88 protein-coding genes, 1 tRNA gene, 2 rRNA genes, 5 pseudogenes and 1 riboswitch (1 of these 97 running past the window's edge) are annotated in these 115343 nt (G+C 72.0%); of the genes and pseudogenes, 24 read left to right on the top strand and 72 right to left on the bottom strand.

Translation table 11 applies throughout. The features are described from left to right. The 3 genes from H300_RS29330 to H300_RS31525 form a co-directional block, all read left to right on the top strand. On the top strand, nucleotides 1-731 hold the 3' portion of the coding sequence (locus H300_RS29330) for a hypothetical protein (RefSeq protein ID WP_158678371.1). 7 nt of this gene lie to the left of the window's left edge; only the last 731 of its 738 coding nucleotides appear in the window; the start codon falls outside the window, past its left edge; the stop codon is at nucleotides 729-731. A gap of 105 nt (nucleotides 732-836) precedes the next feature. Further along, nucleotides 837-1301 carry a hypothetical protein gene (locus tag H300_RS27045; RefSeq protein WP_486583877.1) on the top strand — a complete coding sequence of 155 codons (465 nt, stop codon included), beginning with the start codon at nucleotides 837-839 and terminating at the stop codon, nucleotides 1299-1301. A gap of 180 nt (nucleotides 1302-1481) precedes the next feature. Then, nucleotides 1482-1640 (top strand): hypothetical protein, encoded by a 159-nt coding sequence (locus tag H300_RS31525; RefSeq protein WP_158678370.1) that lies wholly within the window; start codon nucleotides 1482-1484, stop codon nucleotides 1638-1640. 14 nt (nucleotides 1641-1654) lie between these two features. Here the strand turns inward: H300_RS31525 and H300_RS32450 are convergent, their stop codons facing one another. The 5 genes from H300_RS32450 to H300_RS0115170 all read right to left on the bottom strand — a co-directional run bounded on the left by H300_RS32450 (nucleotide 1655) and on the right by H300_RS0115170 (nucleotide 7572). After that, nucleotides 1655-1936, bottom strand: a complete 282-nt coding sequence (locus tag H300_RS32450; RefSeq protein WP_028428121.1) for a helix-turn-helix domain-containing protein — start codon at nucleotides 1934-1936, stop codon at nucleotides 1655-1657. A gap of 331 nt (nucleotides 1937-2267) precedes the next feature. Next, complete coding sequence (locus H300_RS0115185; protein ID WP_028428120.1) at nucleotides 2268-2918, bottom strand: thymidine kinase; 651 nt, start codon at nucleotides 2916-2918, stop codon at nucleotides 2268-2270. A gap of 85 nt (nucleotides 2919-3003) precedes the next feature. After that, a complete protein-coding gene (locus H300_RS0115180) occupies nucleotides 3004-4212 on the bottom strand; it encodes an alkaline phosphatase family protein (RefSeq protein WP_028428119.1) in 1209 nt (402 codons plus the stop codon). Beyond that, nucleotides 4212-4796, bottom strand: a complete 585-nt coding sequence (locus tag H300_RS0115175; protein ID WP_028428118.1) for a DUF5998 family protein — start codon at nucleotides 4794-4796, stop codon at nucleotides 4212-4214. The genes H300_RS0115180 and H300_RS0115175 overlap by 1 nt, the downstream gene beginning before the upstream one ends. 28 nt (nucleotides 4797-4824) lie before the next feature. Next, nucleotides 4825-7572, bottom strand: a complete 2748-nt coding sequence (locus tag H300_RS0115170; RefSeq protein WP_028428117.1) for a GNAT family N-acetyltransferase — start codon at nucleotides 7570-7572, stop codon at nucleotides 4825-4827. 209 nt (nucleotides 7573-7781) lie between these two features. Here H300_RS0115170 and H300_RS0115165 point away from each other — a divergent pair, with 209 nt between their 5' ends. Then, entirely contained in the window at nucleotides 7782-8063 is a 282-nt protein-coding gene (locus tag H300_RS0115165; RefSeq protein WP_028428116.1) for an HPr family phosphocarrier protein, read from the top strand. A gap of 140 nt (nucleotides 8064-8203) precedes the next feature. Here the strand turns inward: H300_RS0115165 and H300_RS0115160 are convergent, their stop codons facing one another. The 4 genes from H300_RS0115160 to H300_RS27040 all read right to left on the bottom strand — a co-directional run bounded on the left by H300_RS0115160 (nucleotide 8204) and on the right by H300_RS27040 (nucleotide 13093). Beyond that, the gene (locus H300_RS0115160) at nucleotides 8204-8890 is read right to left on the bottom strand and encodes a GntR family transcriptional regulator (protein ID WP_028428115.1); all 687 of its coding nucleotides are present in this window, start codon (nucleotides 8888-8890) and stop codon (nucleotides 8204-8206) included. 219 nt (nucleotides 8891-9109) lie between these two features. Beyond that, complete coding sequence (locus H300_RS0115155) at nucleotides 9110-9892, bottom strand: M23 family metallopeptidase (RefSeq protein WP_028428114.1); 783 nt, start codon at nucleotides 9890-9892, stop codon at nucleotides 9110-9112. Nucleotides 9893-9904: 12 nt separating this feature from the next. Next, nucleotides 9905-10054, bottom strand: a riboswitch (cyclic di-AMP (ydaO/yuaA leader). 250 nt (nucleotides 10055-10304) lie between these two features. Beyond that, nucleotides 10305-11675 carry a M16 family metallopeptidase gene (locus tag H300_RS0115150; protein WP_037980509.1) on the bottom strand — a complete coding sequence of 457 codons (1371 nt, stop codon included), beginning with the start codon at nucleotides 11673-11675 and terminating at the stop codon, nucleotides 10305-10307. Between the two features lie 35 nt (nucleotides 11676-11710). Further along, nucleotides 11711-13093: a M16 family metallopeptidase gene (locus tag H300_RS27040; RefSeq protein ID WP_037980467.1), complete on the bottom strand. Its 1383-nt coding sequence runs from the start codon at nucleotides 13091-13093 to the stop codon at nucleotides 11711-11713. A gap of 192 nt (nucleotides 13094-13285) precedes the next feature. On the opposite strand from H300_RS27040, the gene H300_RS0115140 reads away from it, so the two are divergent. After that, on the top strand, nucleotides 13286-15748 hold the full coding sequence (locus tag H300_RS0115140; protein ID WP_028428112.1) for a DNA topoisomerase IV subunit A: 2463 nt from the start codon (nucleotides 13286-13288) through the stop codon (nucleotides 15746-15748). A gap of 102 nt (nucleotides 15749-15850) precedes the next feature. Here H300_RS0115140 and H300_RS0115135 read toward each other — a convergent pair whose 3' ends face one another. The 4 genes from H300_RS0115135 to H300_RS0115120 form a co-directional block, all read right to left on the bottom strand. After that, nucleotides 15851-16984 (bottom strand): CobW family GTP-binding protein, encoded by a 1134-nt coding sequence (locus tag H300_RS0115135; protein ID WP_028428111.1) that lies wholly within the window; start codon nucleotides 16982-16984, stop codon nucleotides 15851-15853. Nucleotides 16985-17113: 129 nt separating this feature from the next. Continuing rightward, nucleotides 17114-18706 (bottom strand): sodium/solute symporter, encoded by a 1593-nt coding sequence (locus H300_RS0115130; RefSeq protein ID WP_028428110.1) that lies wholly within the window; start codon nucleotides 18704-18706, stop codon nucleotides 17114-17116. After that, complete coding sequence (locus tag H300_RS0115125; protein WP_028428109.1) at nucleotides 18703-19209, bottom strand: DUF485 domain-containing protein; 507 nt, start codon at nucleotides 19207-19209, stop codon at nucleotides 18703-18705. Before H300_RS0115125 ends, H300_RS0115130 begins: the two co-directional genes overlap by 4 nt. A gap of 150 nt (nucleotides 19210-19359) precedes the next feature. Next, entirely contained in the window at nucleotides 19360-21483 is a 2124-nt protein-coding gene (locus H300_RS0115120; protein WP_028428108.1) for a DNA topoisomerase IV subunit B, read from the bottom strand. A gap of 496 nt (nucleotides 21484-21979) precedes the next feature. Here H300_RS0115120 and H300_RS0115115 point away from each other — a divergent pair, with 496 nt between their 5' ends. Beyond that, complete coding sequence (locus tag H300_RS0115115) at nucleotides 21980-22207, top strand: DUF7455 domain-containing protein (protein WP_028428107.1); 228 nt, start codon at nucleotides 21980-21982, stop codon at nucleotides 22205-22207. 121 nt (nucleotides 22208-22328) lie between these two features. Here H300_RS0115115 and H300_RS0115110 read toward each other — a convergent pair whose 3' ends face one another. From H300_RS0115110 to H300_RS0115075, 8 genes and pseudogenes are all read right to left on the bottom strand, one after another. After that, complete coding sequence (locus H300_RS0115110) at nucleotides 22329-23150, bottom strand: serine protease (RefSeq protein WP_028428106.1); 822 nt, start codon at nucleotides 23148-23150, stop codon at nucleotides 22329-22331. Between the two features lie 141 nt (nucleotides 23151-23291). Then, nucleotides 23292-24881: an RNA polymerase sigma factor gene (locus H300_RS0115105; RefSeq protein ID WP_028428105.1), complete on the bottom strand. Its 1590-nt coding sequence runs from the start codon at nucleotides 24879-24881 to the stop codon at nucleotides 23292-23294. Nucleotides 24882-25257: 376 nt separating this feature from the next. After that, nucleotides 25258-26145: a FadR/GntR family transcriptional regulator gene (locus H300_RS0115100; protein WP_028428104.1), complete on the bottom strand. Its 888-nt coding sequence runs from the start codon at nucleotides 26143-26145 to the stop codon at nucleotides 25258-25260. 195 nt (nucleotides 26146-26340) lie between these two features. Then, entirely contained in the window at nucleotides 26341-28479 is a 2139-nt protein-coding gene (locus tag H300_RS0115095; protein ID WP_028428103.1) for an ATP-binding cassette domain-containing protein, read from the bottom strand. Nucleotides 28480-28576: 97 nt separating this feature from the next. Further along, complete coding sequence (locus H300_RS0115090) at nucleotides 28577-29332, bottom strand: NUDIX hydrolase (RefSeq protein WP_028428102.1); 756 nt, start codon at nucleotides 29330-29332, stop codon at nucleotides 28577-28579. Nucleotides 29333-29481: 149 nt separating this feature from the next. Beyond that, nucleotides 29482-31549 (bottom strand): annotated as a pseudogene (locus H300_RS27035) (glycogen debranching N-terminal domain-containing protein). Nucleotides 31550-31642: 93 nt separating this feature from the next. Then, complete coding sequence (locus H300_RS30250; RefSeq protein ID WP_078516018.1) at nucleotides 31643-32929, bottom strand: DUF4192 domain-containing protein; 1287 nt, start codon at nucleotides 32927-32929, stop codon at nucleotides 31643-31645. A gap of 257 nt (nucleotides 32930-33186) precedes the next feature. Continuing rightward, nucleotides 33187-35346 carry a RecQ family ATP-dependent DNA helicase gene (locus H300_RS0115075; protein WP_028428101.1) on the bottom strand — a complete coding sequence of 720 codons (2160 nt, stop codon included), beginning with the start codon at nucleotides 35344-35346 and terminating at the stop codon, nucleotides 33187-33189. A 228-nt stretch (nucleotides 35347-35574) separates the two neighbouring features. Here H300_RS0115075 and H300_RS27025 point away from each other — a divergent pair, with 228 nt between their 5' ends. Next, complete coding sequence (locus tag H300_RS27025) at nucleotides 35575-36111, top strand: hypothetical protein (protein WP_486583870.1); 537 nt, start codon at nucleotides 35575-35577, stop codon at nucleotides 36109-36111. A gap of 66 nt (nucleotides 36112-36177) precedes the next feature. Here the strand turns inward: H300_RS27025 and H300_RS32445 are convergent, their stop codons facing one another. From H300_RS32445 to nrdR, 7 genes are all read right to left on the bottom strand, one after another. Next, the gene (locus tag H300_RS32445) at nucleotides 36178-36507 is read right to left on the bottom strand and encodes a hypothetical protein (RefSeq protein ID WP_028428100.1); all 330 of its coding nucleotides are present in this window, start codon (nucleotides 36505-36507) and stop codon (nucleotides 36178-36180) included. Nucleotides 36508-36814: 307 nt separating this feature from the next. Next, nucleotides 36815-37519 carry a ribonuclease HII gene (locus H300_RS27020; RefSeq protein WP_051270061.1) on the bottom strand — a complete coding sequence of 235 codons (705 nt, stop codon included), beginning with the start codon at nucleotides 37517-37519 and terminating at the stop codon, nucleotides 36815-36817. A gap of 22 nt (nucleotides 37520-37541) precedes the next feature. Further along, nucleotides 37542-38450, bottom strand: a complete 909-nt coding sequence (locus tag H300_RS0115055; protein WP_028428099.1) for an ADP-ribosylglycohydrolase family protein — start codon at nucleotides 38448-38450, stop codon at nucleotides 37542-37544. A gap of 81 nt (nucleotides 38451-38531) precedes the next feature. Beyond that, nucleotides 38532-39197, bottom strand: coding sequence for a histidine phosphatase family protein (locus H300_RS0115050; RefSeq protein WP_028428098.1), 666 nt, complete (start codon nucleotides 39195-39197; stop codon nucleotides 38532-38534). Nucleotides 39198-39300: 103 nt separating this feature from the next. After that, complete coding sequence (locus tag H300_RS0115045; RefSeq protein ID WP_028428097.1) at nucleotides 39301-39909, bottom strand: YdbC family protein; 609 nt, start codon at nucleotides 39907-39909, stop codon at nucleotides 39301-39303. A 257-nt stretch (nucleotides 39910-40166) separates the two neighbouring features. Continuing rightward, the gene (locus tag H300_RS0115040) at nucleotides 40167-43037 is read right to left on the bottom strand and encodes a vitamin B12-dependent ribonucleotide reductase (protein ID WP_028428096.1); all 2871 of its coding nucleotides are present in this window, start codon (nucleotides 43035-43037) and stop codon (nucleotides 40167-40169) included. A 115-nt stretch (nucleotides 43038-43152) separates the two neighbouring features. Continuing rightward, complete coding sequence (gene nrdR / locus H300_RS0115035; protein WP_028428095.1) at nucleotides 43153-43662, bottom strand: transcriptional regulator NrdR; 510 nt, start codon at nucleotides 43660-43662, stop codon at nucleotides 43153-43155. 649 nt (nucleotides 43663-44311) lie between these two features. Between nrdR and lexA the strand changes: the two are divergent. Beyond that, nucleotides 44312-44992: pseudogene (gene lexA / locus H300_RS0115030) on the top strand (transcriptional repressor LexA); the annotation flags it as partial. 58 nt (nucleotides 44993-45050) lie between these two features. Here the strand turns inward: lexA and H300_RS0115025 are convergent. The 3 genes from H300_RS0115025 to H300_RS27010 form a co-directional block, all read right to left on the bottom strand. Next, complete coding sequence (locus tag H300_RS0115025; protein WP_028428093.1) at nucleotides 45051-47039, bottom strand: ATP-dependent DNA helicase; 1989 nt, start codon at nucleotides 47037-47039, stop codon at nucleotides 45051-45053. A 160-nt stretch (nucleotides 47040-47199) separates the two neighbouring features. After that, nucleotides 47200-47883 carry a GNAT family N-acetyltransferase gene (locus H300_RS27015; RefSeq protein ID WP_051270071.1) on the bottom strand — a complete coding sequence of 228 codons (684 nt, stop codon included), beginning with the start codon at nucleotides 47881-47883 and terminating at the stop codon, nucleotides 47200-47202. Nucleotides 47884-48305: 422 nt separating this feature from the next. Beyond that, on the bottom strand, nucleotides 48306-50396 hold the full coding sequence (locus tag H300_RS27010; protein WP_051270060.1) for an IucA/IucC family protein: 2091 nt from the start codon (nucleotides 50394-50396) through the stop codon (nucleotides 48306-48308). A gap of 264 nt (nucleotides 50397-50660) precedes the next feature. Between H300_RS27010 and H300_RS0115010 the strand changes: the two genes are divergently transcribed. Continuing rightward, complete coding sequence (locus H300_RS0115010; protein WP_028428092.1) at nucleotides 50661-51863, top strand: hypothetical protein; 1203 nt, start codon at nucleotides 50661-50663, stop codon at nucleotides 51861-51863. A 63-nt stretch (nucleotides 51864-51926) separates the two neighbouring features. Here the strand turns inward: H300_RS0115010 and panD are convergent, their stop codons facing one another. Then, nucleotides 51927-52343 carry an aspartate 1-decarboxylase gene (gene panD, locus H300_RS0115005; RefSeq protein ID WP_028428091.1) on the bottom strand — a complete coding sequence of 139 codons (417 nt, stop codon included), beginning with the start codon at nucleotides 52341-52343 and terminating at the stop codon, nucleotides 51927-51929. Nucleotides 52344-52902: 559 nt separating this feature from the next. Here panD and H300_RS0115000 point away from each other — a divergent pair. Continuing rightward, nucleotides 52903-53154 (top strand): helix-turn-helix domain-containing protein, encoded by a 252-nt coding sequence (locus H300_RS0115000; RefSeq protein WP_028428090.1) that lies wholly within the window; start codon nucleotides 52903-52905, stop codon nucleotides 53152-53154. Between the two features lie 39 nt (nucleotides 53155-53193). Here the strand turns inward: H300_RS0115000 and H300_RS0114995 are convergent, their stop codons facing one another. After that, complete coding sequence (locus H300_RS0114995; RefSeq protein ID WP_028428089.1) at nucleotides 53194-54081, bottom strand: aminoglycoside phosphotransferase family protein; 888 nt, start codon at nucleotides 54079-54081, stop codon at nucleotides 53194-53196. Then, complete coding sequence (locus H300_RS27005) at nucleotides 54078-55484, bottom strand: helix-turn-helix domain-containing protein (protein WP_028428088.1); 1407 nt, start codon at nucleotides 55482-55484, stop codon at nucleotides 54078-54080. The genes H300_RS0114995 and H300_RS27005 overlap by 4 nt, the downstream gene beginning before the upstream one ends. Nucleotides 55485-55646: 162 nt before the next feature. Here H300_RS27005 and H300_RS29315 point away from each other — a divergent pair, with 162 nt between their 5' ends. Continuing rightward, nucleotides 55647-56141: an ATP-binding protein gene (locus tag H300_RS29315; protein WP_051270059.1), complete on the top strand. Its 495-nt coding sequence runs from the start codon at nucleotides 55647-55649 to the stop codon at nucleotides 56139-56141. A 35-nt stretch (nucleotides 56142-56176) separates the two neighbouring features. Here the strand turns inward: H300_RS29315 and H300_RS0114980 are convergent, their stop codons facing one another. Further along, nucleotides 56177-56677, bottom strand: a complete 501-nt coding sequence (locus tag H300_RS0114980) for an SAM-dependent methyltransferase (protein WP_028428087.1) — start codon at nucleotides 56675-56677, stop codon at nucleotides 56177-56179. A 72-nt stretch (nucleotides 56678-56749) separates the two neighbouring features. Further along, the gene (locus H300_RS26995) at nucleotides 56750-57778 is read right to left on the bottom strand and encodes an NsdA family TPR-like regulatory protein (RefSeq protein WP_486583889.1); all 1029 of its coding nucleotides are present in this window, start codon (nucleotides 57776-57778) and stop codon (nucleotides 56750-56752) included. A 17-nt stretch (nucleotides 57779-57795) separates the two neighbouring features. Between H300_RS26995 and H300_RS26990 the strand changes: the two are divergent. The 5 genes and pseudogenes from H300_RS26990 to H300_RS0114960 all read left to right on the top strand — a co-directional run. Continuing rightward, a pseudogene (locus H300_RS26990) lies at nucleotides 57796-58170 on the top strand (GAF domain-containing protein); the annotation flags it as partial. 219 nt (nucleotides 58171-58389) lie between these two features. Then, nucleotides 58390-58617: pseudogene (locus H300_RS32440) on the top strand (hypothetical protein); the annotation flags it as partial. Further along, entirely contained in the window at nucleotides 58524-59123 is a 600-nt protein-coding gene (locus tag H300_RS32435; protein ID WP_486583866.1) for an ISAs1 family transposase, read from the top strand. The pseudogene H300_RS32440 and the gene H300_RS32435, both read left to right, overlap by 94 nt. A 27-nt stretch (nucleotides 59124-59150) precedes the next feature. Further along, nucleotides 59151-59489 (top strand): hypothetical protein, encoded by a 339-nt coding sequence (locus tag H300_RS32430; protein ID WP_486583864.1) that lies wholly within the window; start codon nucleotides 59151-59153, stop codon nucleotides 59487-59489. Nucleotides 59490-59663: 174 nt separating this feature from the next. Continuing rightward, nucleotides 59664-60266, top strand: a complete 603-nt coding sequence (locus H300_RS0114960; protein WP_028428086.1) for a class I SAM-dependent methyltransferase — start codon at nucleotides 59664-59666, stop codon at nucleotides 60264-60266. A 36-nt stretch (nucleotides 60267-60302) separates the two neighbouring features. Here H300_RS0114960 and H300_RS0114955 read toward each other — a convergent pair whose 3' ends face one another. The 7 genes from H300_RS0114955 to miaA form a co-directional block, all read right to left on the bottom strand. Continuing rightward, a complete protein-coding gene (locus tag H300_RS0114955) occupies nucleotides 60303-60923 on the bottom strand; it encodes an L-threonylcarbamoyladenylate synthase (protein WP_028428085.1) in 621 nt (206 codons plus the stop codon). 196 nt (nucleotides 60924-61119) lie between these two features. Continuing rightward, nucleotides 61120-62607 carry a GTPase HflX gene (hflX, locus tag H300_RS0114950; protein ID WP_028428084.1) on the bottom strand — a complete coding sequence of 496 codons (1488 nt, stop codon included), beginning with the start codon at nucleotides 62605-62607 and terminating at the stop codon, nucleotides 61120-61122. A gap of 116 nt (nucleotides 62608-62723) precedes the next feature. Then, nucleotides 62724-64469 (bottom strand): M1 family aminopeptidase, encoded by a 1746-nt coding sequence (locus H300_RS26980; RefSeq protein ID WP_078516015.1) that lies wholly within the window; start codon nucleotides 64467-64469, stop codon nucleotides 62724-62726. Between the two features lie 85 nt (nucleotides 64470-64554). Further along, on the bottom strand, nucleotides 64555-66651 hold the full coding sequence (locus H300_RS0114940) for an HD domain-containing protein (protein WP_028428083.1): 2097 nt from the start codon (nucleotides 66649-66651) through the stop codon (nucleotides 64555-64557). 120 nt (nucleotides 66652-66771) lie between these two features. Continuing rightward, nucleotides 66772-67665: a diaminopimelate epimerase gene (gene dapF, locus H300_RS0114935; protein ID WP_037980455.1), complete on the bottom strand. Its 894-nt coding sequence runs from the start codon at nucleotides 67663-67665 to the stop codon at nucleotides 66772-66774. Nucleotides 67666-67690: 25 nt separating this feature from the next. Continuing rightward, the gene (locus H300_RS0114930) at nucleotides 67691-68110 is read right to left on the bottom strand and encodes a hypothetical protein (RefSeq protein WP_028428081.1); all 420 of its coding nucleotides are present in this window, start codon (nucleotides 68108-68110) and stop codon (nucleotides 67691-67693) included. A 111-nt stretch (nucleotides 68111-68221) separates the two neighbouring features. Further along, nucleotides 68222-69181 carry a tRNA (adenosine(37)-N6)-dimethylallyltransferase MiaA gene (gene miaA, locus H300_RS0114925; RefSeq protein ID WP_028428080.1) on the bottom strand — a complete coding sequence of 320 codons (960 nt, stop codon included), beginning with the start codon at nucleotides 69179-69181 and terminating at the stop codon, nucleotides 68222-68224. Between the two features lie 555 nt (nucleotides 69182-69736). On the opposite strand from miaA, the gene H300_RS0114920 reads away from it, so the two are divergent. Continuing rightward, nucleotides 69737-69994 carry an antitoxin gene (locus tag H300_RS0114920; RefSeq protein ID WP_028428079.1) on the top strand — a complete coding sequence of 86 codons (258 nt, stop codon included), beginning with the start codon at nucleotides 69737-69739 and terminating at the stop codon, nucleotides 69992-69994. A 42-nt stretch (nucleotides 69995-70036) separates the two neighbouring features. Here H300_RS0114920 and H300_RS0114915 read toward each other — a convergent pair whose 3' ends face one another. Beyond that, nucleotides 70037-70744 carry a class III extradiol dioxygenase subunit B-like domain-containing protein gene (locus H300_RS0114915; RefSeq protein WP_028428078.1) on the bottom strand — a complete coding sequence of 236 codons (708 nt, stop codon included), beginning with the start codon at nucleotides 70742-70744 and terminating at the stop codon, nucleotides 70037-70039. A gap of 144 nt (nucleotides 70745-70888) precedes the next feature. After that, nucleotides 70889-72385, bottom strand: coding sequence for a tRNA (N6-isopentenyl adenosine(37)-C2)-methylthiotransferase MiaB (miaB, locus tag H300_RS0114910; RefSeq protein WP_028428077.1), 1497 nt, complete (start codon nucleotides 72383-72385; stop codon nucleotides 70889-70891). Between the two features lie 572 nt (nucleotides 72386-72957). Here miaB and H300_RS0114905 point away from each other — a divergent pair. Further along, on the top strand, nucleotides 72958-74178 hold the full coding sequence (locus H300_RS0114905) for a cytochrome P450 (protein ID WP_028428076.1): 1221 nt from the start codon (nucleotides 72958-72960) through the stop codon (nucleotides 74176-74178). A 54-nt stretch (nucleotides 74179-74232) separates the two neighbouring features. On the opposite strand, the gene H300_RS0114900 is transcribed toward H300_RS0114905, so the two are convergent. The 5 genes from H300_RS0114900 to H300_RS26975 form a co-directional block, all read right to left on the bottom strand. Continuing rightward, complete coding sequence (locus tag H300_RS0114900; RefSeq protein ID WP_028428075.1) at nucleotides 74233-75498, bottom strand: cytochrome P450; 1266 nt, start codon at nucleotides 75496-75498, stop codon at nucleotides 74233-74235. After that, entirely contained in the window at nucleotides 75495-76106 is a 612-nt protein-coding gene (locus H300_RS0114895) for an ATP/GTP-binding protein (protein ID WP_028428074.1), read from the bottom strand. The genes H300_RS0114900 and H300_RS0114895 overlap by 4 nt, the downstream gene beginning before the upstream one ends. After that, complete coding sequence (locus tag H300_RS0114890) at nucleotides 76087-76446, bottom strand: DUF742 domain-containing protein (protein ID WP_028428073.1); 360 nt, start codon at nucleotides 76444-76446, stop codon at nucleotides 76087-76089. Before H300_RS0114890 ends, H300_RS0114895 begins: the two co-directional genes overlap by 20 nt. After that, a complete protein-coding gene (locus H300_RS0114885) occupies nucleotides 76443-76862 on the bottom strand; it encodes a roadblock/LC7 domain-containing protein (protein ID WP_028428072.1) in 420 nt (139 codons plus the stop codon). Before H300_RS0114885 ends, H300_RS0114890 begins: the two co-directional genes overlap by 4 nt. A 135-nt stretch (nucleotides 76863-76997) precedes the next feature. Beyond that, nucleotides 76998-78902: an ATP-binding protein gene (locus H300_RS26975; protein ID WP_078516014.1), complete on the bottom strand. Its 1905-nt coding sequence runs from the start codon at nucleotides 78900-78902 to the stop codon at nucleotides 76998-77000. Between the two features lie 529 nt (nucleotides 78903-79431). Between H300_RS26975 and H300_RS0114875 the strand changes: the two genes are divergently transcribed. Then, nucleotides 79432-80427 carry a TAXI family TRAP transporter solute-binding subunit gene (locus H300_RS0114875; protein ID WP_028428071.1) on the top strand — a complete coding sequence of 332 codons (996 nt, stop codon included), beginning with the start codon at nucleotides 79432-79434 and terminating at the stop codon, nucleotides 80425-80427. Between the two features lie 52 nt (nucleotides 80428-80479). Here the strand turns inward: H300_RS0114875 and H300_RS0114870 are convergent, their stop codons facing one another. From H300_RS0114870 to H300_RS0114850, 5 genes are all read right to left on the bottom strand, one after another. Then, nucleotides 80480-82039, bottom strand: a complete 1560-nt coding sequence (locus H300_RS0114870) for an FAD-dependent monooxygenase (RefSeq protein WP_028428070.1) — start codon at nucleotides 82037-82039, stop codon at nucleotides 80480-80482. 172 nt (nucleotides 82040-82211) lie between these two features. Continuing rightward, nucleotides 82212-83126 (bottom strand): amino acid ABC transporter permease, encoded by a 915-nt coding sequence (locus H300_RS26970; protein ID WP_051270057.1) that lies wholly within the window; start codon nucleotides 83124-83126, stop codon nucleotides 82212-82214. Then, nucleotides 83123-83791 carry an ABC transporter permease subunit gene (locus tag H300_RS0114860; protein WP_028428069.1) on the bottom strand — a complete coding sequence of 223 codons (669 nt, stop codon included), beginning with the start codon at nucleotides 83789-83791 and terminating at the stop codon, nucleotides 83123-83125. The genes H300_RS26970 and H300_RS0114860 overlap by 4 nt, the downstream gene beginning before the upstream one ends. Nucleotides 83792-83887: 96 nt before the next feature. Next, nucleotides 83888-84739, bottom strand: a complete 852-nt coding sequence (locus H300_RS0114855) for a glutamate ABC transporter substrate-binding protein (protein ID WP_028428068.1) — start codon at nucleotides 84737-84739, stop codon at nucleotides 83888-83890. Nucleotides 84740-84807: 68 nt separating this feature from the next. Then, entirely contained in the window at nucleotides 84808-85584 is a 777-nt protein-coding gene (locus tag H300_RS0114850) for an amino acid ABC transporter ATP-binding protein (protein WP_028428067.1), read from the bottom strand. 301 nt (nucleotides 85585-85885) lie between these two features. Here H300_RS0114850 and H300_RS0114845 point away from each other — a divergent pair, with 301 nt between their 5' ends. Next, nucleotides 85886-86605: a response regulator transcription factor gene (locus H300_RS0114845; RefSeq protein ID WP_028428066.1), complete on the top strand. Its 720-nt coding sequence runs from the start codon at nucleotides 85886-85888 to the stop codon at nucleotides 86603-86605. Between the two features lie 19 nt (nucleotides 86606-86624). Continuing rightward, complete coding sequence (locus tag H300_RS0114840) at nucleotides 86625-88055, top strand: ATP-binding protein (protein ID WP_028428065.1); 1431 nt, start codon at nucleotides 86625-86627, stop codon at nucleotides 88053-88055. Between the two features lie 81 nt (nucleotides 88056-88136). On the opposite strand, the gene recX is transcribed toward H300_RS0114840, so the two are convergent. The 5 genes and pseudogenes from recX to H300_RS26965 all read right to left on the bottom strand — a co-directional run bounded on the left by recX (nucleotide 88137) and on the right by H300_RS26965 (nucleotide 91651). Then, nucleotides 88137-88733, bottom strand: a complete 597-nt coding sequence (recX, locus tag H300_RS0114835; protein ID WP_028428064.1) for a recombination regulator RecX — start codon at nucleotides 88731-88733, stop codon at nucleotides 88137-88139. 3 nt (nucleotides 88734-88736) lie between these two features. After that, nucleotides 88737-89873: a recombinase RecA gene (gene recA / locus H300_RS0114830; RefSeq protein WP_028428063.1), complete on the bottom strand. Its 1137-nt coding sequence runs from the start codon at nucleotides 89871-89873 to the stop codon at nucleotides 88737-88739. 347 nt (nucleotides 89874-90220) lie between these two features. After that, a complete protein-coding gene (locus H300_RS0114825; RefSeq protein WP_028428062.1) occupies nucleotides 90221-90415 on the bottom strand; it encodes a DUF3046 domain-containing protein in 195 nt (64 codons plus the stop codon). Nucleotides 90416-90525: 110 nt separating this feature from the next. Next, entirely contained in the window at nucleotides 90526-90837 is a 312-nt protein-coding gene (locus tag H300_RS0114820; protein ID WP_028428061.1) for an AzlD domain-containing protein, read from the bottom strand. Beyond that, a pseudogene (locus H300_RS26965) lies at nucleotides 90834-91651 on the bottom strand (AzlC family ABC transporter permease). Before H300_RS26965 ends, H300_RS0114820 begins: the two are co-directional and overlap by 4 nt. Before the next feature lie 199 nt (nucleotides 91652-91850). Between H300_RS26965 and H300_RS0114805 the strand changes: the two are divergent. Together H300_RS0114805 and H300_RS0114800 are read left to right on the top strand one after the other, a co-directional pair. Next, nucleotides 91851-96509 carry an Lhr family helicase gene (locus H300_RS0114805; RefSeq protein ID WP_028428059.1) on the top strand — a complete coding sequence of 1553 codons (4659 nt, stop codon included), beginning with the start codon at nucleotides 91851-91853 and terminating at the stop codon, nucleotides 96507-96509. A gap of 4 nt (nucleotides 96510-96513) precedes the next feature. Beyond that, nucleotides 96514-97308 carry a DNA-formamidopyrimidine glycosylase family protein gene (locus H300_RS0114800; RefSeq protein WP_028428058.1) on the top strand — a complete coding sequence of 265 codons (795 nt, stop codon included), beginning with the start codon at nucleotides 96514-96516 and terminating at the stop codon, nucleotides 97306-97308. Between the two features lie 96 nt (nucleotides 97309-97404). Here H300_RS0114800 and H300_RS0114795 read toward each other — a convergent pair whose 3' ends face one another. From H300_RS0114795 to H300_RS0114760, 8 genes are all read right to left on the bottom strand, one after another. Further along, a complete protein-coding gene (locus tag H300_RS0114795; RefSeq protein WP_028428057.1) occupies nucleotides 97405-97776 on the bottom strand; it encodes a helix-turn-helix domain-containing protein in 372 nt (123 codons plus the stop codon). A gap of 90 nt (nucleotides 97777-97866) precedes the next feature. After that, nucleotides 97867-98406 carry a CinA family protein gene (locus H300_RS26960; RefSeq protein WP_051270056.1) on the bottom strand — a complete coding sequence of 180 codons (540 nt, stop codon included), beginning with the start codon at nucleotides 98404-98406 and terminating at the stop codon, nucleotides 97867-97869. Beyond that, entirely contained in the window at nucleotides 98403-99044 is a 642-nt protein-coding gene (gene pgsA / locus H300_RS0114785) for a CDP-diacylglycerol--glycerol-3-phosphate 3-phosphatidyltransferase (protein ID WP_028428056.1), read from the bottom strand. The genes H300_RS26960 and pgsA overlap by 4 nt, the downstream gene beginning before the upstream one ends. Beyond that, nucleotides 99041-100516 carry a 30S ribosomal protein S12 methylthiotransferase RimO gene (gene rimO / locus H300_RS0114780; protein ID WP_078516012.1) on the bottom strand — a complete coding sequence of 492 codons (1476 nt, stop codon included), beginning with the start codon at nucleotides 100514-100516 and terminating at the stop codon, nucleotides 99041-99043. The genes pgsA and rimO overlap by 4 nt, the downstream gene beginning before the upstream one ends. A gap of 108 nt (nucleotides 100517-100624) precedes the next feature. Next, the gene (locus H300_RS0114775; RefSeq protein WP_028428054.1) at nucleotides 100625-101425 is read right to left on the bottom strand and encodes a helix-turn-helix domain-containing protein; all 801 of its coding nucleotides are present in this window, start codon (nucleotides 101423-101425) and stop codon (nucleotides 100625-100627) included. A gap of 224 nt (nucleotides 101426-101649) precedes the next feature. Further along, nucleotides 101650-104343, bottom strand: a complete 2694-nt coding sequence (locus tag H300_RS0114770) for a DNA translocase FtsK (RefSeq protein ID WP_028428053.1) — start codon at nucleotides 104341-104343, stop codon at nucleotides 101650-101652. Nucleotides 104344-104432: 89 nt separating this feature from the next. Beyond that, entirely contained in the window at nucleotides 104433-105161 is a 729-nt protein-coding gene (locus H300_RS0114765) for a response regulator (RefSeq protein ID WP_028428052.1), read from the bottom strand. A gap of 245 nt (nucleotides 105162-105406) precedes the next feature. Next, nucleotides 105407-110944 (bottom strand): HAMP domain-containing protein, encoded by a 5538-nt coding sequence (locus tag H300_RS0114760; RefSeq protein ID WP_078516011.1) that lies wholly within the window; start codon nucleotides 110942-110944, stop codon nucleotides 105407-105409. A 399-nt stretch (nucleotides 110945-111343) separates the two neighbouring features. Between H300_RS0114760 and H300_RS0114755 the strand changes: the two genes are divergently transcribed. Beyond that, on the top strand, nucleotides 111344-113953 hold the full coding sequence (locus tag H300_RS0114755; protein ID WP_028428050.1) for a SpoIIE family protein phosphatase: 2610 nt from the start codon (nucleotides 111344-111346) through the stop codon (nucleotides 113951-113953). 62 nt (nucleotides 113954-114015) lie between these two features. On the opposite strand, the gene H300_RS0114750 is transcribed toward H300_RS0114755, so the two are convergent. The 4 genes from H300_RS0114750 to H300_RS0114735 all read right to left on the bottom strand — a co-directional run. Further along, nucleotides 114016-114088: transfer RNA gene (locus tag H300_RS0114750), tRNA-Thr, on the bottom strand. A 129-nt stretch (nucleotides 114089-114217) separates the two neighbouring features. Continuing rightward, the gene (locus H300_RS0114745; RefSeq protein ID WP_028428049.1) at nucleotides 114218-114910 is read right to left on the bottom strand and encodes a DegT/DnrJ/EryC1/StrS family aminotransferase; all 693 of its coding nucleotides are present in this window, start codon (nucleotides 114908-114910) and stop codon (nucleotides 114218-114220) included. 97 nt (nucleotides 114911-115007) lie between these two features. Continuing rightward, nucleotides 115008-115124: ribosomal RNA gene (gene rrf / locus H300_RS0114740) — 5S ribosomal RNA — on the bottom strand. A 115-nt stretch (nucleotides 115125-115239) separates the two neighbouring features. Next, a 23S ribosomal RNA gene (locus H300_RS0114735) occupies nucleotides 115240-115343 on the bottom strand; the annotation flags it as partial.

Genomic DNA, 115343 nt, shown 5'->3' with positions numbered 1-115343 from the left:
CCACACGGACCGTCGCCGACTCTGAGCAGGTGAAGATCTTCTGCCCGGACGGGAAGGTCGCCATCAGCGGTGGCGCGGAAGCGACGGCCCCGGACTCCGTGTACGATTCCGTCGCCCTGGTCGGGAGCTTCGTGGAGCCCTACCGGGACACATCACTGTGGGTCGCCAATGCCCGGAACTTCTCAGGGCAGCCCAGCACAGTGACGATCTGGGCGATCTGCGCCTGGAAGCCCAGCGGCTACGAGGTCGTTCAGGCGCCCCTGAGCCAGGTGCCGGTGGACCAGCCGGTCACGGTGTCCTGCCCGGCGGGCAAGGTCGCGCTCGGCGGGGGCGGTGAGATCCAGGGCGACAGGAGCACTCTCACCAAGTCGTACCCTGCGGCCTTCAACTCGGCCAAGCAGCCCACCCAGTGGGTGGTGGCCGGCACGAAGTCCGTCCACAGCCCGGTCGGCGTCGTCGCCTCCGCGATGTGCGCCGACCCGATCACCGACGTGACCTGGTCGACGGGCAGGGCGACCTCGAACAGCCCGGCCGGAGGGTTCCTCGTGTGCCCGGACGGTCGGCAGGTCGTAGGCGGCGGTGCCGCAGCGAGCGGGCGCGAGGCCGCGCTGATCTCCTCGAAGCCCGGCTTCAAGAGTGAGGGCGCCCGCAGTGACGGCTGGTGGGCCCAGGCGGGCAGCTTCTACGAGCCGCTCACCGCGGACGTCTACGTGACGTGCGCCAGCCGGTAGCGGCCGCCGTGTACGAGGGCCCGCCACCCGGGCCCTCTGCTATGCCGCCGGACCTGGGGTGAGTCGAGCCGGTAGCCGGTCCACGGCGGCGCCTCCAGGGATTCGATGCGAGTCCAGCTGCCGCGGGCACCTCGGCGGGGTGATGCCGGGCGCGACCTGGCCGAGGTGCTGGAGGAACTGGATGCCGACCTGGCCCGCCAGGAGGCCGGCGTCCGGGAGCGCCGTCGCCGGCTCAGCACCCGGCTCGCCGAGCCGCCCGGGACGACCGGGCCTGTCTCACCCGCCCTCGCCGCGCTGCTGGTGCAGGCTCCCCGAACAGATGCCCCGAGCGCGGGCAAGGATCGTGAGCACCTCACGCCGGTGGACACCGGCCACACGGGTGGCCAGAGGATCTTCGCGCTGCCCGAAACACTGATCGCTGATCCCGCGGCTGTCGAACTGTACGAGCGCCTCGACGCCCTCGCCGAAGCCCCCGCCGACGATCCGCGGATCGCACCCCTGGCAGCCGACCTGTCGGCAGCCATCCCCGCGGAGTTGCTCGCGGGTGTCCGGGGGACGGAGTGGTCGTGACCGGATTCAAGGAAGCGTTGCTCGCCGAGTACACCACCGCGCAGGCGCAGGCCGTGGGCCGGCTTCTGGAGGCGTTCACGGAAAGGGGCCGGGGGTGAGCGGTCGGCCGAGGAACGTACGGGCGGCGCGGGTCGCGGTGACCGCCGGGCTACCGGGGAGCTGGCCCTGGCGACCTGACTGGTGGCCGGAGTCCGACCACCCGAATGGGCGCCGTTGGGCGCCGAGGCGCCGGTGGGCGCCGAGGCGCCGGTGGGCGCGGTGCTGCTGCTGGAAGCCCACGTACTGCGCTCGCTGTACGTCGGGGTGCCGTTAACGAGCAGCGAACCAAGTGACAAGTAACCCTCCAGTAGCTTTCAAGGCTTCGTCGCATCGGTCTTCTTCGGTTGGCGGGGGACGGTCTTGGTCTTGTCGAGGTGCCCGTACACCGTCGAGCGCGGCACGCTGAACATGTCGGCGATCTGCTGGACGGTCTTCCCCCGCTCGTCGTAGAGCCGTTGGGCAAGCGCGGAGCTTCCTTCGACCTCGCCGTACCGCCGGACGCCATCGCCTCGGTCCGGGTCGACCGGCGCCGTCCAGAAGGCAGCCTGATCGCCCGCCCCGAAGACGGGGTCCTCGATCTGGTCGTGGGCGGCCAAACCTCGGTGACCCGGGAGCTGAACCCTTCACCCGCCCGCTCGGCACAGCAGAGGAGGCCCATACCGTCCGTTTCCACGCCGACGACACGCACGCGCTGGTCAACGCGCTCCGGCAACCCGCCTGACCACGCGGATCGGTTCCGCCCGGCGGCCGAGTGCCCAGAGCACCCCTCAGCCTGGCCCCGGTGGGTGACGGCGAGCTCCGGTGCGGACGCCGGAGCGCGGGCCTGATCCGGACGTCGTGGGAACAGCTCGCGAGGCGGCAGGAGTACGCGTCCTCGACCCCGCGCGGGTACGGCTTCCCACGCGGACGGGGAGGACGGTCAACCCGTCACGTCGACTGGATCGGCAGGAAATCGGGGGACAGCGCACTCGCGCGGGCCGACGCACTCGTCATCCGGCGCAGATGGTGGCGGCGGCACAGGACCTCGTAGCCGACCTCCCCCGCCTGACGGTTGACGTCGCCCACGACGACCTGGGCACCCTCGACCACCATCTCCCCACCCACGGTACGGGCGTTGTGCGTCGCCCGGACGCCGCACCAACACAGAGCCTCGACCTGGAGAGCCTCGACGCGGTCGGCCAGCTCGATCAACCGCTGCGAGCCGGGAAACAACTTCGTGCGGAAGTCGGTGGTGATACCGAAGGCGAAGACGTCGAGCCCGAGATCGTCGACGACCCGCGCCAACTGGTCGATCTGCTCCGCCGCGAGGAACTGCGCCTCGTCGACGATCACGTAGTCGACCTTGCCACCCCTGGACAGCTGATCGACCAGATACCCGTACACATCCATCCCCTCGGTGGCCTCGACCGCGTCCGTGACCAGGCCCAACCGGGAGGACAGCTTCCCCTCGCCCTCCCGGTCGTCCCGCGTGAACATGACCCCCTGAAGCCCTCGGGCGGACCGGTTGTGCCCGATCTGGAGTGCCAAAGTGCTCTTTCCGCAGTCCATCGTTCCTGAGTAGAAGACCAACTCGGACATGCGGAAGTGCGGCCTCTCGGTCTCGGCGGTACGCGGGCGGTCCCCGCGGTGGGCGGATGGTGTCGGCAGTCTGGCAGAGCCGCCGTCAGCTTCGCACTTCGAGCAGCGGAACCAACTGTTCGGCCGGCGTCATCGAGCCGTGCATCCCGATCAGGCGGGACTCCTTGGGCTCCGTCCTGGAGGCCACCACGGCGGAGCGGCCGGTCATCGCGACGACCACGTCCCCGATCCGGCCCTGTACGCGCTGGTCGACCGCGGCGCCGGGCGGGCCGAACCAGCCCAGCTCGACGGCCTCCTCCCGGGTGGCGACCCAGGCGTGGTCGGCCAGCACCTCGCGCCACACGGCGTGCACGTCGCCGGCCGCACCCGGCACGGCGTACAGATGCCGGGCGCGGCCCTCACCACCGAGCACCGCGACACCGGCCCCCAACTCCCAGTCCTCGTCGAAGTCGAACCGCGACTCCTCGTCCGGCGGCACGTCCACCATGCCGTGATCGGCGGTCACGTACAGCACCGAGCGCGGAGGCAGTTGCTCCGCCAGGCGCTGGGCGAGCCGGTCCACCTCGATCAGTTGGCCGCGCCACTCGTCGGAGTCGACGCCATGCCGGTGCCCGTTGCCGTCCAGGTCCGCGTAGTAGGTGTAGACCAGACTCCGGTCGGTGGCGCCCAGCCGCTCGGCGGCCAGGTCCATCCGGTCCTCACCGGTGAGCCGGCCGAAGAACGTGCCGCCGGAGAGGGCGATCCGGGTGAGCGGGGTGTGCTCGAAGTGCGGGGCGGATACCTGGCAGCTCTGCACTCCCGCCGCGTGCGCCCGCTGGAAGACCGTGGGATAGGGCTGCCACACGTGCGGGTCGGTCCAGGGCTGCCAGCGGAGCTGGTTCATCAGCTCTCCGGTGGCCGGGTCGAGCACGGCGTACCCCGGAAGCCCGTGGGAGGCCGGCGGCAGCCCGGTGCCCACCGAGGCCAGCGAGGTGGCCGTGGTGGAGGGGAAACCGCAGGTGAGCGGGGTACCGCTGCCGTTCGCCGAGGTGGGCAGCAACGAAGTCAGGAAGGGGGCGAGCTCGGGGTGCTCCCCCAGGGCCTGCCAGCCCATCCCGTCGACCAGGAACACGCAGGCCCGGTCGGCGGGCTCCAACGCCAGCTTGGAGGCCAGGCCGGGCACACCCTGGCCGGCGGCGATCGAGGGCAGCAGGTCGGCCAGAGAGGCGTCGTCGTACCTGGGCAGCGGGGCACCGCGCGGGTCGAGCGGCTCCGGTTCGGGTACGAGCGGTCCGGAGGACGTGGGCTGTGCCATCAGCGGGAGGTCACCGTGGCCTCCGAAAGCGCCTGCGCGAAGGCGAGCGCCTGGCGCACGGTGTCGGGACCGTCTCCCGCCTCGCTGACCCGCAGCGAGAGGTCGTCGGCCGTGGTGGAACCCGTGTACCCGTGGTCCGCCTCGCAGTCGGGATCGCCGCAGTTGGCCGGCTCCAGGTCGATGCGGCTCACCGCTCCCCAGCCGATGGTCAGCACCACCTCGCGCGGCAGCGTGCCGGGAGTGTACGACTCCGGATTGGCCACCACCCGGCTGAGCACCACCGAGGAGATGCGCTCCAGCTTGACCGACTCCGTGGAGGTGGTCGCGGAGGGGACCGGCGAGGTGCCGTCGGCGGCCTGCTCGTCGGTATGACTGACGATGAACCGGGTGCCGGTGAGCACTAGCACGGTCACATGGCGGCGGACCTCGTTGGCGTCGAACGTCGTCTCCTGGTGGACGACGTAGGACGCGACCGGTTCGCCGCCGACGGCGGCCTCCACCGCCTCGGCCACCAGGGCCGGGTAGTAGCCGCTGCGCTCGATCGCCGAACGCAGCCCCTGCGTCGTGGTTCCGGTCTTCGCCATGCGGCCATCCTACGGTGGTCGGTGCCCCTCAGTACGCGGGCAGGCGGCGCGGCCCCAGGTCCGTGCTGACCGGCGGCGGCGCGAGCCGGACGGCGGCGCCCAGCACCGCCAGTCCGTGCGCCGCCACCACGACCGGCTCCAGTTCCACCGCGACCACCTCGGGGTGGTCGTCCAGCAGGAAGGACACCCGCAACAGCAGGTCCTCCAGCGCCGCGGTGTCCACCGGGCGGGACCCGCGCCAGCCGAACAGCATCGGCGCGCTCCGGATGCCCCGGACCAGGCCCGCCGCCTCCCGGTCGGTCAGCGGGATCAGCCGGTGGGAGAGGTCGCCGAGAAGTTCGGAAGGCGGTCCGGCCAGTCCGAAGGAGAGCACCGGTCCGATGAGCGGGTCGACGCTCGCCCGCACCACGGTGTCCACCCCGCGCGGGGCCATCGCCTGCACGACCGGGCGGAGCTCCTCGGGGCTTCCCAGGGCGGCGGCGAACTCGGCGTAGCCGCGCCGCAGCTCCGCGGGGCCCGCGAGGTCCAGCCGGACGCCTCCGAGGTCGGCGCGGTGCCGCAGGTGCGGGGCGGTGGTCTTCAGCGCGACCGGGTAGCCCAGCAGGTCCGCAGCGCGCACCGCCGTGTCGGCGTCGGGCGCGGGCGGGGCGGGGTGCAGGGCGATGCCGTAGTGGCCGAGCAGCGCCCCGGTGTCCGCGGCGGAGAGCGGGATGCTGCGGGCCGGCGGCGGTGCGTCGCCGCGTCCGGAGGCCGGGGACGGCGGTGGGCAGTGGGCGCGCAGGGCGGTTTCGAGCAGTTTCGCCGCGGGACCCTCCGCGACCTCGTGGTCGGGGACGCCGGACGGCTCCAGCGCGTCGGCGCGCCACTGCGCGTAGCGGACGGCCTCGGCCAGCGCCCGGACCGCACGTTCCGGCGCCGGGCAGGCGGGGATGCGGCGTTCGCTGAGTGCGGCGTCGAGCCCCTCGACCTCCAGGTGGGCGACGGCGATCGGCTTGCCGGTGCCTTCCGCGGCGGAACGCAGGGATTCCCCCAGCCGGGCGGCCCGCTCCCCCGCGGTGCCGCTGCCGTCGTCCACCGAGGGGATGACGGTCACGACGACCGCGTCGGTGCCCGGGTCGTCCAGCGCCGCCGCGAGGGCCCGGTGGTAGTCCTCGGCGGTCGCGGAGGAGGTCAGGTCGGTCACCGGGAGCGGCCGCAGCCCCTGGGACAGGCAGGCGTCGTAGCTGAGCAGCCCGAGCGACTCGGCGTTGCCGAGGATGCCGATCCGCGGGCCGGCCGGCAGCGGTTGGAAGGCAAGCTGGAGCCCGGTGTCGACCAGTTCGGTGACGGTGTCCACCAGCAGCACCCCGGCCTGCCGCAGCAGGGCCGCGACGGTGGCGTCCGGCGTGCGGCCCACCGGGACCGCGTGGCCCGGGGGCGGGGCGCTGCCGCTGTGCCGCGCCCCCTTCACGACCACCACCGGCTTGCGGACGGCGGTGCGCTTGACGAGCCGGGTGAACTTCCGCGGATTGCCGATCGACTCCAGGTACATCAGCGCGACGTCGGTGTCCTCGTCGTCGTCCCAGTACTGGAGGACGTCGTTGCCGGACACGTCGGCGCGGTTGCCCGCGGAGACGAAGGACGACAGCCCGGCGCCCCGCCGGTGCAGCCCGCCGAGCAGGGCGATGCCGATGGCGCCGGACTGGGTGAACAGCCCGATCCGCCCGCGGCGCGGTGTCTGCGGGGCCAGGGTCGCGTTGAGCCGGACCCCGGGGGCGGTGTTGATCAGCCCGAAAGCGTTCGGACCGATGATCCGCATGCCGTACGAGCGGGCCCGGCGCACGAGATCGCGCTGTGCGGCGCGGTCGAAGTCGGCGGAGAGGACCACCATCCCCTGCACCCCGTGCTCACCGCACTCGGTGACCACCGAGTCGACCTGGTCGGAGGGCACGGCCAGCACCACGAGGTCCACCGGCTCCGGGATGTCGCTCAGCCTGCGGTGGGCGGGCACCCCGGGCACCCCGTCCAGCGCGGTCGCCTCCGGTGGCAGGTGGTGGTTGACGGCGTGGACACGGCCGGTGTAGCCGGCCGCGCGCAGCGTCTCCAGTACCGCGCGGCCCGCGCCGCCGGGCCCGCGGCCGGCACCGACGACGGCAACCGACCGGGGTGCCAGCAGCCGCTGCACGGAGTGCGCCTCGGCGCGCTGCTCCCGGCCGCGCATCACGGCGACCGACTCGGCGGTGGGTTCGAGGTCGAGCGTGAGGTGCACGGAGCCGTCCTCGAAGCTGCGCCGCTGCGAGTAGCCCGCATCCGTGAATACCTTGATCATCTTGCTGTTGGCGGGCAGCACCTCGGCGTTGAAGCGGCGCACGCCGCGTTCGCGGGCGCAGGCCGCGATGTGCTCCAGCAGGGTGGAGGCGACACCGCGGCCCTGGTGGGCGTCCTGGACGAGGAAAGCGACCTCGGCGAGGTCGGCCGGTGCCGAGGCCGGCCGGCCGGTTCCGTCGATCCGGTCGTAGCGGACGGTGGCGATGAACTCGCCGCCCACCGTCGCGGCGAGGCCGACCCGATCGACGTAGTCGTGGTGGGTGAACCGGCGGACGTCCCGGTCGGACAGGCGCGGATAGGGCGCGAAGAAACGGTAGTACTTGGACTCGTCCGACACCTGCTCGTAGAAGCTGACGAGGTGGTCCGCGTCCGCGGCGGTGATCGGCCGAATCCGGGCCGTGCCGCCGTCGCGCAGCACCACGTCGGCTTCCCAGTGCGTCGGGTAGGCACGCTCCTCGGGCGTCTGCATGGGGCCAGCGTACGGCCGAAGGCCGCTTTCCGGGGGCACGGCGGCCGGGGAGGCGCCTCGCGGAACGGCGGCGGCGCAGGCCGTCGTCCCAGGAGGCGGACGGGGGGGTGCGACGGCGGGTCGGCGCGGGAGGACAGTGCCCGTACCGGACCGGTCGCCACCGCGTGCGAAACTGGTCTAGACAACTGTTCCGAAGGAAGGGCAACATCATGGCTGAGCGCCGCGTCTCCGTCGGTTGGACCGAGGGCCTGCACGCCCGTCCCGCCTCCATCTTCGTCCGCGCCGCGACCGCCGCCGGCATCCCCGTAACCGTCGCCAAGAGCGGCGGAGCGCCCGTCAACGCCGCATCGATGCTGGCCGTCCTCGGACTCGGCGCCGAGGGCGGCGAGGAGGTCGTCCTGGCGTCCGACGCCGAAGGCGCGGACGCGGCGCTGGGCCGGCTGGCGAAACTGGTCGCCGAGGGGCTCGAGGAACTGCCCGAGGCTGTCTGAAGAATTCTCCGGGCAGCACCGGGTGGAAACTCAGGTAAAGGTGGCGGATCGACGGATCTGCCGCCTTTCCCCTGCCCGCAGGTATTCGGGCAGGGGAGAATCACCCCGCAAAATTCTCCGCCCTTTGTATACACGGTGTGTTAAACGCGGCCGCGTTCGTTGTTTACAGCAGGTTTCGAACTCCTCACCGCCGCGGGGTGCCGCCGCCGGCGCACTGCCACCGGACGCTCCACGTGCGCCGCGGCGAGCGCGCGGGCCCGCTCCGGCTCCCGGCGGGCGATGGCGTCCACGAGCGCACCGTGCTCCTGCCAGACCGCCGTGGCCCCCACCGGCGGCTCAACCGCCGGGGCCGCGTACATCCAGGTGATCTTCCGGCGGAGCTGGGTCAGCAGCGCAGCCAGCGCCGGGCTCCCCGACGCCTGTGCGAGGGTCTCGTGGTACCAGTCCCCCAGCGCGTGCAGATCCGACAACTGCCCCTGCTCAGCGCGCTGTCGGCCGAGCCGCACCAGGCCCCGCAGCACCCTGACATGCGCCTCGGAACGGCGCTGCGCCGCACGGGCGGCGCCCAGCGGCTCCAACAGCGCACGAATGTCCAGCAGGTCGGCCGCCTCCTGCTCGGTGGGTTCGGCGACATGGGCGCCGACATGCCTGCGGGTGGTCACGAAGCCCTCCGACTCCAGCATCCGCAGCGCCTCGCGCACCGGCACACGGGACACCCCGTACCTGCGGGCGAGCTGCTCCTCGGTCAGCCGCGCGCCCGGCGGAAAAGCACCGGAGACGATGTCGTCCCGAACCGCTGTGCATACCGTGTGCGCCGCAATGCGCATGGCCCTACCTCCGGCGTAATCCCCGCGTTTCGAGATGTCGCTGAGTCGAACTCTATTCCACTCGGCGGGCTCTTTTGATGCCCGTCCCTGATCGGGTGGAAAACGCGCGGGCCGGCCGCGGGAGAACAGCACAGGACCCCCGGATGTCGCACCCGGGGGTCCTGTGTTCGTCCGCACCGGCCGTCGCACCGGCACGGACCGTTCAGCGGGGGACGGGACTCACAGCCCGACGCCCTTGCCTCGGAGGTAGGCCAGCGGATCGATGTCCGAGCCGTACGAGGGGCCGGTACGCGCCTCGAAGTGCAGGTGCGGTCCCGTCGAGTTGCCGGTGGAACCGACGCGGCCGATGCCCTGGGCGGCGTCGACCTGCTGGCCGGCCCGTACACCCATCGACGACAGGTGACCGTACTGGGTGTAGCCGCCGTCCCGGTGCCGGATCACGATGTTGTTCCCGTAGGCGCCGCCCCAGCCCGCCTCGACGACGGTGCCGGCACCGGTCGCGCGCACCGGGGTGCCGGACGCAGCGGCGAAGTCGATACCGCTGTGACTCCCGGAGGACCACCGGGAACCACCCGTGCGGTACTGCGTCGTGACCGGGGAACCGGTAACGGGAGCAACGAAGGCCGCGGCGCGCTTGGCACTGCGGGCCGCCTTCGTCGCGCCGGACCGGGAGCCGGCGGCCCGCTCGGCCGCCCGGTCCTTCTTCGCCTTCGCCTTCTTCGCGGCTCGGGCCTTCTTCGCCGCCTCGGCCTTCGCGGCTTCCGCCGCGCGGTGCTGGACATCGGCCTGGGCCGATACGCCCTGCACGGTCGCGTTGCCGAGGGCGATCGCCTGGCCGATCCCGGCCACACGCAACGCGCTGTCGGCCGCCGCCACCGGGGAGCCGGCGAAGACACCGGCCACCAGGCCGACGGTCAGGGTGCTCGCGCCGGCGATCCGGGCTCCGGTCCGCACGGCACGGCTGGGGCGCCGCCAGGAGGCGGCAGCATGCTTGAACGCCATGGCAGGCGTGCTCCTTTCCTTCCTTCACGCCTACCGGGTTAGCTGACGGGTTCGGAGCAGGAAGGTCTCCTACCGGCGCATTTCACTGGGAAGCGCCCGGATTCACCCCAAGGACTTCGGTGGGTCCCCGGCTCCCTCACGGGGACTCGGCGTTCGCTGCGCGTCGGCCGCGGCGCGGACACTTCTGACGGCAGCGCAACCGAAGCTAAACCGGACATCTCGCTGCTACCAAACCGATCTCGTCCTTTGTCGCCCATCCCACAGGAATCACACCCGCATATCATCCCAATACGGACAAAAATCGACCCCTGCTTGCCGGAAACCCGAAACAGGGGTCGACGCACGGCGGGCCGGGCGGCGGCGCAGCTACGTCCCGCCCGGCCCGACCGCGGACGGACGCGGGCCGGTGCGGCTACTGGCCGCCGACCACCCGGACCTCCCCGATGCCCAGCTCGCGCACCGGCTCGGCGATCTGCTCGGCGTCCCCGACCAGCACCGTGACCAGGCGGTCCACCGGGAAGGCGTTCACCGCGGCGGCCGTCGCCTCCACCGTGCCGGTCTCCGCGAGGCCGACGTACAGCCGGCCCTGGAAGTCGTCCGGCAGGTGCTGCTCGACCTGGTCGGCGAGGGTGTCCGCCACCGCGGCGGCGGTCTCGTACCGCAGCGGGGCGACGCCCACGAGGTTCTGCACGGCGACGTCCCGCTCCTCGTCCGTGAGGCCCTCCGCTGCGAGCGTCCGCAGCACCTGCCAGAGGTCGGCCAGCGCCGGCCCGGTGACGTCGGTGGCCACCGAGCCGCTGATCGCCAGCATGGCGGCGCCGGTGCCCTCCGGAGTGGAGCGCAGGACCTGGCTGAAGGCCCGCACCCCGTAGGTGTAGCCCTTGTCCTCACGCAGCACCCGGTCCAACCGGGAGGTGAGGGTCCCGCCGAGGCAGTAGGTGCCCAGCACCTGGGCCGGCCACACCCGATCGTGCCGATCGGCGCCGATCCGCCCGATGAGGATCTGGGTCTGCACCGAACCGGGACGGTCCACGACGACCACCCGGCCGGTGTCGTCCGCCGTGATCGGCGGGACCGGCCGGGGCTCGGCAGTGGAGCCGGTCCACGCCCCGAGCGTCTCCTCCAGCGCGGCGGCGAGGTCCACGCCGGTGAAGTCGCCGACGACCACCGCGGTGGCGGCGGCCGGGCGCACATGGGCCTCGTAGAAGGCCCGTACGGCCGCCGCGTCCACCCGGGCGACCGTGCCCTCGGTGCCCTGGCGCGGCCGGGACATCCGCGAGTCGGCCGGGAACAGCTCCCCGGAGAGGGCGATGGCCGCCCGGCGCGCCGGACTGGCCAGCTCGTGCGCGATCTCGTCCAGCCGGTTGCGCACCAGCCGGGCCACCTCGGCGTCGGGGAAGGCAGGCGCGCGCAGCGCGTCGGCCAGCAGCCCGAGCGCCTGCCGGAGGCGGGAAGCGGGGACCTCCAGTGAGACCCGCAGGCCCGGGTGGTCGGCGTGCGCGCCCCAGGTGGCGCCGCAGCGCTCCAGTTCGGCGGCGAAGTCCTCGGCACTGTGCTTGTCGGTGCCCTCGCTGAGAGCGCGAGCCATCAGTGTCGCGACGCCGTCGAGGCCGGCCGGCTCCGCTTCGAGCGGGGCGACCAGGTTGACCTCGACCGCGACGACCTGCTGGCCGGGGCGGTGGCAGGTGAGCACCGTCAGACCGTTGGCCAGGGCGCCGCGCTCGGGAGCCGGGAAGGCCCACGGCTTGGGCTCGCCACCGGTCGGCTGCGGGTGGAAGTCCATACCGGGCTCGGCGGGTGTGCTGGTGGTGGCGTCGCTCACTGCGGGGCCCCTTCGGCGGAGTCGGTGGTGTCGGCGGTCGCGGTGCTTGCCGGGCCGGCGGGGTTGTCGCCCTCCTGGGCGGAGGGGGTGGGAGCGTAGACGAGCACGGCCCGGTTGTCCCGGCGCAGCCGGGCCGCGGCCACGTCCTGCACCTCCTGCGCGGTGATCTCCAGGATCCGGCCGACCGCGGTCAGCGCGAGCTGCGGATCGGCGAAGAGTACGGCGTAGCGGCAGAGTTCGTCCGCGCGGCCGCTCGCCGTGGCCAACCGGTCGAGCCACTCGCGCTCCAACTGCGCCTGTGCCCGCTCCATTTCCTCCGGTGTGGGTCCCTCGGCCGCGAACCGCGCGAGTTCCTCCTCCACTGCGGCCTCGATGTCCTCGATCGCGGCCTCGCCCGAGGTCTTGGCGTCGAGCCAGCCGAGCGAGGGCGCGCCGGCCAGCCGCAGCAGCCCGAATCCGGCAGTCACCGCGAGGCCGTCGCGGCGCACCAGCCGGTTGTACAGCCGGGACGACTCCCCGCCGCCCAGCACCGTCAACGCGAGATCTGCGGCGTCCGCCTCGCGGGTGCCGTCCTGCGGCAGCCGGTAGGCGGCCATCAGCGCCGGGGCGGGGACGTCCTCCTCGACCGTCTCGCGCAGCTCCTCGCCGAGGGTGTCCGGAAGCGTGCCGTCCCGCGGCGGCTGCTTGCCGTCGTGGCCGGGGATGGAGCCGAAGTACCGCTCCACCCAGGTCAGGGTCTGCTGCGGGTCGATGTCGCCGACCACCGAGAGCACCGCGTTGTTCGGGGCGTAGTAGGTGCGGAAGAACTGCTGGGCGTCGGTGAGCGAGGCGGCGTCCAGGTCCGCCATCGATCCGATCGGGGTGTGGTGGTACGGGTGCCCCTCGGGGAAGGCCATCGCGGTGAGCTTCTCGAAGGCGGTGCCGTAGGGCACGTTGTCGTAGCGCTGCCGGCGCTCGTTCTTGACGACGTCCCGCTGGTTCTCCATGGACTCCTCGTCCAGGGCCGTGAGCAGCGAGCCCATCCTGTCGGCCTCCAGCCACAGGGCGAGTTCCAACTGGTGCGCGGGCATCGTCTCGAAGTAGTTGGTGCGCTCGAAGCTGGTGGTGCCGTTCAGCGAACCACCGGCGCCCTGCACCAGTTCGAAATGGCCGTTCCCCGCCACCTGGGCCGAGCCCTGGAACATCAGGTGCTCGAAGAGGTGGGCGAGGCCGGTGCGGCCCGCCACCTCGTGGCGGGAACCGACGTCGTACCAGAGGCAGACCGCGGCGACGGGGGTCTGGTGGTCCTCCGAGAGCACCACGCGCAGGCCGTTGGCCAGCCGGTGTTCGGTGGCGCTCAGCCCTCCTGTGGCGGGCGGGGGCGTGGCCGTGTGACCCATGGGCGAGGAGTCCCTTCGGTTGTCGGACGGTGGGGTGAGCCGTTGTCCGCTCACTCTATGCAAGCGCGCGGAGCATCCGCGAAGTTCCCGTACCGTTCGGGGCGGGGGCACGGCTGTCGGAGGCCGGGTCCACAATGGTCGGCGTCCGACCGCTCATCCCTTCCGCACGTCACCGAAGGAGCCACAGCAGCGATGGCCCGCCGCAGCACGAAGACCCCGCCGCCGGACGATTTCGAGGAGCGCATCCTCGACATCGACGTCGTCGACGAGATGCAGGGGTCGTTCCTGGAGTACGCATACTCGGTCATCTACTCCCGTGCGCTCCCTGACGCCCGAGACGGGATGAAGCCGGTACACCGCCGGATCCTGTACCAGATGCACGAGATGGGTCTCCGCCCGGAGCGCCCGTACGTCAAGTGCGCCCGGGTGGTGGGCGAGGTGATGGGAAAGCTGCACCCACACGGGGACAGCGCCATCTACGACGCCCTCGTCCGCATGGCCCAGCCGTTCTCCATGCGCCTGCCGCTGGTCGACGGCCACGGCAACTTCGGCTCACTCGGCAACGACGACCCGCCCGCCGCGATGCGGTACACCGAGTGCCGCACGGCACCTGCTGCCGGGCTGATGGTCGAGTCGATCGACGAGGACACCGTCGACTTCACCTCCAACTACGACGGCAGCGAGCAGGAGCCCTCCACGCTGCCGGCCGCGTACCCCAACCTCCTGGTGAACGGCGCCTCGGGCATCGCCGTCGGCATGGCCACCAACATGCCGCCGCACAACCTCGGCGAGGTCATCGCCGCGGCCCGGCACCTGATCAAGCACCCGAACGCCGACCTCGAGACGCTGATGCGGTTCGTGCCGGGCCCCGACCTTCCCACCGGCGGCCAGGTGGTGGGGCTGGACGGCGTGAAGGACGCGTACACGAAGGGGCGCGGCAGCTTCAAGATCCGCGCCACTGTGGCCGTCGAACAGGTCACCCCGCGGCGCAAGGGCCTGGTCGTGACCGAGCTGCCCTTCACCGTCGGCCCGGAGAAGGTGATCTCGAAGGTCAAGGACCTGGTCAACGCGAAGAAGCTCCAGGGCATCGCGGACGTCAAGGACCTCACCGACCGGCAGCACGGCCTGCGCCTGGTCATCGAGATCAAGAACGGATTCCACCCGGAAGCGGTACTTGAGCAGCTCTACAAGTTGACGCCGATGGAGGAGTCGTTCGGCATCAACAACGTGGCTCTGGTGGACGGCCAGCCGCTCACCCTGGGGCTGCGCGAGCTGCTCCAGGTGTACGTCGACCACCGCTTCGAGGTCGTCCGGCGGCGCAGCGACTTCCGCCGGAACAAGCGCCGGGACCGGCTGCACCTCGTCGAGGGGCTGCTCGTGGCCCTCGTCGACATCGACGAGGTCATCCGGCTCATCCGGTCCAGCGAGAACGCCGCGGAGGCCAAGGCCGCGCTGATCGAGCGCTTCGCCCTCTCCGACGTCCAGACCCAGTACATCCTGGACACCCCGCTGCGACGGCTCACCCGGTTCGACCGGCTGGATCTTGAGTCCGAGCGGGACCGGCTCAAGGAGGAGATCACCGAGCTGACCCGAATCCTGGAGTCGGACGCGGAACTGCGCAAGCTCGTCTCCGCCGAACTCGCCTCCGTGGCGAAGAAGTACGGCACGGAGCGGCGCACGGTGCTGCTCCAGTCGGCGGGTTCGGTCGTGGCCACCGTCCCGCTGGAGATGCCCGACGACCCCTGCCGGGTGCTGCTGTCCGCCACCGGCCTGCTCGCCCGCACCGCGGTCGACGAACCGGTGCTGGACGAGTCCGCCGGCCGGGTCAAGCACGACGTGGTGGTCTCGGCGGTGCCTGCCACGAGCCGCGGCGAGGTCGGCGCGGTGACCTCCGCGGGACGGCTGCTGCGGCTCCCGGTCGTCGACCTCCCGCAACTGCCGCGGACCGCGTCCGCGCCGAACCTGTCCGGCGGAGCGGAACTCTCCGAGTTCCTCACCCTCGACGAGGGCGAGTCGCTCGTCTGCCTCACCACCCTCGACGAGTCCTCACCGGGCCTGGCCCTCGGCACCCGGCAGGGCGTGGTGAAGCGGGTGGTGCCGGACTACCCCGGCAACAAGGAGGAGCTGGAGGTCATCACCCTCAAGGAGGGCGACCGGATCGTCGGCGCGGTCGAGCTGCGCACCGGTGACGAGGACCTGGTCTTCGTGACCGACGAGGCCCAACTGCTGCGCTTCCCCGCGGGCCAGGTCCGGCCGCAGGGCCGGGCGGCCGGCGGCATGGCGGGCATCAAACTCGGCGGCGAGGCGCGGGTGATCGCCTTCGGTGCGATCGCCCCGGGCGCCGAGGCGGCGGTCTTCACCGTCGCCGGCTCCCGGAGCGGGCCGGGCCAGGGCACCCTCGACGCCTCGTTCGGCACCGCGAAGCTCACCCCGTTCGACCAGTACCCCCGCAAGGGCCGGGCCACCGGCGGCGTGCGCTGCCAGCGGTTCCTGAAGGGCGAGGACACCCTGATCCTGGCCTGGGCCGGGCCGACCCCCGCCAGGGCCGCCGCCGCCGACGGCACGCCGGTCGAGCTCCTTGAGGCGGACCCGCGCCGGGACGGCTCGGGCCTGCCGCTCACCGCACCGATCGCGGTGGTCGCCGGTCCCGTCTGAGGCACGGGCACGCCGTTCGGGCGAAGCCCCACCCGCGGCCTCCGGCCGCGTCCCTCGGGGCGCGGCCGGAGGCCGTCGCGTCGGTGCGGGGGCGGGCTCCGGTCAGTACGGGCCGGTCCCGGGGCCCTCCCCCGCCGGCGGCTCCTCGGCGAACGGCGGCATCTCCCCGTCCTCCTCCGGGCCGGGCAGCGGCTCGGAGGCCGGGCCATCGACGTAACGGAGCACGCCCCAGAGGCTGCTCGGACCGGTCTCGTCCGGCCCGGGGCCCTCGCAGGCGGCGAGCCGCTCGCGAAGCGCGTCCCCGTCCAGTTCCGTGCCGATCAGCACCAGCCGGGTCAGCCGCTCCTCCCCGGCTTGCCAGGGCTCGGGGTCGAACCGCAGGAAGCGCCCCACCGCGTGCAGCGTCCACTTCCGGTCGAGGCCGGCACCGCCGAGGTGGACGGAGCCCTTGATCCGGTAGAGGCCTGCCGTCCCGGCGTCGAGGAACTCCAGGAAACGGCGCGGTCCGAGCGGTACGGCGCTGGTGAACTCCACGCTGCGGTAGGCCGCGTGCAGGTGGGCCGTGTGGTCGTCCTCGTCCGGCGGCGCACACAGGTCCTCGAAGGAGAGCTGGCGGTCGGCCGCCTCCCGGTCCGCCGCGGCGTCCCGGTCGAAGAGCAGTGCGGGATCGATGCGGCCGTGCTCCGCGGTGACGACAGGTGCGGCACCGGTCAGCGCGTCCAGGGTGGCCAGCAGCTCCGCACGGCGCTCGCCGGTGATCCGGTCGGTCTTGTTCAGCACCACGAGGTCCGCCGCCCGGACGTGCCGGGTGAGCTCGGGGTGCCGGGCGGCCGTCGCCTCGAACTCGACGGCGTCCACCACGTCGAGCAGGCCACCGTAGCGGATGCGGGGGTCCGAGGCGGCCAGCACCATCCGGATCAGCGTGGCGGGCTCGGCCAGGCCGCTGGCCTCGACGACGATCAGGTCGAGGCCGAGGGAGGGGTCGGCCAGCTTGCCGAGAACGGCGTCCAGGTCCTCGGTGTCCACGGCGCAGCACAGGCAGCCGTCGCCGAGTGAGACCATGGAGTCCACCTGCCCGGAGACCGCCATCGCGTCGACCTCGATGCTCCCGAAGTCGTTGACCAGCGCTCCGATCCGGACGCCCCGGCGGTTTCTGAGCAGATGGTTGAGCAGGGTGGTCTTGCCCGAACCGAGAAAGCCGGCGATGACGACGACCGGAATCCGCTGCGCGTCCAATGGTCTGCCTTTCGAAGGTGCGGGACGTCTCACGACCGCCCTCGCGGCCGTCTCACCTGCGGGTGAGCAGAGGCACGATCCCATCCCGCACCCCCGCCGCGCGAGCGGGTGCGCTCCGCGGCCCGCCCGTCAGACGGCGCCCGCCCCGGTGAGGGCGCGCACCTCGGACTCCGCGTGCCGGGCCGGGTCCGAGCGCTCCTCGTCCGTCGCCGTGCCCAGCCACCCGGCAAGGAACCCGAGCGGGATGGAGACCAGGCCCGGATTCTGCAGCGGGAACACGGCGAAGTCCCACTGCGGCAGGAGCGAGGCGGCGCTGCCCGACACCACGGGGGACAGCAGCACCAGCAGCAGGGCCGGCCCCAGACCTCCGTAGATCGACCAGAGCGCTCCGCGGGTGGTGAACCGGCGCCAGAAGAGCGTGTACAGCAGCACCGGGAGGTTGGCCGAGGCGGCGACGGCGAAGGCCAGACCGACGAGGGAGGCGACGTTGAGGTTCTGCGCGAGCAGCCCCAGCCCGATGGCGAGGGCACCGATGGCCACCGCGGCGGCCCTGGCCACCGCGACCTCGCTCCTGGCGTCCCTGCCCGCACGCCGCAGCGGGGCGTACAGGTCGTGGGCGATGGCGGCCGAGGAGGCGAGGGTGATGCCGGCGACGACGGCGAGGATGGTGGCGAAGGCGATGGCCGCCACCACAGCGAACAGCACCGTGCCGCCGGTCGTCCCCGCTCCTCCCCCGAGGAAGCGGGCCAGCAGCGGCACGGCGGTGTTCCCCGCCGCGTTGTCCGCCCGTACCGTGTCCGGCCCCAGCAGAGCCGCGGCGCCGAAGCCGAGGACGATGGTCATCAGGTAGAAGCTCCCGATCAGCCCGATCGCCCAGATCACCGAGCGGCGGGCCGCCCGGGCGGTGGGAACGGTGTAGAAGCGGGTCAGGATGTGCGGCAGCCCGGCCGTCCCCAGGACCAGCGCGATGCCGAGGCTGATGAAGTCCAGCCGGGAGAGCAGGTTTTCGCCGAACAGAAGACCGGGGGCCAGGAAGTCCGCCCCCTGTCCGCTGCCGGCCGCGGCCGCGGCCAGCAGGGCGTCCGGGTCGCCGCCGAAGCGCGCCAGCACCAGCACCGTGAGCGCGATGGCCCCGCCCATGAGCAGGACGGCCTTCACGATCTGGATCCAGGTGGTGCCGCGCATCCCGCCGAACGACACGTAGACGACCATCAGGGCGCCGACGCCGACAACCGTCCAGGTCCGCACCGAGGAACCCGAGTCGCCCAGCAGCAGCGCGACCAGCGTGCCGGCACCGACCATCTGGGCGACCAGGTAGAGCACCGAGACGATCACCGAGGCCGAACCGGAGGCGATCCGGACGGGCCGCTCCCGCAGCCGCGCCACCAGCACGTCGGCCAGGGTGAAGCGCCCGCAGTTGCGGACCAGTTCGGCCACCAGCAGCAGGACGAGCAGCCAGGCGACGAGAAAGCCGACCGAGTACACCATGCCGTCGTAGCCGTAGAGCGCGATCAGCCCGGAAATGCCGAGGAAGGAGGCGGCCGACATGTAGTCGCCGGAGATGGCGAAGCCGTTCTCCATCGGGGAGAAGAGCCGGCCGCCCGCGTAGAACTCCTCCGGCGAACCCTGCCGCCGCCGGCTCGCCCAGGTGGTGATGGCGAGGGTCAGGGCGACGAACGCGCTGAACAGCAGGAGCGCGAGCGACTGGTGACCCAGGGTCATCGCCCGGCCTCCCGGGTGCGGAGCTGGGTCTCCCAGCGTAGATCGAGTGCTGCTGCGTCCCGTCGCCGGGCGGCGTTCCAGGCGTACGCGGCGGTGAGCAGGCCGGTGGTGGCGAACTGGCCGAGCCCGGCCAGCATGCCGATGTTGACCGCGCCGTCCCCGACGGGCCGGGCCATCAGCCCGGGCGCCGCGGTGGCCGCGACGACGTAGGCGAGGTACCAGGCGAGGAAGGCGGCAGCCGCCGGGAAGACGAACCGCCGGTGCCGGCGCCGCACCTCCTCGAAGGCGCCGCTGCGGTGCACGGCCAGGTACACGGCGTCCTGGGTCCACTGCGGCGGGGGCGCGTCCACCGCCTGCGCAGGAGCGTTACTGCGCGACCGCGCCGCGCCGTCCGCCCAGGCGGGCCGAGGGGCACCGCCGTTCCGGTCGGAAGGCTCCTGTTCGTGCCAGGGGTCCTCGTACCGGAGCGCGCCGCGGTCGCCGGAACCGTCGTGCTGTGTCACCCGAAATCTCCTCGCTCCACGACCGCGTGTGCCGAAGTGGCCCACGGCCGGATTCCAAGGATGACCAGGGGCGAGGACCGCCGGAGCGGGCTTTCGGCGGTCTTCACCCCTTCAGGTGACGAAACGGACGGCTCCCGTCGGCTCCGGTCGTCAGATGTCGATACGGGAGCGGTCGAGCGTGGCCGCGGAGGTGGTGATGAACTCCTTGCGCGGCGCGACCTCGTTCCCCATCAGCAGGTCGAAGGCCTTCTCCGCAGCCTGGAGATCCTGGATGTTGATCCGGCGCAGGGTGCGGTGGCGGGGGTCCATGGTGGTCTCCGCGAGCTGGTCCGCGTCCATCTCGCCCAAGCCCTTGTAGCGCTGGATGGAGTCCTTGAAGCGGGTCCCCCTGCGCTGGAGTTCCAGCAGGGTCTGCCGCAGCTCGCTGTCCGAGTAGGTGTAGATGTACTTGTCCCGGCCCTTCCTGGGGTTGACCAGCTCGATCCGGTGCAGCGGCGGAACGGCCGAGAAGACCCGACCCTGCTCGACCATCGGACGCATGTAGCGCTGGAAGAGGGTCAGCAGCAGGCAGCGGATGTGGGCGCCGTCCACGTCCGCGTCGGCCAGGAAGATCACCTTGCCGTACCGCGCCTGGTCGATGTCGAAGGTCCGCCCCGACCCGGCCCCTATGACCTGGATGATCGCTCCGCACTCGGCGTTCTTGAGCATGTCGGAGATCGAGGACTTCTGGACGTTGAGGATCTTGCCGCGGATCGGCAGCAGCGCCTGGAACTCGGAGTTCCGGGCGAGCTTCGCAGTGCCCAGTGCCGAGTCGCCCTCGACGATGAACAGCTCGCTGCGCTCGACGTCGTCGCTGCGGCAGTCGGCCAGCTTGGCGGGCAGCGAGGAGGACTCCAGCGCCGTCTTGCGCCGCTGGGCCTCCTTGTGCTGCCGGGCCGCGATGCGGGTCCGGGCGGCGGCCACCACCTTCTCCAGCACGGCGCGGGACTGCTGCCTGGTCTCACGCCGGGTGGAGGTGAGGAAGTCCTTCAGCTCCTTGCCGACCACCTGGGCGACGATCCGGGACGCCGCGGAGGTGCCCAGGACCTCCTTGGTCTGCCCCTCGAACTGCGGTTCCGCCAGGCGGACCGTCACCACGGCGGTGAGGCCCTCCAGGGCGTCGTCCTTCACCACATCGTCCTCGGCGACCCGGAGCAGCTTGGCGGCCCGCAGCGCCTCGTTCACCGTCCTGGTGACGGAGCGGTCGAAGCCGGTCACGTGGGTGCCGCCCTTGGGTGTGGCGATGATGTTGACGAAGGACCTGACCGCGCTGTCGTACCCGGTGCCCCAGCGCAGGGCGACGTCGACGCCCAGCTCGCGGGTGACCTCGGTCGGGATCATGTGGCCGCGGTCGTCGAGGACCGGAACGGTCTCCTTGAAGCTGCCCTGGCCCTGCAACCGCACGACGTCGCAGATCGGCTTGTCCTGCGCCAGGTACTCGCAGAACTCGCTGATGCCGCCGTCGTAGTGGAAGGTCTCCTCGCTCGGCGGCGCGCCGTCCACACCGCGCTCGTCGCGGACCGTGAGGGTCAGACCGGGCACGAGGAAGGCGGTCTGCCGGGCCCTGGCATGCAGGTTGTCCAGCGAGAGGCGGGCGTCCTTGAGGAAGATCTGCCGGTCCGCCCAGTAGCGGACGCGGGTCCCGGTGCGGGCCCTGGCGACCTTCTTGCCCTTGAGCAGCCCACCGGACGGGTCGAAGGGGGCATCCGGGCCGTACTCCGTGAAGATGCCGGGCACGCCGCGGCGGAAGCTGATCGAGTGCGTACGGCTGTTGCGGTCGACCTCGACGTCCAGTCGGGCGGACAGGGCGTTCACCACCGAGGCACCGACACCGTGCAGACCACCGGAGGCCGCGTACGAGCCGCCGCCGAACTTGCCGCCGGCGTGCAGCTTGGTCATCACCACCTCGATGCCGGAGAGCCCCGTCTTGGGCTCGACGTCCACCGGGATGCCGCGGCCGTTGTCGGAGACCTCGACCGAGCCGTCCTCGTGGAGAACCACGTCGATGCGGTCGCAGTGACCGCCGAGTGCCTCGTCGACCGAGTTGTCGATGATCTCCCACAGGCAGTGCATCAACCCGCGGCTGTCGGTGGACCCGATGTACATGCCCGGGCGCTTGCGCACGGCCTCCAGGCCTTCGAGGACGAGGAGGTGCCGCGCGGTGTAGTTGGAGCCGTCCCGCTCCGCTCCGGACAGTAGCGCGGTGGACGACGGCACAGATGTCTGGGCGGTCACGCGTTTCGCTCCTCGCTGAATTCAACTCGGGGGGTGGATGGCTGACTGCTTGCCGGTGAGAGCGTACAGAGGCCCGGGAGAGCTGGTGAGCCGCCACCCACGGGTAAACCTATGCTAGACCAGTACCGTACGGCTGTTCGATAACTCAACGGGGTGACGCGTACATCACGTTCCCTTTGAGGCATGAACCATTTAGGCTCCGGGCACGTCCTCATGAACAAGCCGGTGAACCCCGGCTCGGGAGGAGCACCGGGACCGCCGGGTTCCGGAGCACCACATCACGACCGAGCAGACCCTGTGCAGGACCGCACACACCGCAAGACCAGCCACACCAGCGAGACTGCAGGACCAGCGATACGGCTTTTCGCCGCCAACCGGCAGCATGCAGCCATCCGAGAGAGAAAAGTTTCGAGGGAAAGCCCCCAGCGGGAACGTTTTCGGCCTGGTTGGATGTTGACCCTGGTACGACAGCTCGTCGAGCTAGAGAAGAGGCGACGTGACTACTGTTCTGACCCCCGCGAGCCCGCTGACGGCCGCTGACCGCTGTGACCGGTGCGGCGCCCAGGCTTACCTGCGTGTCGTACTCGCCACCGGCGGTGAGTTGCTCTTCTGCGCCCATCACGGCCGCAAGTTCGAGCCAGAACTCAAGAAGATCGCCACGGAAATACAGGATGAGACAGAGCGCCTCACCGCACCGGCCTCCACCGGCGCGGACGACCGCTGATCTGTAGCGTCAGGTAACCACCGACGAGCTCGGACCGGCTCAGGGCCGGAATGCGGGCCGGGCGGTCGCTCCCCTCGCGGGAGCGACCGCCCGTTTCCGTACCCCGCGCGGCTCAGTGCGCTCACCCGTGCCGCAGGACCAGCTCCCGGACCGCCGAGATCCGGGTGTAGACACCGGGACGGCCGGCCTCGCCGCAGCCGGCGCCCCAGGAGACCAGGCCGACGAGTCGTCCGTCCGCCACGAGCGGGCCGCCGCTGTCCCCCTGACAGGCATCTCTGCCGCCCTGCGGGATCCCCGCGCAGACCATGGTCTGCGCCTCGAAGGTGCCTGCTCTGCCACCGGGGTAGGCCTCGGCGCACTCGGCGTCCCCGATCATCCGCACCTCGGCGGCCCGCAGGCTGCGCGCGTAGCGGCCGTCGCCCCGGGTGTCCCCCCAGCCGAGGACCGAGGCTCGTGTCCCCGCCGTATAGGCGGCGTCACCCGCCCGGGCCATCGGCAGGACCGACGAGGCCGGCAGCGGATCGGCCAACCGCAGTACGGCGACGTCACCCGCGTTGGTGCGGGTACTGTAGTCCGGGTTCACCCAGGTACGGCTGACCTCGGTCTCGGTACCGCGCGCGCCCCCGAGGTCGTCCCGCCCGGTGACCACCCTCAGGTCCCGCAGCCTGCTGGCCGGGACCCCCAGCACGGCCTCACTGAAGCAGTGCGCCGCCGTCACGACCGTACGGCGCCCGACCACGGCGCCGCCACAGAACTGCCCGGACCGGTCGTCGCCGTACAGGGCCCGGCTGGAGACCGCGACCACCCAGGGATGCGCGGAGACGCTCGCTCGTTCACCTCCGATGATCCGTTTGTCGGCCGCACCAGCCGGAGACGTGAGGGTGAGGGGCAGGGCGAGGGCGAGGGCGGCAGGCAGCAGCCGTAGGAGAGCAGAAGTACGCATGGGACAGGAATACCCTATGCACGCACATCGCGACACTGCGTCACGGAAACCGGATCGGAGGCCGCCCCCTCACCCGGTCGGCCCACGCTGCGTCCGTCCACCCCGCCGGTACCGCGGTCCGGCGGGAGGACAGGGCGTCCTCTAGTCGAGGTAGTCCCGCAGGACTTGCGAACGGGACGGGTGGCGGAGCTTGGACATCGTCTTGGACTCGATCTGCCGGATCCGCTCACGCGTCACGCCGTACACCTTGCCGATCTCGTCCAGGGTCTTGGGCTGGCCGTCCGTCAGCCCGAACCGCATCGAGACCACTCCGGCCTCCCGCTCGCTGAGCGTGTCCAGCACGGAGTGCAGCTGCTCCTGGAGGAGCGTGAAGCTGACCGCGTCCGCCGGGACGACCGCCTCGGAGTCCTCGATCAGGTCACCGAACTCGCTGTCACCGTCCTCGCCGAGCGGCGTGTGTAGCGAGATCGGCTCACGCCCGTACTTCTGGACCTCGACGACCTTCTCCGGGGTCATGTCCAGTTCCTTGGCCAGCTCCTCCGGTGTGGGCTCCCGCCCGAGGTCCTGGAGCATCTGGCGCTGGACGCGCGCCAGCTTGTTGATGACCTCCACCATGTGGACGGGGATGCGGATCGTCCGCGCCTGGTCCGCCATGGCCCTGGTGATCGCCTGGCGGATCCACCAGGTGGCGTAGGTGGAGAACTTGTAGCCCTTGGTGTAGTCGAACTTCTCGACCGCGCGGATCAGGCCGAGGTTGCCCTCCTGGATGAGGTCCAGGAAGAGCATCCCGCGCCCGGTGTAGCGCTTGGCCAGCGAGACGACCAGCCGGAGGTTGGCCTCCAGCAGGTGGTTCTTCGCCCGGCGGCCATCCTCAGCGATGATCTCCAGTTCGCGCTTGAGCTTGGGAGCGAGTTTGTCGGCCCCGGCCAGCTTGTCCTCGGCGAAGAGACCGGCCTCGATGCGCTTGGCGAGCTCGACCTCCTGCTCCGCGTTGAGCAGCGGAACCTTGCCGATCTGCTTGAGGTAGTCCTTGACCGGGTCCGCGGTGGCACCGGCCGCCGCGACCTGCTGCGCGGGAGCGTCGTCCTCGTCGTCGTCGGAGAGGACGAAGCCCTCGTTCTCGTTCTTCACCTCGACCGCCGGGCCCTCGACACCGGGCTTGGCCGGCGCCGCCTTGCCCGGGGGCTCCTCGACGGCCTCGTCGTCACCCTCCAGGAGCTCCTCGACCACGCTCTTCTTGGCCGCGGTCTTCTTCGCGGGGGCGGCCTTCCTGGTGGCGGCCTTCTTCGCGACCGTCTTCTTGGCCACGGCCTTCTTCGCGACGGCCTTCTTCACCGGCTTCGGCTCGGTCTCGACATCGGCGCCCGCCTCGACGGCCTCCTCGTCGACAACCGGCTCGGGGGCGAGCGGGGGCGCGGGAGCGGCCTTCTTCGCGGCGACCGCCTTGGTGGCGGTGCGCCGGGCGGGGGTCTTCGCTGCGACGCTCTTGCGGGTGCGTTTGGGTGCCTCCGCGGCACTCACCATCAGCGTCACACCCTCCTCGTCCAGAATCTGGTTCAGACTGCGGAGGACGTTCTTCCACTGGGTCGGCGGAATCTGGTCAGCCTCGAAGGCCCGACGCACATCGTCGCCGGCGATCTGCCCCTCAGCCTTCCCCCGCTCAATGAGCGCCATCACAGACTCGGACTCGGCGATCTCCGCAGGGAGCGTACGGGATGTGCTGGCCGACACGAACAACCTCTCGGAACGATGGAAACGGCTACGGCCCCGCTCATGGAGAGCCGGAGCCTGCGGACGCCGAAGAGAACGGAACCGGCGTCCGGGCGGAACATCCGCGGAGGGGTACTACAGCGCCGCGAACGACGGTCGTATTCCCTCTGTGTCTGCCACCTCTTGAGTCATCGCCTCTCCCGTCGAAGCGTTACGCCCAATTCACGTGTCCCGGATCACAGAACGTATCTGATCATTGCCGGCCAGAAACGCTCAAAAGCCAACGCAAGTCGGCGGGAGCCGGACCCCGCACCGGGGCCCTCCGCGTCTGGCCGGTACGCGCGGGGCCGCTGTCCGCTGCCCGCAGAGCGCCCCGCGGACAGCGCCCCGGGGCGGCTCAGTGCTCGCGGGGCGCGGGCACCACTCGGTCGGCGGGTGCGGGCGCTCCCGTGTCGGGCTGGTTGGAGAGCAACTGCCTCATCGCGGCCTCAGCCCCCGGGGCGTCGCCCGAGCCCAGCGCCTCCACGATGCGCTGGTGCCGCCCGAGCGAGGCCTCGTTGGGGCGCTCGCACCCGGTGGCCGGCCCGCCGGAGACGTGCAGGGCGGAGGAGACGATGCCGGACAGGTGCTCCAGCATCCGGTTCCCGGCGGCCTGCAGCAGGAGCCCGTGGAACTCGGCGTCGGCCCGGGTGAAGGTGAGTCCGTCGCCCTGAGCCAGGGCGTGCCCCATGATCTCCACCATCTCGCCGAGGCGTTGTTGGAGTTCGTCACGGCCGTGGCCGGCGGCCAGCCGTGCCGCCAGCGGTTCGATCGCCCAGCGCAGTTCGCACAGTTCACGACGCTGGCTGTCACGCTGCGGCCCGAAGGCACGCCATTCGATGATGTCGGGGTCCAGCAGGTTCCAGTCGCTCACCGGGCGCACCCGGGTCCCGACGTTGGGACGGGCGCTCACCAGCCCTTTGGCCTCGAGCACGCGCAGCGACTCCCGTACTACGGTGCGGGACACCTCGAAGCGCTGGCCGATCTCCTCCGGCACCAGCGGCCGGTCCGCACCCAGGTCACCGGAAACGATCATCTGCCCGAGCTGCTGGACGAGTTGGCCGTGCAGCCCGCGGCCCCTGCTGGCGGCCGGACGGCGACCCGCCCGCGGCATGTCGCCGTCACCCCCTTCCCAGGCGGAGGCGTTCGCGGCACGGGGAGCGCCGGTGGCGTCGGCGTAGGTGTAGCGATCCAGTTCTCCGGGGGCGGACTGCGCGGAGTCGTTGGTGCGGGAGGCGGTCATCATGGAGTGCGCAAGGGTAGTCATGCCCTCCTTTGTCGGCGGGCTTCGGCAACGCCTTGAGGGCTTTGGTGAAAAGCACACGAAAGGGTGATCGTCGACTCTTGCGCCCTTGACGCCAGTTTCGAAAGTTTTCCGCTGCGGTTCGGATGGCGAACCGCAGTTGGCGAACACGCCCCGTGCGGCCGGCCGGGGCCGCCGTCAGCCCCTCCGGCCGCGCAGGGCAGTGAACAGGTAGCCGAGGAACAGGACCGTCAGCGACAACACCAGGGACCCGCCCAGGGGTTGCAGCAGCAGAGCCGCCCCGGCCACCACCGTGTCCACGGCCTCCCCGGGCCAGGAGGCCGCCAGCAGCGACCCGAGCCGCTCAGGCACCGCGTCGAGCGAGCGACCCACCGGGCCGACGAGAAGCCTCTCCGCCCCGGGGACGAGGAGCAGCACCACGGCGAGGAACGCCCCCACCCCGGCGATCGCGGAGCGCAGTAGCGCCGCCCCCAGCAGTCCGGCCCAGGCGCAACCGACCGCCAGCGCGGACGCCGTCGCGCCGAACCGCGCGTCGGCGAGAAGAGCGAGCGGGTCGCTTCCGTGGAGCACGCCGAGCACAGCGGCGTTCAGCGCGCCGGACACGGCGCACAGCGCGACCGCGGTGACCGCCGTCAGCCCGAGCTTCGCGAGCAGCAGGCCCAGCCTGCGGGGCACCGGAGCCTGTGCGGGGGCCAGCGCCGGGTAGCGGAACTCCTGGCCGTAGGACAGCGCGCCCAGCAGCCCGGCGGCGGCGGCCACCGGGGTGAGCGCGAGCGCCTCGGGCCAGGCGGCGAGCAGGTGCGCCGCAGAGGTGACGCCCTGCTGGTCGAGCACCACCGCCAGCAGGAACGCGGCGAAGAGTGACGCCGCCGCGATCAGCCACCCGGACGGCACGCCTGCGAACCGGCGGGCCTCGTAGCGCACGGGCCAGGCCGGTCCCGGAGCCGGCACAGCTGTCAGCCGGGGCGGCAGTTGCGCGCGCGCTCGCCCGGGCGGCGCGGGCACCTCCCGGCCCGCACCTCGCTCCGACAGCGACACTCGGCCCGGCGGCGCCGACCTCGGGCTGCCGGGCAGCGGAGGCTCGGGCCGGCACGCCTCCACGGCACTCGTGCTCGGCTCCGGGCCGGCTCCCGGCCTCGTGGCGGTGCACGGGTCCGGAGCCGTGCCCGGGTCCGGCTCCAGGACCCGCACGGCTTCCCGGTCAGGGAGGGGGTGGGGAGCGTGGAGGGCCGCGGGAGCCCTGCGGATAGAGCTCTCCCCGCCGGCGACCCCGAGGGGGCGGGGGTTCCACGGCCGCTGGACTCCCCCGGCGCCCTTCCTGCCGTCCGCGCCCCTGTCCGGCAGCGGGTGCCGCGGCTCGGGGGCGGCGGCACGGCCGTCGGCCCGCGCCAGGGGTGCGAGCGGGGCGCCGTCGCCCGTGTCCCCCACCTCGTCGGCGAGGCCGTGGACGAGGATGCCGTGCCGATAGGCCGTCTCCCCGACCAGGGCGCAGGCGGCCCCGTAGACGAGGATCCGGCCGCCGCTGTCACGCACCACTTCGAGTTCCCGGCCGAGTCCGGTGGCGGTGGTCGCGGCCGCCGCGCCGTTCCGGGCTTCCCGCACCAGGACCGCGGCGAGCCGTTCGGCGTGCGGTGACGTCACCCGGACCCGGGGCCGCAGCCGGGTCCGGGCGAACGCGGCGACGTCCTGGTCCGCCGCCAGCCGCCCCGCCCGCAGGGTGACCACACGATCCGCGACCCGGGAGGCCTCCAACGGGTCGTCGGTGGTGGTCAGCACGAGACCGCCCTGATCGGCGTACTCGCGCAGCAGCCCGTGCAACCACGCCACCTCGCGCGCGGCCAACCCGCGGGAGGGCCGGTCGAGGACGAGCGTGTGCGGATCGCCCAGCAGTGCCGCCGCGAGGGCGAGCCTGCGGTCCATGCCCAGCGAGAAGCTGCCCAGCCGCTGGTCCGCCAGGCCGCTCAGACCCACCACGTCGAGCAGTTCATCCGCACGCCCGGCCGGGACTCCGGCGACCGCGGTGAGCATCCGCAGGTGGTTGCGGGCGGTTCGCCGCGGGTGTCCGGGAACGTCCCCGAGCATGACCCCGACCTCTCGCAGGACGTGCGGCACCCGGTGCAGCGGGCGGCCACGGAACAGCGCGACACCTCGGCCCGGCTGGAGTTCCAGCATCAGTCGCAGCGCCGTGGACTTGCCCGCTCCCTCCGGACCGAGCAGGGCGGTGACGCGACCGGGACGGGCCTCGAAGGTGAGGTCGTCGACGGCAGGCCGCGCACCGCGGTGGGCGTTACCGGTGAGCCCGATGGCCTGAATCATCGCTTCTCCAGCGGAATGCGTGGGGGACGCATGCAAGATAACGCGACATGTCCGACTGACCCGGCAGGTGGCTCCGCACGCCGTGGCGCGCGGGACGTCAGACCTCGGGACGCAGCATCGGCGGATTGAGCAGCGTGGCGCCACCGGCCCGGAAGAGCTGCGCGGGGCGGCCCCCCTGACGGGTCGTGGTCCCCCCGGTCGGGACCAGGAACCCGGGGGTCCCCGTCACCTTGCGGTGGAAGTTCCGCGGATCGAGGGTGACACCCCAGACCGCCTCGTAGACCCGGCGCAGCTCTCCGACCGTGAACTGCGCCGGGCAGAAGGCGGTGGCGAGCGAGGAGTATTCGATCTTGGACCGGGCCCGCTCGACACCGTCGGCGAGGATCCGCGCGTGGTCGAAGGCCAGTAAGGACGACTGCTCGACCTCCCCGCTCCAGGAGCCGGCCGGGCGCAGGAGCGACTGCACGGTCGCCCAGCGCGCGGTCTGGGCGTCGCCGCCCGACGTGGGCGCCGGCAGATCCGGCGCGAGCGCCAGATGGGCCACGCTGACGACACGCATCCGCGGGTCGCGGTCGGGATCGCCGTAGGTGGCGAGTTGTTCCAGGTGGGCACCGCCGTTGCGGCCCTCCGTCGTGTCGACGGCCAGCCCCGTCTCCTCCGCCAGTTCCCTCGCCGCAGCCGAGCCGAGGTCCTCCTGCGGCAGGACGAACCCGCCGGGCAGCGCCCACCGGCCCTGGAAGGGCGGCTCCCCGCGACGCACCGCCAGTGTGCAGAGCTCGTGTCTGCGCACCGTGAGCACGACCAGGTCGACGGTGACGGCGAAGGGCGGGTAGGCCGACGGGTCGTAGGGCATGCCGTGATCATAGTCGTCTGCCTGACGATAAACACTTCCGGTTCACGGACGACTTCCCGGAACGGGAGCCGCAGACGGCGAGCACCACACCCGACTCCGCCTGCCTGCGGCACGCCGCCTCGGGCGCGACGGCGCACCCGCACCGGCCGTCACACACCGAGTTGCAGTCCATCAGCCGCCTCCTCGACCACACCGGTGCCCAGCCTGCCAATCCGGACGGCGAAGGGCTGCTCGGCCACCCGGAGACCGGTGAACTGCACAGCGCCTACCGGGGCGGAGCGCATCGGACGCAGCGAGACGGTGCCTCCCGGCGCGTCGGGACGCACGCCGGCCACCGCCAGGAGCGCCTGCAGGGCTCCGGCCGCGGCCACCGCCGCCGGCCGGCAGGCGGCCGGGTGCGGTACCGGGGAGCCGTCCCCGAACCGCTGCGGAGCGGCGTACATCTCGGGGAGCCGGTGGTCGAAGCGCTCGGCCGCACCGAGCATTCCGTGCAGCAGCGAGGCTGCCTCCCGCTCAAAGCCTGCGACGGCGAGGGCGGAGACAGCCGAGGCGCTCTCCTCCAGGCGGACCGCGCCGCTGCGGTGGCCGAAGGCGTTGTGTCCCGCCTCTCCGGTGCCGAGACTGCGCAGCCCCCACCCGGAGTCCATTCCGGAACCGCCGAGCAGCCGTGCCACCTGCTCCGTCCGGACTTTGTCGAGGAGGGCGGCCCCCGGCTCCCCTCCCTGCCCCAGGCCGCGGTCCAGCAGCTCCACGACGCTTCCGGTCAGCCGACTCTCGCGGGAGCCGTCGGGTCTGCGCAGCGAGACCGGCCGGCCGCCGTGTTCGTCGGCCTGCCAGAAGTCCTCGTGGAAGTGTTCGCGCAGCCGCCCGGCCCACTCCCGCCAGCCGGCACCACCCGACTGGCCGGTGGCGTCCAGGAGATCGGCCCCCAGCACCGCCCGCCCGGTGGGCCAGGGCCTGCACCTCGGCCCGGTGGGGTCCGCCCGGCCCGGGGTCGGGGACGTAGCCGGCCTCGCCCTCCGCAGCGCCGCGCAACCAGGACAGGCAGCGCCCCAGCGCCGGGAGCAGGCCGTCGATGTCCCGCTCCGGCAGCCCCCACCGGTAGGCCTCCGCCAGCGTCGCGGGGAAGAGCAGGGTCGCCTCGGTGCCCGAACAGCTCGGCGGAGCACCCGGCCGGGCCTGCCGCAGCGGACCCGGGATGCGGCCGTGATGGCGCTCCCCGGCGGCGGACTGCGACCGCGCGAGTATCCGCAAGGTCCCCGCCGCCAGGCGGGTCCCGAGGGGCAGCAGCATCCGCGCGGCCCGCAACGACTCCGCCGGAGCGAGGGCGCAGCGCCAGGGCGCCCCCGCCGCGAGGAAGAGGTCCGCGGGGTGCGCCCGGTCCTTGAGGAGCAGCGCGTCGAGGTCCTCCAGGGCGATGCGGAGCAGCGCGTCCACCCGGGGGTCGTCGCACCGGGCCTCGGCGGCGGCCCAGGGGCGGGCCGGATGCTCGGCCCGCGGCCCGGGCAGCGCCTGGTGCGGGACGGGCGGGTGCGCAGAAGCCGCGGGCGCGGACTCCAGGCGCACGGTCAGGGTGAGCGCGGCGCTGCCGCCCGGCGGCACCTCCACCTCCCAGCGCAGCACGCCCGCCGCGGCAAGTACCGTGTCCGGCTGCGGGACGGCCGTCACCACCGCCCGGTGGGGCCCTCGGGACCAGCTGAGTCCCGCGTCGTGCACCGCAGCGGGCAGCTCGTCCTCGGCGCGCCCCACGGCCACGGCCGACAGCTCGGCCAGGTCGGTTCCCAACCGGACCTCGACCGGCATCCGCAGCACGGTTGCGGCGCCGCTGTGGAGGGTGATCCGCTCGGTGCCCTCGGCTTCCCGGAGCCGCACGACCGTGAGGTCCGGGTCGGGGCCCCGGCTCTCGGGGCCCGGGCGGGCCGCCGCAACGAACCGTGCGCGTCCGGCGCCCGTCATGCGGCTCTGGAGCGGCACGGTCTCCTCTCCTCCGAGCAGGAGACGGCACCGCGACAGGATCCGCCTGCCGCTGCGGTAGAAGCCGTCGAGCCCCTTTCCGGTGAGCTCGCCCTGCTGAGTGGAGATCGCCAGCGCGGGAGCGGCCACGCAGATGAGCAGGGCGTGCAGAGGTTCGTAGCGCGGGAGCGGACGCGGTGGGGAGATCTGCCCCCGGCGCGGCGTTCGCCGCGCCGGGGGCGGGCCTGCGGGGAGTGCACACATGGTTGCTCCGATCTCTGGCTGAGCGCATGCGGACCGGCACGACGACTCGTCACGCCGACTGCCACTGCGGAGAACGCCGCAGGACCCGGCTGGTCACGCGGATCGGGCCGGGCGGGCGAGGCGTTCGGCCCGCTGCGTGCGCAGGCAGGCCCTCAAGGGCTCCGGGTCGAGCCCGCTGTTGCAGGCGGAGTGGAGCAGCCGGGCGAAGACGTACTGCGAATCCGCCTCCAGCGCCCTGCCGAGCGCGACCCGTGCGCCGGCCTCGTCCCCGCCGGACCAGGCGGCCCAGCCGGCCAGGGTGAGCGGGGCGGCGGCCCGGGTGGTGTGAGCGCCGACGCAGCGGCGGCTGAGTGCCCGCCAGAGCCTGCCGACCGGCTCGCAGTCCCTGCGCTCCATCCATTCGGCCGCCTGATCACGGGTGACGCGGTCCTGGAGGCCGATGAGCGCGGTGGCCGCCTCGGTGTCCGAAAGCAGGGCGTCGTCCGCCTCGTCGGCACTGCCGGGCGGCAGCCGCGAGGCCGACCAGCCGGTGTTGCGGAACCGCGTGAGCAGGCGGAGCAGGAGCGCGAGTGTCTCGGCCCGCACCTCCGTCCGCTCCGGCTCGACGGCCATTCTCGGCCGCAGCCCCGCGCAGGCTTCGTCGAGGGTGCGTTCCTGGCAGGCCGCCCGGGAGGGGTCGAGCGGCAGCAGCCGGGCGGTGAGCTCGCGCAGCGAACCGCGCAGCCGGATGCCTGCGTAGGCAGCCGCGGCGGCCATCGCCGAACTGCCCGGCGTATCCACCGGTGTTCCCTCCGCCGGGCAGCAGGCGGTGTCCGTGCAGCAGTAGGACCAGTAGCGACCGCCCGACAGGCCCAGAGCCTCGTGCACCGGCATCCCCCGCGCGGTGCAGGACGCTCGGAGCGCCTCGGCGAGCGGTGCGAGCTCCGCAACCGCCTGCCGGGGCGTGCTCGTGCCGGACGGGTCCCGGCAGAGGTAGACGAGCGCGGCGTCGGGCTCCCGGCCGCGTGCCCGGCTGTTCGCGCGGAGGCATTCGGCGGCCTCGTGGGCGGTGTCGGGCCACTGGGCCGGATCCTGAGGGATCTCGACCCGGAGGCGGCCCCCGAACCGGGCTGCGGGGCCGTGCAGCCCGACCAGGACGAGTGAGTCGTCCGGGTGGTACCCGAGGAGGTAGGGCAGTGCGTCGGCCAACTCGGCGGGGCTGCGCAGGGTGACCGAGGGCCGGACGGTCCCGGATTCGGCGCCGGTGGTGCCGCCGGCGGACTCGCACGGACCGTCGGCGGACTCGCCGGGAGGGGCAGCAGACGGACGGGTGGCGGGCGGGTCGGAGGAGGGCACGCTGTCCTCGGGGAAACCGCCCCGAGCCGGGTGCTGGTGTGTCATGGGTCGACGATGTACCGAAGCGCTCCCCGCCTGCCGCGCGTTGTCCACAAGGAGCGGCGTTCATACGACTGGCGGTAACGCGTCCACAGCCCGGACGGCGGTGCGACGGTCCGCGTCGGCGAAGGACCGCTCGGGTCCGTCCCCTCGGCCGTCGCCGGCGCCGCGCCCCGCCCGAGCTGCTCCGACACCCGCGCCCCGGCCGGCCGCGCGGGACCCCGTCCCGGTCGGCCGGGGCTCGGCCGGCCGCGCGGGAAGGGTCAGCCGGCCGCGGCGAGGGTCAACGGGAGCACCTGCTCACTGCCCGCACGGCGCAGCAGGCGGGCCGCGACAGCCAGCGTCCAGCCGGACTCGGTGGAGTCGTCCACGAGCAGCACCGGCCCGGGAGAGGCCGCCAGCGCCCCTGCCAGCTCCTCGGAGACGGTGAAGGCACCCGACAGCGCCCTGACGCGCTGGGCGGAGTTGCTGCGGCGCACCGCGTGCGCGCCGCTCGGCCCGGTGTACGTCAGGCTCCCCAGGAGGGGGAGCCGTCCGACGGACGCGATTCCCTGGGCGAGCGAGCCGACCAGCCGCGGTCGGGAGAGCGAGGGCACGGCGACGACAGCGACCGGCCGGGCCGGTGCGTCCGGTGCGCCCGTGGCCCAGCCGCCGGACGAGCGCGCCCAGTCGGCCAGGACGGTCACCGCGGCCTTCAGGACGTCGTCGGGGACCGGTCCGTCGGGCGCGTTCTCGGCCAGCAGCGGCCGGAGCCGGTTCCCCCAGCCGATGTCCGAGAGCCTGCCCAGGGCCCGCCCCGGGGAGCACTGCTCCCCGGCCGGGATTCGCCCCTTGAGGTCGATTCCCAGCGCGGGCATGCCCGTCGGCCACATCCGGCGCGGCTCGATCTCGATCCCCGGGCGGTCCAGCTCCTTCGCCGCCCCGGTGAGCGTCTCGGCGGAGACCGCCGCATCCGCCCACGCCCCGGCGCAGTTGTCGCAGCGCCCGCACGGGACCGCGCCCTCGTCGTCCAACTGCCGGCGCAGGAACTCCATCCGGCACCCGGAGGTGCCGACGTAGTCGCGCATGGCCTGCTGCTCGGCCGCCCGCTGCCGGGCCACCCACGCGTAGCGCTCGGCGTCGTAGGCCCACTCGGCACCCGTGGCCGTCCAGCCGCCCTTCACCCGCTTGACCGCGCCGTCGACGTCCAGCACCTTCAGCATCGTCTCCAGCCTGTTGCGCCGCAGGTCCACCGCCGCCTCCAGGGCCGGCACGGAGAGCGGGCGGCCCGCGTCGGCGAGGGTGGCGAGGGTCTGGCGGACCTGCTCCTCGGGCGGGAAGGCGGTGTCGGCGAAGTAGCGCCAGATGGCCTCGTCCTCCGTGCCCGGCAGCAGCAGCACGTCTGCGTGGGCGACACCGCGGCCGGCGCGGCCCACCTGCTGGTAGTAGGCGATCGGCGAGGACGGGGAGCCGAGGTGGACGACGAAGCCGAGGTCCGGCTTGTCGAAGCCCATGCCCAGCGCCGAGGTCGCGACCAGCGCCTTGACGCGGTTCTCCTGGAGGTCGACCTCGGCCTGCAGCCGGTCGGCGTTCTCGGTGCGCCCCGTGTAGGAGGCCACCCGGAACCCGCGCTGCCGCAGGAAGGCGGTGGCCTCCTCGGCCGCGGCGACCGTGAGCGCGTAGACGATGCCGGAGCCCGGCAGCTCCTCCAGGTGCTCGGCGAGCCAGGCCAGGCGGTGCGCCGCGTCCGGCAGCCGGACGACACCCAGCCGGAGGCTCTCCCGGTCGAGCGGGCCGCGCAGCACCAGGGCCTCATCGCCACCGGTGCCCAGTTGATCGGCGACGTCCGCGGTGACCCGCGCGTTGGCGGTCGCGGTGGTGGCGAGCACCGGCACTCCGGGGGCAAGGTCGGCCAGCATCGCCCGCAGCCGGCGGTAGTCGGGGCGGAAATCGTGCCCCCAGTCGGAGATGCAGTGCGCCTCGTCGACGACCAGGAGTCCGGTCGTGGCGGCCAGCCGGGGCAGGACCTGGTCCCGGAAGTCCACGGAGTTCAGGCGTTCCGGACTGACCAGGAGGACGTCGGTCTCCCCTCGCTCGACCTCCTCGTGGATCGCCTCCCACTCCTCGGGGTTGGCCGAGTTGATGGTACGGGCGCGGATACCGGCCCGAGCCGCCGACTCGACCTGGTTGCGCATCAGCGCCAGCAGCGGCGAGACGATCACCGTCGGGCCGGCGCCGCGACGGCGGAGCAGGGCGGTGGCGACGAAGTACACCGCCGACTTGCCCCAACCGGTGCGCTGCACCACCAGAGCCCGCCGGTGTTCCTCCACCAGCGCCGCCACCGCCTGCCACTGGTCCTCGCGCAGCCGGGTCGAACCGCCCGGGTCCCCCACGAGCTCGGCGAGGATGGTGTCGGCTTCGGTGCGGAGCTCTGGATCGTCCATCCCCCCATGCAACCCGATGGGACGGACACCCGGCCACTCCGCCCCGCATCGGGAGGGCAGGGGGCTCGCGGGGCGCGCGACGGGGGCGCGCTTCCGCTCATTGCCGCAACGCGCAGGGCCGGAGACAATCGGAAGGAGTCCCGTCGGGGACGTTCCCTCCTTCGAAGCCGCTGCCGTGCGCCCACGTCAACAGGCACGCTCGGCCCTGGGCGCAGACAAGGGGTATTCATGGCGTTCGGCTCCGCACCCGGACCGGTGACCGGCACTGTCGCGCGGATGGGCCGCTCCCTGGAGCCGTCCGAGTGGGTCGCGGCGGGGATCCCCCTGCTGCACGAGCCCCGGGAGACGGTCACCGGCCTGTGCGACCGGCACCGGCCGGTACCGTCCACCGCCGTGCTGGCGGTGCTCGGCCCCGGCGAGCGGCTGGCCGCCAGTGCCTCCTTCACTCCGGGGCCGGACAGGCCGGACGGCTGGCAGTGCCGCAACGCGCTGCTGCACCGGTTGCGGAGCGTGATCCCGCACGACCTCCGCCGCCGCAGGCCGGTCCGCACCGCGGTGCTGCTCTACTGCCGCAGCGGCGACAACCGGTGGACGGAGGAGGACGGCGCCTGGATGTGGGGGCTCCGCGACGCCTGCTCGCTCCACGGCCTGCGCTGCGGCGCGTACGTCTCCCTGACTCCGGACGGCTGGCGGGTCGTCGGCGAGGACCGCACCGGCCGCAGCCCCTCGGCCACCGCCGCCGGGCACGATCGGGCGGCGGGCTGACCGGCCGGTCCCGGCCCGCCGGGCCGCGCGGTCCCCGGCCGGCGGGGGACCGCGGCCCGGGATCGGTCAGAGCAGGCGGCGCAGCCGCTGCGGGTCGCCGCAGACGACCAGCCGGACGCGTGCCCTGCCGAGCGCCACCGGCAGTGCCTCGGCGACCTCGGAGTCCGCACCGCCGTTGACGGCGAGCACGACGACGGGACGCGGAGTCGCCCGCCGGGCGACGCCGACCTCGGCGAAGAAGACGTCCTGGGCTTCACCCTGCTGACGCCAGTAGGCCTCCTCCCCGAAGGAGAGTTCGTGCTGCGTCCAGGGGTGCGGGCCCCCGGTCGTCAGGACGAGTACCTCGCCGGGCGCACGCCCCTCGTCGAGGAGCGCGTCGACGGTGCTGTCGGCCACATCGAGGGCAGTGGCGTCCGTGGCGTCGACGAGCCGGATCTCGGCAGCGGGCGCGTTGCCCGTGGGGCCCGGAGCGGCGCGGCCCCCGGAGGGGCGGCCCGACTTGGGACGGCTGCCGTCCGCGCGGGGCGGTGCGGGCCTGGGACCGGGTCTGGGGCCGGAAGGAGTGGTGCGGGCGGTCTTCGGGGTGGGGGCGGAGTCCGCGGTGGGGCGGGGGCCCGGAACGCTGGGGTGAATCTGTGGCTCCTCGGAGCTTGGAATCGTGCGGGAAACCTGTCGGAAATCGGTGCGGTGACGCATCGAGCGGTCAGAAGAGTTCGATCTGGTCGGGCGGGCGGGCCGCCGCGACGGCCGCCCCGCCCGCGTCACGGGCCTTCTTGAGATGCCGCCAGCGCGGCAGGGCGTCCAGGTAGGACCAGGACAGTCTGTGGTGCGGGGTGGGCCCCTGCTCCTCCAGCGCGGCCCGGTGCACCGGCGCCGGATACCCGGCGTTGCCCTCGAAGCCGAACTGCTGGTGCCGGGACCCCAGTTCGGCCATGAGAGCGTCCCGGTGCACCTTGGCGATCACCGAGGCCGCCGCGACCGCCACACAGGACTGGTCGCCCTTGACGACGGTGCGGACCTTCCAGGGCGCGCCGAGGTAGTCGTGCTTGCCGTCCAGGATCACGGCGTCGGGCGGCTCCGGGAGGGCCCGGAGCGCGCGCACGGCGGCCAGCCGCAGCGCGGCCGTCATGCCGAGCGCGTCGATCTCGCCGGGCGAGGCGTGCCCGAGCCCGTGCGCGGAGACCCAGTCGGCGAGTACCGCGGCGAGCCGGTTCCGGCGCGCGGGGCTCAGCAGCTTGGAGTCCGTGAGTCCCTCGGGCGGGCGGCGCAGGCCCGTGACGGCGGCGCAGACCGTCACCGGTCCGGCCCACGCCCCTCTGCCGACCTCGTCGACCCCCGCGATCACCTTGGCTCCGGTGGTGGCCCTCAGGGAACGCTCGACGCGATGGGTGGGTGGCTCGTACGGCACGCGGCCAGCCTACTCGTCCCGCTCAACGCCCTGTGCGCGGCACCCAGTCAGGCAACGGTTCGGTCTCGGCGAGCCATTCCGGCGGAGGTGCGGCCCCCGGAGCCGCGGCGAGCACGCCGCCCGCGATGGCGCAGATGGTGTCCACATCGCCCCCGGCCTGCGCGGACGCCCAGAACGCCGCCTCGAAGTCGCCGCCGTGCCGGGCCGCGGCCCACAGCGCGAACGGCACGGTGTCGTGAGCACCGGTCCGGCGCCCGCAGCCGAGCACCGCCGCCACCGTGACGGAGTCGGCGTAGTCGAGCAGGTCCCGGGCACGGCGAAGTCCGGCGCGGACGGCACTGCGCGGAACCGCGCGGACGACGCCGTCCAACAGTTCGGCGCCGCACAGCGGTGTCCGGTCGCGCGCACCGGCGCGCAGCGCGGCGGCCACCGCGACCGCCACGGCGCCGCACACGGCTTCGCGGTGCCGGTGGGTGACGCCGGCCGACCTGCGGGCCTCCACCGCGGCCCGCTCCACGTCGGCCGCGAACCAGGCGCCGAGGGGTGCCACCCGCATGGCGGCTCCGTTGCCCCAGGAGCCCTCCCCGCCGAACAGCGCCGCCGCCGACTCACGCCAGTCGGCGCCGTCCTCCCGGATGCGCCGGAGCAGCCGCCCGACCGTCACGCCGTAGCCGCGGTCCTCGTCGTAGTGCTCCGCGAAGGCCGCCGCCAGCGCGTCCTCGTCCGCTTCGCCGAACCGTCCGAGCACCGCGACCACGGAAGCGGCCATCTCGGTGTCGTCGGTCCAGCGCCACGGCCCGGCGGGCACCTGCCGGCGCCGCAGGAGGGGGTGGTGGTCCGGCAGGAAGAAGCGCGCTCCGAGCGCGTCTCCCGTGCGGAGACCCTGCAGGCTGGACAGGGCCCGGTCGAGGCGGAGGGCGTCAGCAGTCATGATGATCATGATGTTATCCGGCCGCCTGTCGGATGTGCGCAAAGAGACCGGAGCTTGCACGTCCCGCCGCGGGGGCCGTGCCTACCGGTGCCAGACCGCGTCGTACGGCTCCGGGACGCACCAGCGCTCGAACGGCCGGTCCAGGTGGTAGCGGCCGTCCCCGCCCAGGACGAGCGCCCGGGTCTCGCCGTTGCCGGGGTTGGAGAGGGACTCGAACTCGGCCACGCTCCAGTGCATCCAACGCATGCAGAACAGCCGCATGGTCAGCCCGTGGGTGATCAGCAGCACGTTCGCGGGGTGCTCGGGCGACTCGAAGCTCCGCCAGAGGCTCTCCAGGAAGGCGCCGACCCGATCGTAGACGTCGGCGCCGGACTCGCCCTGGGCGAAGCGGTAGAAGAAGTGCCCATAGGCGTCCCGCGCGGACTTCTGCTGGCGCACGTCCACGTGGTCCTGCCAGTTTCCCCAGTCCTGTTCGCGCAGCCGCGGTTCCTCGCGCACCCGGGTCCGTGCCGGGTCGAGCCGCAGCTCGCTGAACGTCTCGTGGGTGCGGCGGTACGGCGAGACGTACGCCGAGACGTCCTCCGTGCCGAAGAGTCCCCGCAGCCGCTCCCCGGCGTCCGCGGCCTGCCTGCGGCCGGTCCCGGTCAGGCCCAGCGCATGGTCGGGGACCCGCTCGTAGACGGTGTCGTCGACGTTCCCGTCGGATTCCCCGTGCCGGATGAGGACGATGCGCCGCGGTCGTGCCATACCGCTACCCTACGGGCCCCCGACCGGTCGCCGCAGACCGCAGCGGATCGCCTCGGATCGCCTCGGATCGCTGGAAAGGGGCCGCTACGGGCGGTGGGCGCCCTCAGACCGTCCAGGTGCGTTCGAGATCGACCACGTCGCCGTCCACGGAGGCCAGGTCGGCACCGATCTGCGCGCGCAACGAGAGCCGCTCGATCCGCTCGGTGCGGTACTTCCCGTGTTCGGCGGCCGAGTCCCACATCGACAGGACCATGAACTCGTCCGCGTGCGGTGCCTGGGAGAAGGAGCCCCGGAGCATCCCCGGCGACCCGGCCATCGCCGGGTTCCAGACCTTCTCCTGCATCAGCACGTAGTGCTCGACCCGGTCCTCGCGCACGTGGAAGTGGGCCACCCGCAACAGGTCGGCGTCGGTGAACTCGGGGCGGAAGCCGGTCTTGACGTCGAACCGGTGCTCGAAGAGCAGGGTACGCATGTCCCGGTAGGTCCCGACCTGCGAGGCGTGCAGACGGTGGTGCGAACGCGCCATGAAGGAGTCGTAGAACGAACGGCTCTCCCAGAAGCCGAAGAGGTGGACCACCTGGGGGCGCAACCGGCTCCAGCCGCCGCCCTGCCCCCGGAAACCCGGCTCGCCGGGAAGCCCGGCCCACTTCCGCTGCCCGCGCTCGAACCCGCGTCGGTCGACGACGGTGCAACGCATCCACTTGACCAGCACCGCGCCATCGTACGGCCATTTCAACTGCTCATCGCCCGGTGTGCGGAGGCGCACAGAGCGCTTCGCACGGCGCTCGAACGGCTCGTGCATCTGCTCCCCCGCCGGCGTGCTCGTCCGGTTCCGCACCGGTTCACCCGCGCTGCCGGACGGGGGTACGGGGAATGCGAGGAGGGCGGCGGTGCGGGGACGACGGTCGGGGCGGAACCGGTGCTGCCGGTTCCGCCCCGACCGTCGTTCATCTCAGGACAGGACGGTTGTCAGCTGCAACCGCTGGTGGAGCCGCAGCCCTCGCAGAGGTAGCAGCTGCCCGCCCGGCGCATCTTCGTCCCGCAGGAGAAGCACAGCGGGGCGTCGGCGCTGAGTCCGAGCTGCATCTCGGCCAGTTCGGTCGAGTTGTGCGCCTGCCCGGCAGCGGACGGACCGCTCGTCGCGCCGTCGGACTCGACCGTCACCGGGGCCTCGGGGCCGCCGGACCGCAGCGGGGCGGACTGGGCCAGGCCCTCGACGTCCACCTCGTCGTCCGGCGCCTCGTAGGAGCCCGTCTCCAGGTGCCGTTCACGCTCGGCGGCCGAGTGGATGCCCAGAGCCGAGCGGGTCTCGAAGGGGAGGAAGTCGAGCGCCAGACGGCGGAAGATGTAGTCCACGATCGACTGCGCCATCCGGACGTCCGGGTCGTCGGTCATGCCGGCCGGCTCGAAGCGCATGTTCGTGAACTTCGAGACGTAGGTCTCCAACGGCACGCCGTACTGGAGGCCCACCGAGACGGCGATGGAGAAGGCGTCCATCATCCCGGCCAGGGTGGAGCCCTGCTTCGACATCTTCAGGAAGACCTCGCCCAGGCCGTCGTCCGGGTACGAGTTGGCCGTCATGTAGCCCTCGGCGCCACCGACGGTGAAGGAGGTGGTGATGCCGGGGCGGCCCTTCGGGAGCCGCTTGCGCACCGGGCGGTACTCGACGACCTTGGCCGCCTCGGGCTCCGCCTTCTCGACGTCCTTCGTCTTCGCCGACAGCGGCTGACCGACCTTGCTGTTCTCCACGTACACGGCCAGCGCCTTGGTGCCGAGCTTCCACCCCTGGAGGTAGATCTCCTCGACGTCCTCCACGGTGCTGCTGCTCGGCATGTTGACCGTCTTGCTGATGGCCCCGCTCAGGAACGGCTGGGCGGCAGCCATCATCCGCACGTGGCCCATCGGGGAGATGGAACGTTCCCCCATGGCGCAGTCGAAGACGCTGTGATGCTCGTCCTTCAGGCCCGGTGCGTCGACCACGTTGCCGTGGTCGGCGATGTGGGCGACGATCGCCTCGACCTGCTCGGGCTGGTACCCCATGCGCTTCAGCGCCTTGGGCACCGTGTTGTTCACGATCTGCATCGACCCGCCGCCGACCAGCTTCTTGAACTTCACCAGCGCCAGGTCCGGCTCCACACCGGTGGTGTCGCAGTCCATCATCAGGCCGATGGTGCCGGTGGGGGCGAGCACACTGGCCTGGGCGTTGCGGAAGCCGTTCTTCCGGCCGATCCGGAGGACGTCCTGCCAGGCCTCGGTGGCCGCCGCCCAGACCGGGCTGTCGAGGTCGTCCGTGCGCTTGGCGGCGGCGTTGGCGTCCGCGTGCTGCTCCATGACCCGCTGGTGGGCCGCGGCGTTGCGGGCGTGGCCCTCGTACGGACCGACCACGCCGGCCAGTTCGGCGGATCGACGGTAGGAGGTGCCCGTCATCAGCGAGGTGATGGAGCCCGCCAGCGCCCGTCCTCCGTCGGAGTCGTAGGCGTGTCCGGTGGCCATCAGCAGTGCGCCGAGGTTGGCGTAGCCGATGCCGAGCTGGCGGAAGGCGCGGGTCGTCTCACCGATCTTCTCGGTCGGGAAGTCGGCGAAGCAGATGGAGATGTCCATCGCCGTGATGACGAGCTCGACCACCTTGGCGAAGTTCTCCGCGTCGAACGACTGGTTGCCCTGGTCGTCGTCACGCAGGAACTTCATCAGGTTGAGTGAGGCCAGGTTGCACGACGAGTTGTCCAGGTGCATGTACTCGCTGCACGGGTTGGACGCGGTGATCCGTCCGGAGTCCGGCGAGGTGTGCCAGTGGTTGATGGCGTCGTCGTACTGGATGCCCGGGTCGGCGCAGACGTGCGCGGCCTCGGCCATCTTGCGGAACAGCTCCTTGGCCTCGACCTGCTCGATGACCTCGCCGGTCATCCGCGAGCGGAGGCCGTAGGACGAGCCGGACTCCACGGCCTTCATGAACTCGTCGTTCACGCGGACCGAGTTGTTGGCGTTCTGGTACTGCACGGACGTGATGTCGTCCCCGCCGAGGTCCATGTCGAAGCCCGCGTCGCGCAGCGCGCGGATCTTCTCCTCCTCCTTCACCTTGGTCTCGATGAAGGCCTCGATGTCCGGGTGGTCGACGTCCAGCACGACCATCTTGGCCGCGCGGCGCGTGGCGCCGCCCGACTTGATGGTGCCGGCCGAGGCGTCGGCACCGCGCATGAAGGAGACCGGCCCCGAGGCGTTGCCGCCCGAGGAGAGCAGTTCCTTGGAGGAGCGGATGCGGGAGAGGTTCAGGCCGGCACCGGAGCCGCCCTTGAAGATCATCCCCTCTTCCTTGTACCAGTCGAGGATCGAGTCCATCGAGTCGTCGACGGACAGGATGAAGCAGGCCGAGACCTGCTGCGGCTGCTTGGTGCCGACGTTGAACCACACCGGGGAGTTGAACGCGAAGATCTGGTGCAGCACCGCGTGGGCGAGCTCGTGCTCGAAGATCTCGGCGTCCGCGGGCGAGGCGAAGTACCCGTGCTCCTCCCCCGCTGCCCGGTAGGTCTTGACCACGCGGTCGATGAGCTGCTTGAGGCTGGTCTCCCGCTGAGGTGTGCCGACTGCACCACGGAAGTACTTGCTCGTGACGATGTTGACCGAGTTCAGCGACCAGAAGTCGGGGAACTCGACGCCACGCTGCTCGAAGTTGACCGAGCCGTCGCGCCAGTTCGTCATGACGACATCGCGGCGCTCCCAGTTCACCTCGTCGTACGGGTGAACGCCGGGAGTGGTGTGGATGCGCTCGATGCGCAGACCCTTGTTCGCCTTGCCGGCCTTGGCACGGGAGCTTCGTGCCGGGCCGCTCGTCGTCTCTGTCATTCCGCCTCCCTGGTACGGGCATAACGCCCAGATGTGCCCCGGTTTTCCCCGGTTCACGGTATCTGTCCAACAACCGGACCGCGGAACGCGGTCCGGTCACATCTGTGGGTGCCGGTCAGTCGGCAGCGACCGGCAGGGGCCCGCCGTCGGGGCCCGATCCGTCCGTGGCGACCGGGGGGCCCGGCGCGGCCCGCAACTCCTCGATGGCGGCCTCGAAGTCCGCCAGCGAGTTGAAGGCGCGGTAGACCGAGGCGAACCGCAGGTAGGCGACGAGGTCCAGCTCCTGAAGGGGGCCGAGTATGGCGAGCCCCACGTCGTGGGTGGACAGCTCGGCGCTTCCGGTGGCCCGCACCGCCTCCTCGACCCGCTGGCCGAGCTGGGCGAGTGCGTCCTCGGTGACCGGACGCCCCTGGCACGCCTTGCGCACTCCGGCGATCACCTTGTCGCGGCTGAACGGCTCCGTGACCCCGCTGCGCTTGATCACGGTGAGCGAGGCCGTCTCCAGCGTGGTGAACCGCCGGGAGCAGTGCGGGCACTGCCGGCGGCGCCGAATCACGGTCCCGTCATCGGCGACTCTGCTGTCGACGACACGACTGTCGGGGTGCCGGCAGAAGGGACAGTGCATGGCGCCATACCCCTCTCGACCTCGACACGGCATGCTTGCATCCGGCTCCGGCAGGGCGTTCCCGCATCCGCCGAAGCTGCCTCCAGCATAGGCGATCCCGTCCGCCGATCACGACGGGGGACCACAACTTGTGGTGGCGTACGAGTACCCAACCACTAGATCTGGTGGCTGGGTAACAAGGGGCGCACAGGGCGTGTCGTCGCGGGCATCCCTGCGACCGGTCACTCCGGCGGCCACTGCGAGGGGGCCTTCGGAGCAACGGGCAGGAGTGTGGGCGGGCGCGGCGGCGCGACCCCGGAGCGCGGTGCGCGGGCGAAGCGGGCCGCACGGGCATCACCGGGAAGCACGGCACGGACGCCGGACGAGCGTCAGACGGAAAAGCATTCCGTTCTATACACCCACCCCGGGAGCCCGTCAGTGGAAGCCGGATATTTCACTCGAACGTGTGTTTGGCGCAACCTTTCGAAACCAACTACCGTTGTCCCATTAGGGAGAACGTCAGGGAGAACGAGCGAGAGGGGCCGACGTGACCACCACAGCAGGCAGCGCCATCATCATTGCCCAGGACCGCCCCCAAGACCGGATCAGCCACATGCCCGAAACGAACGAAGGCCCCGGGGAGGCCGGGAGCCCCGGCGAACCCTCGGCCGCGAAGCCCGGGCGCGCGATGCCCGGGCGACCTCCGGGCATCCGAGCGGACAGCACGGGCCTCACCGATCGCCAGCGCCGGGTGATCGAGGTGATCCGGGACAGCGTGCAGCGGCGCGGATACCCGCCGTCCATGCGGGAGATCGGGCAGGCCGTCGGCCTGTCCAGCACCTCCTCCGTGGCGCACCAGCTGATGGCCCTGGAGCGCAAGGGCTTCCTGCGGCGCGACCCGCACCGCCCCCGCGCCTACGAGGTACGCGGTTCGGATGCCCCCAGCACCCAGGCGGCCGACACCGCGGGAAAGCCCGCGGCCTCCTACGTCCCGCTGATCGGGCGGATCGCCGCGGGCGGTCCGATCCTGGCCGAGGAGTCCGTGGAGGACGTCTTTCCGCTGCCGCGCCAACTCGTCGGCGACGGCGAACTCTTCGTCCTCAAGGTGGTCGGCGACTCCATGATCGAGGCCGCCATCTGCGACGGCGACTGGGTCACCGTCCGCCGCCAACCGGTGGCCGAGAACGGCGACATCGTGGCAGCCATGATGGACGGCGAAGCGACCGTGAAGCGGTTCAAGCGTGAGGACGGCCACGTCTGGCTGCTTCCGCACAACGCTTCCTACCAGCCGATCCCCGGCGATGAGGCCACCATCCTCGGCAAGGTCGTCGCCGTGATGCGCCGGGTCTGAACGCGACCCAGCCGGGGCCGTCGACCACACGACGGCCCCGCCCGTGCCGCGGTGCCGCTCAGGACTCCCCGGCAGCGACGTCGATGGCAGCCAGCGAACGTCGCACCTGGCTGCGGTCCGTGGTGTACCAGAAGTCCGGCATTCCGGCCCGCAGGAAGCTGCCGTACCGGGCCTTGGCCAAGCGCGGATCCAGGACGGCCACCACGCCACGGTCCCCCGTCGCCCGCACCAGCCGGCCGGCGCCCTGCGCCATCAGCAGCGCAGCGTGAGTGGCAGCCACCGTCATGAAGCCGTTGCCCCCCGATTCCTCCACTGCCTTCTGCCGGGCGCTCATCAGCGGATCGTCCGGGCGCGGGAACGGAATCCGGTCCATCACCACGAGCTGGCAGCCGCTGCCCGGCACGTCCACCCCCTGCCAGAGCGAGAGGGTGCCGAAGAGGCACGTCCCTGCGTCCTCGGCGAACCTCCGGATCAGTTCGCCCAGGGTTTCCTCGCCCTGGAGCAGAATGGGCACGTCCAGCCGGGTGCGCAGTTCCTCCGCCGCCGCCTGAGCCCCGCGCATCGAGGAGAACAGCCCGAGGGTCCGGCCGCCCGCGGCCTCGATCAGCTCGGCCAGCTCCTCCAGCATGTCCGTCCGACTTCCTTCCCGGCCGGGCGGAGCGAGGTGCTGTGCCACATAGAGGATGCCCTGCTTGCTGTAGTCGAAGGGGGACCCGACGTCCAGTCCCCTCCACGGCGGCGCGTCCTCCTCCTCGATGCCTTCCGGCGCCAGGCCCAGGGAGGCCCCGATACCGTTGAAGTCACCGCCGAGCTTCAGCGTGGCGGAGGTCAGCACCACCGAGCGGTCGTCGAAGAGCTTCTCCCGCAGGAGCCCGGAGACGGACAGCGGAGCCACCCGCAGCGAAGCGCCGTAGCGGTCGTGCCGCTCGAACCAGAGGACGTCGTACTCCGAAGCCTGCCCGATGCGTTCGGCGACGTCGTGGATGTTCTCCACCGAGGCCAGCGCCTGCTTGCGGACGGCGTCCTCGTCCTGGACGGACTTGTCACGGGTGTTCCCCAGAGCGGTGAGGCAGTTGCGGGTGGCGTCCCGCAGCACCGCCAGCACGTGGCCCAACTCCTCCGGCAGTTCCGTCAGTCGCCCGGGGTGGGCGAGCTCCAGCACCCGCTCGAAGCTCTCCGAGGCCGTCAGCAGTTGGTCGGCGACCTTCTCGTCCACCAATTTCGCCGCCCGCCGGACGGCGCGGCCGACCCCGCCGGGGCTCAACTCGCCCGTCGCCACACCCGTCACCCGGGAGACGAGTTCGTGCGCCTCGTCGACGATCAGCACCTCGTGCCCGGGCAGCACGGGAGCGCCCTCGATGGCGTCAATCGCCAGCAGGGCGTGGTTGGTGACGACGACGTCCGCCAGTTTCGCCCGCTCGCGCGCCGCCTCGGCGAAGCAGTCGGCGCCGTAGGCGCACTTCGACGCACCGAGGCACTCCCGCGAGGAGACCGAGACCTGCTTCCAGGCGCGGTCGGAGACGCCGGGGGTGAGGTCGTCACGGTCCCCCGTCTCGGTGTCGGACGACCAGTCCCGCAGCCGCAGGAGATCCCTGCCCAGCCGGCTGGCGGCCCCGCCGGGCGCGGCGGCGGCTTCGAACGGATCGAAGAGGCCCTCCTCCTCGTCCTGCGGGGCGCCCTCGTGCAGCCGGTGCAGGCAGAGGTAGTTGGAGCGGCCCTTGAGCATGGCGAACTCCGGACGGCGTCCGAGCAACGGCCCGAGTGCTTCCACCGTCCGCGGCAGGTCCCGCTCCACGAGCTGCCGTTGCAGGGCCAGGGTGGCGGTGGCGACGACCACCCGCTCACCCTGGGCGAGCGCGGGCACCAGATAACCCAGTGACTTGCCCGTACCGGTACCGGCCTGGATCAGCAGGTGACTGCCGTCCTGCACGGCGGTCGCCACGGCCTCGGCCATGGCGACCTGTCCGGGTCGTTCGGTGCCGCCGACCGCGGTGACGGCGGCGTGCAGGAGGTCGTCGATGGCGGGCCCGCCGGAAGTAGCGCTCATAGGCCTGACACTTTACGGGCCGCGACCGACAGTGGGCGCCCGCTCAACGCGCCGGTCGACGGGGCCCGGCCGCCCCCGGACCCACCCTGGCCGCAGGAGCGGCCCCGCGTACGGGGCGACGCCGGGACGCGGGGCTGCCGCAGACCGCGCGGCCCTCGGCTCACAGGACGTTCCTCAGCAGCCGGTCCCGGGTGACGAGAGCGGCGCGCTTCTCCGGCAGGTCGACCTCGGCGGTGAAGCGGAACCCGGCTGCGAGAAAGGCCGCGACGGACGGCACGTTGTTTAGCGCGGGCTCGGCGACGACCCGGCGGCACTCGGGCCGGTGGTCCAGGACGAGGTCCGCCACGGCACGCAGCAGGAGGCGCCCCGTCCCCCGCCCCCGCTGCGCGGACTCACCGATGAGCACGTGCAGTCCGGTGTCGTGCGGTCGGGCGGGGTAGTGCCGGGCCAGGGGATCGAGATCCGCGCGGTACAGCTCCCAGTAGCTCATGGGGGCTCCGTCCAGCACCCCCAGGCAGGGGCTGCTCCGCCCGTCGCCCTCCAACTGGCCGCGCACGTGGTCGGCCGTACGCGAGGGCTCCCCGGCGAGCGACCAGAAGCGCGACACCGCCGGGTCGTTCATCCACCCGGCCAGCAGCTCCAGATCCCGCTCCAACCGCACGGGGACCAGTTGGAACACGCCCGCCCCGCAGGTGGTGGGTGGCCAGTCGGCCACCGAGTCGAGCAGGTCCGGTTGCGTCGGCAGGACACCGGGGCCGACCGGACTCCCCCGGTCCTCCGCCACGAGCCGAAGGACCTCCGGCGGCAGTTCCAGCTCCAGGGTCTCCTCGCTGCCGTCGGTCACGGTACCGCCGGAACCGGACCCGTCCGTTCCGGATGCAGCGGCGCTCGGCGCCTCGGGGGCCGCGGCCTCCCCCGCCCCCCGAGAGGAGAGCGACGGGACGGCTCCGGGCGCGGCCGGGACGGCTCCGGGCGCGGCCGGGGGCGGGGGGCCGCCCGGGTGGGCGTCCGGCCAGAGCGTCACGGGTCCGAAAGGCGCGGCGCCCGCGGCTCCGGAGCCGGGCGGCACGGCTCCCGGGGAGGTGGCGGCGCCGGGTTCGCCACCGGCGGTGTCCATGGCGGGCATCACGCACGCCCCCTTCTCGACGGGACCCGGTCACCGTCCGCCGGCCGACACGGCGGCGGACCGGCGCGTCACCGGGCCGGTGGGACAACGGGTCAGCGGATTGGCGGGTCAACGGATTGGCGGGTCAACGGATTGGCGGGTCAACGGGTCAGCGGATTGGCGACGGTCACGTACACCGACTGGGTGTCCACCGGGCCGACGAGTTCGTCCAGCCCCGCGAACCGGGTCAGCAGATTGGCCTTGCACCGCAACCCGGCCGCGCTGAGCAGCAGCTCAGGCAGCGGCGAGGCGGACGCGGGACCGCCCGACCGGGCCTGCTGCCGCAGGAAGCGGCAGAACGCGGCGAGCAGCAGGCGTTCGTCGGCCAGCCGCTGCGAACCGAGGGCTCCGACGAGTCCCAGCACGTTGTTGATGCCGAGGTAGTAGGCGAACCGCTCGTCGACGACCGCGTCCGGCACATGGCTGTCCGAGGCCTCGCCGATACCCGGCAACCGGCGTTGCAGCGCGTCCCGGTGGGACTCACGGAGGTAGAATCCTTGGTTGTCCCGGTACCGGCCGCCGCAGGGCCAGCCGTCGGCGTCGAGCAGCACCAGGGTGTTCTGCTGGTGGGCCTCCAGCGCGACACCGGCCGCTCCGTCGAGCCAGAGGATCGGTGCGACCACACGGTGCAGATAGCGCAGGAACCACTCGGTCGCCACGGTGCGCGACGGGCGACCGGTGCGGGCCGCGAGCCGGCGCACCAGGTCGGCCAGCCGGGAGCGCATCTCCGGTGACCTGCCCGGCCACGGCCGCGGGGACACCAGAGCCGCCAGGCACGCCGCGTCGTCCCCGGGGGCGAAGGGGTTGTGCCGGACGACCGCGTCCAGCCCGGCGAGGGGCGCCCCGTCAGGGGTGTCCACCGCCAGCCATGCGGGGTCGCGCACGATGTCGAAGCCGCCGCCGTGCGGAAACGCCTCCTGCCACCGGGCTCCGAGCCCGGTCCTGAGCAGGCGGTGCATCTCCACACCGCGGTGCAGTTCCTTGCGGAGGTTCTCCCGGCGCGAGTTGGTGATCCGCAGAGCCAGCGACAGCTTCAGCATCGCCATGGACCCGGAGCGGTACAGGGTGCGTACCGAGGAGGTCGGGTGCCAGGGGGCACCGGCCGGCCCCAGCTCGTGCAGGAGCCCCTTCCCGACCATCGCGGCGAACTGCGGCCGCCCGCGCAGTTCCGCGGCCTGCCAGGGGTGCACGGGCACCGGCACCGTCTCCTCGGGGAGCGGCAGCGGGCCGGCCAGTCTCCGTGCCACCTGCTCGGCCGACATTGGCCTGCCCCCCTCAGTCCACGCGGAGTCGGAGGCCAGGACGGACCGGTGCACCGCCACCCAGTGCACGGGGAAGGAACCGCGCAGCTCGGGCGACCAGATGCGGGTCCCGGCGTCGGAGAGGCCCTCCCGGCTCTTGGGGGACGGGTGCTGGGGGTGGCCGAGAACCAGGTCCTGCTCGCTCTCCAGGAACCGGTCCGCGCCCGGTACGGCGTCCCGGTGCGCCGCACCCGGCGCCCGCGGTGCCGGCGGCTTCCCGGTCTCCGCCCGGCGCTCGGTGAGGAAGAGGGTGGTGTGCCGGACCGAGTCGGCGACTCCGGCCACCAACGCGGCGGCGTCCCCGGAGGCACGGCGCGCCGCCTCCGGCTCGGCGCGGGGTGCGTCCGGCGCCGGTTCTCCCGCGGCGCCCCGACGGGCGGCGGCCTCCCGGCAGAGCAGCGCGGCCAGGGCGGTCGCGTCGAGCGGCCCACCCGCGGCCGGACCAGCCGTCGCCGTCGGCGGTCCGAAGCGGTGCCAGCCGGTCTCCGACCAGTACCGGACCGGGATGTCGAGGGCGCCGTCCGCTGTCCGCAGCGGCAGCCGCAGGAGGCCACCGCTCGGACGGACGGCGTCCGCTCCGCTCTCCCGCACCCAGCAGCGGAGCAGGTTCTCCACGCCGGCGGCGTCGGCGGCCCGGGCCGGGTCGGGGTGTTCGATCGGATCGGTTCGGGTGGTGTCCCTCGCGGCCGCCGTTCGCGGCGGCCTCGTCTCCCCCGCGGTGTCGGCCGCTCGTGCCGCCGCCTTCGCGGCGGTGGGCCCGTCCGCGTCCCCGTCGTCCGGCGGGTACCGCCGCTGCGGCGGCGGTTGGGACGCCGGGGCCTCCCCCGGCCGTTGCGGGAGCGCCGCACGTCCGTCGGTCCACCTCGCCTCGGAGCCGGATTCCGTGTGCAAAGCTGCCTCCCTGGACGTGCCGTGCCGCCGCCCGGCGGCACGATCGGAGTAACGAGGCAGCGCCCCGGGAATCACGGTCCGCGGCGAAGATCCGTCCGGCCGCCCGCGGGGGAACCGCGCACCCGCTCGAAGCCGTCGTAGGCGACAACGGCATAGTGAGGGACCGCCGGATCTCTCCGGCGGTATCCGCGCCGATCGCCGCACAGCGGACGGCTGCCGTTTCGTCCCGGGTCGCACCGGCTTCATCTCAGGGGGAGTTCTTCCATGCCTTCCACGGCTTCCGCCCGCCGGGTCGCCCGGCGCCGAACGGTACCGGCGTCCGCCGTCGCCACCGCCGCGGTCCTCGCTCTGACGGCGACCGCCTGCGGCTCGACCGAGGACGTGGCGGACGCCAAGCCCGACACCTCCGTGACGGAACTGCCCGAGGGCACTGACATCGAGCTCCCCGAAGGCCTCCCCACCTCGCTGGACGAGCTGAAGGAGTGGAAGGAGGGCGAGTGGGACGACTGGGACCCGGACGGGTGGCTCGGCGACGCCAAGGCGTTCGTCAACCCGATCATCGAGGACCTCTGGGACCCGGACCGAATGGAGAAAGCGGAAGAACCGGACCGGGAGGTCGACGAGGAGGAACTGGAGGAGGACACCGGCGCCGGATCCGGCGGTGACGAGGGCGTCACGGACCCCGCACCGGCGAAGGTCGACGCCCTCGCGGTCCAGCCGTCGTACACCGGCACCGCCAAGGAGCACGGCAAGGTCTTCATGGACACCCCGCAGGGGCAGATGGTCTGCTCCGCCACCGTCGTGCAGGACCCGGCGAACCCGGGGGCGTCCAACCTCGTCGCCACCGCGGGGCACTGCGTGCACGGCGGGAAGGACAAGGGCTGGTACCGCAACGTCGTCTTCGTCCCCGGGTACAACCACCGGGCGCTGGCGGCGGAGCAGCTGAACGAGGCACCGAGGTCCGAAGTGATCCCGAGCGGCGTCTGGTGGGCGGAGCGGGCAGGCACCACCGAGCACTGGCGGACCAGTGGCGAGGAGAGCGGCGGCAAGGGTGCGCAGGCGGACTTCGCCATGCTGGAGGTCCGGCCGGAGGACGGCGGCGGGACCTCGCTGGAGGAGACCGTCGGCGGCGCGGTGGCCGTCGACTTCGGGCTGCCCGAGGTCGCCTCGCTCGGCGAGCTCACCGCTCGCGGCTACCCGGCGGCCGCCCCCTACGACGGCGGCCGGATGTTCGGCTGCACGGACACCCCCGGTCGGCTCACCATCGACCCGGATCAGCCGACCATGTACCGCATCGGCTGCACCATGACCGGCGGCTCGTCCGGGGGCGGCTGGACGGCGACCACGGCCGACGGGACGGAGAAGCTGTACTCGGTCACCTCGATCGGCCCGCTCACCGCGGACTGGCTGGCCGGCCCCCGGCTGGGCGCGGAGGCCAAGAAGGTCTTCGACGCGCTCAGCGGCTGAGCCTGCCGGAGTCGGACTGCCCGGGAGCGGTGCGGCCACCGCTCCCGGGCACGGGGACCGGTCTCAGACCTCGGCCATCGGGCTGCGCCGAGTGTCGCTGCCCGGTACGGGGGCGGAGGCGTCCGTCCCGAGTTCCACGATGCGGTTGTCCTCGTCGACGTGCACCACGCGCGGCCGGAACTCCCGCGCCTCGGCGTCCGACATCTGCGCGTAACTGATCAGGATGACCAGGTCGCCGGGGTGCACGAGATGGGCCGCCGCACCGTTGATGCCGATGACGCCGGAGCCCCTGCGGCCCTCGATGAGGTAGGTCTCCAGCCGGGCCCCGTTGGTGACGTCCACGATGTGCACCAGCTCGCCGGGCAGCAGGTCCGCGGCCTCCAGCAGATCCGCGTCCACGGTGACCGAACCGACGTAGTGCAGATCGGCCTCCGTGACGGTGGCACGGTGAATCTTGGACTTGAACATGATACGCATCATCGGGGTACTCCTGTACATAGGCTCCCTGCCTGCGGTTTTGCAGGTCAAGGGCGGTTTCCCCACCTTACAGCGAGTCGCATGTTTGGGCAGCGTTCACCAGGTCTTTCAGGACTCATGCTGACCACTTGCTGACTTTTCTGACACACCGTCAGAGCATCACCAGTGGCTTCGCCCACCCCGCTGCCCCTCCGCGACGACTCAGGCTCCACGAAGGGCGTGTCCATGATTATCGCCAGTCCGACGGTGAGGGCGGGGACGAAGGCAGTCGACCGGGACACGGGCTGCGGACCGCCCTGGGACGCTCGGCCCGGGCCACCCCGTTCCGCCTCAGAGGATTTCGCACGATGCAACAAGGAGTTCGAGGACCGAAGCGACGCAGCAACATAGCAGCGGATCACCTGTTAGTGAAACCGGCGATTCCCACGACCATGGCGATGGCCCGCCCGGTGAAACCTCACGGTGACATAGGACGGGCGCCGAGGACGTTTAATTCGGCCAGAGTAGAGCGCGAGCTGACGCCGCGGTCGAGCTCGGCCAGTCTCAAGGAGCCGTCTTGCCCGTGGAACCACAATCGCACCCCGACGAGAACCAGACCGATTTCAACTCGTCGAACAGGCGCCGCAGCCTCGAACCCGTACTCATGGACACATCTGAGGTCGCTGTGATGCTCAGCATGTCCACAAGCTGGGTCTACAGGGAGGCATCGAAATCGGGCTTGAAAGGTTACAAGCTCGGCCGAGGCAGGAACGCCAAGGTCTTGTACAAGAGAGCTGACATCTTCAAGTGGCTGGAGCAGCGCAAGATCCGCTGAAAGGGCCGGGCTGAGCCGCTCATCGTACGCCGATGCGGTCTACATGATCCCATTCCAGTGCCACGGCCGAGGCCCGTAGCGGCCACGCAAACAGTCAACGCGGTACTGAGCCTGGTCTGCCCACTCGGGACTGTTGGACGCGTGCTGCGCGGCGTATGTCACCATGCGGAGCTCTCGGGCGCCGGCAAGGACCTGGTAGCCGGCCCAGTGGGTCACGTCGCACCCGTATACCGCGCAGAACTCGTCGTATTCAGCGGAAGTGACAGCGCCGGTCGTACGCGCTCGCACGGCTGTTGAAACCAGGTCCCATTCCGGTGGGCCGGTTGAGAAGCGTTCCAAGTCGATCACCAACGGGCCTTCGGCCGTGTGAATGAGGTTGCCGGGCCAGGCGTCACCGTGCACGCCGCACTCTGGACGTCCGTGCGGGCGCGCGTCCCAGGCTGCTCTCAGTTCTTCGTGGAGCCCGTGCAGCCACACGCGGTCGGCGTTGCGAAGCGTCGTCGCGGCGTCCAATCGTTCGCCGACGCGTACGAAGGGGTCCAGATACCCGAGGTCGAAGTCGGGAGGGGGCAGGGCGTGCAGTTGCTTGAGGAGCTGTGCGACCTCTGCGTGGCTGCCGTGCCGGTGCGGCGGGAGTTCCTCCCAGAAGGTGACCGGGCGGCCGGCGGCCTCGACCGGCTGTCGAACATCGGCCAGACGGACGGCCGGCACGCAGTTCTCAGCCAGCCACCGAGCGACCTGTACTTCGCGGTGCGCTGCCTCGGATTGCCCGGAACGAGCGATGCGGACGACAACTCCGTGCTCGGGCAGTCGCCATATCTCGTTCTCGGCGAGCCGAACGGCCTCAGCCCCGCTGGAGTCGAGTCCTACAGCCGAGCACGCCTGCCGCAGGGCTCCCTGATCAGTGGCTGATGCCGACTTCGTCATGCGGAGACCGTAGCGGCGATGCGTTCCTGCAAAGCGTGTGCCTCCGGCACCTTGTGGCGCTTGGAAGCGAACGCCCCGAGCTGCCGTAGATCGTCCGCTGCCCGACGGGAGGTGAGTGGACCGCCCTCGTTCAGGGCATCGTGGCCGATGGCGGCCGCTTGCCGGGGGTCGCCCTTGGCCATGACGAGTGTGGCGAGCTTCGTGCGGGAGATCGCCCTGGAGCGCTTGTAGGCGTCCGAATGGCCCTTCACCGCGGTGTCGAAGCGACCCGCTGCCCTGCCCGGATCGTGATCCACGAGGATGACGAGGTCGAACAGACCGTGTGCCGTGTCACCGTTGTGCTGCGCCTCGTCGTAGTAGGCCATCCACGGTGGATCTTCGGCGGGGCAGGCGTGGGAGAACGCTTCGTCTGCCTCTCCTACGGCGGCCAGACACTCGCGGACGTTGCCCATCTTGCCGAACGCCCGGGCTCGTGCGGTATGGAGCATCGCCCTTTCGGTAGCGGTGAGTCGGTCCGCGCGCACCAGGCCCCTCTCCGCATGCGTCAGTCCGTCGTCGGGCTGACCGAGCCACACGTGCTGCCGTGCGAGGTGCGAGTACGCCTTCGCCCGCAGGTGCCAGTCTCCGGCTTCCTCCGCACGATCGGCGGCGAAGAGGAACGTCGCCGCGGCGTACTGGTGGTTGTAGGCGTCGAACGCCGAGGCGCCAACCACGAGGCCGAGTCTGGAGACGGAGGCAAGGAGGGCGGGCCGCAGCTGCTCCGGACACTTCACCCCGAGGAGCCCTGCCGCCCATTGCATCCCACGCCCGGCGACATCGCCGACCATGCCTCCACCACCGAACTTGTTGTCCCATTCGCTGATCGCAGTAGCCACCTCCTGCACTTGGGCGATGTCCTGAGAGCTGATCGACACAGGAGGCTCCAACGCGGTCGGAGCAAGGATCGTCTGGGCGAGGTCTGCAGGTGCGACGGCGGCCAGGCTGCTGACTTGGAGAAACGCACGTCGGTCCACGGGCTCAGAGCTCCCAAGGCGAGGGGACACATCATCACTCCCCAGGATGCGGCCTCGACGTACCTCAACTGATCCGTCTGCCCCCTGTCCCCTGCGTTTATCGGCATCGAGACGCTTTTGATCGGCATCCCGCAAGCCGAAGGCCATGGGCCAGGCCCGCTCGAAGACGCCACCGGTTTCCAGTACCTGGTCCAGGCGCTGGGCCACCTCCCGCTGGCACGAGGGGTACTGACCCTTCTCAATCGACAGGATCATGTCGTCGCTGACCTGCACCAAGCGTCCCAAGGCCCTGGCCGAGAGTCCTTCCGCCTTGCGCCGTAGACGCAACTCACTGCCGAACCACTCCCGCGGTGAAGCTCCGGGGTTGAGTGCCTTCTCTGGCTGCGGCATTTTCGCTTCCCGTTCTCGCGATGCCGAACACTTCGGCTCTCGGCATCAGGACCTGCACGACGAGCGCGTGCTCTGCCTCAATGGTTGCCGATCGGTTCGGTCCCAGTACACACCGCGACCGTCCCTAGTTGTAGGGCTTCCGGCGCAACGAACGGAGCATCGATGAGCACGATTCTTGAAACCCCCGACGCGGGCCGCCCGATCCGAGCGGCGTCGCGAAGCAGCCGGGGGCAACTCGACATGCGATTTCAGCTCGAAGCCAGGCATTTGAGTCTCATCCGCGGTGTGGTGCGCCAGCACCTCGCCTGGTGGGAGGTCAGTCGTGAAGTCGCCGAGGTCGCGCTTCTCGCCGTGAACGAGCTGCTGACGAACGTGTTGGTGCACACCGACCCGGGCAAGGAAGGCTGTCAGCCGGCGAGTCTGCTCCTCCAGCACGTTCCGGGAGGCGTCACCGCGGTCGTACACGATGAGGATCCGCGACCGATCGTACGGAGGACAGCGGCGCCGTTCGACCTCGGTGGCCGCGGCCTGGATCTCGTGCGGGCGCTGGTCGACGAGTTCTCCGTAGCGACCTCCGGCCAGGGGAAGGACGTGTGGTTCTTCGTCTGTGACCCCGGATGCCAGGTTCCGCAGCAAGCGCAGCCGGAGGAGGCGTGAAGTGCACGGCGTCCGGCACCTGCCCTCCACTCTCGTTACGTAGCGCGCTCCGAGGGCCGTTCGCTCGCCCTCGCCCAGTAGTGGGGTTCGAGCATCTCTCCGGGCCACGCGGGCTGGCGGACCGGGCCTCGGGGGCCCATCTGCTCGAAGAACGGAGCCAGGTCGATCACAGGCGTTCCGTCGACGGCGTCGAGATCGGTGACGTGGAGGTCCCGTCCTTCGACCTTGAGCAAGCGCGGGTAGCTGATCGCCAGTTGGTTGGGACGCCGGTGGTTGCGATGAACGAATGTTCCTGTGGCCGGCCAGCTCTGGTTGCCCCGAGGGCTGCGAGCGTGGAGCTGGACGTCATCGGCTCGCGCCAGGTGGAAATGCCAGACCACCGTGAGGTGGGAGAACTCCTCGATGCCCTGCAACGTTTCGAGCGGGTACGCGGCGTCGATCCTGATGATCGATGCGACGCCGCCCTGGTAGTCGTCCTGAACGCGGGGGTGACCTCCGACGACCGTCGCGATCGACTCCACCTCGTATGCCGCCATCGGTGCTCGCTCCACTCCCTGGACGTGGCGTGCACGGCGTCCTCCGGCCGGCGCCGTGGTCGTGCTCTGCGGTCACCCTATGGCGCGCAGCATGTCTCGCGCCCGACGGTCCAGTGCAGCGACGTGGCGACCGCCGCGTTGCCGGACGGGCGAGAGGTCACTCCGCATGCGGACGATGACGTTGCGGGCGCGGCCGGACTGGACACCGGTCATCGCGTCGAGGGCCTGGTTCCAGGTGGCACACGCCTCGTCGAGATGTCCCTGCTGGACCTGAACGGCCCCGAGGTAGCCGAGGGTCACGCTGTGCGTTCGGGCGTACTGCTGGCGACCGCGGGTCGCGACGCTGCGCTGGAAGTGGGTTTCCGCGTCCAAGGGCCGGCCCAAGTCGCGCAGGGCGCAGGCGGTCTCGTGGGCGAGGGAGGCTTCCTGGAAGAAGCCCACCCGGCTGGGCGCTTCCTCGTTTTCGGCACGGGAGAGGTCGCGCTCAGCGCGGTTGATGGCCCTGACGGTGCCGACGCGGTCGCCCCCTACCGCGAGGGCTCGGGCGTGAACGATCCCGAGCAGGGCCCTCTCTCGATGGCCGGCTTGGCCGTAGCGGTCTTGGCTCATCGTGGCGTCGGTCAGGGCGAGGGCGCGGCGGGGGTGCCCGAGGTCCACGGCTTGGTGTGCCAGGGCGCGCAGAATGTGGCCGCCGAGCGGCCCATCGTCTGCTTCCGCCGCGATGCGCGCGGCGAGAGTGAGGTAGCGCTGGGCAGTGCGGTGTTCGGAGGCGTCGAAAGCCATCCACCCCGACAGATACGTCATCTCCGCCACGGCCGAGTACGCGTCCCTGCGAAGCTCCTCCGTGGCGAACCTGCTGCCCAGCAGGGGCACCGCCTCGTCACGAAGGTGACCGGCAAGGGCCGAACGTCCTGCGGCTCCACCGCGCTGCTGGTCCCGTGCCGAGTAGAAGGTCGTCAGGTCGCGGACATCGTCGATGTCTGCCTGTGCCACAGGACAGGAGGAGAGCGCTGGGCGCTTCTCGGCTGTGGCGGGGGCGGCTGCCCACCACGAAGCGGCGGGCAAGGGGAGGCCGGCGGCCGAGTAGGCAGCAGTCGCCAGCAGCTTGCGTCGGTGCTATGGGACTGCTGCACCGCCTGGGCGTTCCCACCACAGCCGACGAGGACTTCGACGACCTGGCCCGGGACATGGCCACACAGGCCGGGTTCCTCTACGGGGTCGTCAACCTATTCCTGGAGCAGCAGACCTTCGTCGGGCTGCACCAGCCCCCAGCGGACAGCGGGTTCGTGATCGTCGATCGCACCATGAGCCGCGACCACGGCTGGTGCCCGGAGGTCATGGCGCGCCGGAAGGCCCTGCCGCTGCACGACGTGCACGCCAGCCCGCGCTTCAGCGGCAACACGGTGGTCGACGCCGTCGGGATCCTTTCCTACGTCGGCGCCCCGCTCATCCACGACAGCGGCACCGTGCTGGGCAAGGTCCGTTGCATGATCGGTTCTGTCTGGAACGTCGGGTTGGTTCGCAGTTGAGGTGGGGCGCCCCAGTCCAGGCGGAGGGCGAACGCAGTGCAGGCACGGTCTCAGTGATCATGTGAGTGTCGAAGTCCCATGAACGCTTGGTGAGTCCGTGCCTGCTCCTCCACCTTCTCTCATGCCCTCCGCGCTGGATCAACTCGCTCAGGCCACTGCACCGGCCCCGTTGACGGACGCGCTGTGTCTGTCGCAGTCCCTGGAAACGATGCCCGACCCGCGAGGTCTTCGCGGACGACGCTACCTGCTCTTGCCCTGCTCGCCGCGGCCGCGGCGAGCGTCCTGGCCGGCGCCCGCTCGCTGACCGCGATCACTGAATGGGTCACGGATGCCCCGGCCTGGGCCTGCCGGGCCCTCGGCTTCCCCGTCGACCGGCTGACCGGCACCGTGTCGGTCCCGCATCCCCACACCCTGCGCCGTCTCCTGGTCCAGCTCGACGGCGACGCCCTGGACCGGGCGATCGGCGCTTTCCCCACCGCCCGGGCCACCTCGACCGATCCGGGCTGCAGGCGATCGCCGTCGACGGCGAGGCCCTGCGCGGCTCGCGCACCGCCACGGCCACGCACGTCACCCTGCTCGCCGCGATGGACCACAGCGGCAGCACTCTCGCCCAGTGTCAGATCGCTGACAAGAGCAACGAAATACCCACCCTCCAGCACCTGTTGGACAACATCGGTCTCACCGACAGCGTGCTCACCGCCGATGCCCTGCACACCCAGCACGCCCACGGCGCCTACCTCCGCGCCCGTGGCGCCCACTACATCGCCCAGGTCAAGGCCAACCACCCCGGCCTGTTCGACCGCGTCCGCCGCCTGCCCAGGCAGGAGATCGCCCTCGACCATTACGAGCGCACCCGCGCCCGCCACCGCAAGGAAATCCGGCGCTCGAAGACGGCCTCCTTCGCGCACGTCGACTAACCCGACGCCCGCCAGGCCCTCCAGATCGTGCGCTGGCGCCAGGACTTCACCAGCGGAAAGCTCACCATCGAGCGCGCCTGCCTGATCACCAGCCTGCCGCCGGGAGCCGCGAGCGGCGCTCAGCTCGCCGCGTGGACCAGAGGGCACTGGAAGATCGAAAATCTTCCGCACCACGTCCGGGACCGCACCTTCCGCGAGGACGACTCCAAAATCCATGCCGGCCGGCTCCCGCGCGTCATGGCCGGCCTGCGCAATCTCGCCATCGGCATCCACCGCCAGGACGGCCACACCAACATCGCCGCCGCGCTACGTCACGCCGCCCGCCACTGCCACCGCCCCCTGACTGCCCTCGGCCTCGCCGGATGAACCCGGACAGAACTGATCATGCAACGGACCCTGGGTCGCAGGGGCTACACGTGACCCCGGTTTGCGATTTCGGCAAAAAAATTGCCGCGTTCCCCAAGGGTGGGGCACCGTGGCATCCGCGCGGGGCAAGCCAACCGCCGCCGAGGAACCGACCGAGGAACAGGGAGCACATCCGTGGACGCCGAGTACTGGGACGAGAGGTACCGCAGCAGCGATCAGTTGTTCAGCGGCAACCCCAACGGAGTGCTGGTCACCGAGGTCGGCGGCCTGCCACCGGGCCGGGCGCTCGACGTGGGCTGCGGGGAGGGGGCCGACGCACGCTGGCTCGCCGGACGGGGGTGGCGGGTCACCGCGATCGACGTCTCCGCCGTCGCTCTGGAGCGTGCGGCCGCCGCGGCTGCGGACGTCGCGGAGCGGGTGGTGTGGGAGAAGACCGACCCGACAGCCACGCCGCCCTCGCCCGGTGCCTTCGACCTGGTGTCAGCCCAGTACTTCCCGCTCCCCCGGCAGCCGGACCACGCCGGGCTGCGGGGCCTGCTGGCCGCCGTCGCCCCCGGTGGCGCGCTGCTGTTCGTCGGCCACGACCTCGACGGGTTGACCCCGCAGCACAGGGAGGAGTTCCGCGTCGCCGACTACTACGGGCACGAGGACGTCGCCCGGCTTCTCGGCCCCGACTGGACCGTGCAGGTCAACGAGGTCCGCGCGCGTACCACGGCCGCGCCGGCCGGAAGCCACCACACCCACGACACCGTCCTGCGCGCGCTGCGGAGGCGCTGAGGCCCCGCGACCCCGGCGGCACTCCGGCTGCGGACATCACGCGAAGCGGGAGGGGTCGCCGGCACCCCGGCGCACGATCTCCAGTTCCCCGCCGGAGAAGTCGACGACGGTGGTCGGCTCGGTACCGCAGTCACCGGAGTCGACCACCACGTCCACCACGTGGTCGAGCCGCTCCTTGATCTCCCAGCCCTGCGTCATCGGCTCCTCCTCGTCGGGCAGGAGCAGTGTGCTGGAGAGCAGCGGCTCGCCCAGCTCGGCGAGGAGCGCCTGGGTGACGACGTGGTCCGGGATGCGCACCCCGACCGTCTTCTTCTTGGGGTGCATGAGCTGGCGCGGCACCTCCCTCGTCGCGGGGAGGATGAAGGTGTAGCTGCCGGGTGTCGCCGCCTTGACCGCCCGGAACACGTCGTTGTCCACGTGTACGAACTGGCCGAGCTGCGCGAAGTTCTGACAGACCAGGGTGAAGTGGTGACGGTCGTCGAGGTTGCGGATCGACCGGATCCGGTTGATGCCGTCACGGCTGCCGAGCTGGCACCCGAGCGCGTAGCAGGAGTCCGTCGGATAGGCGACGAGCGCACCGGACCGGATACTGTCGGCCACATTGCTGATGGTGCGCCGCTGCGGGTTCTCGGGGTGCACGTCGAAGTACTTCGCCATCCGGAAAGTCTACGGGCTCCCTTCCGGGATTCCCGGGATCGCGCGCCGACGGCACCGGGAGAGCGACGGCGCCCCCGGCGACCGGTTTCCGGTTGCCGGGGGCGCCGAGGCCGCGTCCTGCCGCGGGGCCGCTCCGTGCCTGCCCGCGCGGGGTGCACTCCCCCTTGCGGACCGTCGGCGGCGACGGTCGGTGAGCTCAGTCGCGGGCGGGAACGAACCGGCGCAACTCGGCCGCCAGCTCCTGGTGCACCCGGGCCTTAAGCAGGGTGCCCTCCTCGGTGTGCTCCTCGGAGAGCAGCTCTCCCTCGGTGTGCACCCGGGAGACCAGGCCGCCCTCGGTGTAGGGCAGCAGGACCTCCAGCTCCACCTCCGGGCGGGGCAGCTCGCTGTCGATCAGCGCCAGGAGCTCGTCCACCCCCTGACCGCTGCGGGTGGAGACCACCCGGGCGTGCTTCTCGGTGCGCAGCAGCCGCTGGAGCACCAGTGAATCGGCGATGTCGGCCTTGTTGACCACGACGATCTCCGGTACGTCGGCGGCTCCGACGTCCCTGATCACCTCGCGGACCGCGGCGAGCTGCTCCTCCGGGACGGGGTGCGAGCCGTCCACCACGTGAAGGATGAGATCGCTGTCGCCGACCTCCTCCATGGTGGAGCGGAACGCCTCGACCAGATGGTGCGGCAGGTGCCGTACGAAGCCGACGGTGTCGGCGAGGGTGTACAGCCGGCCGCCCGGGGTCTCCGCCCGGCGGACGGTCGGGTCGAGGGTGGCGAACAGCGAGTTCTCCACCAGGACGCCCGCGCCGGTGAGGCGGTTGAGCAGCGAGGACTTGCCCGCGTTGGTGTAGCCGGCGATGGCCACCGAGGGGACCTTGTGGCGTCTGCGCTCCTGCCGCTTGACTTCGCGGCCGGTCTTCATCTCCGCGATCTCCCGGCGCATCTTCGCCATCTTCTCGCGGATGCGGCGCCGGTCCGTCTCGATCTTGGTCTCACCGGGGCCGCGGGTGGCCATTCCGCCGCCGCCGGAACCGCCGCCGCCCATCTGACGGGAGAGCGACTGGCCCCAGCCGCGCAGCCGGGGGAGCATGTACTGCATCTGCGCCAGCGCGACCTGCGCCTTGCCCTCCCGGGACTTGGCGTGCTGGGCGAAGATATCGAGGATCAGGGCGGTGCGGTCGACCACCTTGACCTTGACGACGTCCTCCAGGTGGATGAGCTGGCCGGGGCTGAGCTCACCGTCGCAGACGACGGTGTCGGCGCCCGTCTCCAGGACGACGTCGCGGAGTTCCTCGGCCTTGCCGGAGCCGATGTAGGTGGCCGGGTCCGGCTTGTCGCGGCGCTGGATCACGCCGTCGAGCACCTGGGCGCCGGCCGTCTCGGCGAGGGCGGCGAGTTCGGCGAGGGAGTTCTCGGCATCGCGCGCCGTTCCGGACGTCCAGACGCCGACCAGCACCACGCGCTCCAGGCGCAGCTGCCGGTACTCGACCTCGGTGACGTCCTCCAGCTCGGTGGAGAGTCCCGCGACACGACGGAGAGCGGCCCTCTCGGAGCGGTCGAGCTGGTCGCCGTCCCGTCCTTCGGCGGCCTCGGGGCTCCAAGCGACGTCCTCTTCCATCAGGGCGTCGGCTCGGCGGTTCGTCTCAGCGATGCGCTGGCCGGAAAACGGAAGGGAAGAAGAGGAGGTCATTTGGTCCTTACGTTGGTCGAGTGTGCCGTTGCCGGTGACAACGCCTACGGGAGGGCAATCATTCCCCGCCAGGGGCGGTCCGACGCTGACGATGGTCGCACGGGGTCCGCCACCCGTCACCCGGATTTCCCGCCGCCGCGCGCCGCGCGCGTCTCCCCGCCTGCGGACGCCGAGCCGTCGGGAGTGGCTCTCCGGCCGCCGGAGCCCGTGAGGTGCGGGGCGGACCCGTGCCGGCCGTGCACCCCGTGCGGGCCGTGGAGGCGGAGCGGGTCGGGGCGCCGTTCCGGGCCGCCGGGGGCGGGGGCGCTGTCCGGGCCGGATGCGCTAGGCGCCTCCGGTTCCGCACCCGGGTCCGGAACCGGCTCGGCACCGGCCGCGCCCCCGTCGGAAGGAGAAGGCACCGGGTCCGTCTCCCACTCCGGGTGGCCCGGCATGGGCGGGGTGGAGTCGCCGTACAGCCAGGGTCGCAGGAAGGAGGTGAGGTCCTCCCCCGCCACCTCGCCGGCCAGGACGACGAAGTCGTCGGTCCCAGCGACGCCGTGCCGGTGCCGGGCGACCCAGGCGCGCTGGAGCCGTTCGAAGGCCTGCGCCCCGATCCGCTGCCGCAGTGCGTACAGCACCACGGCGGAGCCGCTGTAGACGATCGGCTGGAAGATGGTCATCCGCCCGTCGACGCGCGGCGGATCGAGTGCGGCGGGGGCTCCGTGGGCGTCGCGCCACCGGTCGGAGGCGCGGTAGGCGGCTTCGACCCGGCGGGTCAGGTCCTGCCCGCCCGCCTCGTGGGCGTGGGTCCACTCGTACCAGGTGGCGTGCCCCTCGTTCAGCCAGAGGTCGGACCAGCGGCGCGGCGTGACACTGTTGCCGAACCAGTGATGAGCCAGTTCGTGGACCATGACCGACTCCCGGTACCAGTCCGGGTAGCCCGGAGCGGTGAAGAAGCTCCGGGAGAAGAGCGACAGCGTCTGCGTCTCCAGGGCGAAGCCGAGGTCCGCCTCGGCGGCGAGCACCCCGTACGTTTCGAACGGGTAGCGGCCCACTCTCTCCTCCATCCAGGAGAGCTGGTCCGGGGTGCGTGCCAGCCACGGTTCCAGCGCGGCGCGGTGCTGCTCGGGGACCACGTCGCGGAGCGGGAGCCCGTGCGGGCCGGTGCCTCGGAGCACGGCCGAGCGGCCGATCGAGACCTGGGCCAGTTCGGTGGCCATCGGCTCGCGCTGCCGGTAGGTCCAGGTGACGCGGTCCCCGCGCTCCGTCCGGCCCACCCGCCGTCCACCGGCCACGGCCGTGTACTCCTTCGGCGCGGTGATCCGGAAAGTGAAGCGCGCCTTGTCGGAGGGGTGGTCGTTGCCGGGGAAGACCCGGTGTGCGGCGTCCGCCTGGTTCGCCATGACAAGGCCGTCCCGGGTGCGGATCCAGCCGCTGGGCAGGTCGCCGTCGTCCCCGGTCGGGCTGGTGTGCCGGATGTCGACGTGCAGCGGGTCGCCGCGACGCACCGGCTCGGCCGGGGTGACGACGAGGTCCTGGCCGGCCTGCACCGCCTCGGCACTGCTGCCGTTGACCCGGACCGAGCGCACCGTTCCGGCGGAGAAGTCCAGGTTGAAGCGCTCCAGGCAGGGTTCGGTCACCGCTGCGGTGATACGGGTCCGGGCTGAAAGGTCAGCGGTGTTGTCCCCCTCGTAGTGGAAGGCGATGTCGTAGGCCCGTACGTCGAGGCCGGGGTTGCCGAGGTGCGGGAAGAGGCGGTCGCCGATGCCGAGCGGGGCCGGGCCGGGTACGGCTGCGGCGAGCAGCGCGAGGGAAGTGACGGCGACGGTGGTGCCGGTGGCGAGGCGGCGCAGCGTGGTGCGGCGGGAAGGTTCGACCATCGTCCACGGCTACCAGCCCGTCCGCCGCCCGGCCGTGCGGCGCGGACGGCGCACACCGCGTCCACCCGAACGGCGGAGCCGCCCCTCAGACGGCGGGGCGGGCGGCCCGGATGACGTCGTAGACGCCCGGGACCCGGCGCATCGCCCGCATCAGCGCGGGCAGCGCGGTGGAGTCCGGGAGCTGGAGCGTGTAGGTGTGGCGGACGCGCTGCTGCCGGGGCGGCTCGACGTCGGCGGCGATGACCGCGGCGCCCTCCACAGCGATCACCTCGGTGAGGTCGGCGAGCAGCCGGGGACGGCCGAAGGCCTCCGCGAGCAGCGTGACCCGGCAGCCGGTCGGGTCGGCCGTCCAGCGCACGGCGGTGGCCGCGCGGCCGGCGGCGGTCATCCGGGCGACGGCGGAGCAGCTCTCGCGGTGCACGGTCACGGTGCCGCCGCGGACGGGGAAGCCGGTGATGGCGTCCGGCGGCACCGGGGTGCAGCAGCGGGCCAGCCGCACCAGGCTGTGGGGCAGCTCCACGGCCACCGCGGCCCCGTCCTCGGCCGGGCCGCCCGTGCGGGGCGGGGCGGTCTGGCCACCGGAGCCGGGCGCGCTGCCCGCCTCCTCGGTGCGCGGCGGGAGTCCCGGGGCCTCCCGGTGGGTGTCCAGCCACTGCCGGATCGCGATCCGTGCTCCCGGGGTGCGGGCGTGCTCCAGCCACTGGGGCGAGGGCCCGGACGCTGGGCCGCGTCCGTTCTCGGCCGCCATGAGCAGGTGGAGGGCGTCGCCGTCCCGGAGCACGGTGCCGAGGCTGGTGAGGCGGCCGTCCACCCGGGCACCGAGGCAGCGGTGCCCGCCGCTGCCGTAGCGGGCGTACGCGGCGTCGACGCAGGTGGCGCCGGCCGGCAGGTGGACCGTGCCGGACTGCGCGGGGGAGGCGGTGTCCGTGCAGTACACGGTGATCTCGCGGTCCTGGGCGAGCTCGTCCTGCAGTTCGGCCCAGAAGGTGTCAGGGTCGGGAGCCTGGCTCTGCCACTCCAGCAGCCGGGAGAGCCAGCCGGGCCTGGTGGGGTCGGCGCGCTCGCCCTCGGGGACGGGTTCGTCCGAGCCAGGCACCGGGTCCGGGTCGCCGAGCGCGATCACCCCCGCCTCCGCCACGGCGTGCATCCTGCGGGTGCGGACCAGCACCTCGACGATGCGCCGCTCGTCGTCCGCGAAGGCGGTGTGGAGCGACTGGTAGAGGTTGAACTTGGGGACCGCGATGAAGTCCTTGAACTCCGGGATCACCGGGACGAAGCAGGTGTGCAGCTCGCCGAGCACGGCGTAGCAGTCGGCGTCCTCGGCGACCAGGACGAGCAGCCGGGCGAAGTCGCAGGGGCCGAGTTCTCCGCGCTTGACCCCGGCCCGGTGCACCGAGAGGAAGTGCCGGGGCCTGATCAGCACCTCGGAGGAGATCCTGGCCTCGCGCAGCACGACGCGGACGGACTCGGCGACGGCCTCCAGCGGTTCGCGGCCCGCACGGTGTCTGCGGATGAGCTCCTCGGTGCGGGCGTACTCCTCCGGGTGCAGGATCCGGAAGGCCAGGTCCTCCAGCTCCGTCTTGAGCGCCTGCACGCCCAGCCGCTCGGCGAGCGGGATCAGGACGTCACGGGTGACCTTGGCGATCCGGGCCTGCTTCTCGGGCCGCATCACGGTGAGCGTGCGCATGTTGTGCAGCCGGTCGGCGAGCTTGATGGACATCACGCGGACGTCGCTGCCGGTGGCGACCAGCATCTTGCGGAAGGTCTCCGGTTCCGCGGCGGCGCCGTAGTCGACCTTCTCCAGTTTGGTCACACCGTCGACGAGGTAGCCGACCTCCGCCCCGAACTCGGCCCACACCTGCTCCAGGGTGACCTCGGTGTCCTCGACCGTGTCGTGCAGCAGGGCGGCGGTCAGCGTGGTGGTGCCGGCGCCGAGCTGGGCGAGGATGAGGGTGACGGCGAGCGGGTGGGTGATGTACGGCTCGCCGCTCTTGCGCATCTGGCCGCGGTGCGAGGACTCGGCGAGGACGTAGGCGCGGCTCAGGGCATCGATGTCGGCGCGCGGATGGTGCCGGCGGTGCGCCTGCGCGACGTGCTCCAGAGCGTGCGGGAGGCCGCCGCGGGGTGTGGTGCCGAGCAGCGCCGCACGGCTGAGCTTCCGCAGGCTCGTCACCGCGCTCATGGCAGCCCCCTTGAGGTGTCGCACCGTCAGTTGCCCGATGGTACAGACCCGGTCGGGTGCCGCGGAGCCGCTTCCCGTCCGGGGTGGTACGGATCACCCCAACGAGCGAGCGCGCCTCGTTCAGCCCTCGAACAGCGACGGGGCCAACGTCCCCTCGGCGACGATCACCGCGGGGCCGGTCATGTCGATCAGGCCGTCGGGGTGCTCGGTGACGACGAGCCGCCCGCCGGGCAGGTCGACCGTGTAGGTCACCGGTTCCCCGTCGGCCGCCGGGTCCGCCCCGTCGCGGCGCGCGGCGGCCACCATGACGGCGCAGGCACCGGTCCCGCAGGAGCGCGTCTCGCCCGAGCCCCGCTCGTGCACCCGCAGCGCCACGTGCCGGGGTCCGCGGTCCACGACGAACTCGACGTTGACGCCCTCGGGGTACGCCGCGGCAGGCGTGACGACGGGAGCCTCCCGTAGCGGCCCGGCCTCGTCGAGGCCGTCCACGAAGACGACGGCGTGCGGGTTGCCCATGCCGACGTTCCGCGCCGGACGGGACCGCCCGCCGACGTCCACAGCGACCTCGCCCTCGGGGAGCGAGGCCCGTCCCATCCCCACCGTCACGTCACCGGGGCGGCCGTGCTCCGGCGGCGCCAGGCGGACGCGGCGGACGCCCGCCCTGGTGGCGACGGCGAGTTCACCGGGCGCGGCAAGACCCGCGTGCTCCAGGTAGCGGGCAAAGACGCGGACCCCGTTGCCGCACATCTCGGCGATGCTGCCGTCGCTGTTGCGGTAGTCCATGAACCACTCGGCGGTCGTCGCCATCGACCGGGCGTCCGGGTGGGCGGCCGACCGCACCACGCGCAGCACACCGTCGGCGCCGACGCCGGCGCGGCGGTCGCACACGGCGGCCACCCGGCCCGGGGTCAGCTCCAACAGGCCGTCGGGGTCGGGGAGGACGACGAAGTCGTTCTGGGTGCCGTGCCCCTTGAGGAAGGCGATCGGCGACTCGGCGGTGTTCACGTGCCGCATGCTACGGCAGCGGGCACCGGCCGCCTCATCTGAGCCGGGCCACCCGCCACACCGCCAGGGCGATCAGCGTGACGACGATGACCGTGTACAGCCCGACCACCCGCCAGTTCGGACGCTCGCCCGAACCGCGGGCGGGCAGGCCGGGCCAGGTGTGGCCGACCCGGCGGGCGGCCATCATGCCCCAGCCCGCGGCGCAGCAGCTGATCAGCAGGCCGAGCATCGCGACGACCGCTCCGCCGTCGCCGAACTCGAAGGCGAGCGGGAAGGCGAACATCAGGGAGCCGGCAGCCGCCAACCCGACGATCGGGGCCAGCTGCCAGATGCGCAGCCGTCGGGGCGGCCGGAGTTCGCCGTAGGACTCGCCACCGTCGGCGAAGGGGTCGTCGGGGTCGCCGCCGAGCGGCTCCAGAGCGGGCTCCTCGCTCTTCTGGGGGCCGGCCTCCATCGCCACGCACCCTCCCGACTCCCGACTCCCGACAACGCGGCTGGAGCGTCGATGATGGCACGCGCGAACGGCCGTCCACGCCGTCCGGTACGTCCCGATGCCATCACGTGATCAGGCTGTGACCGGTCGTTCGAGGTGGAGAAGCGCCTGCCGGGTCAGTTCCTCGGCGCGGCCCGCCGCGGCGCGGAGCCAGTGCACCCGCGGATCGCGGCGGAACCACGAGTCCTGCCGCCGGGCGAAGCGCTTGGTGGCGCGTACCGTCTCCGCACGGGCCTCGACCATGGTGCATCCGTCGGCCAGGGCTGCCAGCACCTGCTGGTAGCCCAGCGCCCGTGAGGCGGTGCGGCCCTCGCGGAGGCCGTCGCGCTCCAGCGCGCGCACCTCCTCGACCAGGCCCGCCTCCCACATCCGGTCGACGCGGAGCGCGATCCGGCGGTCGAGTTCCGGCCGCTCCACGTCCACCCCGAACTGCACGGCGTCGTAGACGCCGCGCTCGGCCTCGGGCCCGGGGAGGTTCGCGGTGAACGGTCTGCCGGTGATCTCGATGACCTCCAGGGCGCGGACGATGCGCCGCCCGTTGCTGGGGAGGATCGCCCGCCCGGCGTCCGGGTCCGCGGCGGACAGCCGCGCGTGCAGCCGTCCGCTGCCGTGCTCGTCCAGTTCGCGCTCCAGCCGGGCGCGGACCTCGGGGTCGGTGCCGGGGAACTCCAGCGCGTCGAGGGCTCCGCGCACGTAGAGGCCGGAGCCGCCGACCAGGACCGGCGTCCGTCCCGCGGCCAGCAGCCGGTCGATCTCCGCGCGGGCCAGCCGCTGGTACTCGGCCACGCTGGCGGCGACGGTGACGTCCCAGATGTCGAGCAGCCGGTGCGGGACGCCCCGCTGCTCCTCGGCGCTGAGCTTGGCGGTGCCGATGTCCATGCCGCGGTACAGCTGCATGGAGTCCGCGTTGATCACTTCTCCGTCGAGGTGCCGGGCCAGCGCCACCCCCAGATCGGACTTGCCGGCCGCGGTCGGCCCGACCACGGCGATGACCCGAGGGGCGGTGTGTGGGTGTCGTTCGACGGTTTTCACACCCGCCAGTCTCGCAAAACCCGAGGGTGCTTCACGAACGGGCGACGTGACGCGGGCATGCGGGGTCTCGTTCCCCGTGGCGAGTGTGCCCGGTCCGGTCGCCGGACCGGCTGCCGACCCTGAACGGCGGCAGGGGAGGCGCAACCGTCCGCATCGGCAAGGATCTGGAGCAGGGGATGGGCGTGTATTCCTGGTTCCGCGGCAGGGCCGCGGGCACTGCCGCGGAGGCGGATCCCGGCGAGGGCGGGCGGGCCGCCACCACGGCCGGGGAGCCGGAAGGAGTGCCGCCGGAGCCGCCCCCGGCGCTTGCGGCAACGGCCCCGATCAAGAACCCTGGGGAGAGGGCGGAGAGCACCGCCTCCGCGGAGCCCGACGAGGACGGGGCCCGGACGCCGGAGCAGCGGCCGCACCCGACACCGCGGAGTCGGCGGCGCCCGCGCCGGAGAAGGCCGGGGACCGCGCGGGGACGGCACACGAGGCCGGGACGCCCCGGCGGGCCGAGGTGCCCGCCGGTGGGACCGCACCCAACTGACCCCACAACGGAAGGCGACCGCCATGAGTTTCATGAACAAGGTCAAGGACCTGCTGTCCAAGCACGACGACAAGGTGCACAAGGCCGTGGACAAGGCCGCGAGCACCGTGGACACGCGGACCGGCGGCAAGTACAGCGACCAGATCAGCAGCGGCAGCGAGAAGGCGAAGGACGCGGTGAGCCGCTCCGAGGACGACCCGGCGGACGGGACGGGCAGAACGGGGCAGGGCCCCGCTGACGAAACCGACGGCAGGGGCGAGCAGGGCCGCGGCGGCGCCTGACCGCGCCTCCCCGGCCCGCCGGGGCGGGCGGTGCCGTCCGGCTCAGAACCAGGAGGCGACCAGGTAACCGACGCCGTAGGGGGCGCTGTCGTACAGCAGCCTGCCGCGCAGCGGCGCCCCCTCCCCCGCGCCCGCGAGCACCTGCCAGCACGCCCTGCCGGAGGCCTGGAGCGCCCGGGCCAGTTCCGCGTCCAGTCCCGCCAGGGCCACGGTGTCCGCGGTGCCGAGCGCTTCGGCCACGCCGGCGTCGAAGGCGGGCGCCCGCTCGTCGAAGTATCCGGGGGCGCGCAGCGATCGGCAGGCGCTCCCGTCCCCCATCACCAGGAGGCCGAGCCGTTCCGCCTCACCGGCGAGTTCCCGCCCGGTCTCCAGGCAGCGCTCGGGGCGCGCGGCGTTCCCGACGGCCAGTCCCTCCACGGGGGCGGCCGACCAGTGGGTGCGCTCCAGCAGCCAGCCGGCGAGCGTCAGGGCGGTCGGCAGCGGACGGTCGCCGCCGGGGCCGGTTCCGAGCGGCAGCTCCACGTCCACGCCCAGCCCGCTCAGGCTCCCGCGGCTGCCGCCCGGGTAGGTCCCCAGCTCCGGCTCGTCCGCGGGCCCCAGGACAAGCAACCGGTCGGGCCGGGCCTCGACCAGGTTTTGGAGCGCGTCGAAGCAGGCCGAGCGGGCGGCGTCCATCTCGTGGGCGGCCCCGGCCGCCACCTCGGGGACAAGCAGGGGCGGGCACGGGCAGACTGCGGCGGCGACAAGCATTCTCGCAGCTTAGGCGCCACCTGCCGGGCCGTCGTCCCCGGAACGCTCCCGGAACGCTGACGCCGCAGGCGTCGTGCGGCACGTCCGGGGCCGCCGCGGACCGGGCCGCGGTGGAACCCGGGACGGCGGCGGGGCGGCAGGGGCTCAGCAGGTGCCGCAGCCGTCAGCCGCGGGCAGCGGCTCGGGCGCGCCCACCCGTGGCAGTCCGAGCAGCACCCCCGCCGGACGCTCGGCCGGTGCCGCGTTCCGCGCCTCCCAGGCGTCTCCGGCCCTGGTACGGCGGACCGCCAGCGGCGTGCCCTCGGCCAGCAGGTGGTGCGGAGCGGCGTAGGTGACCTCCACCGTCACCATGTCGCCCGGTCGCACGGGTTCCGCGGGCCGGGTGAAGTGCACCAGCCTGCTGTCCGGCGCGCGGCCGGAGAGGCGACGGGTGGCGTCGTCCTTGCGGCCCTCTCCCGCGGCGACCATCAGCTCCAGGGTCCGGCCCACCTGCTTCTTGTTCTCCTCCCAGGAGATCTCCTCCTGGAGCGCGACCAGTCGCTCGTAGCGCTCCTGGACGACGGCCTTGGGAAGCTGGCCCGGCATCTCGGCCGCGGGCGTGCCGGGGCGCTTGGAGTACTGGAAGGTGAACGCCTGAGCGAAGCGGGCCTCCCGCACCACGTGCAGGGTCTCCTCGAAGTCCTCCTCCGTCTCCCCGGGGAAGCCGACGATGATGTCGGTGGAGAGGGCCGCGTCCGGCATCGCCGCGCGGACCTTCTCGATGATCGACAGGAAGCGCTCCTGGCGGTAGGAGCGGCGCATCGCCTTGAGTACACGGGAGGAGCCGGACTGGAGCGGCATGTGCAACTGCGGCATCACGTTGTCCGTCTCGGCCATCGCGGTGATCACGTCGTCGGTGAAGTCACGCGGGTGCGGCGAGGTGAAGCGCACCCGCTCCAGTCCCTCGACGCGGCCGCAGGCCCGCAGCAGCTTGGCGAAGGCCTCGCGGTCGCCCATGTCGCTGCCGTAGGCGTTCACGTTCTGGCCCAGCAGGGTGATCTCGGTGACGCCCTCAGCGACGAGTGCCTCGACCTCGGCGAGCACGTCACCCGGCCGGCGGTCCTTCTCCTTGCCCCGCAGCGCGGGCACGATGCAGAAGGTGCAGGTGTTGTTGCAGCCGACCGAGATCGAGACCCATCCCGCGTAGGCGCTCTCCCGGCGGGTGGGCAGCGTCGAGGGGAACGCCTCCAGCGACTCCGCGATCTCGACCTGCGCCTCCTGCTGGACGCGGGCCCGCTCCAGCAGCACCGGCAGCTTGCCGACGTTGTGGGTGCCGAAGACCACGTCCACCCACGGCGCCTTGCGGACGATGGTGTCCCGGTCCTTCTGCGCCAGACAGCCCCCGACGGCGATCTGCATCCCCGGCCGGGCCGACTTCTTCGGGGCGAGCTGCCCGAGGTTGCCGTACAGCCGGTTGTCCGCGTTCTCGCGCACGGCGCAGGTGTTGAAGACGACCACGTCCGCACCGTCCGCGCCCTCGGGCGCCCGGACGTACCCGGCCTGCTCCAGCAGTCCGGCCATCCGCTCGGAGTCGTGGACGTTCATCTGGCAGCCGAAGGTGCGGATCTCGTAGCTTCGCTCAAGGGCGTCCTGCGCGGTCATGCCACCAGGGTAGGCCGTGCGCCGGACCTCCCTCGACGCCGGACCTCCCTCGACGCCGGAGCCCCCGAGCGGACCCGGGCGGCCCGAGCGGGGGTGCGGACAGCCTGGGGCAGGGGCCCGGGCCGGGCTGTGGGGACGCCGGGGGCGGCCGGGACCGGCAGGTGGTCGAACGGACAGACGGGCACCTCGAACAGCGAGGGCGAGTTCCGGCCACACACGGTGGGTGCCGGACGGCCGGTTCTGTGCCCTCGCCCCTGGCGGCCGACGGACGGCGGAAAGGCGCGCCGGAGCCTTCGTCCTTGCCGGTGTGCGCCCCCGGCGGCCGGGACGCCAGGCCGTCGGGCCGCGGCACGGCCGCCCGCGGCGGGGCGCACGCGCTCCGACCGCCCGCTGAGCGGCGCTCGGGCGGGCGCGCGGGCACCAGCCTGTGCGGCGGGAGCGACGCGGGGTGACTCGTGCTCCCCACGTCCTGGGGCCGGCCCGGTCCCAGGACGGCCAGGACACGGCTGTTTCTGCCATTGGGTTGGTCAATAACCTTGTGTGCGTTGTCCGTTATCGAACGAGGGAGCTCCATGGCCACCGCGCACCAGGTCCCCGACATCCTGTCGCCGGAGTTCGCCGCGAACCCGTACCCGGCGTATCGCGTCATGCGGGAGAGCGCCCCGCTGATCTGGCACGAACCCACCGGCAGCTACGTCATATCCCGCTACGAGGACGTGGAACGGGTCTTCAAGGACAAGGAGTCGGCCTTCACGACCGACAACTACGACTGGCAGATCGAGCCGGTGCACGGCAAGACGATCCTTCAGCTCAGCGGGCGCGACCACGCGGTCCGCCGGGCGCTGGTCGCGCCGGCCTTCCGCGGCGCGGATCTCCGGGAGAAGTTCCTGCCCGTGATCGACCGCAACTCACGGGCACTCATCGACACCTTCCGGCACACCGGTTCGGTGGACCTGGTGGAGGACTACGCCACCCGCTTCCCGGTCAGCGTCATCGCCGACATGCTCGGTCTCGACAAGGCCGACCACGGCCGCTTCCACGGCTGGTACACCGCCGTCATCGCCTTCCTCGGCAACCTGGCGGGCGACCCGGAGGTCGCCGCCGCGGGCGAACGGACCCGGGTGGAGTTCGCGGAGTACATGCTGCCGATCATCCGCCGACGCCGCGACAACCTCGGGGACGACCTGCTGTCCACGCTCTGCGTCGCCGAGGTCGACGGAGTGCGGATGAGCGACGAGGACATCAAGGCCTTCTGCAGCCTGTTGCTCGCGGCCGGCGGGGAGACCACGGACAAGGCGATCGCCAGCATCTTCGCCAACCTGCTGATCCACCCGGAGCAGCTCGCCGCGGTGCGCAGCGACCGGAGCCTGATCCCCCGGGCCTTCGCCGAGACGCTGCGGTACACGCCGCCGGTGCACATGATCATGCGCCAGTCGGCCACCGACGTGGACCTCAGCGGGGGGACGGTGCCGGAGGGCGCCACGGTCACCTGCCTGATCGGCGCGGCCAACCGCGACAGCGACCGCTACGCGGACCCGGACAGCTTCGACATCTTCCGGGACGACCTGACGACCACCACCGCCTTCTCCGCCGCGGCCGACCACCTCGCGTTCGCCCTCGGCCGTCACTTCTGCGTGGGAGCGCTGCTCGCCAAGGCGGAGGTGGAGATCGGGGTGGACCAGCTCCTCGACGCGATGCCCGACATGCGGCTCGCCGAGGGATTCGACCCCGCGGAGCAGGGAGTGTTCACCCGGGGTCCGCAGTCCCTGCCGGTCCGGTTCACCCCGGCGTGAGCGGCCGGTCCGTGCCGGGCCCGTCCAGGCGCCCGGCACGGATCCCGCGGTCGCCTACTGGACGACCGGGGTGAACTGCACCGGTAGCTCCACCAGTCCACGCATCCAGATCGACGGCCGCCAGGTCAGCTCGTACGTCTCGACCGACAGGACGACGTCCGGCAACCGCTCCAGCAGCGTCTCGACGGCGGTGCGGGCGATCACGTCGGCGAGCAGCGGAGCCGGATAGGGGCAGCGGTGCTCGCCGTTGCTGAACGACAGGTGTGCCGAGTTCTCCGCGCCGACGTGCGACTCGGGCCAGATCTGCGGGTCGGTGTTCGCCGCGGCGAGCCCGAGCACCAGGCAGTCGCCCGCACGGATCTGCCGACCGCCGAGCTGGGTGTCGCGGACCGCCCACCGGCCGATGAAGTTCTGCGTCGGGGTGTCCAGCCACAGCACCTCGTTCAGCGCCTGGCCGACGCTGACCCGACCGCCCGACACGTTCAGCGCGAACCGGTCGTCGGTGAGGAGCAGGCGGAGCGTGTTGCAGATCCAGTTGGCGGTCGGCTGCTGCGCCGCGGCGATGATCGAGATGAGATCCTGCACCACCTCCTCGTCGGTGAGGCCCGCGGGGTGCGTGAGCATCCGCGACGTGACATCGGGCCCCGGCGCGTTCCGCTTGTCCTTGACGAGTTGCTGGATGCGCTCCTGCACCCGGAGGTAGGCGGCGACCGGGTCATCACCCTCCGCCGCGTCCAGGGAGATCCGCAGGTCGCGGACGAACTGCTCGGTGTCCTCCGCGCCGGCCGGCATGCCGCACATCTGGACGGCGGCCCGCATCGGCAGCGCGTGGGCGAAGCTCTCCATCAGCTCCGCGCGCCCGCTGCCGGAGAAGGAGTCGATCAGCCCGTCGGCGAGTTCGGCACAGTCGTGCGCCAGCTCGAACTGGTCGACGGCCTCCAGCGCCTCGGTGATGACACCCGCGCGGCGCTGGTGTTCCGCGCCCTCCGCGAAGAGCACCGACGGCTGGTAGCCGACGAAGGGCATCAGCGGCCAGTCCGGCGGGATGGAGTCCCACTGGTTCCACCGGCGCGAGTCCCGGGCGAACAGTTCGTCGTGGCTGGTCACATAGGTGACCTCGGGGTAGCCGAGCACGAGCCAGGCGGGGATGTCCCCGTCCAGCAGGACCGGCGCGATCGAGCCGTGCTCGGCGCGCAGGGCACGGTAGAGCTCGGCGGGCGTCTGCTGGTACTCCAACCCGCCGAGGCGGACCGCACCGTGGTGCGCGGGGCAGCCCGCCGGTGCTTCCTGAGCGGTCGAAGGTCCGGTGGGGTCGGTCACAGTGTCATCTCCCGGGCCATGGCCATTCGGTACAGGTGGTCCACGAGCGTGATCAGGACGTTCTTGCCGGACGATCTGACCCGCGCGTCGCAGTCGACCACCGGCACGTCCTCGGGGATCGCCAGTGCCTGGCGTATCTCGTCGAGCGAGAAGGCGGTGGCGTCGTCGAACCGGTTGACCGCCACCACAAAGGGCGTCCGGTGGTGCTCCAGCCGGTCGATCGCGTACCAGGACTCGCTCATCCGCCGGGTGTCGACCAGCACGATCGCGCCGAGCGTCCCGGAGAACAGGCGGTCCCACAGGAACCAGAACCGCTCCTGGCCGGGGGCCCCGAACAGGTACAGGACCATGCGCTCGTTGAGGCTGATGCGGCCGAAGTCGAAGGCGACCGTCGTGGTGGACTTCCCCGCCACTCCGGTGGTCTCGTCGACGCCGACCCCCGCCTGGGTCATGACCTCCTCGGTGTTCAGCGGGCGGATCTCACTGACCGAGCGGACCAGTGTGGTCTTGCCGACCCCGAAACCGCCCACGACGACGATCTTGAGGCCGGTCTCGGCGGTGTCGTCCAGCGGCGTACGAGCCGGTAGCTCAGAGGTTGCGGAGTCCATGGAGCACCTCCTTCAGAAGATCGATGTCGGGGTTCGAGGGGGACGAACGGGTCGCGGGAGGCATTCGCGCGGTGATCTGGCCCATGGCGAGCAGATCGCCCAGCAGGATGCGCACCACCGTGATCGGCAGCTGCATCTCCGCGGCGATCTCGACCACCGCCGCAGGGTGCCGACACAGCTCCAGAATCCGGACGTGCTCGGACTGCATGCCCGACCGGGGCTCGCACTCGCTGACGATGAGCGTGACGACGTCGAACGAGTCCTCGTCGGCCCGGCTTCGACCGCCGGTGACGATGTAGAGGCGGTCGGGGTCTCCGGTGTCGACGGGCCGGCGGATCACGAGGAGGGATTTCCCTCGGCGGACGACCGGGGCTCGGCCCGGAGGTGCTCGCCGATCTGCTCGACCATCTCGGTCATCTGGTGCCCGACGACTCCCGGGTCCGTCCCCTCGGACGCCACGACGCCGAGGTGCGCTCCCTCGCCGGCCTCCACGATGAAGAGCAGACCGCCGTGGAACTCGGTCATCGAGTGGCGGACTCCCCCCGAGCCGTCGCCGAACTCCACCGACGCGCCCTGGGCGAGCGCCTGGAGCCCGGAACAGATCGCGGAGAGCTGATCGGCCTGGTCCAGGGAGAGGTTGCGGCTCCAACAGAGCTTCAGCCCGTCCCGCGACAGCACCAGGGCGTGCCGAGTGCCGGGGGTGCGTTCCAACAGGCTCTGCAGGAGCCAGGTCAGGCTGTTGTCAGTGGTCTGCATGGTGTGCGTGGGGCAGGGTGTGCGCGGTAACCCGGTCACCAGCCCGTGCCTCCAATCTCACGTTTTCGAGCGGGGAAGGGCGCCGGAGCTCAAGGCGCCCTACGGGTGCTGCACCGCCTGGTCGGCGGGGGTCCCTCAGTCGGCGGGGATGCCGGGCGCGTTGCCGTGCCGATTCCCGGCGTCCCCGGCGTTCTCGGTGTTCTTGACGTGCTCGGCGTGCTCGGCGTGCTCGGCGTGCTCGGCGTGCTCGGCGTGCTCGGCGTGCTTCTCGTCCCGGACGTCGTCCTGGGCGTTGCGTCCCCGGTGGAACGCCCCGAACTGGGTGCCCGCGTTCCGCCCGGGCGGAACCGGCCCGGAGCGGGGTGCGGACGTCCGGGGTGCCGGCTGCGGCCGCTCCCGGTTCGCGGCGGCCATCGTGTGGCCCGGCGGACGCACCGGGAGCCCGCCAGGGGTGGCCGGGGCGGTGTCCGACTGCGGCGGTGCGCCGTCGTTCCGTACCGGCAGCGGTTCGCTGCGGGCCGGCGGCACCGGAGGTGCCGAGTGCTCGGGCCGCGGGGCCGGTGGCACCTCGCGAAGCGCCTCGGGTGCGGGGGCCGGGGCCGGTTGCGGTGCCGGGGCTGCGGGGGCCGCCGGGCGGACCGCCTGCTCCGGCACAGCGGACCGCTGCTGGGAGAGGAGCTGCGGCGGCACCAGGACGACCACACCGGTTCCGCCACGCGAGGACGGCCGGAAGTTGACGCTGATGCGGTACTTCGCGGACAGCCGGCCCACGACCGCGAGGCCCAGTCTGGTCCCCTGGAGCATAGCGAGGTCGGTGGTCCGGCCGGAGACCGACTCCTCGGCGCGCCGCATGGCCGCGTCGGCCATCTTCAGGCCGCTGTCCTCGATGGTGACGACGATGCCCGCGCTGCGCTCCTCGACGTAGACGTGCACCACGTCGATGGGCGGCGAGAAGTTCGCGGCGTTGTCCATCAGCTCGGCGAGCAGGTGCATCACGCTCTCGGCGGCGAACCCGGCCACCGCGGCGGTGCTGGCGCAGTGCAGGCGGACCCGCTGGTAGGCGACGATCCGGCCGACCGCGCCGCGCAGGATGCTCTCCATCCGGATGGGCTTGTTCCACGCCCGGCTGGTCCGACCGCCCATCAGCAGCGCCAGCCGGTCAGTCATCAGCCCGAGCTGCGAGGTGTTGTGGTCCAGGTGCAGCAGGTCGCCGAGCACGTCCTCGCCGTGCCGCTCCTGCATCTCGCGCAGGTCGGCGAGCATACTGACCGCCTTCGCCTGTACCCGGCTCAGCGCCTTGGCGCTCGCCGCCTGGGCGGCCGCGGCGCGGCGCTCGCTGACCGCGAGCTCCCGTACCGACATGTCCACCAGGACGCGCAGCCGCTCGTCCGAGGGCATTTCGAGCCAGGTGAGCACCGTGTTCGCCGAGGCACCGGTCCGCAACCCGGCGACGGCGGTCGGCAGGATCACCGACTTCATCCGGTCCAGGTCGGCGTCGGTACGGGTGAGCTGGAGCTGGGCGGCACCGGCCGCCGCGGACGCGGCGGAGGCACGTTCCTCCGCGGCGTCGACGGCGGCTGCCGCACGCTCCTCGGCGGTGCCCACCGCGATGACGAAGGACTCCAGCACCTGCCTGAGCTGCGTGTCCGCGGGCGGGGTGGTGGCGGCGAGCGTCTCGGCGACCCCGGCACCGTCCCGCAGCCGCTTGAGCACGGTCGGCAGCGTGACGTTGACGAGGTGCGCGGCCTCGGCGCCCTGCTGGGCGGCCTGCGTCTGAAGGGTCTGCACCTCGCGATATGCGGCGTTGGCGCTGCTGCGGGCACGGTGCACGAGCAGCGAGACGGTTCCGACGGCGATCGCCGTGCACAGCCAGGCGCCGAGCACGACCGGGAAGACCCAGGGCCGCGCCGACACAGGGGCTGCGGCGATCACCGCGCCTCCTACCGCTCCGGCGGCCACGAGCAGTACGAGAGGCACCGCGAGTGCTGAACCGCGTATCGGGTTCATGCGGCGCGGGCGGGGGGAGACAGGCACTGACATTCCGCGGTCCCTCGGTCATGAGTGCGGTGAACAGACAGGCTGACCGGTGCATATCGGCCGTGCGGGCGGACATGCTCCCGTACGGGGGGACGCTCTTCCGGCCGCACACGTGGCGCTCATGCTAGTCACGCCGCAAGGCCGTCACGGCCCAAGTCGCAGCGGAGTACGTCGTACGAGGGAGTTCGTCGCGAACTCGCCGTCACCAGCGCATTGCGTGGTAATGACGTGACACCCCGTGCGCCCCCTCCCCAGTGGGGTACGCCCCACCGTCGGGCACGCTCCCCACCGGAGCGTGCCCGACGGGGAGCCGACGCACCGTCAGCGGGGCCTTGCACAGTCTGTTTCCAGCCAACCACGACCCCGCTGGCCGCTTGCTTCTGATCGGTAGCGGTGCGTCATGACCCTCGGCCGCCCTCCGGCGCAGCAGGTCCGGGCCACCGGTCGCACACGTCGCCGCGCGCCCGCGGACGGGCGGGGTCATGGGCGGAGCCCTCCGGACCCGCTGCCGGGATGGCAGGATCGGTGCATGATGGCTCTCGGAATCCGCCGTCCCACCGGGCGGCGCGCGGTGACTGCGGCAGTGGCAGCCGCGGTGGTGCTCGGGCTGCTGCTGTGGTGGATGGTCCCCACCGGCGGCAAGACCCCCGAGGGCAGGGCGACCTTCGCCACCGGCGTCCCCAGCGGCGTCTACGAACGCTACGGCGCCCTGCTCCGGGACCGGCTCCGCCAGGACCTCCCTCGGGTCGAACTGGAGCTGGAACCCAGCCAGGGCTCGGTGCAGAACATCGAACGGCTCGTCTCCGGTGAGGCCGACTTCACCATCGCCCAGGCGGACGCGGTGGCCGCCTACCTGGAGGACGGCGGGAAGGACGCGGACCGGCTCCGGGCCTGCGCCCGGCTCTACGACGACTACGTCCAACTCGTGGTCCGGTCCGGCTCCCCGGTCCGGGAGGCCGCAGACCTGAACGGCCTGCGGGTGGGCGTGGGGGAACGGCGCTCCGGGGTCCGCCCGGTCGCCGAGCGCCTGCTGCGCGCCGCCGGGCTGGACGCGGAACGCGACGTCACCCCCGTGTACGAGGGCATCGACCGGATGCCCGCACTGCTGGAGGACGGCAGCCTGGACGCCTTCTTCTGGACCGGCGGCCTGCCGACCTCCGCCATCCAGGAGCTGGCCGAGCGGTCCGACATCCGTCTGGTGGAACTGGGCGGCCTCGTACCGGCGCTGCACGACCAGGAACCGCAGGCCCGGCACTACCGCGCGGCGGTGATGCCAGCCGACGCCTACCCGGCGGTGCAGCGCGGCGAGGCGGTCGAGACGGTCGCCGTGGCCAACCTGCTCGTCACCACCGACCGCGCGGACGCCGCCCTGACCGAAGGGCTCACCCGCTCGCTGATCAGCAGCCGGGACGAGATCGGCCGGCGGGTGCACGCGGCACAGCGGGTCGACCTGCGCACCGCGATCTACACCGACCCGCTGCCCCTGCACGAGGGGGCCCGGCGCTACTACCGCGCCGTCAAGCCCTGACCCGAAGCCCCTCGCGAACGCAGGGCCCCGGGCCCGGCTCCGCGGCCCGGCGTCACTCCTGCGCCGGCTCCGGTGCGCCGAGGCCCAGCAGCGCGTCGGCGCAGGAACGCAGGGCCTCGGGACGCACCCCGGGCAGCGCGGCCGCCAGGTGCCCGTCGGGGCGGACCAGCAGCACCGTGTGGGGAGCGGCCCCCGGATACCGCTCCGCCACGAGCAGTTCGGCCGGCAGCGGCAGCCGCCGCACGGCGGCGGCCAGCTCCGGCATCACGCCCGCGTGCAGCCAGTGCCGGCTGTCCCACACCCCGGTGCCGGGTGCGATGAGCACCACCAGCAGCTCGCGGCCGAGGCGCAGCCGCAGCGGCCCCCCCACGCCGTGCAGGTCGGTCACCGGCACATCGGCCACCGGATCGCCCGCGTCCGTGGCCACCTCCGTCATCAGACGCGGCGCCGGTGCCAGCGGTGAGCGGCGGTGGCCCGCCGGTGCTCCCAGCGGTCCCCGGCCCAGGTGGCCGTCCGTGAGCAGGGCCAGCGGCGTACGCGCCGCGCCGGGCAGCCGGGAGCGGAGTCCGCTGCCGTTGCGGACCAGGGGCAGCGCCTGGTCGGTCGCCCGGAGCCGGGCTCCGACCGCACTGCGCCGCTCGGCCTGGTAGCTGTCCAGGAGTTCCTCGGTCGCACCCTGGTGCCAGGCCAGCGCGAGCTTCCAGGCCAGGTTGTCCGCGTCCCGCAGCCCCTCGTCCACCGGCTGGGTGCCCAGGGCGCCGAGCTGGTGGGCGGCGTCGCCGGCCAGGAACGCCCGCCCGGAGCGCCAGCGCCTCGCGAGCCGCTGGTGCGCGGTGTGGACCCCGGTGTCCAGCAGCTCGTACGAGGGGTCGGCCGTCCCCGTCCAGCCCCGCAGCGTGGTCCCGACCCGGTCCATCAGCTCCTGCGGGGTGACCAGCTCGCCACGGGCCGGGAGCAGCCAGTCCAACCGCCACACGCCGTCCGGCAGGGAGCGGGCGCAGACCTCGGGCTGCCGGTCCGCCGGCTCCCGGTGCAGTAACGCCTCCTCGGGCCAGGGCAGGTCGACGCGGAGGACGGCGACCGCGTGGCGTTCGACGGAGGTGCGGCCGGGGAAGCGCACGTCGAGCAGCTTGCGCACCGTGGAGCGCGCGCCGTCGCACCCGACCAGGTAGCTGCCCCGCCAGGTCGTGCCGTGCCGTCCCCGGGTGACGGCCGAGACGCCTTCGTGGTCCTGCTCCAGTTCCGCCAACCGGTTGTCCTCGGCGAAGTGGATCAGGTCCTGCCGCCGAGCGGCGGCCCGGAGGGCTTCGGTGAGGTCGTGCCGGCAGAAGTGGAAGGGCGCGCCGCCGTCGGCGAAGTCCACCTGCTGGACGGTCTGTCGGCGGTGCAGCGTGCGCCACACCGTCCAGCGCAGGCCCGCGGGCGCCAGGGCGCCGGTGAGCCGGTGCACCAGGACCGTCGTGTCGTCCCGCAGTACGCAGCTCCGGGCGCGGCGGGGCGGTGGTTCGCCCTGCTCGCTCTCCAGCAGCACCGTGGGCACGTCCTGGCGCGCCAGCGCCAGCGCCAGCGCCAGGCCCACGGGGCCGGCACCGACCACGATCACCGGGTCCACGGCCGGCTGCCCCCCACGGCAGGGCCGAAAGCGAAGTGCTGATGCTCCGTGCACGGAGCGGGAGTTGACGCCGGACGCCGGGCCTGATGCGTGATCACACCTGGTATGCAACCCACTGCCCGTTCACCCGTCAAGTGAGGGTGGAACGGGCAGTGGGTGCCGAACGGTCCGTTCAGGCGCGGGTCTTCCGTACCGGCGGACCGTCGGGGCCGGCTGGTCCGGGCTCCGTCTGCTGCACTGGCGTCGGGCCGTCGGCCTCCGGGGCCGCGGACTTGCGCCGGGTGCGGAGCTTCGCCTCCAGCCAGCTCGCGAAGGTGGTGAGCGCGAAGTTCAGCAGGATGAACAGGGCTGCGATCACCAGGAAGCTGGGAATGGTGTTCGCATAGTTCGCGTTGAGCTGCCGCACCGAGTTGAGCAGTTCGGGGAAGCCCAGCAGGGCACCGCCGAGCGCGGTGTCCTTGACCACCACGACGAGCTGGCTGACGATCGCCGGCAGCATCACGGTGACCGCCTGCGGGAGCAGCACCTGGGACATCGTCTGGCCCTTGCGGAGCCCGATCGCCTTCGCCGCCTCGGTCTGGCCGCTGGGCAGTGACAGGATGCCGGCCCGTACGACCTCGGCGAGCACCGAGGCGTTGTACAGCACGAGGCCGGTGACCACCGCGTACAGCGGGCGGACCTCGGGGCTGACGTCGGTGAAGCGCGCGTACAGCTCGTTGCTGAACAGCATCAGGATCAGCACCGGGATGGCGCGGAAGAACTCCACGACGGTGCCGGCCGCTCCGCGTACCCAGACATGGTCCGACATCCGCGCGATGCCGAGCACGGCACCGAGCGGCAGCGCGATGACCATGGAGAGCCCGGCCGCCTTCAGCGTGTTGCCGAGCGCGGGAAGGATGTAGGTGGTCCAGGAGCGGGAGTCGGTGAAGAACGGGCTCCACTTCTCCCATTCGAACTGCCCCCGGTCCGTCATCGTGCCGACGACCCACCATGCGGCCAGGGCGAGCACGAGGACGAAGAGCACCGTGTACAGGATGTTGCGGGACTTCGCCCGGGGGCCCGGTGCGTCGTACAGGACCGAGGTCATCGCTTCACCGCCACTCGCTTGCTGACCCAGCCGAGCAGCAGCCCGGTCGGCAGCGTCAACAGGATGAACCCGAAGGCGAAGATCGCCGAGATCAACAACAACTGCGCCTCGTTCTCGATCATTTCCTTCATCAGCAGCGCCGCCTCGGCCACTCCGATCGCGGCCGCGGTCGTGGTGTTCTTGGTCAGGGCGATCAGCACGTTGGCGAGCGGGGCGACCACCGAGCGGAATGCCTGCGGGAGGATGATCAACGTCAGCACCTGCGTGAAGTTCAGGCCCACCGCGCGCGCCGCCTCCGCCTGGCCGAAGGGGACCGTGTTGATCCCGGACCGCAGCGACTCGCACACGAACGCCGACGTGTAGGCCGCCAGGCCGAGCACGGCGAGGCGGAAGTTCTGGGTGTCGAAGTCGTCCGCGGCACCGAGGTAGATCTGCAGCGTCTGGGCGAGCCCGAGCGAGGTGAAGAGGATGATGACCGTCAGCGGGATGTTCCGGACCAGGTTCACGTAGGCGGTGCCGAAGCCCCGCATCAGAGGAACGGGGCTGACCCGCATACCGGCCAGTGCGGTGCCCCACAGCAGGGCGCCGACCCCCGAGAGGACGGTGAGCTTCACCGTCATCCAGAAGGCCCCGAGCAAGTCGTAGCCGTCAAGAAAGTCGAACACGATTTCCCGTGCTTCCGCGTGTGTGGATGACGCGGCGCGCCGCCCCGTGCGGGGCGGCGCGCCGCCGTGCCGTTGTGGCGCTCTCGGTCAGCGCGTTCAGCTGACGATGTCGCCGATCTCCGGGGCCGGCTCGTTGTCGTACTCGGCCGGGCCGAAGTTCGCCTCGACGAACTCGTCCCACGAGCCGTCGTCGACCATCTTCGTCAGGGCGTCGTTGACCTCGTCCTTGAGCTCGGTGTCGCCCTCCTTGAGGCCGATGCCGTAGTTCTCGTTGCTCAGGTTCAGGCCGGCGAGCTCGAACTTGCCCTGGTACTGCTCCTGCGCGGCGAAGCCGGCCAGGATCGAGTCGTCGGTGGTCAGCGCGTCCACCGCTTCGCTGTCCAGGCCGCTCAGGCACTCGGAGTAGCCGCCGTACTCCTGGAGCTGGGCGTCGGGAGCGAAGCCGTTCTTGACGTTCTGCGCCGAGGTGGAGCCGGTGACCGAGCAGAGCTTCTTGCCGTTCAGGTCGTCTCCCTTGGAGACCTTCTCGCCGCTGCGGACCAGCAGGTCCTGGTGGGCGAGGAGGTAGGGGCCGGCGAAGTCGACCTTCTCGTCGCGCTCGTCGGTGATCGAGTAGGTGGCGACCACCAGGTCGACGTCCCCGCGCGAGATGAGGTTCTCCCGCTCCGCGCTGGGCGCTTCCTTCCAGGTGATGTCGCTCTCCTCGTAGCCGAGCTCCTTGGCCACGTAGGTCGCGACGTCCACGTCGAAGCCCTCGAACTCGCCGTCCGGGGTCTTCAGGCCGAGGCCGGGCTGGTCGTACTTGATCCCGATCGTGATCTTGTCGGCGCCGCCGCCGTCGCCGCCGTCACTGCCGGAGTCGCCGCCGCTCTCACCGCCGCAGGCGGTGGCGGTCAGGGCAAGGACGACGGCAGCAGCGGCAGCGGCGTAACCGGTCTTGAGTCTCATGACTGAACTTCCCTCGCGTTGTGTGTGGTGCGTGTGTCTGAAGCGGCCTGGGGGTGCGGCGGGTGTTGCTAGTGCTGAAGGATCTTCGACAGGAAGTCCTTGGCCCGGTCGCTGCGCGGGTTGCTGAAGAACTGCTCCGGAGTGGCCTCCTCGACCACCCGGCCGTCCGCCATGAACACCACCCGGTTCGCGGCGGAGCGCGCGAACCCCATCTCGTGGGTGACGACGATCATGGTCATGCCTTCCCGGGCGAGCTGCTGCATGACCTCCAGCACCTCGTTGATCATCTCCGGGTCGAGCGCGGAGGTGGGCTCGTCGAAGAGCATGACCTTGGGGTCCATCGCCAGCGCGCGGGCGATCGCCACCCGCTGCTGCTGACCGCCGGAGAGCTGGGCGGGGTACTTGTCCGCCTGGTTGCCGACACCGACGCGGTCCAGCAGCTCGCGGCCGCGCTTGTCCGCCTCGGCCTTCGACTTGCGCCGGACCTTCACCTGGCCGAGCGTGACATTCTCCAGGACCGTCTTGTGGGCGAAGAGGTTGAAGGCCTGGAAGACCATCCCGACGTCGGCGCGCAGCCGGGCCAGCTCCTTGCCCTCGGCGGGCAGCGGCTTGCCGTCGATGGTGATCGAACCGGACTCGACGGTCTCCAACCGGTTGATGGCGCGGCACAGCGTCGACTTGCCGGACCCGGAGGGCCCGATCACCACGATCACCTCGCCGGGGTCGATGGTCAGGTCGATGTCCTGGAGCACGTGCAGCGCACCGAAGTGCTTGTTGACGTTGTCCAGCACGACCAAGGGCTCCGTCTCCGGCACCTCTTCCTTGGTCACCGATACTTCGCTCATCGGCGTCACTCGCTCCGTCCTCATCGGTTGTGGGGACCCTAGTGACCAGCGGGAACCCGCGTCATCACATCTGAGCTGAACTTGAGCATCACGATCAGGCCACGATGCTTCACCCAGAGTGACCAGTCCGGTGAGTAGCGTACCGGCTGCATAACGGAAACCCGGAGACGAACGGAATGCGGTTGACTCGTCCGGTCGCTTCCGCGTGTATGCAGGGGGTGAAGAGCGGAACGTGGCACCGTCCGAACGACGAGAATCGGCCACCGCACCCCCGCGCCGCGAACAGGGAGGAGAACCTCGGATGCGACTGCTGCTGGTCGAGGACGACGAACACGTCGCCGCGGCCCTGTCCGCGGTGCTCACCCGCCACGGCATCGAGGTCGTCCACGCCCGCGACGGAGCGTCCGCACTGGACCACCTGCTGCCGGGCGACGCCGCGGAGTCCTTCGCCGTGGTGCTGCTGGATCTCGGCCTGCCGGACCAGAACGGCTTCGAGGTGTGCAGCCGGATCCGGCGCCGCACCGCGACTCCGGTGATCATGGTGACCGCCCGGGCGGACGTCCGCTCCCGCATCCACGGCCTCAACCTGGGCGCCGACGACTACGTGGTCAAGCCCTACGACACCGGGGAACTGCTGGCTCGGATCCACGCGGTGAGCCGGCGGGGCGGCGGCGAGGACCGCGCCGACCACCCGGAGCGCCGTGAGGAGTCCGCGGGCACGGCGGAACCGATGCGGTTCGGCAGCGTGGTCGTCGAGCCGGACACCCGGCGGGTGAGCGTGGCGGGCGAGGAAGTGGCCCTCACCCGCAAGGAGTTCGACCTGCTCGCTCTGCTGGCCCAGCGGCCGGGAGTGGTGTTCCGGCGCGAGCAGATCATCAGCGAGGTGTGGCAGACGAGCTGGGAGGGCACCGGACGCACCCTGGAGGTGCACGTCGCCTCGTTGCGCGCCAAACTGCGGATGCCCGCGCTGATCGAGACCGTGCGCGGAGTCGGCTACCGGCTCGCCGTGCCGGCCGACTGACCGGCACGGGGGAAGAACCGTGCGCTCCCGCCTCCTGCCCCTCCTCATCCTGCTCTTCGCCGGGGTACTGCTCGCCCTCGGCTTCCCGCTCGCGGTCAGCCTGGCCGCCGCCGAGCAGCAGCGCGTGGTGGTGGACCGCATCGACGACACCGCCAGGTTCGCGGCGCTGGCCCAGTTCGTCACCTCTCGGCCGGTCTCCGGTTCCTTCGCCTCCGCGGAGAAGCGCGCCGCCCGGGAGGAGCAGGACGAACGGTTGGCCACCCTGACCGAGGAGCTCGCCCGCTACCACCAGCTCTACGGCATCCGGGCGGGTGTCTTCTACCGGGACAGCCGAGCGATGGCCGCATCGCCGGACGGCTGGAGGGTGCCCGGCAGCGGCGCGGGCGCCGACGCCTTCGCCGAGGCCCTGGCCGGACGGCGCAGCCACGATCCGGCCCAGGTCTGGCCCTGGCAGGAGCAGCGGGTCGCCGTCGCCTCCCCCGTGGTGCGGGACGGGGACGTCGTGGCGGTGGTGCTCACCGACTCCCCCACCGACCAGTTGCGCTCCCGGATTCTGCGCGGCTGGCTGCCGCTGGCCACCGGCGAGGCCGCCGCGATGCTGCTCGCCGTGGGAGCGGCGTTCCGGCTGACCGGCTGGGTGTTGCGACCGGTGCGGACACTGGACAAGGCGGCCCACGACATCGCTACCGGCCAGCTCGCCTCCCGGGTGGTCGCGTCCGACGGCCCGCCCGAGCTGCGCAGGCTCGCGCGTTCGTTCAACGAGATGGCCGACCACGTCGAGGAGATCCTGGAGCAGCAGCGGGCCTTCGTCGCCGATGCCTCGCACCAACTGCGCAACCCGCTCTCCGCGCTGCTGTTGCGCATCGAACTGCTGGGCCTTGCGCTGCCGGAGGGAAGTGCCGACTTCGCCTCGGTGGAGGCCGAGGGGAAGCGGCTCGCCCGGGTGCTGGACGATCTGCTGGGCCTGGCGCTGGCCGAGCACAGCTCCGCCGACCTGCGGGTGACGGACGTCGCCGCGCTGGCCGCGGAACGGGTGGCGGCCTGGCGGCCCGTCGCGACCCGCGGCGGGATCGAGCTGCACGCCGGGGGCAACGCGGCCGTCACCGCATGGGCGGACCCCGTGGCGCTCTCCAGCGCGCTGGACGCGGTGGTGGACAACGCGATCAAGTTCACCCCGGAGGGAGAGGCGGTGAGCGTGTCGGTCCTTCCGGCGGGTGAGCAGGTCACCATCGAGGTGGCCGACGGCGGGCCGGGGCTGACCGAGGAAGAGTTGGAACGGATCGGCGACCGCTTCTGGCGCAGCGGCCGGCACCAGAACGTCCAGGGGTCGGGTCTCGGGCTCTCCATCACCCGCGCGCTGCTGGCGGCGGGCGGTGGGAGCATCGACTACTCCCCCAACGAGCCGCGAGGCCTGCGGGTGACGCTCACGCTGCCGCGTACAGGGCCCTGAACCCCGTGGTTCGGTGCGCCGCCTCCGCAGCAGAAACACCGCGCCCGGAAGGAAGGAGGCGACGGGATCGGGCGAGGGGCGTCAGATCGACTCCTCCCAGGCCGCGAGTTCCTCCCCCTCTTCCGCCAGCGCCTGCCGGACCACGCTCAGGGCGAGCCCTTCGGAGTAGCCCTTGCGCGCGAGCATTCCGGCGAGCCGCCGAAGGCGCTTGTCCCGGTCCAGCCCCCTGGTGCTCCGGAGCTTGCGCTCAACCAGACTCCGGGCCGTCTGCTTCTCCTGATCCGGCTCCAGCCGGCCGACCGCCTCGTCGACGACCGCGGAGTCCACGCCTTTGGTGCGCAGCTCGCGAGCGAGCGCGCGGCGGGCCAGACCGCGACTGCGGTGCCGGGACTCCACCCAGGCGTCGGCGAAGGCGGCGTCGTCGATCAGACCGACGGCTTCCAGGCGGGACAGGAGCTCTGCGGCAGCGTCCTCCGGAATCTCCTGTTTGTGCAGTTCGTCGGCCAATTGCTGCCGGGTGCGCGAACTCCCCGTGAGCAGGCGCAGGCAGATAGCCCGCGCCCGCTCCACCGGGTCCTTCGGTACCTGCGGTGATCCCCGCTCGGCCCTCGACGAGGAGGGATCACCGCTGCTCTGCTGGACGCCTTCGCTCTCCGGCCAGTCGGTGCGCCGCACCACCGGTCAGCCCTTCGTCGCTGCGGCGGCGGTCTTGGCTGCCCTTCCCTTGGCGGCAGGCGCAGGGGCCGTCTTCTCCGGGGCTCCGGCCGGCACCTCGGGGGCCACCGCGGCGTCCTTGCCGGGCTCCGCTTCCGGCTTCTCGGTCCTCGGGCCGATACCGAGCTTCTCCTTGATCTTCTTCTCCACCTCGTTGGCGAGGTCGGGGTTGTCGCGGAGGAAGTTGCGGGCGTTCTCCTTGCCCTGCCCGAGCTGGTCGCCCTCGTAGGTGTACCAGGCGCCGGACTTGCGGATGAAGCCGTGCTCGACGCCCATGTCGATCAGGCCGCCCTCGCGGCTGATCCCCACGCCGTAGAGGATGTCGAACTCCGCCTGCTTGAAGGGCGGCGCGACCTTGTTCTTGACGACCTTGACGCGGGTGCGGTTGCCGACCGCGTCGGTGCCGTCCTTGAGGGTCTCGATCCGGCGGATGTCCAGGCGGACCGAAGCGTAGAACTTGAGCGCCTTGCCACCGGTCGTCGTCTCCGGGGAGCCGAACATCACGCCGACCTTCTCCCGGAGCTGGTTGATGAAGACCGCAGTGGTCCTGGACTGGTGCAGCGCGCCGGCGATCTTGCGCAGTGCCTGGCTCATCAGCCGGGCCTGGAGGCCGACGTGGGAGTCGCCCATCTCGCCCTCGATCTCCGCCCGGGGGACGAGCGCGGCCACCGAGTCGACCACGATCAGATCCAGCGCACCGGAACGGATGAGCATGTCGACGATTTCGAGGGCCTGCTCACCGTTGTCCGGCTGGGAGAGGATCAGCTGATCCACGTCGACGCCGAGGTTCTTGGCGTACTCCGGGTCCAGGGCGTGCTCGGCGTCCACGAAGGCGACGGTGCCGCCGGCCCGCTGGGCGTTCGCGACCGCGTGCAGGGTGAGGGTGGTCTTGCCGGAGGACTCCGGGCCATAGACCTCCACCACCCGCCCGCGCGGCAGGCCGCCGACACCGAGTGCGACGTCCAGAGCGGTCGAACCGGTGGGGATGACCTCGATGGGTTCGTTGGGACGCTCGCCAAGGCGCATGACGGCGCCTTTGCCGAACTGCCGCTCGATCTGTGCGAGCGCCGCGTCGAGCGCCTTCTCGCGGTCGTTTCCTGCCATGGGTGCCACCCGATTTGCTTGAGTCGATCGCTTCACGTCCATGACGTTAGCGGCTGCCACTGACAATCGGCCCTGACACGGCTCCGGACCGCTTCAGACCGACTCTGCTCCGCCATGGGAATCCACGTTCGAATGATGTGTCAAGTGACCCCGCCGAGCCCTTCTGGACGAGAATCCGCAGGTCAGCATGTGTTCTATGACCTCTGTGGACAACTCGCCCCCTCGAAGGGATGACCGCCCGCGGCCGGAAACGGGAGGTGCGTCACACCGCAGCACCCGGGGCCCGTGCAGGCCACAAGCGTCGGAAAAGCCGGAGGCGCCGGGCATCCGCCGTGCCGCGTCGCTGCTCAGCGCAGTTCCGCCGGTACGTCGACCGCCGCGCAGACCGCCCGCCAGACCGACTTCGCGTCCCACCCGGCGTCGAGCGCCTCGAGCACCGTCCGTCCGCCGAGTTCGGACATCACGTAGTCGCGTGCGAAGGAGTCGGCGTACGCCGCACCGAAGTGGGCCGTCATCCGTGCCCAGAAAACCGTCAACCGCATGCGCCCAGTATCCCGCCTCCGCGGGCCGGACGGAGCCGCCACCGCCCCGGGACCCGCCCGCGCCTGCTCGGCAGGAGCGGCCGGGCCGCCCCGGTTCCGCGGGTGTCGGCTCAGGCTCCCAGCGCCCGGACGGCCGCGGTGACGGCCACGGCCGCGGCGATCACCAGCAGGAACGGCGCCCGTAGCAGCAGGGCGCCCGCCGCGGCGGCCAGTCCGGCCGCCCGGGCGTCGAGCACGAGTGCGCCGCCCTCCCCCTCGAAGGTCTGCACAGCGGCCAGGGCGGCGAGCAGCGCGAGCGGCAGCAGCGCGGCCAGTCGCCGCACAGCGGGCTTCTCCAGCACCTGCGCGGGCACCGTGAGCCCGAGGAACTTGATCAGGCAGCAGCCGACCGCGGCGGCCGCGACGGCGATCCAGACCGTCATCGGCCCTCCTCTCCGGGTGTGCCGCTTCCCGGAACGGCGGTCTCCTCGAACGCCGCCCCCGGACCGGTCGCGCCCGGCGCCCCGGGGACGACCGGTCCGGGCGGCGTCGCCGCGTCCTCCCGCCCGGCGACACCGTCCGCAGGCGGCGCCGACCGGCGTCGCACCCGTTCCGCGAGCAGTACCGCGGGGGCCGCCAGCCCCGCCGCGAGGACGGGCACCCCGGCGGGCAGCAGGGGCAGGCACACCAGCGCGAGCAGCACGGCGAGCGCCGCGGTCGCCCGTGCGCGGCGGAGTCCAGCATCGGGGCGAGAAGCGCCAGGAACACCGCGGGTCCGGCCGCGTCCAGCCCCCAGGACGCCGGGTCGCCCAGCGCGCCGGCTCCGAGGGCGCCGAGCAGGGGTGGTGAGGTTCCAGAGCAGGTACAGGGAGAGTCCGGTGACGAGGAAGCCGATGCGGGCCGAGCGGCGCCCGTCCTGGCCAGGGCGACCGCCGAGGTCTCGTCGATCACCCAGTGCGCGGCCCAGGGCCGCACTCGGTGCGGCAGCCGGAGCAGCTCCGACAGCCGGAGGCCGTAGAAGGCGTTCCGTGTCCCGAGGAACAGCGCGCCCAGCGCTGCCGCTACCGCGCCCCCGCCCCTCGCCAACGCTCCCACCAGGGCGAACTGCGAGGCGCCAGTGAAGACGAAGAGGCTCAGGGCACTGCTCTGCGCGACGCTGAGCCCCGCTCCCGCCGCGGTGACGCCGAAGGCGAAGCCGGACAGCCCGACCGCGACGCCCACTTCGAGCGCGTCCCGGACGACGGTCCGCTCCGCCACCGAGAACCGTACCGCTCCGGCCCGGAGGGACGTCCGGCCCGGAGGGGCTCCCGGCCCGCTCCGGTCCCGATGCCCCTTCCCTTCCCTTCCCTTCCCTCTGCCACCCTGCCGACGCTATCCGAGTACCGTCTCCGGACGGGCACCGGTTCGCCTCCGGCCGGTCCGGGCCTGCGAGCCGTTGTCGGTGCTGGGGTGCACGATGGGGTGCATGGGCCCGACCTCCCCTGCTCTCGCCGCGTTCGCCCCGGCCACCCGTGCGTGGTTCACCGGCGCCTTCCGCGCACCGACGGCTGCCCAGGAGGGCGCCTGGCAGGCGCTGGCGCAGGAGTCGGACGCCCTGGTGGTCGCGCCCACCGGCTCCGGCAAGACGCTCGCCGCCTTCCTCGCCTCGCTGGACCGGCTCGCGGCCGAGCCGCCGCCGGCCGATCCGGTGCGCCGCTGCCGCGTGCTCTACGTCTCACCGCTGAAAGCGCTGGCGGTGGACGTCGAGCGCAACCTGCGCAGTCCGCTCACGGGCATCCGCCAGGAGTGCCTGCGCCGGGGCCTGTCCGAACCGGACATCAGGGTCGGCATCCGCTCCGGGGACACCCCGGCGGTCGAGCGCCGGGCGATGTCCCGGCGCCCGCCGGACATCTTGATCACCACCCCCGAGTCGCTGTTCCTGATGCTGACCTCGTCGGCGCGGGAGGCGCTGCGCGGGGTGGAGACGGTCATCCTGGACGAGGTGCACGCGGTGGCCGGCACCAAGCGCGGCGCGCACCTCGCGCTGTCGCTGGAACGGCTCGACGAACTGCTGGACCGCCCGGCCCGGCGGATCGGGCTCTCCGCAACGGTCCGGCCGGTGGCGGAGGTGGCCCGCTTCCTGTCCCCGCAACGCCGGGCGACGATCGTGCAGCCCTCGGCGGCGAAGGAGTTCGACCTGCGGGTGGTGGTTCCGGTCGAGGACATGGGCGAGCTGGGTTCCTCACCCGCCCAGGACTCCGGCTCCGGGGCCGCGGAGGGGCCGTCGATCTGGCCCTCGGTGGAGGAGCGTATCGCGGACCTCGTGCAGGCCCACCGCTCGACGATCGTCTTCGTGAACTCCCGGCGGCTCGCCGAGCGGCTCTGCAACCGACTGAACGAGATCGCCTACGAGCGCGCCACCGGAGAGCCGCTGCCCGAGTCGCACGCGCCCGCCGAGCTGATGGGCGGTTCCGGGGCGGCCGAGGGAGCGCCGCCGATCCTGGCCAGAGCACACCACGGTTCGGTCTCCAAGGAGCAGCGGGCCCAGGTGGAGGAGGAGCTGAAGGCCGGGCGGCTGCCCGCGGTGGTGGCCACCTCCAGCCTGGAACTGGGCATCGACATGGGCGCCGTCGACCTGGTCGTCCAGGTGGAGTCACCGCCCTCGGTGGCCTCCGGGCTCCAGCGGGTGGGGCGCGCCGGCCACCAGGTCGACGCCGTCTCGGCGGGGGTGGTCTTCCCGAAGTACCGCGGCGACCTGGTCCAGTCGGCGGTGGTGACGGAGCGGATGCAGCAGGGTGCCATCGAGGCACTCAAGGTGCCCGCCAATCCCCTGGACGTCCTCGCCCAGCAGGTGGTGGCCATGACGGCGATGGACACCTGGGACGTCGACGAACTGCTCATCCTGGTGCGGCGGGCGGCACCGTTCAGCGGACTGCCCGAGTCCGCCTACACCTCCGTGCTCGACATGCTGGCCGGCCTCTACCCGTCCGACGCTTTCGCCGAGCTGCGCCCCCGGCTCGTCTGGGACCGCGTCGCGCACACCGTCACCGGCCGTCCGGGAGCGCAGCGGCTGGCCGTCACCTCCGGCGGGACGATCCCCGACCGCGGGCTGTTCGGCGTCTTCCTCGCCGGGGGCGACGAGCAGCGCGGCGGGCGTCGGGTGGGCGAGCTGGACGAGGAGATGGTCTACGAGTCCCGGGTCGGCGACGTCTTCACCCTGGGCACCAGCTCGTGGCGGATCGAGGACATCACCCGGGACCGGGTCCTCGTCACCCCGGCCCCCGGGGTGACGGGGCGGCTCCCGTTCTGGAAGGGCGACCAGCTCGGCCGGCCACTGGAGCTGGGCCGGGCGCTGGGCGCCTTCCTGCGCGAGCTGGGAGCGCTGGAACGTCCGGCGGCCGAGGAGCGGCTGGCCACGGCCGGACTGGACGAGTCCGCCGTGCGGAACCTGCTCGCGTACCTGGCGGAGCAGCGCGCCGCCTGCGGGCACGTCCCGGACGACCGCACGATCGTCGTGGAGCGCTTCCGCGACGAGCTGGGCGACTGGCGGATCGTGGTGCACTCCCCCTTCGGGGCCCAGGTGCACGCGCCCTGGGCCCTCGCCCTAGGAGCCCGGCTGGGCGAGCGCTACGGTCTGGACGCCCAGGTGATGCACGCCGACGACGGCATCGTGCTGCGACTGCCGGACGCCGACCTGCTGGGCCTCGACGCCGGTTTCCCGGCGCCGGACGGCGACCCGGAGGCGGGCGACCCGTGCTCCGTCCCCGTGACCGGCTCGCCGGAGGCGGGGCAGCCGCCGGTGGGGGCCGGGGACGTCCTCCTCGACCGGGACGAGGTGGAGCGCACCGTCACCGATCAGGTCGGGGGTTCGGCCCTGTTCGCGGCCCGGTTCCGGGAGTGCGCAGCCCGGTCCCTCCTGCTGCCGCGCCGCAACCCGGGCAAGCGGACACCCCTCTGGCAGCAGCGCCAGCGCGCCTCGCAGCTCCTCCAGGTGGCGAGCGGGTTCGGTTCCTTCCCGATCGTCCTGGAGGCCGTCCGCGAGTGCCTCCAGGACGTCTTCGACGTGCCCGGCCTCACGGAGCTGATGGGGGACGTCGAGGCCCGGCGGGTGCGGCTGGTGGAGGTCTCCACCCAGGAGCCCTCGCCGTTCGCCCGCTCGCTGCTCTTCGGCTACGTGGCGCAGTACCTCTACGAGGGCGACTCCCCGCTGGCCGAGCGACGGGCCGCGGCGCTCTCCCTGGACTCCCGGCTGCTGGCGGAGCTGCTGGGCCGCGCGGAGCTGCGGGAGCTGCTGGACGCCGAGGTCGTGGCGGAGCTGGAGCGGGAGCTCCAGTGGCTCACCGAGGAGCGCCGCATCAAGGACGTCGAGGGGGTCGCCGACGCGTTGCGCCTGCTCGGCCCGCTCGACGCCGGGGAGCTCGCCGACCGCGGGGCCCGATCCGGTTGGGCCGCCGAGCTGGTCGCCGCCCGCCGGGCAGTGGAGGTCCGCATCGGCGGCCTGGTCCGCTGGGCCGCGGTGGAGGACTCCGGACGACTGCGGGACGCCCTGGGCGCCGCGCTTCCGGTGGGGGTGCCGGAGGCCTTCACCGAGCCGGTGATGGACCCGCTGGGCGACCTGCTGGCCCGGTTCGCCCGTACGCACGGCCCGTTCACCACCCAGCAGGCGGCCGTGCCGTTCGGGCTGGGCGCCGCGGTGGTCGAGGGAGCGCTGCACCGGATGGCCGCCGAGGGCCGTCTGGTCCGCGGCGAGTTCCACCCCGCCGGGAGCGACCAGGAATGGTGCGACCCGGCGGTCCTGCGGCGGTTGCGGCGCCGCTCGCTCGCCGCGCTGCGGCAGGAGCTGGAACCGGTGCCGGGCCCGGCGCTGGGGGCCTTCCTTCCCCGCTGGCAGCACCTGGACTCCGGCGGTATGCGCGGCCTGGACGGGCTGGTGCGGGTCGTCGAGCAGTTGCAGGGAGCACTGGTGCCGGCTTCCGCTCTGGAGCGGCTGGTGCTGCCGGGCCGGGTGGCCGGCTACACCCCGGCCATGCTCGACGAGCTGACCACCGCGGGCGAAGTGCTCTGGGCGGGCGGGGGCGCGCTGCCGGGCAAGGACGGCTGGGTGGCGCTCCACCCGGCCGACCACGCCCCGCTGCTGCTGCCGCCGCCGCATCCGCTGGAGCCGACCGCCCTGCACCGGGCGGTGCTGGGCGCGCTGAGCGGCGGCTACGGCCTGTTCTTCCGGCAGATCGCGGACCAGGTGCGGGCGGCCGGGCCGGAGACGGCCGAGACGAGCGACGCGGCGCTGGCCGAAGCCGTGTGGGAGCTGGCCTGGTCCGGAAGGCTGACCAACGACACTCTCGCTCCGCTCCGCAACCTGCTGGGGTCGGGGCGTACCGCCGGTTCGACCGCGCACCGGGCCCGCCGCTCGGTGCCGCGCGGCCGCTACGGCTCCCTCGGTGTGCGGACGGCCTCGCGGAACGGCCCCCCGACGGTCGCCGGGCGCTGGTCGCTGCTGCCGGAGCCGGCGGAGGACGCCACCGTCCGCGCGCACGCCCTCGCCCGCACCCTTCTCGACCGGCACGGCGTGGTGACCCGCGGGGCGGTCGCCGCGGAGGGCGTGGCGGGCGGTTTCCCCGCGGTCTACCGGGTGCTGTCGGCGTTCGAGGAGAGCGGGCAGGCGCGGCGCGGATACGTCGTCGAGGGCCTCGGCGCCGCCCAGTTCGCCATGGACGGTGCGGTGGACCGCCTGCGGGCCGCGCACACCGCCCGGGAGCGGCAGCAGGGGCACCGGGCCGTCCTGCTCGCCGCGGCGGACCCGGCGAACGCCTTCGGCGCCGCGCTTCCGTGGCCGGAGTCCCCCGAGGGGGCGACGCACCGGCCGGGCCGCAAGGCGGGCTCGCTGGTGGTGCTGGTCGACGGAGAGCTCCTGCTCTACCTGGAACGCGGCGGCCGGACCCTGCTCGCCTGGGGGAACGGAGGCCCGCGGCGGGAGGCAGCGGTCGAGTCCCTGGCCGGCTCCGCCCGGTCCGGTGCCCTGGGCGGCCTGACGGTGGAGCGGGTCAACGGCGCTCCCGCCCTGGGGTCGGACCTCGGCACCGAACTGGAGGCGGCGGGCTTCCACGCCACACCTCGCGGTCTGCGGCTGCGGGGGTGACCTGATGCCCGAGGGAGACACCGTCTGGCGGACGGCCCGGTTGCTGCACGAGTCCCTCTCCGGCGAGGTGCTGACCCGCAGCGACCTGCGGGTGCCGGCGTTCGCGACCTCGGACCTCCGCGACCGGGCGGTGCGGGCCACGGTGGCGCGCGGGAAGCACCTGCTGACGCGGGTCGAGGGGGGATTGACCCTGCACTCGCACCTGGGCATGGAGGGGGTCTGGCGGATGCAGGCGACGGGCGATCGGTTGCGCGGCGGCCCGGCACACGAGATCCGGGCCGTGCTGAGCACGGTCGCCCGCACGGCGGTCGGGTTCCGGCTGGCCAAGCTGGAACTGCTGCGCACTGCCGACGAGGAACGGGTGGTCGGCCATCTCGGGCCGGATCTGCTGGGGCCCGGCTGGGATCCGGCCGAGGCGCTGCGCCGGCTGCGGACCGACCCCGGTCGGCCGCTCGGCGAGGCGCTGCTGGATCAGCGCAATCTGGCGGGGATCGGCAACGTCTACCGCTCGGAGCTGTGTTTCCTGCTGCGGGTGCGGCCCTGGCTGCCGGTTGCGGCGCTGCCCGCTCCGGAGCGGCTGCCCGCGCTGGCGCGACGGCTGCTGGCGGTCAATCGCGACCGAACGGCCCGGAGCACCACCGGTGAGCTGCGCAGGGACCGATTGTTGTGGGTGTACGGCCGCCACCGCCGGCCCTGCCTGCGCTGCGGCACGGCAGTGCGCCGCGCCGAGGTGGGACCGCCCGAGGCGCTCAGGCCGGTCTACTGGTGCCCGCGCTGCCAGCCCGAGCCGCCGCGCTGACCGGGCGCACGACGCGACGGCGCTGCAGCGGAGCACGGTGGGCCGGCCGACGCGGTCGGGCCGCCCCGGCCGGTCACGGCGTGGGTGGACGGGGTGTCAGGCGGCGACGACGTCGACGGCCTCGGCGGGCCGCTTGATCGTGACCCGCTCCTCCGGACGGCCGGTGACGGAGACGGGGTTCAGCATCGGACGCATCGGCGCCGGCACCGTGTCGCTCGCGGCGGACTGGGCGAGTTCGGCGAGGGCGAGCTCATCGCTCACCTCACGCATCAGTTCGGACATCCGTACTTCGAGCGCGTCGCAGATCGACGACAGCAGTTCGGAGGAGGCCTCCTTCTGCCCCCGCTCCACTTCGGAGAGATAGCCGAGCGAGACGCGCGCGGAAGCGGAGACTTCGCGCAGGGTACGGCCCTGACGCTGGCGCTGCCGACGCAGCACGTCACCCAGCAGGCGACGGAGCAGAATCATCGGTGGCTCCCTCCTCGGACCGCGGACCTGAATCCTTCATGCCCCACCGTACCGCCTACAACCACGACCGTGCGGGGAGCTATGTCGTGTTCACTCAGGGCTGCAAACATCCAGGCCCTCCGGTGTGTTCCCGCAAGTCCTCCGGGCATTTGCCGCCAGCTCACGGCAGAGCAACCGGAGCACGGCGCGCACGCTGCGCTCGCGGATTTCCGCCCGGCCGCCGTCGAGCGTCAGCCGGAGGGCCACCGGCGGCCCCTGCGGGCCGGCCACGGCCACGTGCACCGTCCCGACCGGATGGCCGCCCTGCGGCTCGGGGCCGGCGACTCCGGTGGTGGCGAGTCCCCAGTCGGTGCCCAGGAGTTCCCGCACGCCGACGGCCATCCGGCGCGCGACCTCGGCGTCCACCGGGCCGCGTCCGGCCAGGAGGCCGGCGTCCACCCGCAGGAGCCGGTGCTTGAGCCCGGTGGCGTAGGCGGTGACCGAGCCTGCGAAGGCGGCGGAGGCTCCGGGCACGGACGTCAGCTCCGCGGCGACCAGCCCCCCGGTCAGCGACTCGGCGACGGACAGGGTCTGCCCCGCCGCGGTCAGTTCCTGCACTGCCAGGGCGGCCGGTGCCTCGTCCTCCGTCATCCGCGGTCGCCCTGCGCGGATCCGGAACGCCGGAGCACCACGGCCTGGCGCACGTAGTCCGCGGCCGTGCCGACCGTGAGGACGACGGCCACGGCCATCACCCACCAGCGCAGGGAGGCCAGCGCACCGGTGATCACCAGGATGTACATCCCGACGGCAACCCCCTGGGCGAGCGTCTTCATCTTCCCGCCCCGGCTCGCCGGGATCACGCCGTGGCGGATCACCCAGAACCGCAGCAGGGTGATGCCCAGCTCCCGTGCCAGGATCACCGCGGTGACCCACCAGCTCAGGTCACCCAGCACAGAGAGGCACACCAGCGCCGCTCCCATGATCGCCTTGTCGGCCAGCGGGTCGGCGATCTTGCCGAAGTCGGTCACCAGGTCGTAGCGGCGGGCCAGCTCGCCGTCGAAGAGATCGGTGATCATGGCGATCGTGAACGCGGCCCACGCGAAGGCCCGCCAGACCGGCTCCGTGCCGCCGTCGACGAGCATCAGAGCCACGAATCCCGGCACCAGGAGCAGCCTGATCATCGTCAGGATGTTGGCGATGTTCCACAGGCCGGCCTGCTCGCGCGGGGCGGCGCGGTCCGCCCCCGCCATCGGGCCGCCTCCGGCCGCGGCGGCCGGGATGCCGGTCATGTACCCGCCTCCTCGCCTTCCAGCAGTTCGGCGATCAGATCCACCCCTTCGGTGTCCACCGCCCTGGCCTCGACCATACGTCCGGGGGCGAGACCGGACGAGCGTTCACCGACCAGCCGGATCTGCCCGTCCGTCTCGGGCGCCTGGTGGGCCGCCCGGCCCCGCACGCCGTCCTCCTCGTCGACCGACTCCACGAGCACCGTCAAGGACTCGCCCAGCCGCTCCTCGGCGCGCTGCGCGGTCAGCTCCTCGGCCAGCCGGGAGACCCGCGCGAGCCGGTCGGCGACCTCGTCCGGGTCGTTCTTCGCCGCGTACCCGGCGGCCTCGGTACCATCCTCGTCCGAGTAGCCGAAGACCCCGATGGCGTCCAGCCGGGCCTCGGACAGGAAGCGCTCCAGCTCGACGAGGTCCGCCTCGGTCTCGCCGGGGAAGCCGACGATGAAGTTGGAGCGCACACCGGCCTGCGGCGCCCGGTTGCGGATGGTGCCCAGCAGCTCCAGGAACCGGCCGGTGTCGCCGAAGCGGCGCATCGCCCGCAGCACCCCGGGGGCCGCGTGCTGGAACGAAAGGTCGAAGTAGGGCGCCACCTTCTCCGTTCCGGTCAGCACGTCGATGAGGCCGGGGCGCATCTCGGCCGGCTGCAGGTAGCTGACCCGGACCCGCTCGATGCCGTCCACCGCGGCGAGTTCCGGCAGCAGGGTCTCCAGCAGCCGGATGTCGCCCAGGTCCTTGCCGTAGGAGGTGTTGTTCTCCGAGACCAGCATGACCTCCTTCACTCCCTGCCCGGCGAGCCAGCGGGTCTCGTCCAGGACGTCGGACGGACGCCGCGAGATGAAGGAGCCGCGGAAGGAGGGGATGGCGCAGAACGAGCACCGCCGGTCGCAGCCGGAGGCGAGCTTGACCGAGGCGACGGGGCTGCTGCCCAGCCGGCGGCGGAGCGGGGCGCGGGGCCCGGAGGCGGGGGCGACTCCTGCGGGGAGGTCGGCCGGGGCCGGGGCGGGCTGCTCCCCGTGGCCGGGGAGGGCGACATCGCCGTGTCGGCGCTCGACCGGGCTGACGGGGAGCAGCTTGCGCCGGTCGCGCGGCGTGTGGGAGGCGTGCACCCCGCCGGCCAGGATGGTCTGCAGGCGGTCCGAGATGGCGGAGTAGTCGTCGAATCCCAGGACTCCGTCGGCCTCGGGCAGCGACTCGGCAAGCTCCTTGCCGTAGCGCTCGGCCATGCAGCCGACGGCCACCACCGCCTGCGTTCTCCCTTGGCCCTTGAGGTCACCCGCTTCCAGCAGGGCGTCCACGGAGTCCTTCTTGGCGGCTTCGACGAATCCGCAGGTGTTGACGACGGCCACGTCGGCTTCGGAGGCTTCCTCGACGAGGTCCCAGCCGTCCGCCGAGAGACGGCCGGCGAGCTCCTCCGAGTCCACCTCGTTGCGGGCACAGCCAAGCGTGACTAGGGCGACGGTACGGCGTTCGGGCATGGGCTCAGCGTACTTCGTCCCCGGAGCCCCACCGGTCAGCGGGAGCCGGTGACGCCGGCCGGCCCTGCACGGGCGGACGCCGACGGGTCCGGCGCCGGCGAACGCCGATCAGCCCTGTGCCGGGTCACCCTTGGTGTAGCTCACCCGCTGGACCTGGCCGACGTCGCCGACCTTCTCGACCTTCCTGCCGTTGACGAAGAGTTCGACGGCACCGGCGTTGCCGAGCACCAGATCGATCTGCTCCTTGTCGGTGAAGCTCTTCGACTCGCCCTCCGCCAGCACGCCCTCGTGCATCAGCCGCCCGGTGTGGTCCTCGGCCGAGATCCAGCTGTTGCCGCCGTCCGCGACGAGCTTGACCGTCACCTTGTCCGCCGGGGCGGCGGCGATGGCGCTGTCGGACGGTTCCGGCTTGGCGTCGGAGGGCTTGCTCGGACTCGGCTCGGGCTCGGAGGGGCTGCTGCTCGGCTCCGACTCGGCGACGGTCCTGCCGTTGCCGGCCTCCTCGTCGCTGAAGACGGTGAAGCCGACGAAACCGACCACCGCCACGATCGCGGCCACCATCGCTGCCGTCCAGTTCGGACGGCGCGGCTCCGGCCGAATCCGTTCCGCCTCGAACGCCGGAGCGGCAGGGGTCGCCGCGGGACGGCCGCCGTGCTCCTCGTCGTACTGCGCCACGAGGCCGTCGGAGGCCAGCCCCACGGCCTTGGCGAGGGTTCGGATGTGCCCGCGGGCGTACACGTCGCCGCCGCACCGCGAGAAGTCGTCCTGTTCGATCGCGTGCACGATGGGAACGCGCACACGGGTGGACGAACTGACCTCGTCAACGGTCAGTCCGGCGTCGATTCGGGACTGCTGGAGAGCTCGACCGACCGAGGGCCGGTCTTCTTCGGGGGAGTTGCCGATGGACACGTGAGCGCCTTTCGAGCGTGCAGCCACCTGCTGGACGTTCAGTCTAGGGGGGGTCGTTCGGGGGCGGGCAACCGGACGGGGGGACCTTGTCGGCCATCGGGATGGCGCAAGCCTTCCGATGGCTCAGCCGGCGCGGCACCCGAGCAGCGGCACCACGCGCTCGATCTTCCGCCTACCCATTCAACTGGACGTATCACCTGACGAAACGGTTGCCCGCCGGATCGTTACGGCTCGGTCTCGCCGCGGATCACGGCCAGTACGCCGTCGATCTCGTCCGGTGTGATCAGCACATCCCGCGCCTTGGACCCCTCCGTGGGGCCGACGACGCCCCTGCTCTCCATCAGGTCCATCAGCCGGCCCGCCTTGGCGAAACCGACCCGGAGCTTGCGCTGGAGCATCGAGGTCGACCCGAACTGGGTGGAGGCCACCAGTTCGGCCGCCTGGCAGAGCAGGTCCAGGTCGTCGCCGATCTCCTCGTCGATCTCCTTCTTCTGCTTCGTGCCGACCGTCACGTCGGCCCGGAAGACCGGGGTCATCTGCGCCTTGCAGTGCTCGACGACACCGCGCACCTCGTCCTCGGTGACGAAGGCGCCCTGCATCCGGATCGGCTTGTTCGCCCCCATCGGCAGATACAGGCCGTCGCCCTTGCCGATCAGCTTCTCGGCGCCCTGCTGATCGAGGATCACCCTGCTGTCGGCGAGCGAGGAGGTGGCGAAGGCGAGCCGGGACGGCACGTTCGCCTTGATCAGGCCCGTGACGACGTCCACCGACGGACGCTGGGTGGCCAGCACCAGGTGGATACCGGCCGCCCGGGCCAACTGGGTGATGCGGACGATCGCGTCCTCGACGTCCCGGGGGGCGACCATCATCAGGTCCGCCAGCTCGTCGACGATCACCAGCAGGTACGGGTACGGCGCCAGCTCGCGCTCGCTGCCGGCTGGCGGCGTCGCCTTGCCGCTGCGCACCGCGGCGTTGAAGTCGTCGATGTGCCGGTAGCCGTAGGCGGCCAGGTCGTCGTAGCGCAGGTCCATCTCGCGCACCACCCACTGGAGCGCCTCTGCGGCCTTCTTGGGGTTGGTGATGATCGGGGTGATCAGGTGCGGGATGCCCTCGTAGGCGGTGAGCTCGACCCGTTTCGGGTCCACCAGCACCATCCGGACGTCCTCCGGGGTGGCGCGCACCATCACGGAGGTGATCAGGCAGTTGATGCAGGAGGACTTCCCGGAACCGGTCGCCCCGGCGATCAGGATGTGCGGCATCTTGGTCAGGTTCGACGAGACGTAGCCGCCCTCGACGTCCTTGCCGAGCGCGACGAGCATCGGGTGCTCGTCCTCGACCGACTCCGCCGAGCGCAGCACGTCGCCGCAGTTCACCATCTCGCGGTCGGTGTTGGGGATCTCGATGCCGACGGCGGACTTGCCGGGGATGGGGGAGATGATCCGCACGTCGGGACTGGCGACCGCGTAGGCGATGTTCTTGGTGAGCGCGGTGATCTTCTCGACCTTGACCGCGGGGCCCAGCTCGACCTCGTAGCGGGTGACCGTCGGACCACGGGTGAAGCCGGTGACCGCGGCGTCCACCTTGAACTCCCGGAAGACCGTGCTCAGCGACTCCACGACCGCGTCGTTGGCGGCGCTGCGGGTCTTCCCCGGGCCTCCCCTGATCAGCAGATCGGTCGGCGGCAGCGTGTAGGTGACATCTCCGGCGAGCTTGAGCTGCTCGGCCCGCGAGGGCATCGGGTCGGCGGCCGGGGGCGGGCCGGGCTTCGTCAGGTCCGGCACCGACCGGGAGTGCTCGTCCGCTCCCGCGGCGCGCGACGCGCTCGCCGGGCGGGGCACCGGCCCGGCGTCCGGGCTGCTGTCCTCCGCCCCGTTCCCGCGGCGCCGCGGGATGCCGCTGGTCAGGTCGGCGACGAGGGACGAGGGGTGCACCCCGTGCAGGACCGCGCCGTCCAGGTCGGTGGCCGCCGCGGCGGCCAGATCCACGGCGTCCGGGGAGCCCCGCCGCCCCCGCGGTTCGGCACCGGAGTCCTGCCGGGAACGGCTCCCGGACCTCCGGCGGTCCAGCGCCTGCTTCTCGGCGTGGTACGGGCCGTCGTCCTTGCGCAGGTCGGCCCGCGCCCTGCGCCGGAGCGCACGAGGAGCGTCCCTTGAGGTCCCCGCGAGGTCCTCGGCCTCTTCGGCTTCCTCGGCCTCCGGGTCGGACACCACGCCCAGGCGCACACCGAGCTGTCGCAGGCGCTGCGGGACGGCGTTCACCGGCGTGGCGGTCACCACCAGCAGACCGAAGACCGTGACCAGGACCAGCAGCGGGTGGGCGAGCACCTCGCCGACGGTGAAGACCAGCGGACTCGCCGCGGCCCAGCCGATCAGGCCCCCGGCGTCGCGCAGCGCGTCACTGCCGGCCCCGCCGCTGCGCGCCGGAGCGCCGCAGGCCAGGTGGACCAGCCCCAGCACACCGACGGCGAGCGCGGACAGGCCGATGACGATGCGTCCGTTGGCGTCCTTCTTCTCCGGGTGCCGGATGAACCGGACCGCCATGGCCCCGAGCAGAATCGGCACCACCAGGTCCAGGCGACCGAAGGCACCGGTGACCAGCATGGTGACCAGATCACCGACCGGGCCGCGGAGGTTGGACCAGGTCCCGGCCGCGACGACCAGGCCGAGGCCGAGGAGCAGCAGCGCGACTCCGTCCTTGCGGTGTGCCGGATCCAGTCCTCTCGCTCCTTGTCCTATCCCCCGGAACACCGCTGCCACGGTGTGCGCGGTGCCCAGCCAGACGGCGCGCACCAGGCGGTAGACACCGCCGGTGGGCGAGGGCGCGGGCTTGGCGGGCGCCTTCTTCGCCGGGGCCTTCTTGGCTGCTGCCTTCTTCGCGGGCGCCTTCTTGGCGGCCTTGCCGGGCGTACGTGAGGCCATGAGGCGAGATTACCGCCGTCCGGTGCCCGAGGCACGGATGGATACGCGTGCGGCCGGTGGTGACGACGGGTCAGCCGTGAGGCCGCGGCTCACGACGGGGAGTGCATCGCCGGGTGGGACGCGCCCTCGGTTCCGGGCTCCAGGGCGTCCAGCGCGCGACGCAGACCGGTCAGCTTGCGCTCCAGATGAGCGGCGGTGGCGACCGCGGAGGCGTCCGCGGTGTCACCGAGCTGCTTGGAGAGCGACTCCGCCTGCTCCTCCACGGCGGCGAGCCGGGCCGAGAGTTCGGCGAGCAGGCCGGTGGCCTCGCCGCCCGCTCGCGCCGGGTCCCCGGTGCCCTCGGCGGGCTCGGGACGGACGCCGTCGGCGTGGCCACCGTTGCCGTTCTCCAACTGGAGGCGCAGCAGCGAAGCCTGCTCACGCAGCTGCACGTTCTTCATGTACAGCTCGACGAAGACCGAGACCTTCGCGCGCAGCACCCACGGGTCGAAGGGTTTGGAGATGTAGTCCACCGCACCGGCCGCGTAGCCGCGGAACGTGTGGTGCGGGCCGTGGTTGATCGCCGTGAGGAAGATGATCGGGATGTCGCGGGTCCGTTCCCGGCGCTTGATGTGCGCGGCGGTCTCGAAGCCATCCATCCCTGGCATCTGGACATCCAAAAGGATCACTGCGAAATCATCGGTGAGCAGTGCCTTGAGTGCTTCCTCCCCTGACGATGCCCGCACCAGCGTCTGATCGAGCGCGGAGAGAATCGCCTCCAGCGCCAGCAGATTCTCCGGTCGGTCATCGACCAGGAGGATCTTGGCCTTCTGCACCATGGCCCGTCCTCCTCGCCCCGGTGGCGCCGCTGACGCCACCCCTGGGGACGACTTCTTTGCGCCGCCCGTTCCTTGTGCCGGTCATGGTAGCCGCACCTCGACTCCCACCACACCCTGTCACCGGGATGTCACTGTGCACGTTCCGATAACGTCCCCGGAACCGGGCTGGTTCCCGTCATCCGGCACTTCCACACGCAACCGGCCACAACAAGCCAACATACCTGCCCGCGGCGAAGCTGCGCATATCAGCCCTCCCGCATCCACTGCCGCATCACGGACAGCAGGTGGTCGGTGTCCACCGGCTTGGTGACGTAGTCCGACGCGCCGGCCTCGATGCTCTTCTCCCGGTCGCCCTTCATCGCCTTCGCCGTCAGTGCCACGATCGGTAGCCCCGCGAACTGCGGCATCCGCCGGATCGCGTTCATCGTGGCGTAGCCGTCCATCTCCGGCATCATGATGTCCATCAGCACCAGCGCGACGTTGTCGTGCTGCTCCAGGACCTCGATGCCCTCGCGGCCGTTCTCCGCGTACAGCACCTGCAGGCCGTTCTGCTCCAGCACACTGGTGAGCGCGAAGACGTTGCGGATGTCGTCGTCGACGATCAGCACCTTCTCCGAGTTGAAGCGCTCCACGCCGACCGACGACGTCCGGCCGTTCTGCTCGGCCTGCTCCGCCGACGTACGCGCCGACCGCCGGGAGCGCTGACCGGAGGCGGAGGCCGCCCGCCGGGCCAGCATCGCAGCCGCCTGCTCCGCGTCGAGCTCGGCCGGCGAGCGCGAGGTCAGCGGCTCCTCCTGGGTCGGCGCGGCGGCGCCGCCGTCGCCCGGGACCGGGGCGTCCCCGGAGTCCTCGGGGGCCGGGCGCTCCTCGCGCACCGGCGCAGCCTCCAGCGCCGCCCGCTCCAGCGCGACGCCCTCCCCGGCGGGCGCCTCCAGCGACCGGCCGGGACCCGAGGCCGGCACCTCCGCGGGGTTCAGCGGGAGGTAGAGCGTGAAGGTGGAACCCCGGCCGGGCTCGCTGACCGCGTCGATCTCGCCCCCCAGCAGGCGGGCGATCTCCCGGCTGATCGAGAGTCCGAGACCGGTGCCGCCGTACTTGCGGCTGGTCGTGCCGTCCGCCTGCTTGAACGCCTCGAAGATCACGCGCATCTTGCTCTGCGCGATCCCGATGCCGGTGTCGGTCACCGAGAAGGCGATCAGCTCTGCGTCCGCGTCGCGCAGGGAGCCGTGCTCCAGCATCTGCTCCCTGATGGTGACCGGGACGTCGTTCCGGGCCGAACGGATCACCAGCTCCACCGCCCCGCCGTCGGTGAACTTCACCCCGTTGGAGAGCAGGTTGCGCAGCACCTGGAGCAGCCGCTGCTCGTCGGTGTGCAGGGTGGCCGGCAGCTCGGGCGAGACCCGTACCGAGAAGTCCAGGCTCTTCTCCGCCGTCAGCGGGCGGAACGTCGCCTCGACGTAGTCGACGAGCTGCACCAGCGCGATCCGGCTCGGACTGACGTCCATCTTGCCCGCCTCGACCTTCGACAGGTCCAGGATGTCGTTGATCAGCTGGAGCAGGTCCGAGCCGGCCCCGTGGATGGTTTCCGCGAACTCGACCTGCTTGGGCGAGAGGTTCTCCTCCGCGTTGTCCGCGAGCAGCTTGGCCAGGATCAGCAGCGAGTTGAGCGGGGTGCGCAACTCGTGCGACATGTTCGCCAGGAACTCGGACTTGTAGCGCATCGAGACCGCGAGCTGCTCAGCGCGCTCCTCCAGCACCTGCCGGGCATCCTCGATCTCGGAATTCTTGATCTCGATGTCCCGGTTGGTCTGCGCGAGTTGCGCCGCCTTCTCCTCCAACTGCAGGTTGGAGTCCTCCAGCGCCTTCTGGCGGCTCTCCAGCTCGATGGACCGCTCCTGGAGCTGTTCCGTCAACTCCTGCGACTGCTCCAGCAGCACCTCGGTCTTGGTGTTGACGCTGATGGTGTTCACGCTCGTGGCGATCATCTCGGCGATCTGGCTGAGGAAGTCCTTCTGGATCTGGGTGAACGGCTGGAACGCCGCCAGCTCCACCACGCCGAGCACCACGTCCTCGAAGACCACCGGCAGCACGACCACATGGGCGGGCGGCGCCTCGCCGAGCCCCGAGGCGATCTTCAGATAACCGGGCGGGGCGTTCTCCATCAGGATCGTGCGCCGTTCCACCGCGGCCGTGCCGATCAGCGAGTCCCCCGGCGCGAACGTGGTGGGCATCGACGAGCTGGTGTAGCCGTACGAACCGAGCAGCCGCAGCTCGTACGAGCCGTCCGTGCCCTGCCCCACACCGACGTCCTCGGCACCGCCACCGGTCGGGACGGCCAGGAAGAACGCCCCGTGCTGCGCCGACACCGCGGGCGTCAGCTCGCTCATGATGAGCTGCGCCACGTCCTTGAGGTCCCGGCGGCCCTGCATCAGTCCGGAGATCCGCGCCAGGTTGCCCTTGAGCCAGTCCTGTTCCTGGTTGGCGAGAGTGGTCTCGCGCAGGTTGCTGATCATCTCGTTGATGTAACCCTGCAGCTCCAGGATCTCCCCGGCCGCGGCCACGTCGATCTTGACGCCGTGGTCGCCGCGGGTGACCGCGGTGGCCACCGTGGCGATGGCCCGCACCTGACGGGTGAGGTTGCCAGCCATCTCGTTCACCGACTCGGTCAGGTCCTTCCAGGTGCCGGCGACGTCGCGCACCCGGGCCTGGCCGCCGAGCTGCCCCTCGGTGCCCACCTCGCGGGCGACCCGCGTCACCTGCTCCGCGAACGACGAGAGTTGATCCACCATCGTGTTGATGGTCGTCTTCAGCTCCAGGATCTCGCCCCGGGCCTCGATGTCGATCTTCTTCGTGAGGTCGCCCTTGGCGATCGCGGTGGTGACCTGGGCGATGTTGCGGACCTGGCCGGTCAGGTTGTTGGCCATGCCGTTCACCGACTCGGTCAGGTCCTTCCAGGTGCCCGAGACGCCCGGCACCCGGGCCTGGCCGCCCAGGATGCCCTCGGTGCCCACCTCACGAGCCACCCGGGTCACCTCGGCCGCGAACGAGGACAGCGTCGTCACCATGGTGTTGACCGTGTCCGCCAGTTGCGCCACCTCGCCGCTGGCCTCGACGGTGACCTTCTTCGTGAGGTCGCCGTTCGCGACCGCCCCGGCGACCTGCGAGATGTTCCGCACCTGCGAGGTGAGGTTGTTCGCCATCAGGTTGACGTTCTCGCTCAGGTCCTTCCAGATGCCCGTCACCCCGGGCACCTGCGCCTGACCGCCCAGCCGGCCCTCGGTGCCCACCTCGCGGGCCACCCGCGTGACCTGCTCCGCGAACGACGAGAGCTGGTCCACCATCGTGTTCACCGTGGTGACCAGGGCGAGGATCTCGCCCTTCGCGTCCACCGTGATCTTCTTCGACAGGTCGCCCTGAGCGACGGCGGTGGTCACCTCCGCGATGTTGCGCACCTGGGACGTCAGGTTGTTCGCCATGCCGTTGACCGACTGGGTGAGGTCCTTCCAGGTGCCGGAGACGCCCTTCACCTCGGCCTGGCCGCCCAGGATGCCCTCGGTGCCCACCTCGCGGGCCACCCGGGTCACCTGCTCCGCGAACGACGAGAGCTGGTCCACCATCGTGTTGATGGTCGTCTTCAGCTCCAGGATCTCGCCCCGCGCGTCCACGTCGATCTTCTGCGACAGGTCGCCGCGCGCGACCGCCGTCGCCACCTGGGAGATGTTCCGCACCTGGGCCGTCAGGTTGCCCGCCATGCCGTTCACCGAGTCGGTGAGGTCGCGCCAGACGCCGGCGACGCCGGGGACCTGGGCCTGACCACCCAGCCGGCCCTCGGTGCCCACCTCGCGGGCGACGCGCGTCACCTGGTCGGCGAACGCGGAGAGCTGGTCCACCATCGTGTTGATGGTGCTCTTGAGCTCCAGGATCTCGCCCCGCGCGTCGACCTCGATCTTCTGCGACAGGTCGCCCCGCGCCACCGCCGTCGTGACCTGCGCGATCTGCCGCACCTGGGAGGTGAGGTTGCCCGCCATGAAGTTGACGGAGTCCGTGAGGTCCTTCCAGGTGCCCGAGACGCCGTCCACCCGGGCCTGCCCGCCCAGCCGGCCCTCGGTGCCGACATCCCGCGCCATCCGGGTCACCTGCTCGGCGAACGAGGAGAGCTGGTCCACCATGGTGTTGACGGTGTTCTTCAGCTCCAGCATCTCGCCGGAGACGTCCACCGTCACCTTCTGCGACAGATCACCGTTCGCGACGGCCGTCGTCACCTGCGCGATGTTGCGGACCTGCGCGGTGAGGTTGCGGAAGGCGGTGTTGACGGAGTCCGTCAGATCTTTCCAGGTACCCGCGGCGCCCGGCACCTGCGCCTGCCCGCCCAGCTCCCCCTCGACGCCCACCTCGCGGGCCACCCGGGTCACCTCGGCACCGAACGAGGAGAGCTGGTCCACCATGGTGTTGACGGTGTTCTTCAGCTCCAGCATCTCGCCGGAGACGTCCACCGTCACCTTCTGCGACAGATCACCGCTGGCGACGGCCGTCGTCACCTGCGCGATGTCCCGCACCTGAGCGGTGAGGTTGCGGAAGGCGGTGTTGACGGAGTCCGTCAGATCTTTCCAGATGCCCGCGGCGCCCGGCACCTGCGCCTGCCCGCCCAGCACCCCCTCGGTGCCGACCTCGCTGGCCGCACGCGTCACCTCGTCGGCAAAGGTGCGCAGCGTCTCGGTCATGGTGTTGATGGTGTCCGCGAGCTGGGCGACCTCGCCGCGGGCGATCACCGTCACCTGCTTGGAGAGATCGCCGTTGGCGACCGCCGTGGTCACCCGCGCGATCTCCCGGACCTGCGAGGTCAGGTTGCCGGCCATCAGGTTGACCGAGTCCGTCAGGTCCTGCCAGACGCCCGCGACCCCCTCGACACGGGCCTGGCCGCCCAGCTCTCCCTCGGTGCCCACCTCGCGGGCGACCCGCGTCACCTCGGACTGGAAGGAGGAGAGCTGGTCCACCATCGTGTTGACGGTGTTCTTCAGCTCCAGCATCTCGCCGGCCACGTGCACGGTGACCTTGCGCGACAGGTCGCCCTTCGCGACCGCCGTGGTGACGAGCGCGATGTCCCGTACCTGGGCCGTCAGCCGGGAGGCCATCGTGTTGACCGAGTCGGTCAGGTCCTTCCAGGAACCGGACATCCCCCGGACCTTCGCCTGCCCGCCGAGCTTGCCCTCGGTGCCGACCTCGCTGGCCACCCGGGTGACCTCGTCAGTGAACACGGAGAGCTGGTCCACCAGGCCGTTCACGGTCCGGCCGACCTTGAGGAACTCCCCGCGCAGCGGCTGGGCGGCGCCGTCCGGTCCCTGGGCGCGGAGGTCCATCCGCTGTTCCAGGTCACCGTCCGCGACGGCGGTCAGCACCCGGCCCACCTCGGACACCGGCCGGACCAGGTCGTCCACGAGCGCGTTGGAGGCGTCGATGGCGGAGGCCCACGAGCCCTCGGCGGCACCGGCCTCCAACCGCTCGGTGAGCTTCCCGTCCCGGCCGACCACCCGGCGGACCCGGCTCAGCTCGTTGGCGAGGTGAAGATTGCGGTCGGCGACCTCGTTGTAGAGGGCCGAGATCTCGGCCATCGGCCCGTCACCCGTGACGGTGAGCCGCTTGCGGAAGTTCCCCTCCCGCATCGCCAGCAGCGCGAACCGCAGCCTGTCCACCGACGCGGCGTCGACTTCGACAGTCCCCGTCCGCCGGGCTCGTCCGCCTTTCGAGCGCGCGTTCGTGCCCCGCGCTGATACGCCAGACTCCACCGTGTCCCTCCCGCAGGGTCGACCATTGCGCCCGGGTACTTCTTCGAGCGTTCCCAGTGTTTCACCCCGACCGAACCAGGCGATAACAGTTCGGCAGCATCGCACATCGCAGACCAGGAGGGTCCAGGGGGAAACACCCGCATCCGGCACCCACACGCACCGCGAACGTAAGTAACCTGGCCTCCGGCTGTCTACCCCGACCCGCGGCACGCGGCGCGGCGGACGGCCCGGTCGGCAACGGGGAAACGTCGGCGGACACGGCACAACGGGCAACGGAGAGGCGCCGCGGTGGACAGGCAGAGCGCCGAGCGAGCACCACTGACGCAGGTCGTCGGACAGCGCACGCCGAGCGACGAAGCAGACACGGACGGCGACGTCGAGAAACCCATGGGGAGACCAGTGATCACCGCACGGGCCGCGGCCACCTTCGAGCCGGCCGGACGGTCGGTGGCGACCGCCCGCGGTTTCGTGCGCGACACGCTCCAGGGCTGGGGACTCGCGGACGTCATCGACGACGCCGTGGTCCTCACCAGCGAACTGGTCACCAACGCGGTGGTGCACGCGGGCACCACCGCGGAGGTCTTCTGCCTGCGCGACGAGGAGGGCGTCCGGATCGAGGTCGCCGACCACTACCCCGAGCGGGAACTGCCGATGCACGACGCGGCCCGCGGCCTCTACCCCGGACCGGACCGCGAGGGCGGCCGCGGCCTGCTGCTCTGCGCCTCGCTGGCGAGCCACTGGGGCGTCGACTACAGCTCCACCGACAAGCGCGTGTGGTTCCGGCTCGACCTCCCCGAGCGCCCGGTGGGGATGCGCAGCTCCGGCCCCGAGCTCCCGGACGCCGCACTCCCGCTGGCCGCCACCCGGGTCCGGGTCGCGGTAGTCCAGGTGGGCACCGGAGGAGTCGTCGCCGCCTGGAACGAGGACGCCCGCCAGTTGTTCGGGCACCGGACACGGCAGGTGCTCGGGAAGCCGTTCAGCGACTTCGCGGCCTGGCCACACACCCCGGGCACCGGCACCGGCATCGCCGAGGCACTCACCCTCTCGCGCTGGGAGGGCACCTACGGCTTCCGCGACTCGGCCGGGAGGACGGTGCCGGTCTACGCCTCGCACCTGCGCATCCGGGACGCCGGCGGCGAGCCCTCGACCGTGTGCCTGCTCGTCCGGGACCACGAGCGCGCCGTCCTGCAGTCACCCCAACGGGTGCCGCAGACCGAGTCCGCGGCCGACCAGCGGGAACGCCAGTCGACCGATCCGTTCGAGATGTTCATCGGCTCCCCGCCGCCGGAGGACCTGGACGGGCTGCTCCAGCGCACCGTGGAACGGGCCCGCGACATGCTCGACGGCGACGCCGCCTACCTGCTCCTGGCCACCGATGACGAGACCGAGTTGGAGGTCCGGGCCTCCACCGGCCTCCCCTCCGCCCGGCAGCGGTTCGCCCGGGTCCCCGTAGAGACCGGCAGCGGCCGCTACGGCAACGCCCGGATGCCCAGCGTGCACGAGGATCTGACGGCGGTTCCGGGCGCGGTGCCGCTGCTGGCCGGAACCGGCATGCGCTCGGTGGTGACCGTCCCGCTCAAGGTCGAGGGACGGCTCACCGGCGCGGTGGGGGTCGCCGCGGAGACCGCCGGCCGCTACACCAACGAGGAGGCCCTGCGCCTCCAGTTCGCGGCCGACCGGATCGCACTGGCCGTGGAGTCGGCCCGGTTGACGGAGCTCGAACGGCTGCGCCGCGGCTCGCTCTCCTTCCTCGTCGAGGCCTCCGACCTGCTCGCCGGCACCCTGGACCGCGACCAGACGCTGGCCCTGATGGCCCAGATGACGGTGCCCACGCTGGCCGCCTGGTGCGCCGTCTACACCATCGCGGACCAGGCCTCCGACCCCGAACTCTCCTACGTGCTCCACGAGGACGAGGACCGCATCGACGGACTCAAGGCACTGCTCTCGAAGGTCGATCCGCCCGAGCCGGTACCGGCCCCGGGAGCCCGGTCGTGGAGCGCACCCAGCGATGCCGCCCACTCCAGCGCCCTGCGCACCTCCTTGCGCAACCTGCTGCTCGGGGACCCGCCCTCGCACACGCCCGGTACCTCGCTCGCCACCGCCTCCGCGGTCGGCGGGGAGACCGTGGTGCTCCCGCTGGTCGCCCGCAACCGGGTGATCGGGATGCTGACGCTCGGCAAGCCCACCGACGAGCGGTTCCGGCAGGAGATCCTCGAACTCGCCGAAGACCTCTCTCGCCGGGCGGCCCTCGCTCTCGACAACGCCCGGCTCTACTCGGAGCGGACGGCCATCAGCCAGTCCCTCCAGCGGAGTCTGCTGCCCCCGGAGCTGCCCGAGGTCCCCGGGGTGGAAGTCGAGGTGATCTACCGGGCCGCCGGCGAGGGCAACGAGGTAGGCGGCGACTTCTACGACCTCTTCCCGATCCGGGACGGTGCCTACGGCTTCGCCATCGGCGACGTCTGCGGCACCGGGCCCGAGGCGGCCGCCGTCACCGGACTGGCGCGCCACGCCCTCCGGCTGCTGGCCAGGGAGGGGTTCAGCGGCCCGGCCGTACTCGAGCGCCTGAACGCGGCGATCCTCGACGAGGGGGCGCGCAGCCGCTTCCTCACCCTGCTCTACGGCGAGCTCTGGCCGCAGGAGAACGGCGGCGCGGTGCTGAAGGTGGTGTGCGCCGGCCACCCGCTGCCCCTGCGGCTGCGGCCGGACGGCAGCGTCGAACCGGCCGCGGAGCCGCAGCCGCTGCTGGGCGTGATGGAGGACCTGGAGCTCTACGAGCAGACGCTGACGCTCGACCCCGGGGACGTGCTGCTGTGCGTCACCGACGGGGTGACCGAACGCCGCGAGGGCACGCGGATGCTGGGCGACGACGGGCTGATGGACTGCCTCGCCGCCTGCACCGGTCTCACCGCCGGCGCGGTCGCGGCACGCATCATGCGGGCGGTGGAGCGATTCGCCGCTGACGCCCCGTCCGACGACATGGCGATCGTCGCGATGCGCGTCCCCGAATAGCGGGGAGAGCGTGGGAAAGACTGAGGGCCACACCGTCCGGTGTGGCCCTCAGTCTTTCTCGGAGCCCCAAAACGGAATCGAACCGTTGACCTTCTCCTTACCATGGAGACGCTCTGCCGACTGAGCTATTGGGGCGCATCGACGTCACAGAGCATACCTGATCACCAGGGCCCCGAGGCACATCGGCACCGTCTCGCGGAGCAGGACCCGACCGTCCCCGGAACCGCCGGGGCCGTCGTCAACGGGCCCGAACGGCCTCCCGCGTCAGGCCGGTTCCAGCAGAAGCCCGCCGAGCGCGCGACAGGCCGCCACTATCCGCTGCAGGTCCCGTCGCGAGGTTCCGGCGTGTACCGGCAGCGCGAGGGACTCGGCTGCGGCGCGCTCCGTTTCCGGAAGCCGGAGCTCGCTGCGCAGGCCGTGCGTCCGGTGGGCCGGGGTCGGTATCGGGACCCTGCACGCGACCCCGCGCGAGCGCATGGCCTGCTTGAAGGCGTCCCGGTCCGGCCGTCCGTTTCCCGGTACGCGCACCACGTACTGCTCATAGGTGTGCTCCACCCCCTGTGCCACGGTCGGGACGACCACTCCGCGCAACCGCTCGTCGAGGTGGGCAGCGCAGCGCCGGCGGTGCAGGGCCTCGGCCGAGAGGGAACCGAAGGGCGGCCGCTCCCCCGCCTCCAGCACCCGCAGGCCGCGCCGCTGGGCCAGCTCGTGGAACCCGACGAGGTCGGCCGGGTGACCGAAGAGGTGGACGGGCATCACGGCGGTGGTACGCGGCGTCAGAGCAGCTTCGGCGGACCGCGGGTCGAGGCAGAGACTTCGGGCGTCGATGTCCGCGAAGACCGGTACCGCGCCGATCTCCAGCAGCGCCCGCGCCGCCTGCTCGCCGCCGTACGAAGGAAGCACCACTGCGTCCCCGACCCGCAGGCCGGCTGCCCTCAACTGCGCTGTCGTCCCCATGCCTCGGATGGTGGAGGTGCAAGGTGAACGCGGGGTGACCGCACAAGAAAAAGCCCGGCCCCCCGAAGAAAACTTCGGAAGACCGGGCTCAAGAATTGTTCGGCGGCGTCCTACTCTCCCACACACTCCCGCATGCAGTACCATCGGCGCTGAAAGGCTTAGCTTCCGGGTTCGGAATGTGACCGGGCGTTTCCCTCACGCTATAACCACCGAAACACAATGAAACACACACCACCCGCACACACACCCCACCCACCCGAAAACGGGGAATGACATGTGTATGGGGTCTGGTTGCTGTCTCAGAACCAACACAGTGGACGCGAGCACCTACGGACAAGCCCTCGGCCTATTAGTACCAGTCAACTCCAACCCTCACAGGTCTTCCATATCTGGCCTATCAACCCAGTCGTCTACTGGGAGCCTTAACCCCTCA

The sequence above is a fragment of the Streptomyces sp. TAA040 genome (genome assembly GCF_000424845.1).
Note: the sequence above shows the minus strand (reverse complement) of the source record. Positions and strands in the feature narration are given on the sequence as shown.

Excerpts from the sequence above, each read along its gene's own strand:
- H300_RS0115155 (WP_028428114.1), bottom strand. The coding sequence starts at position 9,892 with ATGGCGTTCAAGCATGCTGCCGCCTCCTGGCGGCGCCCCAGCCGTGCC.
- H300_RS0114795 (WP_028428057.1), bottom strand. The coding sequence starts at position 97,776 with ATGATTCTGCTCCGTCGCCTGCTGGGTGACGTGCTGCGTCGGCAGCGC.
- H300_RS0115050 (WP_028428098.1), bottom strand. The coding sequence starts at position 39,197 with ATGGCACGACCGCGGCGCATCGTCCTCATCCGGCACGGGGAATCCGAC.
- H300_RS0115010 (WP_028428092.1), top strand. The coding sequence starts at position 50,661 with ATGCCTTCCACGGCTTCCGCCCGCCGGGTCGCCCGGCGCCGAACGGTA.
- H300_RS0114855 (WP_028428068.1), bottom strand. The coding sequence starts at position 84,739 with ATGAGACTCAAGACCGGTTACGCCGCTGCCGCTGCTGCCGTCGTCCTT.
- H300_RS0115130 (WP_028428110.1), bottom strand. The coding sequence starts at position 18,706 with ATGACCCTGGGTCACCAGTCGCTCGCGCTCCTGCTGTTCAGCGCGTTC.
- H300_RS0114915 (WP_028428078.1), bottom strand. The coding sequence starts at position 70,744 with ATGCTTGTCGCCGCCGCAGTCTGCCCGTGCCCGCCCCTGCTTGTCCCC.
- H300_RS27045 (WP_486583877.1), top strand. The coding sequence starts at position 837 with ATGCGAGTCCAGCTGCCGCGGGCACCTCGGCGGGGTGATGCCGGGCGC.
- panD (WP_028428091.1), bottom strand. The coding sequence starts at position 52,343 with ATGATGCGTATCATGTTCAAGTCCAAGATTCACCGTGCCACCGTCACG.
- H300_RS0114980 (WP_028428087.1), bottom strand. The coding sequence starts at position 56,677 with ATGGCGGCATACGAGGTGGAGTCGATCGCGACGGTCGTCGGAGGTCAC.
- rimO (WP_078516012.1), bottom strand. The coding sequence starts at position 100,516 with ATGCCCGAACGCCGTACCGTCGCCCTAGTCACGCTTGGCTGTGCCCGC.
- H300_RS0114995 (WP_028428089.1), bottom strand. The coding sequence starts at position 54,081 with ATGACGAAGTCGGCATCAGCCACTGATCAGGGAGCCCTGCGGCAGGCG.
- H300_RS0114905 (WP_028428076.1), top strand. The coding sequence starts at position 72,958 with ATGGCCACCGCGCACCAGGTCCCCGACATCCTGTCGCCGGAGTTCGCC.
- recA (WP_028428063.1), bottom strand. The coding sequence starts at position 89,873 with ATGGCAGGAAACGACCGCGAGAAGGCGCTCGACGCGGCGCTCGCACAG.
- H300_RS29315 (WP_051270059.1), top strand. The coding sequence starts at position 55,647 with ATGAGCACGATTCTTGAAACCCCCGACGCGGGCCGCCCGATCCGAGCG.
- H300_RS0115180 (WP_028428119.1), bottom strand. The coding sequence starts at position 4,212 with ATGGCACAGCCCACGTCCTCCGGACCGCTCGTACCCGAACCGGAGCCG.
- H300_RS0114955 (WP_028428085.1), bottom strand. The coding sequence starts at position 60,923 with ATGGCGAAGTACTTCGACGTGCACCCCGAGAACCCGCAGCGGCGCACC.
- H300_RS0115140 (WP_028428112.1), top strand. The coding sequence starts at position 13,286 with ATGGCCCGCCGCAGCACGAAGACCCCGCCGCCGGACGATTTCGAGGAG.
- H300_RS0114820 (WP_028428061.1), bottom strand. The coding sequence starts at position 90,837 with ATGACGGTCTGGATCGCCGTCGCGGCCGCCGCGGTCGGCTGCTGCCTG.
- H300_RS0114825 (WP_028428062.1), bottom strand. The coding sequence starts at position 90,415 with ATGCGGTTGACGGTTTTCTGGGCACGGATGACGGCCCACTTCGGTGCG.
- H300_RS0115170 (WP_028428117.1), bottom strand. The coding sequence starts at position 7,572 with ATGCAGACGCCCGAGGAGCGTGCCTACCCGACGCACTGGGAAGCCGAC.
- H300_RS27025 (WP_486583870.1), top strand. The coding sequence starts at position 35,575 with ATGGCGTTCGGCTCCGCACCCGGACCGGTGACCGGCACTGTCGCGCGG.
- H300_RS0115150 (WP_037980509.1), bottom strand. The coding sequence starts at position 11,675 with ATGGACTTCCACCCGCAGCCGACCGGTGGCGAGCCCAAGCCGTGGGCC.
- H300_RS0114930 (WP_028428081.1), bottom strand. The coding sequence starts at position 68,110 with ATGGAGGCCGGCCCCCAGAAGAGCGAGGAGCCCGCTCTGGAGCCGCTC.
- H300_RS27005 (WP_028428088.1), bottom strand. The coding sequence starts at position 55,484 with ATGCCGCAGCCAGAGAAGGCACTCAACCCCGGAGCTTCACCGCGGGAG.
- H300_RS0115165 (WP_028428116.1), top strand. The coding sequence starts at position 7,782 with ATGGCTGAGCGCCGCGTCTCCGTCGGTTGGACCGAGGGCCTGCACGCC.
- H300_RS0114845 (WP_028428066.1), top strand. The coding sequence starts at position 85,886 with ATGCGACTGCTGCTGGTCGAGGACGACGAACACGTCGCCGCGGCCCTG.
- H300_RS0115095 (WP_028428103.1), bottom strand. The coding sequence starts at position 28,479 with ATGATTCAGGCCATCGGGCTCACCGGTAACGCCCACCGCGGTGCGCGG.
- H300_RS0115100 (WP_028428104.1), bottom strand. The coding sequence starts at position 26,145 with ATGATGACCGCCTCCCGCACCAACGACTCCGCGCAGTCCGCCCCCGGA.
- hflX (WP_028428084.1), bottom strand. The coding sequence starts at position 62,607 with ATGACCTCCTCTTCTTCCCTTCCGTTTTCCGGCCAGCGCATCGCTGAG.
- H300_RS0114920 (WP_028428079.1), top strand. The coding sequence starts at position 69,737 with ATGAGTTTCATGAACAAGGTCAAGGACCTGCTGTCCAAGCACGACGAC.
- H300_RS0114885 (WP_028428072.1), bottom strand. The coding sequence starts at position 76,862 with ATGCAGACCACTGACAACAGCCTGACCTGGCTCCTGCAGAGCCTGTTG.
- H300_RS0114940 (WP_028428083.1), bottom strand. The coding sequence starts at position 66,651 with ATGAGCGCGGTGACGAGCCTGCGGAAGCTCAGCCGTGCGGCGCTGCTC.
- H300_RS0114875 (WP_028428071.1), top strand. The coding sequence starts at position 79,432 with ATGGCTCTCGGAATCCGCCGTCCCACCGGGCGGCGCGCGGTGACTGCG.
- nrdR (WP_028428095.1), bottom strand. The coding sequence starts at position 43,662 with ATGCACTGTCCCTTCTGCCGGCACCCCGACAGTCGTGTCGTCGACAGC.
- pgsA (WP_028428056.1), bottom strand. The coding sequence starts at position 99,044 with ATGACCGGCATCCCGGCCGCCGCGGCCGGAGGCGGCCCGATGGCGGGG.
- H300_RS0115040 (WP_028428096.1), bottom strand. The coding sequence starts at position 43,037 with ATGACAGAGACGACGAGCGGCCCGGCACGAAGCTCCCGTGCCAAGGCC.
- H300_RS26975 (WP_078516014.1), bottom strand. The coding sequence starts at position 78,902 with ATGTCAGTGCCTGTCTCCCCCCGCCCGCGCCGCATGAACCCGATACGC.
- H300_RS0115025 (WP_028428093.1), bottom strand. The coding sequence starts at position 47,039 with ATGAGCGCTACTTCCGGCGGGCCCGCCATCGACGACCTCCTGCACGCC.
- H300_RS0114850 (WP_028428067.1), bottom strand. The coding sequence starts at position 85,584 with ATGAGCGAAGTATCGGTGACCAAGGAAGAGGTGCCGGAGACGGAGCCC.
- H300_RS0115185 (WP_028428120.1), bottom strand. The coding sequence starts at position 2,918 with ATGTCCGAGTTGGTCTTCTACTCAGGAACGATGGACTGCGGAAAGAGC.
- H300_RS30250 (WP_078516018.1), bottom strand. The coding sequence starts at position 32,929 with ATGACACACCAGCACCCGGCTCGGGGCGGTTTCCCCGAGGACAGCGTG.
- miaB (WP_028428077.1), bottom strand. The coding sequence starts at position 72,385 with ATGACCGCGCAGGACGCCCTTGAGCGAAGCTACGAGATCCGCACCTTC.
- H300_RS0115160 (WP_028428115.1), bottom strand. The coding sequence starts at position 8,890 with ATGCGCATTGCGGCGCACACGGTATGCACAGCGGTTCGGGACGACATC.
- H300_RS0114800 (WP_028428058.1), top strand. The coding sequence starts at position 96,514 with ATGCCCGAGGGAGACACCGTCTGGCGGACGGCCCGGTTGCTGCACGAG.
- H300_RS0115075 (WP_028428101.1), bottom strand. The coding sequence starts at position 35,346 with ATGGACGATCCAGAGCTCCGCACCGAAGCCGACACCATCCTCGCCGAG.
- dapF (WP_037980455.1), bottom strand. The coding sequence starts at position 67,665 with ATGCGGCACGTGAACACCGCCGAGTCGCCGATCGCCTTCCTCAAGGGG.
- H300_RS26970 (WP_051270057.1), bottom strand. The coding sequence starts at position 83,126 with ATGACCTCGGTCCTGTACGACGCACCGGGCCCCCGGGCGAAGTCCCGC.
- H300_RS27040 (WP_037980467.1), bottom strand. The coding sequence starts at position 13,093 with ATGGGTCACACGGCCACGCCCCCGCCCGCCACAGGAGGGCTGAGCGCC.
- H300_RS26980 (WP_078516015.1), bottom strand. The coding sequence starts at position 64,469 with ATGGTCGAACCTTCCCGCCGCACCACGCTGCGCCGCCTCGCCACCGGC.
- H300_RS32435 (WP_486583866.1), top strand. The coding sequence starts at position 58,524 with ATGGGTCACGGATGCCCCGGCCTGGGCCTGCCGGGCCCTCGGCTTCCC.
- H300_RS0114805 (WP_028428059.1), top strand. The coding sequence starts at position 91,851 with ATGGGGTGCATGGGCCCGACCTCCCCTGCTCTCGCCGCGTTCGCCCCG.
- H300_RS0115090 (WP_028428102.1), bottom strand. The coding sequence starts at position 29,332 with ATGCCCTACGACCCGTCGGCCTACCCGCCCTTCGCCGTCACCGTCGAC.
- H300_RS0114770 (WP_028428053.1), bottom strand. The coding sequence starts at position 104,343 with ATGGCCTCACGTACGCCCGGCAAGGCCGCCAAGAAGGCGCCCGCGAAG.
- H300_RS0115055 (WP_028428099.1), bottom strand. The coding sequence starts at position 38,450 with ATGACTGCTGACGCCCTCCGCCTCGACCGGGCCCTGTCCAGCCTGCAG.
- H300_RS0115175 (WP_028428118.1), bottom strand. The coding sequence starts at position 4,796 with ATGGCGAAGACCGGAACCACGACGCAGGGGCTGCGTTCGGCGATCGAG.
- H300_RS26960 (WP_051270056.1), bottom strand. The coding sequence starts at position 98,406 with ATGACGGAGGACGAGGCACCGGCCGCCCTGGCAGTGCAGGAACTGACC.
- H300_RS0115110 (WP_028428106.1), bottom strand. The coding sequence starts at position 23,150 with ATGCGTACTTCTGCTCTCCTACGGCTGCTGCCTGCCGCCCTCGCCCTC.
- H300_RS0114745 (WP_028428049.1), bottom strand. The coding sequence starts at position 114,910 with ATGGGGACGACAGCGCAGTTGAGGGCAGCCGGCCTGCGGGTCGGGGAC.
- H300_RS0114765 (WP_028428052.1), bottom strand. The coding sequence starts at position 105,161 with ATGGTGCAGAAGGCCAAGATCCTCCTGGTCGATGACCGACCGGAGAAT.
- H300_RS0114895 (WP_028428074.1), bottom strand. The coding sequence starts at position 76,106 with ATGGACTCCGCAACCTCTGAGCTACCGGCTCGTACGCCGCTGGACGAC.